Genomic DNA, 113,095 nt, shown 5'->3' with positions numbered 1-113,095 from the left:
GGGTGCCGTGGCCGGCGGACGTGAAAAACACCTTCGAGGTGGTGATTCAGGGCGGCGCGATTCTGGCGGTGCTGGCGTACTACTGGCGCGACTTCCTGAAAATCCGGCACATCGGCACGGACAAGTCCCAGCAGACGCTGTGGCTGGGCGTGGTGGTGGCGTGTATCCCGGCCGTGATTCTGGGCCTGCTGTTCGGCGACGTCATCAAGGCCAACCTGTTCCGCCCCAGCGTGGTGGCCTGGGCGCTGATCGTGGGCGGCGTGGTGATGTGGCTGGTGGAGAGCCGCAAGGCCACCCCTGTCATCCACGACATCGAAACCATCGGCGTCCGCAAGTCGCTGCTGATCGGCACGATCCAGTGTCTGGCGCTGCTGTGGCCGGGCTTCTCGCGCAGCGCCAGTAGTATTCTGGGCGGCATGGTGCTGGGGCTGGACCGGCCCACCGCCACCAAATTCAGCTTTTACCTGGGTGTGCCCACGCTGGGCGGCGCGGCGCTGCTGGACTTTATCCAGAGCCGCGACATCCTGGCCCAGATCGGCGTGATTAATGTCGTGCTGGGCGCGGCGGTCAGCTTCGTGGTGGCGTACCTGGCCATCGGCTGGCTGCTGCGCTTCATCTCCACCAACAACTTCAAAGGCTTCGCCGTCTACCGCGTGGTGGTGGGCGCGCTGATCCTGGTGCTGATTGCGACGGGTGTGATGGGCAACGGCAGTCTGGCGTAGAGGACGCACCGACTGAACGTTGAAAAGGCCAGCCGCAAAGATGTTCAATGCTTTGCGGCTGGCCTTTGCTGGGCCGGGGATAGGGCGCTAGACGCCGTCTTCCGCCTCGCCCGGCCCGCTTTCGGGCACGTCCGCCGCCCCTTCCTCGATCACGGTCAGCGAGCGCAGGGTCTGGCCCTGGTGCCAGCCGTATTCGGGGTTTCGGAGGGCCAGGGTAGAGGCAATCGCCTCGGCCACGGCGCGCTGCGGCTCGTCGTCCAGGCAGAACAGCAGGAATTTGCGGCCGCCGGGCGCGATGCGGATAAACAGGTCTGCGCCGATTTCCAGCTGCTGGGTGCGCCCGAATTTCTCGGCGCGGCCCTGGGCGTACTTCAGGGCCTGACGAATCGGGACGGTGACAGTGGGGTGGCTCATGGCTCGGACCTCAACCCGCTCAGGAGCATGTCGGCGAAGCTGTCGGCCACGTCACGCGGGGTCAGCGGCCCGCCGGGACGGTACCAGGTGTAGGCCCAGTTCACGGCGGACAGCACCAGATACGCGGTCATGCGCGGGTCCAGATCGGCGCGGAACACACCCTCCTGGATGCCGCGCGTGATCAGCTCGCGGTAGAAGGCGTCGATGCTGTCACGCCACCCGGTCACGCGGGCGTAGGCCTCGGGCGATAGGTGCTTCCATTCGTGAAAGAACACGGTGGCGCTGTCCATGTTGTCGGCCACCACGCGGATGTGGCGGTGCATCGCCTCGCGCAGCTTCTCGTCGGCGGGCATCTGGACGCCGCGCAGGGTGAACAGCGCCTCGTCGAACTGCCGCGAGGCCACGTTCACGATCTCGATCAGCAGTTCTTCCTTGCCGCTGATGTGCGCGTACAGGCTGCCGCCCTGCATGCCCAGATCGCCGGCCAGGTCGCGCATGCTCGTGGCGTGGTAGCCGCGTTCGGAAAACAGGCGGCTGGCGGAATCGAGAATCTGGGCGCGGCGGGGTTTGGCAGTTTCAGTCATGATCGGGAAGGGAGGCGCGGAGACAGGCCCATTCGCCCGCAGCCTAGCACGCCGCCTAACGGGCGTTTGGTTCCTGTGGACGCCCACACTGCAAGGCGGTGGGCCGGATGGTAGAACACAGGGCATGACCTCCAACCCTTCTGTCGCAGGCGCGCCTGTGGGCGTGCGGCCCGCTGTTCTGGCCGTCCCGGCGTATCCCTTCAGTCCCATTCAGGTGCCGATCAAGCTCGACCAGAACGAGAACCCCTACGACTTTCCCGCCGAGCTGAAGGCCCGGGCCGCCGAGCGCATGCTGGCGCAGCCCTGGAACCGCTATCCGGACCTGCACGCCGACACCCTGGCCGCGAAGATTGCCGAATACGAGGGCTGGGACGCACGCGGCGTGGTGGTCACCCCCGGCAGCAACGTGCTGATCAAGCTGCTGACCGAACTGGCGGGCATCGAGCAGACCGTGCTGACCGTCGATCCCACCTTCAGCGTCTACACCCTGGAGGCCAAGATGCTGGGTGCCAGGCTGGTCCAGGTGCCGCTGAACCCGGACTTTTCCCTGCCGGTGGACCGCCTGAAAGTCGAACTCCAGCGCCAGCGCCCCGGCGTGCTGTACATCACCCAGCCGCACGCGCCGACCGGCCATGTGGAAGACATGGACCGCGTGCGCGAGCTGATGGACGCCGCCGGGGAGTGGGTGGTGGTGCTGGACGAGGCGTACTACCAGTACAGCGACACCGATGGCCGCGATCTGGTGCGCCGGCACCCCAATGCCCTGAGCCTGCGGACCTTCTCCAAGGCCTGGGGGCTGGCCGGGCTGCGGGCCGGGTACGCGCTGGCCGGGGCCGATCTGGCCATGCAGCTTCAGAAGCTGGTTCCGGCCTTCAACATCAACGTGCTGACCCAGGCGGCGCTGGAAGTGGCTCTGGAGAATCCCGGCTATGTGCGTCAGCGTGTTGCGGAGGGCGTGGCCGAGCGGGAGCGGGTGCTGGCCGCGCTGGCGGACCACCCCACCTGTCAGGCCATGCCCAGCCGCGCCAACTTCTTCCTGCTGCGGACCCCGGACGCTGAGGTCGCGTACCGCCACCTGATCGATCACGGCATCGTGACCCGCCGCCAGGACCGCCTGACCGGGCTGGAGGGGTGCCTGCGCGTCGGCATCGGCACGCCTGCCGAGAACGACACCCTGATCGAGGCTGTACGGGCGCTGAAGTAGAGCTGGACCGCTTCGCCGCGCCGCCCGACTCCCCGCCGCGTTCGGCCCTGATTCGGGACTGCACCGGCTGCGGCGCGTGCTGCGCGGCCCCCGATATCCACGCCCTGAACAAGCCGCTGGGCGTGGCCTGCGCGCATCTGGCCGCCGACTGCCGCTGCCAGATCTACGCGGCCCGCCCGTCCGTCTGCCGCAATTATCAGGCGGACTGGGTCTGCGGGGAAGTTGCGTTTTTGCCTACTCTGGAGGCACGGGTGGCGCGGTTTCTGGAGATTTACGGGCTGGAGAGTGCCGCGTCCAGTTCTCGCCGACCTGTGGACAGCCCTATCTAAACTTTCGTATGAGCCGAATCCCTCGGATCTTCCTCCTGGTCATCGGCGGGCTGGCTTTGGTGTTCGGTGTCCTGCGAATCTTCGGGTCCTGGGAGGGAGGGGCGAGAGGGGGCCTCTGGCAAGCCATTCCCGTCCTGCTGGTGGGCGCGTGGCTGTTGCAGATGGCCCTCAACAACTCTGGCTGAGCGGCCTAAATTCTGACTGTCCTGCCTACTCTCAGGTCTTTTAAGGGCAGCGAAAAGTCCCAGCCGAAGCCAGGGCTTGTCCACTCGTCCTCGCATTCAGTCGTCGGCTGCCTGTCCACCGCTCTTGGAGCCCGTCCTCGGCACCGCCGGGTTCTCCACGAACTCGGTGGGGTCCACCTCGTCGAAGCCGATCTCCTTCTCGTAATCCTGAATTTTCAGGTGCAGCCGCTTGACATCGCCCTCCACCATCCCGTAGTCGAAAGTGTCGAAGATGGCCGTGGTCTGGTGGTTGTGCCCGTCGAAGTCCGGCACCTCGCGGGTCTTCCGGATGCCCTCTTCCAGCGCCTTGCGGCTCTCGATGCCCAGGTTGCGGAAGGCCACCTGCATCACGTCGCGGTTGAAGTCGCGCGGGCCGTAGATGCCGGCGTGGTACACCGTTTCCGAGAACTCCTTCCAGTCCGGGACCAGCATGGACGCGGGCATAGAGAACTGGCCGATCACGTTCTTGATGGCTTCCAGCGTGCGCTGCGGGTAGTAGTACAGATACATCCGCACGCCTTCCAGGAAGAAGTTGTAGTGCGCGGCCTCGTCCACCGCAATCGTCTGCGCGACTTTGGCCAGCACCGGGTCCGAGAAGCCCGCCAGATGCGGCTTGTCGCTCTTGCCCTGCGCGATTTTCATCATGTTCAGGTAGTTCAGCTGCGTGGCGCGTTCCTGAAACACGGTGTACACCAGATTGTGGATGGCGTCGGGAAAGGGCAGTTCCCAGGTCTGGGATTTCAGACGTTCCTTGTACTCGGCAATCCACTGCGGGGTACGTTTGCCGCTGAACAGTACGGCGTTTTCCCAGGCGTCGGCATGCTTCTCTTCCTCGCTGCCCCACCTGAGCTGAAAGTGGCTGCGGCCGTGGCTGCGGCGCACCAGATTCAGCAGGCTGCTGGTGAAGTCGGGGGCGTACTGCTCGACGGCAAAAAAGCCCTGGGTGACGGTCACGATCTCGGGCGGCAGGTCCTTGCTCAGCGCCTTCCAGTCGAAGCTGCGGTCCGCGTTCCAGTTGCGCGTTTCCTGGCTGCGGGCGGTGTACCAGCGGTACAGGCCCAGAAAACCGCGCTCGATCAGTCGGTCTTTTTCGCGGCTGCTCAGCAGGCCCGCCGGGGTCTGGGGGCGCTCGCTCAGCATGTTGGGGGGCAGAATCTCGGCCATGTGGGTTTCTCCTTGAACTGTCCGCGCACCGTCGGGATAGGGTGGGTCGGTCGGGGCGTTCCCTCTGTCTGCTGCTTGGAGGCGCTTCGAGAGTGCGGCAGAGCTGGGGACGGTATGCACCCACCCTAGCCCGCCATGCCTGACGGACTTCTGAACTGGGACGCGGTCTAACACTGGGTTGGTGCGCGAATTTGCCTCTCTATAGCCATTCAGCCCTGGCTGAAGCAACCCTGCTGGGCGACGGAATCCCTGGGGACCTGGCCAACACCCCCAGCGGGTTGAACCGGGCTGCCCAGTTCGTGTAGACCGGCCAAAAGGACAGGAGCATAGAAATGAGCCTTCAGGCCATCGCCCCAGCCGTTAGACTGCCCTCATGAGCCTCATCGGACAGCCTGCGCCGGACTTTACCCTGCCCGCCAACACCGGGGAAACCGTGACCCTTAGCAGTTACCGGGGCCACCAGAACGTGGTGCTGGTGTTCTACCCGCTGGATTTCAGCCCAGTGTGCAGCATGCAGCTTCCCGAATACTCCGGGCGACAGGACGACTTTGCCGAGGCCGGCGCGGCGGTGCTGGGCGTCAACCGCGACAGCATCCACGCCCACCGCGCCTGGGCCGCCGAGTACGGTATTGAGGTGCCGCTGCTCTCGGACATGAACCTGAACGTGGCGCGGCAGTACGGCGTCGCCATCGATGAGCGCGGCATCAGCGGGCGCGCGGTCTTTCTGATCGACAAGGGTGGCGTGGTGCGTTTTCAGCACATTGAGGCCCAGACCGGCGAGTACACCGTGCGCCCCGAAGCGGTGCTGGCAAAAATCCGGGAGTTGTAGGCGCGGATGCGGTCTGTGTGCCCCCATCACCCCTGCCCGCCTGCCGCGCCCACACAGGCCAGGACCGTTTGTCTTGCGCCATGATTTCAGCGTCGTCCTGACCGCCCGTTGTGGTGAACCGGAGGATGGAATGCTCGCCGTCGGCGTGTGGCAGGCCGAACTCGACGCCGTGCCGCAGAGCGTTCACCAGCAGGGTGGTCTGACCGTCGTCCTCAAGGGCCAGGTGTACGGGACTGATCTTGCGGAGGTGATGCGGCGGTACCGTCAGCACGGGACAGCCTTTCCCCGGCAGATCGACGGTTCGTTCTCGCTGTTGCTGCTCGATCAGGTGCAGGGCACCGTGCTGGCCGTGACCGACCGGCTGGGCACCCACAAGCTGTACGCCGTCCAGGATGGTGGGCGCGTGACGGTGTCCACGCTGCCGGACCATCCAGATTTTAGCTGGCGACCATATCGCTCCGCCGGTCTGGCCAGCGTCTTGACGAGCGGTATGCTCGTGAATCACCTGACCTTGTACGAGGGGGTACAGAGTCTGGAGCGCGCCAGCCTGCACGAGTTCCAGCGCGGCGGCATTCAGAGCTGTGCGTACTGGCAACTGCGGCCGCCGGGGGGCCTGGATCACCGTCCCGAAGCTGAGCTGCGGCAGGAGTACGCCGAACTGCTCCGGCGTTCGGTGCGCCGCCGGACTGCGGGTCTGACGGGGCCGGTGCACCTTTCCCTGAGTGGCGGCCACGACTCCCGCGGCCTGCTGAGCCTGCTGACCGCGGCGGGCTGTGACGTTCGTACGTTCTCGTATGCGCAGGGTGCCCAGCTCGCGCGCAGCGACGCCAGCATGGCCAGTCCGCTGGCCGAGCAGTACGGCGCGCGTCACGAGCGCGTGCGGGCCTACAGAGGTGACCTGGTGGCCTGCCTTCGCCGCAATGCACGCTGGGGGCGGGGGGCCACCAATTTTTGCGACGAGGTCGACGCCTGGGATACGCTGGCCTCCCAAACCATCACGGATGTGTTCGTGGGCGACGAGATGCATGAGATCTCGCCGTTTCGCCTGCACGACGTCTCCGATTCGCTGGTCCGGTGTCACATTGAACCGTTCAGCAGTCTGGGCACTCTAGCGGCGTGCCTGACGCCAGCCGACCGGCGTGAGCTGGAAACAGCCTGGAGCGCCGCGCTGGGACAGATCCGTGCCCAGGTCACGGGCTATCCTGACCCCTATCAGCAGGACTTCCTGATCATGGCCCAGCAGTACCTGTCCCACAGCCTGCTGCCGTGGCGCGAGCGCTTCGCGGGCCGGATCGCCGCCGTGCACACCCCATACCTGGACGCCGAACTGGCCGAGTTCATCCAGCGGCTTCCGCCCGAACTGCTGGCGGGCAAACGGCTGCTGATCGGCGCCCTGCGGGAACTGGACCCCGACATCTACCGGGTGCCGCTGGCCCGATCGTCGGGCTACGAGACGAATTGGCACGCCGAATTGATCCGGCACCGCGCCGCCGTGAAAGAGGACCTGCTGTCTGGAAACAGTCGACTGGACAGGGTCATCCCGCCGCAGGCCATCGGGGCTGTGCTCGACAGTCTGACCGTGTCCGGTGGGGGCCGGGGGGCGTTCCACGGCGCAGGGCTCAGGGCGGAGGTCCGCCGAACCCTGGGAACCCTGCGGCGCAGCGCAATCGGCCAGCGACTGCTGGGGCCGGTGAGGACCCGGCGAGCCGTTCTGAGCCCCGCCACCTGGCTGTTGCGGGTGCTGACCCTCCGCATCGTGGAGGCCGAAGGTTATTGATTTGGACTGCGCATGCAGGGTGTCGGGAACCCCGTCCATTGCCAGCGGCGCGGGAAGGCGGAGATCCGGACCCCGTGCGAGGCCGATCTGGCAAGCCCTATAGTGCCAGCGGGTCCACCAGCAGCGCGTCCTCGGCCTCGAAGGCTTCAGCGTAACGCACGCGCGCCAGCGTGCCCCAGTAGCTCTGGCGGGCGCGGCGGCGCTCGATGATTTCGGGGGTGACCGTCTCCGACACTGCCTCGCCCGTGAACTGACTTGCGTGGGCGCGCACTGCCGCCTCCCACTGCGCCTGCACCCCGCCGACATCAACCAACAGTCCAGGCTGAATATCCGCGTTGCCCTGGTACAGCAGCGTGCGCGAGATGCGGTGTGGTTCACCGTCCAGATCAGCCCGGCGGAGCTGGGCAAGGTGGACCGCCCGCCGGGCCAGATGGTAGGTGCCGAAGTGGTCCGGATGGCGGTCCCGGTGGTGCGGCACCACCAGCACGCGGGGGCGCACGGCACGCAGGGCGGCGGCCAGGGCATGCGCCCCCGCAGGGGTGTCGGCCAGCTCACCGTCCTTCAGGCCCAGGTTGCCCCGCCAACTCAACCCCATGAGTACTGCGGCCCGCGCGCATTCCTGCACCCGGATCTGCGGGGTGCCCTGGGTGCCGCGCTCACCTCGCGACAGTTCCAGAATGCCGACGGCGCGTCCGGCCTGGGCCAGCCGGATCAGGGTGCCGCCCGCGCCGATCTCGGCGTCGTCGGGATGGGGAGCCAGACATAGCCAGTCCAGCGGCTGGGGAGCGCCGTAGACTGTCTGGAAAGGGAGGAGCGGCGGGTGGGTCATGCCGGACAGCATAGGCGGGATTGCGGTGGTGCGGGACTGTGCTTTTGCCTTGACACCCTGGGGCAGCGTCCATATACTCGCTGAGCCTTTGCGTCAGCAGACGGCGCAGAATTGGGCCAGTGTAGCTCAGTGGTAGAGCAACTGATTCGTAATCAGTAGGTCGTCCGTTCAACCCGGATCACTGGCTCCAAACACCGTCCAGCACGGTAAATTTCCTTCCCGCCCTCGCTGCGGGAAGTCTTTTTTTGGTCACACTGACCAACTGATTGCGTTCATTCCGCCCTTATTCCCCGGAGTCTCTATGCGCTGCCTACGGAAAAAGATCGCTCAGACCGAACGGTGCTTCCTCGCGCTGGTCGTCATCGAGGTGGATGTAGGTCCGCGGTGAGAAGAGAGGGCAGTTCAACTCGCCCCGGCCTTCTGGGATTCAGGCATTAGATCCGGGGTCTTTCGCTCTGACAAGGCCACCACTGTCCAGGCCAGCGCCATCAGCAGAGTCACGCCGCCGGCCACGTTAAAGAACAGGGCCGCCGGATACCGGTCCACCACAGGAGCAAGGGCCAGCAGCGTGACTGGCATTCCCAGCGTGGCGACGGTCATCAACACGCTGAAGGTGCGCCCCAGAAATGCGGGCGGCACCATCTGCTGCATCAGCGTGGTGATGGGTGTGTTGATGGAGGCGATGGCGACGCCCAGCAGCGCCCCTACCCCCAGCAGGGCTGGAGGCGCGGCGAACTGAATCAGCAAGAACAAGGCCCCGCCCAGCAGGGCCAGCCCCAGCGTCACCGTGCGCCGCAGCGGCAGCCGCGCTCCGATCCATGCCAGCAGGGCAGAAGCGGCCAGCATCCCGGCACTCTCGGCGGCGAGGTACTGCCCGTAGCCTGCCGCTGCGGCGCCGCCAAGGAGCAGCTTGGGCAGCAACACCTGCACGGGCGCGAGACTGGCATTCAGCAGCAGGGCAATTACGGGCAGGAACAGCAGGACCCGTGAGCGGCGCATCAACTGGAGGCCGCTGATCACGCTGTCCAGCAGGGACTCGGACGTCTCGCTGCTCCTCTCGCGTGGGGGCAGGGTGACCAGCACGAGCAGCGCGCCCATCACCAGAAAACTGAGGCCGTCGAGCACGATGGCCAGGGCAGGGGAGAAGGCAGTGACCAGATACCCACCCACCAGTGTGCCCAGCAGCCACGCCCCCTGACTGACGCCGCCAATCAGGCCATTGGCCCGCGTCAACTCCTGTTCTGGCACCAGCGCGGGGACGGCGGCGCTGCTGGCCGGTCCGGCGAAGATCCCCGCCAGTCCGGTGAGCACGGCGGCCCCATTGACCAGCCACAGCGGCACCTCGCCCCAGGCCAGGGCCAGCCCGCCCACCGTCAGCTGCAGCAGACCGCGCGCCACATCTGCGCCGATGAGCGGCACTTTCAGATTCATGCGGTCCACCACCGCTCCGGCCAGGGGCAGCAGCAGATTGGGGGCCAGAGCGCAGGCCAGCGTCAGCGCCATCTGGCCCGCCGAGCCGGTCTGGTGCAGCACCAGGAAACTCAGGGCAATGCCGGCCAGCGCCGAGCCCAGCTGGCTCTGGGCGGTGCCGAGCAGCCAGATCACAAAGGAACGGTTCCAGAGGGTGGAGGGCATGCAGCACTATGTGCGGCGCCAACTCTAGATGGAAGGCGGTTTCTGGAGAAGCGGCCCGCTAAGCTCGGGACCATGGATGATGTGCAGACGGCGAACACCGCGCAGGCGGCCCTGCTGCTGGACGTGTCCCTGCGCCCATTGCTGGACTTCCTGATGGACGCGGAACGCAGCGCCTCGGAAACCGCTGCCCACCTGAGCGTCAGTCTGCAACGTGCCCATTACCTGCTGGGCAAACTGGAACGGGTTGGGATCGCCGTGATCGGGCGTACGGACGCCCGTGCGGGCCGGGCCATCAAGCGCTACCGCATGGCCGGTCGGTGGTTCATTCCCTACGAGGTGGCTGGGGCAGAGACCCTCGAAGCCTTCGCCTCGGATCAATTGATGCCCCGATTTGAAACCTTGATTGGCCATAGCGTCCGGGTCCTGCGCGAACGCTCGCCGCACTGGGGCTTCTGGCTGGAGAGCAGTGCGGAAAATGTTCACCTGCTGATCGGTGACGAACATGGTCCGGCCCATGAGCTGCTTTTCGGCGATGAACCGTTCTTCTTAAACATTGGGCATCTGCACCTGAGCCGTGACAGGGCCAATGAACTCAAGCGCCGCTTGTGGGCAGTGCTGGAAGATTTTGAAGCTGAGGAAAGACCGGGCGCGCCCGAATACACCATCGCGCTGATGCTGGTGCGCGGCGCGGTGAATTGAGACACGGCCCAGCAGGCCCCGGCTCAAGTCAATCGAGCAGCAGGAGACCGGACAGGGACGCACGTCGCCGGCCACCCCAGCGGCGTCCCGCTCTATCGCTGTAGACGCAAGGCCACCGTGGATCGCACAAGAAAATGAGCCTTCAAAAGCGGTCGGCGGTGCAACGACGCTTGTAAAATGTCTTGCACTTCCTTACAATGCTGTAAAATTAAATTCAAGAACAATTTCATCCGGGATCCAACTCGCATTCGGTCAGTCCCACACGGTTATCGACAAGGAGTATTCATGCTGGCAGGTTTCTGCTTTCGGCATTCTCGCGCCTCCGCCATCACCTCAGGCCTCCTTTGCCGTGCCGGGGCGTGCCATGCGGCTTGAGCGCGCCGAACTTCGCGTGGTGTCGTTGCCCCTCCTGAAGCCCTTCCGGACCTCGTTTGGCGTCATGACCGACAAGAACTTTGTGTTACTGAGGCTGTTCGGCGAGGGCCTGGAAGGGGTGGCCGAGGGGGTCATGGACCTGCGCCCGGACTTCCGCGAGGAAACCATCAGCGGCGCGCTGGCCCTGCTTCAGGACACGGTACTGCCGGGCGTCCTGGGCCGGAGCTGGGCCAATCCCGAGCAGCTGATGCGCCATCTGTCGGGCATTCGCGGCAACCGGATGGCGCTGGCCACCGTGGAGATGGCGTTCTGGGATTTGTGGGCCAGAAGCCTGGAGCAGCCCCTCTGCGCCGTGTTGGGTGGCGTGCGCGACGCGGTGAATGTGGGCGTGTCTTTGGGTATTCAGAAATCGGTGGAGGCCACCGTGGACAGCGCCGTGTCGCACGCTGAGCAGGGCTACAAACGCATCAAGCTCAAGATTCAGCCGGGCTGGGACGTGGACGTGGTGCGGGCCGTCAAGGCGGCGCTGCCGAACACGCCCGTCACGGTAGATGCCAATGCCGCCTACACCCTGGCGCACCTGAATACGCTGCGTGAGCTGGACACGCTGGGGCTGGACTACATCGAGCAGCCGCTGGCCTGGAACGACATGCGCGATCACGCCAAGCTGCAGGCACTGATGAACACGCCGCTGTGCCTGGACGAGTGCATCACCACGGCGCAGGACGCCCGCAAGGCGCTGGAAACGGCCGCCTGTCGACTGGTCAACATCAAGGTGGGGCGGGTGGGCGGCCACCTGGAAGCCCGGCGCGTGCATGATGTGGCGGCAGCCTTCAACGCCCCGGTGTGGTGCGGCGGCATGCTGGAAAGCGGTGTGGGGCGCGCGCACAACATCCACCTGGCGACGCTGGAGAACTTCAGTAAGCCCGGCGACACCAGCAGCTCCTCGCGGTACTGGGCGCGTGACCTGATTCATGAGGCGCTGGAAACCACGGACGGGGTGATGCCCGTGCCTGCCGGTCATGGCATCGGCGTGACGCTGGATCTGCCCTTTCTGGACAGCGTCACGCAGCAGAAATTCGAGGTTGGTCCGGCCCGGCAGCCCGTGGCGGGACGCTGAACGTGACCCGGCCCGCCGCCAGCCCCATGCCTCACGGCGGCCTGACGCTGCGTGAGCTGCGCGGCCCGCAGGAGCTGGCGGCGACGATACCGCTGGCCCACGCCATCTGGGGGCAGACCGACCGGCCCGAGGACACAGTGATGCTGCGCGTCATCCAGTATGTGGGCGGCCTGGTGGCCGGGGCCGTGGACGCGCAGGGGCAGATCTGGGCGTACCTGGAAGCCCTGCCCACTTCAACAGTCGGCGTGCAACACTCGCACCGCATGGGCGTGCATCCAGCCTGCCGCCAGCAGCGCCTCGGCGAGCGCCTCAAGCACTTTCAGCGGCAATGGTGCCTGGAGCGCGGCATCACGCACGTGCACTGGACCTTCGATCCGCTGCTGGCCGTCAACGCGCACCTCAACATCCACCGTCTGGGCGCGGTGGTCCGCACCTACCTGCCCGATCAGTACGGCGACATGGAAAACATCAGCGCAGGCGCGGCTTCGGACCGGTTGGAAGCCGTGTGGCATCTGAACAGCCCGCGTGTAGAGGCTCATCTGGCCGGACGGGCGGACGAGGCGTGGCCGGAGGGCGAGGCATTCCATCCCTTGCACGCTGACCTGCCGGAGAGGTTGCCGCGTGCGCTGGCGATGGGCGTGCCGGCGCAGGACTATTACGCTCTGCTGCGCGATGACCGCGCCCTGGCCGTGGAATGGCGGCGGCGCACGCGCCCCGTCTTCACGCGGCTGTTCAGCGAGGGCTACTCGCTCGTGGACGTGGACCTGGCCCGCCGCCAGTACCTGTTCACGCAAGAGGTTGTGTGCTGAGCTTCATCCTGCGCCGTCTGCTGGCGCTGCCGCTGATCTTGCTGGCGGTGACGTTCCTGATCGTGCTGGTGATGCAGCTGATTCCGGTGGAGCAGCGCGCCGTGGCCTACACCACCGATCTGGCGCAGCTGGGGCGCATCCCGGAGATCATCAAGACCAACCACCTCGACGCCAGCGTGTTCGAGCAGTACTGGAGGTGGCTGGGGCTGGCCCTGGGCGGCAACCTGGGCTTCTCGCGCACCAGTGGGCAGCCAGTCCTGGAAACCCTGCTGGCACGCTTTCCCGCCACGCTGGAGCTGACGCTGTTCACCCTGGTGCCGCTGATCAGTCTGAGCGTGTGGCTGGGTTCAAAGGCCGCCGTACAACGGGGCAAGACCGCCGACGCCATCGTCCGCGTGATCGCGGTGGTGGGCTACAGCACCCCCAGCTTTGTGCTGGGCGTGTGGCTGCTGGTGATCTTCTACGGCGCACTGAACCTGCTGCCCGGCACCGGCAATCTCAGCAACGACAGCGCCATCTCTTTCTTGACTGGCGAGATCAAACGCGTGACGGGCCTGACCACCATCGACGCGCTGCTGGCGGGTCGCCCCGATGTCTTCTGGGACGCCCTCAAGCACCTGATCATGCCGGTGTTCACCTTGATGGTGGTGGGCAGCGCTGGACTGATCAAGGGAACGCGCACCAGCATGCTCGAAGCCCTGAACAGCGACTACATCCGCACGGCCCGCTCCAAGGGCATGACCGAGAAAGTAGTGATCCGCAAGCACGCCCGGCGCAATGCCCTCCTGACCATCATCACGCTGGCAGGCCTGAGCGTGTCCGGGCTGTTGCAGGGCGCGGTGATTGCAGAGACGCTGTTCGGCTATCCCGGCGTTGGGGCGTGGGCGGCGCAGGCGGCGGCGTTGGGAGACCTGCCGGGCGTGCTGGGCTTCGCGCTGCTGGCCGCGACCATCGTGGTGTTGATCAATCTGGCGATTGACCTGGCTTACACGGTGATTGACCCGCGCGTGAGGTACGCATGACTGTCGTCCGTGGAGCAGGGGTCCGCACCGTCAAGGCGAGGGCGCAGGGCGGCTTCTGGGCCAGGCTGTTCCGGCACAACCGGCTGGCCCGTGTAGGCGCGGTGCTGGTCAGCTTTTTTCTCCTGATCACGCTGCTGGCCCCGGTGCTGGCCCCGCCTCAGGGCAACTGCCGCCGGGCGCTGGGCATGGGCGAGGCCCAGACCATTCCCGGCCCGCTGGCGTACCTGCGCGAGGTGGTGGCGACGCCGGACGCGTGTCTCCAGATGCCGCGTGTCGGCTTCGCTGCGCAGCCCAACCCACCCGCCGCCGACGCCCCGCTGGGCCGGGTAAACGGCTACGATATCCGCTACGGACTGGTCTGGGGCACGCGCACGGCCATTTTCCTGGGCCTGACCGTGCTGGCGATCACCGTGACCGTCGGCGCGCTGGTGGGCCTGACCGCCGGCTTCCTGGGCGGCGTGACCGACAACCTGCTGATGCGCCTGACCGACGTGATCTTCGCCTTTCCTGCGCTGGTGCTGATCCTGGTGCTGGTGGCGGCGCTGGGGCCGGGGCTGCTGAACATCATCATCGCCCTGAGCCTGGTGTCGTGGGCGGGGCTGGCGCGCGTGGTCCGCTCGGAGGTGCTGCGCCTGCGCGAGCTGGAATTCGCGGCGGCGGCTCAGAGCCTGGGAGCCAGCCGGATTCGCGTGGCCCTGCGCCACGTCCTGCCCAACGCGATTGGCCCGCTGCTGACCATCGTGGTGCTGGAAATGGGCAGCCTGCCCATCGTGGCCGGAACGCTGTCCTTCCTGGGTCTGGGCACGCCGCTGGGCTACGCCGACTGGGGCCAGCTGATCGCCCTGGCCCAGAAGTGGATTCAGGGGCCGCCGGGCGAACCATTTGCGTACTGGTACGTCACTCTCTTTCCGGGCCTGTGCATCTTCGCCTACAGCCTGGGCTGGAGCCTGCTGGGCGACAGCCTGGCCGAGGCGCTGGACCCCAGGAACCGCTGATGCCGCCGCCCGGTCCGTCTCCCTAGCTTTGAACCTCCACGCCTCTGTCGGCCCCTCTTTCGCTCGCCCCCTCACTCCTGTGGAGGTTCACCCATGAAACGTTCTCTGCCCTGCCTGACGCTGGCCCTCATCGCTTCAAGCGCCCTGGCAACCCCGAAGGACGCGCTGGTCTACCAGATCGCCTCGGCCACCGCCAGCGTGGAACCTGCACAGGCTATTGCGACCTGGGACGTGCTGCCCGTTCAGCAGATGTTCGAGGGGCTGTACCTCAACAACTTCGGCAAGTACGAGCCGCTGCTCGCCACCTCCTTTACCCAGAGTAAGGACGGCAAGGTCACGACCTTTACCCTGCGCAAGAACGTGAAGTTCCACGACGGCACTGGCATGACCTGCGCCGACGCGGAATATTCGCTGCGCCGCACCTTCCTGGTGGGCAGTGAAACCTCGCTGGCCGCGCAGATTCGCGCCAACCTGCTGAGCATTCCCGGCTTCACCCCGGACGTCAAGAAGACCTACACCTTCGCCAAGCTGGCGAACACCGTCAAGTGCAACGCGGCGGGCCAACTGGTGCTGACGCTGGACCGCAATGTGCCCAGCCTGCTCGACTCCATCACCCAGACCTACATCGTGCCGATGAAGACGCTGGTGGCTGGCGGCGACTGGAGCGGCACGGCCAAGGATTTCGGCGCCTTTCTGGGCAAGGACGTGTCCAACTCAGTGATGGCACAGAAGCCGGTGGGCACCGGGGCGTATGGGTTCGTGGCGCGCGATCCCAGCCGCTTCGTGATGAAGGCCTTTGACGGCTACTGGGGCGGCGCACCCGCGCTGAAAAACGTGATCCTGCAAAAGGTGGACAGCGACACCGCCCGCGTGCTGGCCCTGCAAAAAGGCGACGCCGACATTGCGCTGATCCCAGACCGCGACACCCTGGCCAAGCTCAAGGGCGTGTCCGGCGTGACCGTCTATGAGGATCTGCCCACCCGTGACCTGACCAGCGTGGTGCTGTTCAACCAGAACATCAAGGACGACAAGCTGCTGCCCGCCGGTCAGCTGGCCGAGAACAACATCCCCGCCAACTTTTTCAGCGACATTCACGTTCGCAAGGCGTTCGCGGCGATGTTCGACACCAAGACCTTTGTCAAAGACGGCCTGCAAGGCTTTGGTTTGAGCCGCAACACCACCCTGCCGCCGAACAACTGGGCCGACGACAAGACCCTGAAGCCCCCCGCCTACAGCCTCAAGACCGCTGAGGCCGAACTCAAGCAGGCGTTCGGCGGCAAGCTGTGGACCACCGGCTTCACCATTCCCCTGTCCACCTTCGGTGGCAGTGGGCTGTCTCAGGTGGTGGCCGGCATCTACAAGCAGAACATCGAGCAACTGAATCCCAAGTTCCACGCCACGGTCAGCACCCTGGAATTGAGTGCGGCCAACGCGTCCTTGCTGGGGGGCAAGCTGCCCTTCGGGGCGCTGACCTGGGGCGGCGCGGATCCTGACACCAACCTGCGCGGGCTGTACAGTTCCAGTGGAATCCTGGGCGCGGCCACCAACATCAAGGATCCCAAGATGGAACAGATGCTGGACAAAGCCCGCGACACCGTGGGGCAAAGTGCCCGCAAACCGCTGTACAAGGCGCTGCTGACGTACCTCAACGCGCAGACCTACGCGCTGCCGCTGCCGCAGCCGCTGGTGTTTGCCGCCACCACCTCGGCCCTCAAGGGCTACCCGGAATTCAACAAGACCAACCTGTTCCGAGTGCTGAGCAAGTAGCCGCTGCAGGGCTGCCATGTTTCCCGCGCCGTGCCCGTCCGTGCACGGCGACAGAAAGTATCGGTCCCGGCCACCCGTTCGCCCGCCTCCATGTCCCAGATTTGAGGAGAACCCCATGACCGCAACCACCCCGAAAAGCACCACCGAACTTGCCGCCGCCTTCGAGCAGGAGGCCCAAAGGCTCCTGGCCGAATACAAGGTTCCCGGCATCACGCTGGGCCTGCTGACCCCGGACGGCGATCACTTCGTCAACTTGGGCGTGACCAGCGTTGAAAACCCGCTGCCGATTGATTCGGACACCATCTTCCAGATCGGCAGCACCACCAAGACGCTGACCTCGCTGACCTGCTCGGTGCTGGTGGAACAGGGCAAGCTGGACTTGGACGTGCCGGTGCGGACGTATCTGCCGGACTTCAAGCTGAAAGACGAGTCGGTGGCGGCGGCCCTGACGACGCGCGACGTGCTGACCCACCAGGGCGGGTTCCAGGGGGATCTGTTCGAAGACACGGGCGAGGGGGACGACGCCGTGGCGAAGGTGCTGGACAAGCTGGCCGAATCGCCCCAGGTGGTGCCGCTGCGCGGCCACTGGAGCTACAACAACGCGGGCTTCTTCGTGGCCGGGCGGGTGATCGAGGTGGTCACCGGCCAGACCTATGAGGCGGCCGTGACCGAGCTGGTGCTCAAGCCGCTGGGCATGGATCACACCTTCTTCTTTACCAATGAGATCATGACCCACCGCTTCGCCGCCGGACACAACAAGATTGACGGTGACATGGTGGTGCAGCGCCCGTGGATGATGATGCGCTCGGCGGCTCCGGCGGGCAGCAGCTGCTCTTCTACCGTCACCGACATGGCGAAATACGCCCACTACATCATGTCGGGCACCATGCCGGAAATGGCGGCGGCCCAGGAGAACGCGGCGGACGACGCTCAAGTGCCCGAAACGCCCACGCTGGGCGGGCTGGACCGCACCCATCTGTGGACGCCGGTGCGGCCCGTGGGTGTCGGCATCAATTCCTTTCCCGGTGAGGAGGGGCAGGTGGGCCAGAGCTGGTTCATCGATCAGTACCCGGACGCGCTGATCATCAGCCACGGCGGTACCACGCTGGGTCATCAGTCGGACTTCTGGGTGTCGCCGGACCGGGGGGTGGGCTTTATTGCCATGACCAATGCCAGCAACGGCCACGCCATGAACCGCAAGCTGGGCGAGTGGGTCAAGCGTGAGCTGCTGGGCCTGGTCAAGCCGGAACGCGCGGCGGTCAAATTGGAAGCGGGCCAGCTTGACCTGTTCTCAGGCACCTACGACGTGATCGGACAGACCTACAAGATCGAGGCCCAGGTGCAGGACGGTCAACTGGTGCTGGTGATTCCCAACACCACGTCGGGCGGCACCGAGAATCTGGCTCTGCGTTTTATCGCCCCCCAGCGCGCCATCGTGGTGGGCGGCGACGCTGACGGGCTCGGCGTGGAATTCCTGATGAAAGGCGACGAGGTGGATTTTCTGCGCTTTGGGGCGCGGCTGTACCCCCGTGCGAGTGCCGACGCGGCCAGCGCCAGTCTGCCGGTGGACGCCTTGTGAGTCAAACCTGGATTACGGGCGGCACCGTGATCGACGGTACGGGCGCCCCTGGTCGGCGGGCCGATCTGCTGATCGACGGCGAGCGCATCGTCCGCATCGGCGAACCGGGCAGCCCCGCACCGGATGGGGCCGTGGTGATCAACGCTACCGGGATGGTGGTGGCTCCGGGCTTTATCGACGTGATGAGCCACAGTGTGTCCAGCCTGCTGGGCGACGGTCTGAGCGTGGGCAAGGTCACCCAGGGCGTAACCACCGAGATCATGGGTGAGGGCTGGACCCCGGCCCCGGCAGTGCCGGGTGAGGCCCATGCCTTTCCGGTTCATGGCCTGCCCAATGACGACGAAAGTTGGAAAGCACGCGCGAACGGCTGGTCACGTTTCGGCGACTGGATGGCCGCGCAGGCGGAGGTGGGCGCCGCCGTCAACTTCGGCTCCTTCCTGGGGGCCACTACCGTCCGGATGATCGGCAAGGGCCACGCGGCGGGCGAGGCGACGCCGCAGGAACTGGACGAAATGCGCCGCGTGACCTGTGAGGCCATGCAGGACGGCGCGTTTGGCGTCGCCAGCGCGCTGATCTACCCGCCCGGCAGCTACGCCAGCACCGATGAACTGGTGGCGGTGTGCGAGGAGGTGGGCCGCGCGGGGGGCATCTACATCACCCATATGCGCTCGGAGGGGGCGGCGATTCTGGACGGCTTCGCTGAGGCCTTGGAGATCGCGCAGCGCAGCGGGGCGCGGCTGCACCTCTACCATCTCAAGGCGGCGGGCGCTCCGGCGTGGCCGCAGATGCAGACCCTGATCGAACGCATCAATGCCGGGCGTGCGGCGGGGCAGGACATTCACGCCGACATGTACCTGTACACGGCGGGCGGCACCGGTCTGGCCGCCTCCTGTCCACCGTGGGCCAGCGAGGACGATCGGCTCAAAGAGCGGCTGCGCGATCCCGCCACCCGTGCCAGCATCCGGGCCGCCATGCTCGAACCCGATGGCACCTGGGAACCGCTGGGCAACCTGGCCGGGCCGGAAGGCGTGTATCCGGTGGGGTTGAAACGGCCCGAACATGCCGAATACCTTGGCAAATCGCTGGCCGAGATTGCCGCACTGCGCGGCCAGGACTGGATCGACGCGGCACTGGATCTGATCGAGTCCGAGCCGGACGGTGTCGGTACCATGTACCACCTGATGACAGAGGAGAACATCCAGCTTCAGCTCAAGGAACCCTGGGTGATGCTGGGCTCCGACGCGGCGGGGGACGATCCTGGCGAACAGGACGGTGGCTTTGCGGGCGGCCATCCGCGCGCGCTGGGCAACTTTACCCGCCTGCTGGGCCGCTACGTGCGCGAGCTGGGCCTGCTGAGCCTGGAGGAGGGCGTGCGCCGCATGACCAGCCTGCCCGCCGAGCATCTGGGCCTGACCGACCGGGGTCAGTTGCGCGAGGGAGCCTACGCCGACGTGGTGGTTTTCGATCCGCAGACCATCAGTGACCGGGCCACCTACACCGAGTCCAACCGGCTTTCCGTAGGCGTGCGCGACGTGTGGGTGAACGGGGTGCAGACCCTCAGAGGCGGCAAGCATACGCTGGCCTTGCCGGGCAAGCGGCTGTATGGGCCGGGGGCGGGCAGGTTCGTGGCCTCATGACCACTGCCGCTTCCCTCTCGCCTGCCGAATCCACTTCATCGTCGGCAGTGGACCAGCTGCGCGCGGGCCTGGAAGATTTCGGACGGCGTGATCAGCAGATCGCACGGTATGTCATCGATCATGCCGAGGAGATCCCCTTTCTCAGCGCAGGAGAAATCGCCGAATCGCTGGCGGTGAGCGGCGCGGCCATTACCCGCTTTGCTCAGCGCGTCGGCTTTGAGGGCTACCCCCACCTGCAGCGGGTGATTCGCCAGGACCTGCGCGCCACGCTGGGCATGAAGCAGCCGGGCAGCGAGGACAGCGTGGTGGCCCGCTTCTGGGCCAGTGAGCACGCCAATCTGGAGGCCCTCCAGGATATTCCCGAAGCCCGGCTGCTGGCCTTTGCCCGTGCCATCGCTGCCGCCAAACAGGTGTGGGTGGTGGGCGCGCGTTCGTCGTACGGCATCTCGCTTCTGGCTGAAACCATTCTGGCGTCGTTCCGTCCGCATGTCCGGGCCTACTCTGCCGACCTGCTGCTCAGCCGCCCCGAACAACTGCTGGAGGTCACCCCACAGGACGTGGTCGTGGCCTTTACCCTGCGGCGATATAGCCGTGCCACCACACGAATGGTCCGCGCCCTGCACAAGCAGGGAGTTCAGGTTCTTCTGATCACCGATCAGGGCGCGTCACCGCTGAGTAAGGTTGCCCATCAATGTCTGCAACTGCCCACACACGGCACGGACGTGCTGGCGTCACTGGCTCCCTTCGTCAGCGTCATCACGCTGCTGGCCTCCCTGGTGGCCCACGAGTTGGAGGGCGGTCATCTCAAGCAGGCCGAAGCGCTGAACGCCGATTTTGGTGTGTATGAGTATTGAGGCGGATTCATCTGATCGCCTGACATAACGCATGCAGGGGAGCAGGATCATCGTCAGTTTGGATTTACCCATCCGGGACGTATTGAAGAGAGACCGTCTCTAGTGGGGGATGAAGTCCACCTTCTCCGCCTTGAAATCCCACGGGCTGACCTTAGCGGCCACGCACATGGCAGCACCTAGGCACATCGACAAATTGGAGATGTGCCGGGTTGGGTGTTGCTGGCAGGTGAGCGTCTGCGCTTTTCTCCCGATGCTGGGTTGGACACAACTTTGCGCGCCTGAGCAGTTACCCCACTCTCGTCGGGCATCTGGGACGGGCACAGAGCAAGCACGCATTGCTGGCCGCGCGTGGCATGCCCCCCGGTCCGGTCAGGACACAGCGGTCCCGGCCGGCCGCACGCGCACCCGCGTGTTGTGGAAGGTGCTGCCCCCGCCCAGGTCGGTGAGTGTCTGGGCGGTCAGGGTATTGATGCTCTGGCCGTCCGGCGCCGACAGGCCCCACCACGTGCCCTCCACCACCACCACGCCCGGCTGCGTGGCCCCGGTCACCCGCACGCGGCGCTGAACCCGGCCCACCTCGGATTCCAGGGAGGCAGAGTCCCCGTCGCTCAGCCCGGCGGCCTGCGCGTCGTCGGGATGGATCAGCATTTGGGGTTCGCCGCCCTCGGCGCGGGTGAGGTTGGGCAGGTTGCCGTAGGTGCTGTTCAGGAAGTGATGCGCCGGCGGGGTCAGCAGCCGCAGGGGATAGGCGTCGTTCAGGGCGGCCTGCGCCTCGCGGTGAACCGGGGCGGGTGAGAGCTGCACCCGGCCGCTGGGGGTCTCCGCCCCGTGGGCATACGGCAGGAAGGGCGTGGGCAGGTTCAGGCGCACGCTGCCCTCGGCCTTCAGCCGCTCCGGGGTGATCCCCGCCAGGTATGGGTGGCCGCTGTCCAGCACGGCCTCCAGCAGGTCATCCACGCTCCAGTACACGCTCGGCTCGGTCACGCCCAGGCGGCGGGCCAACTGTTGAAACACCCAGGAGTTGGGCCGCGTCTCGCCGGGGGCCTCCAGCTCGGCGGGGTTGTAGCCCAGCCAGTGGTGGCCGTAACTGGTGTACACGTCGGCGTGTTCGGCAAAGGTCGTGGCGGGCAGCACGTAGTCGGCCAGCCGGGCCGTCTCGGTCATGGCCTGCTCCAGCACCACCACCAGCAGGTCAGGGCGCTCCAGGCCGGCGCGCACGCCGCCCGAATCGGGGGCCACCACCGCCGGGTTGCAGTTGTAGATCAGCGTGGCGCCCAGTCCGGCGGCGGGCTTCAGGGCGTCCGAGAAGGCGTTCATGTTGATGTGCGGCGCGTCCTCCCGGATCAGGTGGGCCGCGCCCAGCCGCGTACGGTTGAGCTTGAAGGCCCCGCTGCTGCTCAGGACGCAGCCGCCGCCCGGCACGCGCCAGTCGCCGGTCAGCGCCGGGATCAGGGTGACGGCCCGCAGGTTGGTGCCGCCGTATTCGTGGCGGGTCATGCCGTAGCCCACCCGGATGTAGGTGGGCCGGGTGGTGCCGATGGCGCGGGCGAGATCCTGCACCTCCGCCACGCTCAGGCCGGTCGTGGCGGCCGTGCGCTGCGGCGTCCACTCGCGGGCGGCCTCCCGCAACTCCTCGACGCCCTGGGTCGCCTCGGCGATGTAGGCGTTGTCAGTCCAGCCGTGGGCGAACAGCTCGTGCATCACGCCCAGCGCCAGCGCGGTGTCGCTGCCGGGCCGGAGTTTGAGGTGCGTGTCGGCGTAGGCGGCGCTGCGGTTGCGGTAGGGATCAATGCAGATGATCCTGGCCCCAGCCTTGCGGGCCGCCGTGAGTTCGGGGGTCAGGTGGCTGTGGGTGCTCAGGCTGTTGATGCCCCACAGCACGATCAGTCGGGCGTGGCGCACGTCCGCCGGGTCCACCGCGTAACGCGCGCCGTAACCCATGGCCCAGGCCTCGGTACCGGCGGTGGCGCAGATCGTCTCGTCCAGTTCCGGGGTGCCCAGGGCGCGGAACAGCGCGTGGACGTGGGCGCCTTCCATCAGGCCCATCGTTCCGGCGTAGTGGTAGCGCAGGATGCTCTGCGGGCCACGGGTGTCCAGCAGCGTCCGCAGGCGGGCGGCGATGTCGCCAAGCGCCGCGTCCCAGCTCACGCGCTCGAACACCGGCTCGGCGTCGGTCTTCGGGTTTATGCGCCGCAGCGGATACAGGGGACGGTCTGGGTGGTTGGCCCGCGCCGGGTAATGCACCGTCTTGGCACAGGCAAAGCCCCGGGTGTAGGGGTGGTCGGCGTCTCCCGTGACCTTGAGCATTCGCTCCTTTCCGTCCTCGCCGCGCCCGAGCGTGACCCGCAGGCGGCAGGCGTCGGGGCAGTCCAGCGGGCAGGTAAGCAGCACGTCGCGCGTGGGGGCAGAGGCGGTCATGCCGGAAGTCTACGCGGCGCGGCCTCAGGCTGAGCGAGTGTGGGGTTCATCTGGCTCTGTCCCGGTTTTCAGTGTGACCGGCGGGCAAATTCAGTGGCACGTGGACCGCCGAAACCCTTGACCCACAGCACGCCCGACAACCCTTGAGGACCGCCAACACCTCCAGGTTCCCGATTAGACTGTCCGGGTGATCACCCTTGAAGACGTCCGTGGGGCTGCTGGGAGGCTCGCGCCGCATATTCACCGGACGCCGGTCCTGTCCTCTGGATCGCTGGACCGGCTGCTGGACCGCGAACTGCTGTTCAAGGGTGAACACCTGCAGAAGACGGGCAGCTTCAAGGTGCGCGGGGCGCTGAATGCGGCGTTGCAGCTTGGCGCCCCGCGCGGCCTCGTGACCCTGTCCAGCGGGAATCACGCGCAGGGGGTGGCCTTTTCCTCGCGCGTGCTGGGCGTGCCCTGTGTCGTCGTGATGTACGAGGACGCCAGCGAGACGAAGAAGGCGGCGGTGCGTTCCTACGGCGCGACCGTCGTGGACGAGGGCGTGACCCGGCTCAACGGCGAGGCCCGCGTGCGTGACATCGCCGCCGAGCGGGGCTTTCACTACATCCATGCCTACGACGACGCACACGTGATGGCCGGACAGGGAACCCAGGCGCTGGAATTTACCGAGCAGGCCGATGCGCCCGACGCGGTGCTCGTCGCGGTGGGGGGCGGCGGCATGATCAGCGGCATCGCCACCGTGATCAAGGCAGTGTGGCCGAGCACGCGCGTGATTGGGGTGGAGCCTGAGGCGGCCGACGACACGCGGCGCAGCCTGCTGGCGGGGCGGCGGATCCGGCTGGACGCGCCGCCCCGCACCGTTGCAGACGGCGTGCAGACCATGATGCCGGGCGCGCTGACCTTTCCCGTCGTGCAGAAGTCTGTGGACGAGGTGCTCGCCGTGCGCGAGGAGAGCATTCTGGAGGCGCAGCGCCTGATGATGCGGCACCTCAAGCAGGTCGTAGAGCCCACCGCAGGCCTGACGCTCGCGCCGCTGCTGGAGGGCGCCGAATTGCCGCGTCGCCTGGGGCTTTTCGTTTGCGGTGGCAACTGGCTGCCCTGACGCAGGGGGCATGGTAGAACCTCCCCCATGTCACGCCAGAGCTTCACCCCGGAACGTGCCCCGGCCGCCGCCGACCCCTACTCGCATGCCGTCCGCATTGGCCCGTTCGTCCACACGGCGGGCCAGGTGGGCGTGGACCCGGCAACCCGTCAGGCCCGCGAGGGCGTGGAGGCGCAGACCCGGCAGGCGCTGGACAACCTGCGCGTCGCCCTGGCGGCCGCCGGGGCCAGCATGGATGACGTGCTGCGGGTGGGCGTCTACCTCACCCGGGCTGAGGACTTCGCGGCGATGAACGCCGTGTACCGCGAGTTCTTCGACGCGCCGTATCCGGCCCGCAGCACCGTGTACGTGGGCCTCAATCCGGGCCTGCTGGTGGAGATTGACGCGCTGGCCGTCCTGGAGCCCTGACGCCGCTCAGCCTGGACCGGCCAGGAGGCACAGCGTCCTGACCGAGGCGGCGGGCAAGGTCTGGGGTGGGTGTGCAGTGACGAGCATGACGTGATCCTGGTGGTGAATTCTCGTAGCGCCCGCGCAGTTCTAGCTGACGTGATGATTCGCCCCCTGGGGACCGCAGGGCTATGGCGCGCGACCCAACCACGGGCCGGCCCCTTGCCGTCTTCCCGCGTGCTGGCCGGTGCCTCCAAGTTCGCGCGACGTGAAGCAGGAGCATTGCCTCAGGTGGCAGATGCTGTTCGCGTGGTTTCGGCGCTGCAGGAGGCCTGCGGCCTGGCGGCGGACAAGGTGCGGGGCCATGCGCTGCTGCGGGCCGCTCCAGCGGGTTGCGGGCCGGGGCGACGGCCCCTGGCTGGCCTCTGGCTCTCTCTGCCCTTCTGTACGCTTGCTTACAGAATGCTGGTGGGTATATGCTTTTTTTGGCGTTGAGCCCCCTTGCCCAGCGACAGATGAGGTGCGCCTATTGCCAAGCCCTGGCCCCTTGATTGTTTGGTTGCGGACCCCCGCCCGTGTCCTGCGAGCGCCCTGATATGGGGTGACTGGAGTTGCAGAGCAGACCGACCGGAACAGTCCTCCGGGTGACTTCCAGGACTGGCCAGCTGCGTTTTTGGTCTTGACCTTTCAAGGAACAAGGAGGACGACATGTCCGACCCCACGACCCGGCAAACCCCGCTGCTGTACGTCACCGCCATAACCGCGCTCCTGTCCGGCTGTACCCCGATGCCTGCTCCGGTGGTTCATCAGGGAACCGTTGTGGCGCAGGGGTTGAACGGTCCGCAGGGCGTGCATGTCAGCGCAGATGGAACCCTCTGGATCGCGGATTCCGGCACAGGTGGACCTGGGACGTTTACCACGCCGGGTGGCCCCGGCAGCACTGAGCCGACGACCAACAACTACGGGGATACCGCGCGCCTCGTGCGGGTGAGTCCGGGTGGTGTGTCTACCGATGTCGCCATGCTGCCCTCGGTGGCGGGTGCCGAGGGGGCTGAAGGTGCCAGCCGGGTGGCGGATCTCGGCGGGAAGCTCTACATCACCAGCGGACACTGGAGCGCAGGTGCCAGCATCGAGCAACTGCCCAAGACAACGGCTCTTCTGCGCCTTGATGGAAACTCCACCACGGAGATCGCCAATTTCTGGACCTTCGAGAAAGCGAATGACCCGGACAAACAGGGGGCAGACTCACATGCCTATGGTCTGGCGGCCGGCCCGGACGGCAAGCTCTGGGTGACCGATGCAGGCGGAAATGACCTCTTGCGTGTGGACCCCATGACAGGCATGATCGCTCTGGTCACGGTCTTCGACAACCTTCCCAACGCCAACCCTGGTCCCGGAGTTCCTCCAAGCTCGCAGGCGGTCCCGACGGGCATCGCTTTCCTGAACGATGGAGCGGCGTATGTGTCGCTCCTCCCCGGCTTTCCCTTCACCCCGGGTTCGAGCAAGGTGGTGCGGGTGGCGAGTGATGGCAGCAAGACCGATTACGCCACCGGTCTGACCATGACCACCGACCTCAGAACCGGACCGGACGGCAACCTGTACGCTGTCGAGCTCGGCGAATTTGGAGAGCAGGGGCCAACCCCTGGGACCGGTTCGGTGATTCGCATCAAGGCGGGCGGCGTCAAGGAGACGGTCTTGAGCGGCTTAGATACCCCCACAAGTCTGGCCTTCAACCAGAACGGAGACGCCTTCATTACTGTGGGTGGGGCCGCCGCTCCCGGAACAGGTCAGGTGCGGCGCTGGGACAAACTCACCACTAAGGCCGCGCTCACGCCCTCTGCCCTTTCGCAGTGATCCCCCGCCGGTGGGCCATGGTTCTGCCCCCGTTCGCTGTGCCCTGGAGATCTTCAAGAGTTACTGCATCCGGCTGAGTCGGCGTGGGACAGGGAGCGCGCAGGTGACTGGGGCCGGAACGGGCGCGGCATCTGAGCACCTCCTACAGTCAGGACGTGTGGCAGACGCTGGATGCGGCCCTGTTCGCGGGGAGGCCCAGCGTCGCCCCCTGGATGCCTGGCCTGATTCAGGGCTCGAAGGCAGTGCCGGAAAAGTTCCAGCCCCTGAGCTCACCGCTGGCCCAGGGGCGGCTGGGCGAGGACACGCTGACGCGGCTGTTCATGGTGAACCCCCTTGTCGGGGTGGACCTGATCAAGGATGGCTTTCTGAACTCAGATTCGGAGCCGGCAGAGCCGAAGCGTGAGGCCCATGAAGATTTGCTGGCCATGCTGGACACGCTGACGCCGGAAGACCGGGCGGGCACACTGCACAGAGGATGGAACGGCCTTTCGAAACCTGCGCGCTGGGCACTGTGCTGCCAGGTGGGCTCGCTGCTTTTCCCTCCCATCGGCAGACCACTATCAGGCAGACCACGGTGCGGCGCGAGGGGCGCCCGATCAGAGCCAACGAGCCGTACCCATGCGGCAGCCGCAGGAAATACAGGAAGGGCCACGGTGTGCCCGGCGCAGACCCGTTGCCAGACAGAGCCCCAGCCTGAGCCGAACCCAGAAACCCTGGGGCAGTGCTTCTGACGAGCAGAGCGCTGCTTCAAGTGAAGGCGGCAGATGACACGACGTCCCAACGTGGGACCTATGTTGAGAGTCGCTTGTCGGAAGTGGCAAAAAATGACATGCGTAGTTTTCGCCGTCCCGCAAAGCGTCTAGCATGGGTCAAATCGTGGTTGCCGTGTCACCCCCAGACTGGGAAAACAGGGGAGAGACTGGGATGGCCGCAAAGCAATTCGTACTCAGGACGTCGCCCATTCGCCCCGGATCGCTGACTCCAGGAGCGCTCTGGTCCAATCCCCCACTTAGTGCGGGGGTTCTGCTTGTGCTTTTGCAAGCTGACTTGGCCGCGCCTGATCCACAGCCGGGAACAAAATCGAGGCCCGCGCGCCATATTTCGCAACGGTTTCAGGAACTGACAGCCGCTGTTCCAGATCTAAACTTTGCTCCCATGTCCTTTCTCCCCCTCAGCTCGCTCGGCGTCCTGCCTGCGGGCTTCCAGGCCCAGTCGGCGGGTCAGGGCGCTGAGCTGCTGGACCTCCGCCGGTTCCAGCACGCTGAACAGCGCCTGAATGCCGCGCACATGGCCGGGCAGGATCTGCTCGATCAGGCGGCGCCCCTCCTGTGTCAGCGAGATCTGGAAGGCGCGGCGGTCCGCCGGATTGCGCTCCCGGCGGACCTGATGGTCGCGTTCCAGATTGTCGATCACCATCGTCAGGTTGCCGCTGGAGCGCAGAATCTTGTCGGCCAGTTGCCGCTGGCTGAGTGGCCCGAGGTGGTACAGCGCTTCCAGGACCGCGAACTGGCTGAGGGTCAGGCCGTGGTCCGACAGGTGCCGGTTGGCCGCCGTCTCCACTGCCTGCGCGGCCCGCCACAGCTTGATGTAGGCCTCCAGCGCGGTCCGCTCGGCGTCGTTGCCTGAAAAGCGGTTAGGCATGGCGGCTATCCTGGCCCACCGGACAGGCGGAAATCAAGCGGGCGGGTGCGGGGGGTCAGCCCTGCCTTCCCTGACCGCTGCGGTACTCCTCGGTGGCGAGGCGGATGCACGCGGCGACGGCGCTCATGGCGGTGTAGACCTCGCCGACGGGTGGACGCGTGGGCGCGAGCCGGATGTTGCGGTTGCCGGGGTCCTGGCCGTCCGGATAGGTGGCCCCCGCCGGGGTCAAGCTCACGCCCGCTGCGTCGGCCAGTTCCACCACGCGGGCCGCGACGGGGGCGGTGGTGTTCAGGCTGATGAAGTACCCGCCCTGCGGGCTGGCCCAGGTGGCGTATTCGCCGTTCTCCCCCAGCTCGGCGCGCAGCGTCTCGTCCACCGCGCGGAACTTGGGGGCGATCAGGGCGGCGTGGTCGCGCATCAGCCCCTCGATGCCGCCGGGGTAACTGCTCAGGAATTTGACGTGCCGCGCCTGCTCGGGCTTGTTCGGGCCGATGCTCTGGGCATTCAGGTACTTCGACATCCAGCGGATGTTGTCCTCGCTGCTGGCCACGAAGCCCAGGCCCGCGCCCGCCAGCGTGATCTTGCTGGTGCTGGCGAACACGAAGGCCCGATCCGGGTGCCCTGCGTCCCGGCACAGCGTCACGAAGTTGACCGTTTCGGGCGGCGTGCCCAGGTGGTGGGCGCGGTAGGCGTCGTCGGCCAGGATGGTGAAATCGGGAGCCGCTGCCCTCAGGGCGGCCAGCCGCCGGGCCTTGTCGGCGCTGATCGTCTCGCCGCCGGGGTTGCTGAAAGTCGGCACGAACAGGATGCCCCTGAGGTCCGCGTCCTGCGCGGCCAGCCGCTCGATGGCGTCCAGATCGGGACCGTCGGCCTGCATTTCTACCGTCACCAGGTCGAAGCCCAGCGTCTGAAGCAGCAGGAAGTGCCGGTCATAGCCGGGAGTGGTCACGATGAACTTCGGCTTCGCCTCCCCCTTGACCCAGGGCCAGGCGCTGTTCCGCGTGCCGTGCAGCAGCGCGAAGGTCAGCACGAAGCCCTGCAACTCCAGCGAGGCGTTGTTCCACACGATCACGTTCTCGGCCTTCACGTCCAGGTAGTCCGCGAACAGCCGCCGCGCGCTGGGCAGCCCGGCCACCCCGCCCGGATAATTGCGCAGGTCGATGCCGTCCATGCTCAGGTCCGTCTCGCCCAGGGTCGACAGCAGCCCGTTGGACAGATCGAAATCTGCGTCGGAGGGCTGCCCGCGCTGCATGTTCAGCTTCAGGCCTCTGGCGCGTATGGCGTCGTAGGCGGCCTGGGCGGCGCTCAGGGCATCGGTGGAGGCAGGGGCGGAACCGTCTCGGGTCATGGCTGTACGTTACCTGCTCGGCGGGGGAGGGGGGCGGAGGTTGTTTGGCAGGGTCTGTGGAAGCTCCCTGTGTGTCGGTCTGTGTAGCCAAGCAGGGCCAACCGCCTGGCTGGACGTGTCCGGGTTTCAAGAAGACGGCGACAAAGACCCTCCCTAACCGGTGGAGTTGATTAAACGCCCGCGCAATTGCTGAACGGCGGCGCGTGCCATGGTCTGAAGTTCGCTGGGGGGTCCGAGCAGCACCACGGACGCCACCACCAGCAGACCAAGCGCCATCTCGGCGATGAACAGGACAGGTAGAGGCAGGTTCAAGGATCTCAGAGAGAACACGACCGCGGCGGTGAACAGGGCAGACCCAGCGAAATAGAGTGCGCCCATGCCGTACGTGAGCGCGATTTGACGGCCACCCCCGCCGATAATGCTCCGGGCCACCACGGCGAACGCCGCACTCCGCAGCGCACTCGTCCCCACCAGCACCATGGCGATTTCCTCGACCCGTCCGCCCAGACTGTAGGTCAGCCAGAAGGCAAGCCCAAGTGTCACCAGGTACGCGGCCTGAATTCCGATCTTCACGTTCAGGCGCGCGGTCGCCTCGGCCAGCACTGCCGACAGGTTGGTCAGCACGGCGAAGGGAATGTACAGGGCAAAGATCTGCATCAGCGTGATGGAGTCCAGATAATTGGGGCCGAGCATGACTTTTACAATCTCCGGCGCGTCAATCAGGATGCAGCCGGTCGCGCTGCTGATCACAATCGCCACGGCCCGTAGCCCGGACAGGTAGGCCCGGCGAAGCCGCTCAGGCTCGTTTTGAACGGCGCTGAAAGACGGCGCCATGACCCTGGACAGACTGCTGGCGAAATTGGTCGCCGGCATCGCCAGCGTGCTGAAGGTCCGGCTGTATGCCCCGAGCGCGACGGGTGAGTACAGCTTGCCGATGATCAGTGTGTCGAGAATAGAGCTGAGGTACTCCAGCAGACTGACGGCCGTGGCTTTGACTCCGAAGCTCAGCAGGCCCTGGTAGGCGCTCCAATTGAAAACCGGTTTTACGGAATGCCGGGTCGCGGAGTACAGCAGGGCCAGCTGAATCACGGCCTGCGCGATGGCGCTGACGACCAGGCTCAGCGTCCCGTAACCCAGATACGCAGCGCCGAGGCCGATGACGCCGTGTCCGATGGCGTAGGAAGTCAGTTCAGCCCTGACCAGCGGCTTGAAATTCAGGGCCCGTCGCAGCAGGCTGCTGGAAATAATGATGCCGCTGCTCAGCATGTAGACCAGGGCGTACCCCCGGAAAACAGTCGTCAGATTCGGCAGGTCCGGATAGAACCGGCTCGCGGCCGGGGCGACGAGCCAGGCCAGCACGGTCGTCAGGAGACCCAGCAGCATGGCCGCCGTGAACCCCGCCCGGATGTCCTGCTCGGTGAGCTTCGCCTTTTGCACGATCGCTCGCCCGATGCCGAGGTCGGTAATGAACTGGCCGAATCTCTGAAGTACAGCGGCTATGGCCCACACGCCGAACTCCTGCTTTGTGAGGAGGCGTGACAGGATGGCCGCAAAAAACAGCTGCAGCGCTAGTCCAACGAACATGGAGAGATAGCTCCACTTCATCGCATTGACGGTCTTCTCTTTGAGGCTACTCACTGGCGTCACGAATCATAGTCGAATTGGGGATTGCCATGTCTGGAGTGGTCCGGACTAGGCTTCTCTAAAATTGTGGGACCGAATGCACGCCCCTGGGGTGGAGTCTCGGTTGGATGGGCTCTCCAGTGCGCTTCCCTTGCTTTTCGGCGAGTGCGCGAGAACGGCTTGTCGGGGCGTGGCCTCCAGGTTTACCTTTCGGTAACTGCAGGCGTGGTCTACTTCAGCCCGTTATGCCTGATTTGCCGCTGTCAGATCGCCGTCCCCTGCGGGCGATATTCGTGGATGTTCCGCTTATTTACAGCAGCGGTATTACCCAGGTCCTTTCCAAAGTCGCTCGTTACAGGCCCAAGGATGTGCTGAGCGTTTTTGTTGCCAGCCTTGATGTCCCACAAAAATCGACGGTTGAACTTTTTGAGTCCGTCGACGCGAGAGTGGAACATCTGGGCAATGCCAGCATCCTGCAATCGGCCCTCCGGCTGAGAAAGCTGATGCGTTCGGAATCACTCGATGTCGTGGTTGCGAATTCTTTTCGATCCTATCTGGTCGGGAAAGTCGCCACACTTTTCAGCGGTACGCCGGTGGTGTACTGGATTCACACCATTAACCAGCTGAAGACTAACCCAATTAAGAATTTTATTTTCTCAACCCTGGCCCGGCACGACCCACTGATCTACGTTTCAGAGGCCGTGATGGTCAACAATCGCCCCGAAGGGTATCGTGGCGAAGACACCATTATCTATAATTCGGTGGAGCCTCCGGAAAACAATCCGGACTGGCAACCCTACGGCGGTCAGAAGCGAAGAGAATTTGGTTTGCCGGAAGACGCCACCGTACTCGGGTATATGGCGCACTTCGTGTATTACAAGGATCACGCGACCCTGCTGCACACCTTCGATGTGCTGGCGAAAAAGTTCCCCAAGTTGTATCTGCTGCTGCTCGGCAATGGGCCGGATCACGACGCCATGGTCCGGTTGGCCAGCCAGCTGGATTCCAGCGACCGCATCCTGTTCCTCGGGCCCCGCAAGGACGCGCGGGCAGTGCTGGGGCTGGTCGACATCTATGTTCACGTTGCCACTGAGGAAGCGTTTGGCCTCGCCGTCATTGAGGCCATGCTTGCCCAGCGTCCCGTCGTGGCGGCGCGGGCCTTTGCCCTGCCGGAACTCATCCGCGACGGTGAGACGGGCCTGCTGTTTGAGCCGCGTAATGTGCAGGATCTGGCAGAAAAAGTAACTCGGCTGATTGAGGATCCTGTCTACGCGGCTCGACTTGCCCAGGCTGGAGAAGAGGCCTGCCGACGGAATTTCCCCCCAGAGCCGTTTGCCCGGCAAGTGACCACCTTTCTCCAGGACGTGACGATCTCCCGATCCGCACGCGCGTTACTGAGAGAGGTGTAGGGAAAGCACAGTTGCCTCCATTGTCCATCAAGACGGAGGAAGCCTGTACGATTCAGGCATTCGGGCACGCCAGTACGCTTCTTCTGTCTGACTCTGCGGTTCGAGGTGATCGACTGGAGTCAGCCTGGTGTTAAACTCGGTCTGGCATTTCCCTCTCTGTTTTTTTTGGGCTTTTCCCTTAATTCACTGCTCGCCCCATCCCTTTTTGCTCCACCCACAACAGGAGAACTCCCTATGCACTACGTTGTTCACCGCCCCCGCGTGGGCGTGTTTATCGACACCCAGAACCTGTACCACTCGGCGCGCGATCTGCTGGAGCGCACGGTCAACTTCGAGACGCTGCTGAACGTGGCGGTCGACGGACGCGAACTGCTGCACGCCATCTCGTACACGGTAGAGCGCGAGAACGAGGCCACCGCCCGCCCCTTCATCTACAAGCTGTCCACGCTGGGCTTCAAGGTGCGGCGCATGAACCTGCACCTGCACCACGTCACGGACGGCGGCAAGCCCATCTACGAGGGCAACTGGGACATGGGCATCGTGGCCGACATGGTGCGGCTGATGGACCACCTCGACGTGGTGGTGCTGGGCAGCGGCGACGGCGACTTTACCGACATCGTGGAAGTGTTGCAGGAGCGCGGCAAGCGGGTGGAGGTGATCGCCTTCCGTGAGCACACCGCCCAGAAGCTGATCGACGCCGCCGACCGCTTTCTGCACCTGCCCGACATCGAGGGGGCGCTGATGCCCGCCCGCCAGCGGAACAACGCCAAGGCCGACGAGCCGAAGCCGGAAGAGACCGTTCAGTAACCCCGCCCATGCCTGACCCGAACCTCCATGACGCGGACGCCGTGCTGGCCCGCCTGAACTTCACGCTGCCGCCGGAACGCATCGCCCAGACCGGGGCCGAGCCGCGCGATTCTTCCAGGCTGATGGTGGTGGGGCCGCACGAGATTTCGCCCCACGTCTTCAGCGACCTCCCCACGCTGCTGCGCCCCGGCGACCTGCTGGTTTTCAACCAGAGCCGGGTGATTCCCGCCCGCGTGATGGCCCGCAAGCCCGTGACCCCCGAAGGCCACGGCGGCGGCGCGGTGGAAGTCATGCTGCTGCGCGAGGAAGAAAACAACGTGTGGAGCGCCTACCTGAAACCGGCCAGACGGGCCGGGAAGGAACTCTGGCTGGGCGAGCACCGGGCCGAAGTGGTGGGCATTCTGGAAGACGGCGCACGCCTCTTGCGTTTCGAGCATGACCTCAAGCCGCATCTGGACGAGATCGGGCGGCTGCCGCTGCCGCCGTACATTGATGCGGGAGACGACGACGAGGTGTGGCGCGAGCGTTATCAGACGGTCTACGCCCGCGATCCCGGCAGCGTGGCGGCCCCCACTGCCGGGCTGCACTTCACGCCGAATCTGCTCTCAACGCTGGACGCCATGGGCGTGGAACGCTGCGCCGTGACCCTGCACGTGGGCGCGGGAACGTTCCGGCCCATCACGGGCTCGGTGGCGGACCACACCATGCACGCCGAGCGGTACGTGGTCAGTGAAGCCACCGCGAAGGCCATCAACCGTGCCAGGGCACAGGGCCGCCGCGTCGTCGCCGTCGGGACCACCACCGTCCGCACGCTGGAAAGCGCCTGGGACGGGACAGCGGTGCAGGCAGGCGAGGGCGACACGCGCATCTTCATCACCCCCGGCACCCAGGTGCGTGTTCCGGACCTGCTCTTGACCAACCTTCACCTGCCGGGCAGCACGCTGCTGCTGCTGGTGGCCGCCTTTGCCGGAGAGGACCGCATTCGGGCCGCCTACGACGCCGCGCTGGCGGGCGACTACCGCTTCTATTCGCTGGGAGACGCCATGCTGCTGGAGAATCGGCGGGGCGACACGTCCGGGTAGCGCCTAGTTCAGCGTCCGCTGCCCCGGCACGTCCAGCATGAAGGTGGGAACCGGCACCCGCACCTGCGTGCCCCAGGCGTCCTGCATGGTGTAATGGCCGCCCATGCGCCCCGGCGTGGCCTCCACGGTCACGAAGGAGTCGTAGACGAAAGTGCCGCCCGGCGCGATCACCGGCTGCTCGCCCACCACGCCGTCGCCGTCCACCTGAATCTCGTGGCCGTGCGCGTCCACGATGCTCCAGTGCCGCGCGAGCAGTTTCCAGGTCTGGTCACTGCGGTTCTCGATGCGGATCACGTACGTGAAGACCCGCCGTTCCGGAGTACTCTGGGCGGCCAGATGCGTGACCTGCACACTGACGTCGATGTCCGGCGCAGGACCGACATTGGTGGGGGTGGGGCGCTGTGGACCGGGAGGCTGGCTCATGGCTGAAGAGCATAGCGGAGGGCTGTGCCCCGGAGGCGGCCCGGTCCAGTGTCAGCCCACGGGACCGGGGTAAGCCACCTTGCAGGTGCAGCGCTGGCAGGCCTGCTCTAGACTGCCCCGCGTGACTGCCAATTCAGACCAGAACGCCAGCATCAACAAAGACTTCCTGTTCAAGCTGCTGTCCGAGGCTGCCCCCAGCGGCCTGGAGCGCCGCGCCGCCGATGTGTGGAAGGCCGAGGCCAGCACCTTTGCCCGCGTCAGCGAGGACCATTACGGCAACGTGTACGCCGAACTGGGGCCGGAGGACGCTCCCGCGATTGCCCTGATGGGCCACCTGGACGAGATCGGCCTGATCGTGTCGTACATCGGCGACGAGGGCCTGATCAGCTTCCTGGGCGTGGGCGGCTGGGACCCGCAGGTGCTGGTGGGCCAGCGCATCCGCCTGCTGGCCCCAGACGGCGACGTGATCGGCGTGATCGGCAAGAAGGCCATCCACGTGATGGAAGCCGAGGAACGCACCAAGGCCAGCAAGCTCGAAGAGCTGTGGATCGATGTGGGCCTGGGCAAGGAAGACGTGCAGGCGCGCATTCCGGTGGGCACCTACGGCGTGATTGAGCAGGGGCCGGTGATGGTGGGCGACAAGATCGTGAGCCGCGCGCTGGACAACCGCGTGGGCGCGTTTATCGTGCTTGAGGCCCTGCGGACGCTGCAGGGGCAGGGGGCGGATCTCAAGCACCGCGTCGTGGCCGTCGGCACCAGCCAGGAGGAAATCGGCGTGTTCGGCGCTTCCGTCAGCGGTCACCGCCTCGATCCCATTGCGGGCGTGGCCGTGGACGTGACGCACGAAACCAAGCAGCCCGGCGTGAGCGAGAAGAAGTACGGCGTGGCCCCCTTCGGCAGCGGCGCAAATCTGGCCGTCGGCCCGATGACCAGCCCGGTGGTGCTGCGCCAGATGACCGAAGCCGCCAAGAAGGCCGACATTCCCTACACCCTCAGCGCATCTGGCCGCTACACCGGTACCGACGCCGACGCCCTGACGCTGGTGCGCGGCGGCGTGCCGTCTGCGGTGGTCAGCATTCCCAACCGCTACATGCACAGCCCCAGCGAGATGGTGGACGTGCGGGACGTCAAGGCGTGCATCGACATCATCGCCGCATGGATTGGGGCGCTGGAAAGCCAGCCGGACTTCACGCGCGTGTAAGCCTGACAGCCAGAGAGGGCGCTATGAGTGCCCTTTGTTCTCGTTTGCGAAAGCCTGCCAGATCGGTGGGCTTTTTCTTGGTTGTTCCGTCGGCGCGTCCTGGCTCGACGGCGGAATCAACGCGCTCCAAACAAAAAAAAGCGCACCTGGGCGGGCGCGCTTGCTGTCGGGTGGGTGGGACTAGACATCGGCGAATGGGAAGGTATCTTGTCCGCCGACAACAGTTACTGTCGATTTAACTTGAGTATGTCAGTACACCCAGCGTTTAGCACGAGCTTTTCTGAATGCATAAAGCGGCATGTCAGCAGAGCTTGTCAAGCTGAGAATGTCATCTTTTTTGGCGGCCTGACGCTTCAAGGCGAGCCGCTGGCGCCAATCAGCACCCAGGCTGAGGGCCCTGCTAACCTGCCTGTCAACCATGGACCCGTCTGCCCTTCCCTCACTGGCGCGCCAACTGGCCGAGCTCGTCCGGGCGCACGGCCTCCCCCCCACCCCTGGCCCGGCCTCGCAGGGCGACCTTCTGCGGGCCGAGAGCGACCTGGCGCTCCCACCCGCCTGGATAGAGGTGTACCGCGTGTTCTCCCCAGATGGGCTCGCCCTTCCTGCCTCCGGCAACGACCAGGCGCTGTACGGTGCCGCGGAACTCCATCGCGCGCAGGAAGGCTACGGCGGCCCAGGCTGGTCCCCGCACTGGCGAGTCATCGGTGGAGAGGGCGAGTTCCCGCTGGTGATCGACACCTCCGCTCCCGGGGACGATGGGGTCCACCTCGCGGCGCTGCAAGCCTCCGGACAGGGGAAGCGCACCACCCTGACCTGGGCTCACAGACGGCTCAGCGACAGCACTGCCGGGTTCCTGCAGGGGGTGAACGACTACCTGCAGACCCTGCCCAGGGGCGAGGGCGCGGTGTGGGCACTTCCGCAGGAGGTGCGTCAGGACTGGCACGCCCGAGTCATGAGTGCCTGGCGCGAGAACACGGAGTTGCGGGAGCACCTGGACACGTGGCGCGACTGGCTGGGCGTGGAAGTCGCCTCCCCATGAGGTCCTGGTGATCGGGAGGGAGTGGGAGGTCCTGCCGGTTGTCGGGGGCGCGCTTTGCTACTGTCAATCCTACCCCAGCATGACAGCCCGCCTTGTGAGCGGGCTTGCTGGGGTGATGACATTCTGGGCTTAAAAGTGACAATCTCAGCTTAATTTGACAGTTACTGACTGAGGGAGCCGATGATGCTGAACATCGGCAGGAACATCCCCGCGACGATGGTGCCCACGATGCCGCCCAGAAAGACGATCATGATCGGCTCGATGGCCGCCGTCATGCTGTCGACGGCCTCATCGACCTCGCGGTCGTAGAAGTCGCCCACTTTGGAGAGCATCGAATCCAGCGCGCCGGTTTCCTCGCCAATCGAGATCATGCTGACCACCATCGGCGGAAAGACCTTGCTGGTCGCGAGGCTCGAACTCATCTGCTCGCCCACCATCACGACGTTTTTGGCGTTTTCGATGGTGTCCTCGACAATGGCGTTGTCCGCCGTGCCCTTGGTGATTTCCAGCGCCTCGATGATGTTCACGCCGCTGCTGATCAGCAGGCCGAAGGTGCGCGCGAACGACGCGATGGCGCTTTTCTGGGTCAGGTTGCCGAACACCGGCAGCTTGAGCTTGATGTCGTCGATGGTGGTGCGCCCCTTGGGCGTCTTGTAGACCCAGCGGTAGGCGAAGGTGAGGATGACGCCGAACACCACGATCAGCCACGTCGAGTGCTTCAGGAAGTCCGACACGGCCATCAGCATCTTGGTGATGAACGGCAGCGGCGCGTTGAGCTGCGCCAGGATGCCCGCGAACTGCGGCACGATGGTGGTGAGCAGGAAGTAGGTGATCAGGATGGCGAAGACCAGCACCACCACCGGGTAGGTCAGCGCGCTCTTGATCTTGCCGCGCAGCGCCAGTTCCTTTTCTTGAAAGGCGGCGATGCGCTCCAGCACCGAGTCCAGCGTGCCGCTGGTTTCCCCGGCGCGCACCAGATTGACGTACAGGCGGTTGAACACTTTGGGGTACTTGGCGATGGCCTCGCTCAGGGGGGTCCCGGCCTCTACCTCGCTGCGCAGGTTCTTGACGGTCTTCTGAAACCCCTTGTGCTCGATCTGGCCCTGCAGCACGGCCAGCGACTGCACCAGCGGCACCCCAGCGTTGATCAGCGTGGCGAGCTGCTTGCTGAAGATCGACACCTGCTTGAGATTGGGCGGGCGGTCGTCCAGGAAGGGAATTTTAATGTCGGCGTTCAGGCCGCTCTTGGGGGCCTTGATCTCGACGATCATCAGGTTCTTGGCGCGCAGGGTGTCGCGGACCTGGGCCGCCGTCTCGGCCTCCATCTGGGATTTGAGCACTTTGCCAGAGCGGTCACGTGCGCGGTATTCGAAGACGGCCATAGTCTGGACAGTATAATCTGGGGTGGTCTTGCGCTGACCTTACAAGCGCCGTCCCTATGCCTGAATTCCTGATCCCCGATGCCCACCCTGCTGCCGCGTTGGACCGCGCCTGGACCGTCCTGCGCGGCGGCGGCGTGGTGGCGTACCCCAGCGAGACGGTCTGGGGGCTGGCCGTTCTTCCGGATCACCCGGCAGCCGTCGAGCGCCTGTACGCGGTCAAGGGCCGCGCGGCCGACCGGCCCGTGCAGGTCTCGTGCCAGGACGCCCGCGCCGCGCTGGAACTGGCCCGTCCCGACGCCGCGCTCACGGCGTTGTCGGCGCTGTGGCCCGGTCCACTGACGCTGGTGACCCCGGCCCGTCCCGGCACGCCGCCCACCGTGGCTCCCGGCGGTCTGGTGGGCCTGCGCGTGCCGTCGCACCCGCTGGCGCTGGCGCTGCTGCGCCGCAGCGGGGGCCGGCTGCTGACCACCAGCTGCAACCGCAGCGGTCAACCCCCAGCCCTGACCGCCGCCCAGGCACGCGGCATGGGGCTGGCCGATTTCGTGCTGACTGGCCCGGAGGACGCTGCCGAGGGGGTGCCGGTGGCTGGGCAGGCCAGCACGGTGGTCCAGTTGCCGGAAGGGATGGTGCTGCGTGCAGGGCCACTGGACGCGGCGGTGGCCGCCCTGCTGGCCGGGCTGCGGGCCGGTGGCTGACCCCTCCGCAGTGGCCCGCGCTGAGGCCCGCCAGGGGTCCAGCACAGAGGCCAGCGTGTCGGCGCTGATCGGCGCGGCGCTGCTGGCCGCCGGGCGACCCGTGACCGCGCGGGAGCTGGCCGATACGCTGGCCCTGCCGGAAAATACCCTCCACCGGGAGCTGGAGGCCTTCGCTCGCTCGCTGGCCGCGGCGGATCTGGGCTTCGTGGCCGAGGCGGTGGCGGGGGGCTGGCGCCTGATCGTGCCGCCCGCGCTGGCCGCCCGCCTGTCGCCGCTGCTGGCGCCCCCACCGCTGCCCGCATTGAGCAGCGCCGCGCTGGAGGTGCTGGCCGTGATCGCCTACCGGCAGCCGGTCACCCGCGCCGAGATTGAGGCCATGCGCGGCGGCAGCGCCGGCACGGTGGTCACCCTGCAGGAACGCGAACTGGTCAAGGTGGTGGGCCGCTCGGACGCGGTGGGCGGCCCGCTGCTGTACGGCACCACCGCGCGGTTTCTGCTGGACTTCGGGCTGGAGAGTCTGGACGACCTGCCGCCGCTGCAGGACGGCGGGTTCTCTCACCTGCTGCGCGGCTAGCCCGGGGAGCCGGATGAAGGGCGCGGGGTCTGGGCTGCCGGCTTGAGCCGACGGGGGGGAGCGGGGGTGATCCCCCCCGTCGGACGGGTGCGGCTGTGGCCGCTGCCCTTACACTCGGGGGCAGACGTGTTCCGCGCCTGCACCCAACCATGACCAACACTGCCAGCCTCGAAACTTTTGATTTTCTGCAACTGCTGTACCTGCTGAGCGGGCAGGGCCGCACCGGCGTCCTGACCGTTCACCGCGCCGACGGGCCGTTCCAGGCTTTTCTGGAAGGCGAGCGGGTGCGCCACCTGCAATTCGCGGCCCAGACCGGCCTTCCCGCGCTGCTGCGGCTGCTGCGTGATCCGCAGGGCCGCTTCCAGTTCGACGAGGGCGTCCGGCATCCCAACCCGCTGCTCAACACCATCCTGGATGAGGTGGCGCTGGAGGTGCTCGACAGCCTGCCTGAAGTGCCGCTGCCCTTCAGCGGCCCGGTGAAGATCACCTCGCCGGAACGGGTGGCGCGTATTCCCTGGGGGCTCAAGGAGCAGGAGATCCTCAAGCAGATCGAGGTGCAGCGGCCCGTCTCGGTGCTGTCGCAGGACCCCGATGCCCGCTGGCTGCTGCAAAAGCTGCATCAGATTCAGTTGATTGCGCCGCGCAAGTCCCGTGTGGCCCGCCTGAGCGTGGCCGTCACCCGCGAGGTCCGGGGCGTGGTGGTGGTCGACGACCTGATCCTCAGGCGCTGGAGGGAAGACATGCTGCGCCCGCCTCAACACATCGCCGTCCGCACCGACGACGGTCAGGTCCACACCCTGCCGGTGCGCGGCGGCCCCAACCTGTCCAACGCGCTGCTGGTGCCGCCCGAACTGCTGATGCGAACGGGTCTGGGTGTCGGGGACAGCGTGCTGGTGCGCCCGGCGTGAGCTGGGTCCCGCTTTCTGTGACGCAAATCCGTTAGCCTCGGCGCATGACCACGACGCCCAACCGCCCTGCGCAGACCGTGAAACTGGCCGTGATCCAGATGCACGTCACCGATCAGCTGGACGACAATGTGGCCCGCGCCGAGGCGCATGTGCGTGACGCCGCCCGGCAGGGCGCGCAGGTGATCCTGCTGCCCGAACTGTTCGAGAACCTGTATTTCTGCCAGGTCGAGCGCGAGGACTACTTCGCCCTGGCGCACCCACAGGAGGACCATCCCTTCATCGGCCGGTTCCAGAATCTGGCCCGCGAATTGGGCGTGGTGCTGCCGCTGTCGTACTTCGAGCAGGCCGGGCAGGCGCACTACAACAGTCTGGTGTGCATCGACGCGGACGGCACGGTGCTGGGCAACTACCGCAAGACCCACATCCCCGACGGCCCCGGCTACGAGGAGAAGTACTACTTCAATCCCGGCGACACCGGCTTCAAGGTCTGGGCCACCCGCTACGGGCGCGTGGGGGCGGGCATCTGCTGGGACCAGTGGTACCCGGAAACCGCGCGCGTGATGATGCTTCAGGGCGCGGATTTCCTGCTGTACCCCACCGCTATCGGCAGCGAACCCGCCGAGGTTGAGTCACCCAACAGCCACTACATGTGGCAGCGTGCGATGGTCGGGCACGCCGTGAGCAACTCCAGCTATGTGGGCGCGGCCAACCGCATCGGCACCGAGACGGTGGAAGGGCTGACCCAGACGTACTACGGACATTCGTTCATCAGCGACTACACCGGAGAACTGGTGGCCGAGTTCGGCGACAGCGACGAGGGCGCGCTGACCTACGATCTGAACCTGGCCGAGGCCCGCAAATTCCGTGCCGGTATGGGCTTTTTCCGGGACCGCCGCCCCGAGCTGTACGGCCCGCTGCTGACCGTGGACGGCGTGACGCGGCGGGGCTGAATTTGGAGGCGCCACGGCTGCGGAGACACCGTGCCTGTTCAGCACTGACGGACCGTCAAGAACGGCTCAGCTGAACAGACCGGCGTGATTCGGGGGCCTGGGTAGCTCAGGGCTTCTGAACGGCGTAGGGGCTGCTCAGCACACGCCGGGCGCCCCGGTAGCGCGGTCCCCAGTAGCGGTCCGCCATCAGGGTGTCCAGCGAGACCTTGCCCTGGTAACTGTTGGCGCTGACAAACCTGTCGCCCCCCAGGTAGATGCCGACGTGCGAGATGCGCCCGCCGCCTGCCGTATCGAAGAACACCAGATCGCCGGGTTGCAGGTCCTCGGCGGCCACCGGCTGGCCCACCTGCGCCTGATCCGCGCTGACGCGGGGCAGCCGCACGCCCAGCGGCGTGAAGACCTGCAACACGAAGCCGCTGCAGTCCAGCCCCTCGCGGGTGGTCCCGCCGTAGTGGTACGGCGTGCCCAGCAGCGCCATGGCCGCGCCCCGCCAGTCGCCGGGCAGGGTGCTGACGGGGGTGGGAAACTCCGGCGGAGCGGCGGGGGCGGTGGACCACTGGTCTGTCGGCTGCGGGCCGCTGGGCACGGCCTCAGGGGGTTGCGGCAGGCTCAGAACGGGTGGGGCGACCAGCGTGGGCGCACCAGGGGCGGCAGCAAACGGCCCTGGCGTGGGGGCCAGGGCGACGGGGGCGGGGGGCGTGCCGGGCAGGGTGGCGTTGGCCGGCAGCAGCAACACCTGACCCACGCTGAGCATCGCGCCTTCCGGCAGGGCATTCTCGGCCAGCAGGGCGTCCACGCTGACGCCATAGCGGCGCGACAGCGCGTACAGCGTCTCCTTCGGCCCGACGATGTGCCGCGCCACCGCCGAGACCCGCAGCGTCTGGCCGATCTTCAGGTCAGGGCTGTGCAGGCCGTTCAGGGCCAGCAGCGCTTCCACGCTCAGGCCCGCGCGTCTGGCGAGGCTGTAGGCGGTGTCCTTGGCCTGCACGGTCACGGTCATGCCCTGGAATTCTCCGGTCTGCGCCGCAGCGTGTCCGCCCAGGGACAGCAGGGCGCCCAGCAACAGGGCCGGAATCGAAGGAACGGTGATGGTTCGCAGCATCAGATTTAAGCTCACAGGGGGCGAAAAACACAGACTCACAGAATTGTGGTGGAGAAAAGATTGTGCGTACCGTAACACATCATCAAGAATTGGAAAAGGAGAACGGCATGAGAATTGTGTCGTGATGGACACTTGGCGCTAGGGGGAGGGGAGGGGGTGCGGGGGTCCAAGAGGGGATCCTCACGTGCTCTTTATTCGGCTCGCCGGGCTGACATCTGCGCTCCTGGCGGGCGTATGGTGGGCGGGTGTTTGCGCGTGTCGGCGAGTGGCGGATCAATACCTTCAGGGCGCTGGGGCACCCCAATTACCGCCGCTACTGGCTGTCGCAGTTGCTGTCGCTGGTGGGTTCGTGGATGCAGACCACCGCGCAGCAGTACCTGGTGCTGGAACTGTCGGGAGGCAGCAGCGCGGCGCTGGGGTACGTGACGGTGGCGCAGTTCATGCCCAGCCTGCTGCTGTCGCTGTTTGCCGGGGCCATCGTGGACCGGGTGCCCCGGCGGCGGGTGCTGCTGACCACCCAGATGGTGCTGCTGGCCACGGCCCTGACCCTGGCCGTCACCACCCATCTGGGCGTCGTGTCGCTGCCGCTGGTGATGGGGCTGGCCTTCGTGTCGGGCTGCGCCAACGCCTTCGACATGCCCGCCCGCCAGAGCATGGTGGTGGACTTCGTCCCGCGCGAGGCCGTAAGCAACGCCGTGGCCCTCAACAGCCTGTCGTTCAACGTCAGCCGCACGCTGGGGCAGGCGCTGTTCGGGGTGGTGGCGGTCCTGGGCATTCAGCTGCTGGCGGGGGGGGATGCCACCAACATCGCCCGGCTGGCCTTTCCCTTCTACCTGAACGTGGCGTCGTTCGGGGCCGTGCTGTACGTCATAACCACGCTGCCGTTCCCGGCGCGTCCGGGGCTGGAGCGCGGCAAGGTCTCCGACGACATCCGCGAGGGGTTGCGCTACGTGCGGTCCACGCCCGCCGTCCGCAACGTGATGCTGCTGGTGGGTCTGCTGAGCCTGACCGTCATCAACTTCAACATCATCATTCCCTACTTTGCCCGCGTGGTGTACGGCGAGCGGGAGGCGGCTTTCGGCCTTCTCTCGGCCTTCTTTGGGGTGGGGGCCATGGGCGGGGCGCTGTGGCAGGCCAGCAAGCCCAACCCGGTGCGTAATTTGCGCTACGGCTCGGTGATTCTGATCGTCAGCACTGTGGCGCTGGCGCTGACGCCCGGCTCGCTGCTGGCCGCGCCGGTGCTGGCGGCCTGCGGCTTCGGGATGCTCACGCTGCTGGTCAGCGCCAACAGCACGGTGCAACTGACCATTCCCGATCACCTGCGCGGGCGGGTGATGAGCCTGTATTCCTTCGTGCTGGTGGGCATGGGGCCGCCTGGAGCGCTGCTGTCCAGCGCGCTGATCAACAAGGACGGCCCGCTGGGCTCGCGCTGGGGCCTGATCGTGCTGGCGGCGTTGGGGCTGATCTCGCTGCTGGCGCTGTGGCGCAGGCTGCCGCGCGTGCTGGTGGGACCGGAGGCCGTTCCGGCAGACTGAGTGCGGGGCGGCCCGGCCTCCCACCCCCGATTCCTCAACCCGGTTCAAATCCTGCCCCACGCGCAGACTGTTATGCTTCACACATGGTTTCAGACCGCACCCACGAACATTCGCAAGTGCTGATCACCTGGACGCTGATCGTGATCGGCATCGGCGCGGTCATCGGGATCGGCACCGCCGCAGCCCTGCTGGCCCGCAAGGACCGCCCGCTGCTCGACGATCCCGACGCCCCGCTGTTCATCTAGAGCATTTGTCAAAAGTGCTGTTTGCTTTTGACCGAACGGACTGGCACAGCTCGCAGAGAGTGAGTGAATTTCAACGAGCAGCTGGGACTGATACAGCTCCGAAGGAGAGAATGGAGGCATCAGAAGTCTTCTTTTCTGATGCAGCAATTCGGACAAATGCTCTAGTCGCGGCCCCGCCGGGCGCTGCCCCACGGGACACGTCGGCCACCTCCTCACCCTCCTCCCTGTGGGGAGGGTCTGTCGTTACGGCGCGACTCCGAACCCTGGCTCAGAACGGCCACACGCGCGGAATGATCAGCAGCGACACCGCGAAGGTCACCAGCGTCAGGCCCGAGCCGACGCGCACGAAGTCCAGAAAGGTGTAGCGTCCGGGGCCGTAGACCAGCATGCACGACGGCTCCAGCGGCGTGATGAACGAGTTGCTGGCCGCCATCGTGATGCCGATGATGAAGGGGCGCGGATCGTAGCCCAGCGTCTTGGCGGTGCCGATGGCGAGGGGCAGCATCACCAGCGCCGCCGCCTGGTTGCTCATGGGCTGGGTCAGGGCCACCGTGACCAGAAAGAGCGCGGCCAGCAGACCGTACGGCCCCAGCGGCTCCAGCACGCCCGACAGCGCCCCGGTCAGCACCTGCGCCGCGCCCGTCGCCTCGAAGGCCGTGCCGAAGGCCAGCATGGCCGCGATCAGCACGATGATCGGCCACTCCACCGCGCCGTAGGCTTCCTCGGGCGAGATCAGGCGGAAGATCAGGCTCAGGGCGACGGCCACCACCACTGCCACGGCCAGCGGCACCACGCCGAGGGCGCCCAGCCCCACCGCCCCCACGAACAGGGCCACCGCCAGCGGCGCGCGGCGCGGGTCACGCACCCGCTCGGTCAGGTCCCCCATCACGGCCAGATACTCGCCCAGCGAGTCGATGCGGGCGGCGTCGCCCTGAATCAGCAGCAGGTCGCCCACCGCCAGCCGCACGCCGCCCAGCCGCTCGAAATGCTGGGCGCGGCGGTGCAGCGCCAGCACTGACACGCCGTAGCGTTCACGGAAGCGGCCCTCCTTGAGCGTGCGGCCCAGCAGCGGCGAGCCGGGCAGCACGACGGCCTCGATCAGCCGCACGTCGCCGTCCTGACCCGGCACGGCGCGCAGCTTCTGCTCGGACTTGCTGACCACGCCCAGCGTGCTTTTGCCGGCCAGGATGCGCTCGGTCTGGCCCTCCACCGCCAGCGTGTCGCCGGGCAGAACGACGAACTCTGGCCCCGGCGCGTAGAAGGTCTGGTTGTCCCGGCGCACGGCCACCACCGTCAGGCCGTAGTCGCGGCCCAGGCCGCTGTCCCGCAACGACTTGCCCTCCAGCGGACTGCCGGGGGCCACCGTCAGATCGGCCAGGTAGGCACGCAGCGAATCCTCCAGCGCGGGTTCACGGTCTGGCAGCAGGCGGGGGGCCACGAAGAACAGGTACAGCAGCCCCACCACCGCCACCGGCAGGCCCACCCAGGCCAGCTCGAAAAAGCCCAGCGGCCGCTGTCCGGTGGTGGGCAGCGCCCCCGAGACCACCAGGTTGGTGGTGGTGCCGATCAGCGTGACCGTGCCGCCCAGAATGCTGGCAAAGGCCAGCGGCATCAGCGAGCGGCCCGCCCCGATGCCCGCCCGTTTGGACAGCCCCGCCACCACCGGCAGAAAGACGGCGGTGGTGGCCGTGTTGCTGGTAAACGCGCTGATGCCGGCCACCGTGCCCAGCAGTCCGCGCAGCATGGCCGGGGCGTTGCGGGCGCGGCGGGCCAGTGACGTGCCGATCCACTCGATCACCCCGGCGCGCAGCAGCACCCGCGTCAGGATGAACAGCGAGGCCAGGGTCAGCACCGTGTCGCTGCCGAAGCCCGCGAAGGCCTGTTTGGGCGTCAGCAGCCCGGTCAGCAGCAGCGCCGAGAGCAATCCCAGCGCGGTGACGTCCACCGGCAGCCACTCGGTGGCGAACAGCACCAGCGCGGCCACGAACAGCGCCAGAATGAGGAATACGGGATCCATGGGTTCACCTGTCGGCAAGGGGAGAGGGGAGGGAGAAGGGCGGCGCCGTTCGCGCTTGCCAGAGTGTGCGCGAGGCCGCCACCGGGGGGATGAGACGGTCTAGAACAGTTCTCCGGTTTTGGGGTCACCGCTCCCCTATTCCAGCCCACTCCTCTGGGCAACCGGCCCGCGCAAGCTGGCACGGGCGAGGCGGCGCTGATACTGTGACCGGACACCGGTTGCCCGTTCCCGCCCCCCGTTCAAGGAGTCCCGATGCCCACCGTTCACGTTTTCGCCCGAGACCACATCAACACCGACGAGATCATTCCCGCCCGCCACCTGACCACCGACGTGGAATCGGAACTGGCGAAGTTTGCGATGGAGGATTACGACAAGACCTTCGTGAAACGGGTGCAGCCCGGCGATCTCGTGGTGGCCGGGGCCGACTTCGGCTGTGGCAGCAGCCGCGAGCACGCGGTGTGGGCGCTGCGCGGCGCGGGCGTGGGCGCGGTGATCGCCCCCAACTTCGCGCGCATCTACTACCGCAACTCGATCAACAACGGCTTTCTGGCCCTGGAATGCGACGGCATCGTGGAAGCTTTCGAGGACGGCGACAACGCCGATCTGGACTTGCAGGCCGGCACGGTCACCAACACGCGCACCGGCCAATCCCTGACCTTTGTGCCGGTGCCGCAGTTCGCGCTGGACGTGCAGAAGGCGGGCGGCTGGCTGGAGTACATGAAGGAGCACGACGCCGCCGATCTGGAGGCCGAAACCCTGAAGGCCCGCAGCACGGAAGCCGGTCACGGCCACCCCGGTCACGATTCCACCGAAATCGACTCCACCGCAACTGACTCCACCCCAATCGACTCAGCCCCACAGGAGAACACCCATGCCTAAGATCATCACGTTGCCCGGCGACGGGATTGGCCCCGAAGTCACCGCCGCCGCCGTGGAAGTGCTGCGCGAGGTGGCCCCGGATCTGACCTTCGAGGAGCACGCCATTGGCGGAGCGGCCTACGACGCCCACGGCGATCCCTTCCCCCAGCGCACCCGCGACGCGCTTGAGCACGCCGACGCCGTGCTGCTGGGCACCGTGGGCGGCGCGCAGAACAGCCCCTGGAACAGCCTGCCGCGCCCCATGCGCCCTGAGAGCGGGCTGCTGGCCCTCCGCAAGGCGCTGGGCTGCTACGCCAACCTGCGCCCGGTGCGCGTGCAGCCGGGGCTGGAACACCTGTCGCCCCTCAAGCCCGAACTGGCGCGCGGCGTGGATATCCTGATCGTGCGCGAGCTGCTGGGCGGGGTGTACTTCGACGGTGACCGGAAAATCGACGGCGACACCGCCTACAACACCATGCGTTACACCACCCCCGAAGTCGAGCGCGTGGCGAAGATGGCCTTCTGGGCCGCCGAGCAGCGCAAGGGCCGCGTGACCAGCGTGGACAAGGCCAACGTGCTGGAGGTCAGCGAGTTGTGGCGGCGCGACGTGCAGGCGCTGCGTGACCGCGAGTACCGCAGCATCCACCTGAACCACGAGTACGTGGACAGCGTCGCCATGCTGATCGTCTCCGATCCCAGCCGCTACGACGTGATCGTCACCGAGAACCTGTTCGGCGACATCCTCTCGGATCTGGCCGCCGTGATTCCCGGCAGCCTGGGCCTGATGCCGAGTGCCAGCCTGGGCGACGGCGCGGGCCTGTTCGAGCCGATCCACGGCAGCGCCCCGGACATTGCCGGCAAGGGGATCGCCAACCCCGCCGCCGCCATCATGAGCGCCGCCATGCTGCTGCGGCACGGCCTGGGGCGCAGCGACGCCGCCAACGCGATCGAGCGCGCCGTGGCCCTGGCCCTGCGCGAGGAACCCACCCGCGATCTGGGCGGCCAGGCCGACACGAAGACGTTTACGAACGCCGTGCTGGAGGCGATGGGCACGCCCGTCGGCTGAACCGAGAAAGTTTGAGAAAGCGAGATTGCGGGGACAGGAGGCGGGCGGCTTCCTGCCCCGCGCCTCGTTCACCGCTTCTGTTCCAGTTCCTTGACCCGGGCCTCCAACTCCTGGACTTGCCGGGCACTCTCCCCGCCCCAGGCCACGCGGATGACCCGGACGATCAGCAAGATCCAGGCCAGCAGTACGGCCAGGACCAGGACGATCATGATCAGTTCCATCGGGCTGAGGTTGGGCATACCCCAGCCTATAGAAAAGCCGCGCCGTTCCCATGTCGATTTGCGCGTTCTTCTGGCCCGGTGCCCTGCAGGCGATATGCTCCCCCCATGGTCACTGTCGTCTCCCACCCGCTGATCCAACACAAGCTCTCGCTGATGCGCGACACCCAGACCGGGGTCAAGGAGTTCCGCGAACTGGCCGCCGAACTCAGCATGCTGCTGGCCTACGAGGCCATGCGCGACCTGGAACTGGCCCCGCACACCGTGAGTACGCCGCTGGAAACCGGTGAATTCCCCATGCTCAGCGGCAAGAAGCTGGCGCTGGTGGCAATCCTGCGCGCCGGGCTGATCATGACCGACGCCATCGTGGCGCTGGTGCCGGCGGCCAAGGTAGGCCATCTGGGCATGTACCGCGATCCGCAGACCATGAAGCCGGTGGCGTACTACAACAAACTGCCCGCCGACATCGCCGAGCGCCGCGTCTTCCTGACCGATCCCATGCTGGCGACGGGCGGCAGTGCCAGCGCCGCCATCGCCAGCCTGAAAGAGGCCGGGGCGCAGTCCATCAAGCTGATGTGCATTCTCTCGGCCCCGGAAGGCATCGCCGTGATTGAGCGCGAACACCCGGACGTGGAGATCGTGACCGCCGCCATCGATTCGCACCTGAATGACCACGGTTACATCGTGCCGGGCCTGGGCGACGCGGGAGACCGAATCTACGGCACCAAATGAGCGCCCTGCACCCTTCGGCTGACCTTTCGCCGCGCCGCAGCCTTTAGACTCCGGTCAGCTTATGGATTCACTTTCTGCCCTCGCCCAGCATCTGGGCATCGCCGACCTGTTTGGGCGTGGCTTTCTCAGCGTCGTCGTCACTTTCCTGACCGCCGGGGTATTTACCTGGCTGTTCATTCCGCGCCTGCGCGAGTTCGCCGTGCAGGTGGGCTGGGCCGATCAGCCCAACGCGCGGCGCCTGAACACCGAGCCGCTGCCCAACGCGGGGGGGCTGGCGATCTTCGCGGGCTTCATCGTCAGCGTGATCGTGGCCTGGGCGCTGCGCCCCATCGTCGTGGAGATCGTCAACATTCAGGTGCTCGCCATTCTGCTGGGCGCGTCGCTGCTGGTGCTGGTGGGCTTTATCGATGACCAGTATGGGTTGTCTCCGCTGTCGCGCCTGCTGGTGCAGGTGCTGGCCGCCGTGCTGCTGATCGTCAACGGCCTGCGGATCGACTTCAACGCCATTCCCTTCCTGCCGATCCTCCCCGACGCCATCAACGCGCCCCTGAGCATCTTCCTGACCATTCTGTGGATCGTGGGCCTGACCAACGCGGTCAACCTGATGGACGGCGTGGACGGTGTGGTGGGCGGCGTGGGTTTTGTGGTCAGCACGGTGCTGCTGGCGACGGCGGCGCAGTTTCCAGACCGGGCCGCCGCTGTGGTTTTGCTGGCGGGGTTGTCGGGGGCGGCGCTGGGCTACCTGCGGCACAACTTCAACCCCAGCCGCATCATCATGGGCGACGCCGGGGCGTACCTGTTCGGCTACACGCTGGCCGCCGTGAGCCTGCTGGGCACGCTGAAATTCAGCGCCGGGGCCAGCCTGATCGTGCCGCTGATCGTGCTGGCGCTGCCGGTGCTGGACACCACGCAGGTGGTGATCGGGCGGCTGGCGCGCGGCATCCGCAACCCGCTGGGGCACCCGGACAAGACCCACATCCACCACCGCGTGCTGGCCCGCACCGCCAGCGCGCGGCGCACTGCCGTGATCCTGTGGACGGTGGCGCTGGCCTGCGGCATGCTGGGCATGGCCTTTCAGGGCGTGACGTGGCCGGTGATCGTGGCGACAGGCGTGCTGATCGCCGTGTGCCTGTGGTTCGTGGCCCACCGCCGGGTGCGCGCCCAGAAGATCGAGACCGGACGACAGGCGTCGGCCCCGAAAGATGCCTGATTCGGCCCCTGGGCTGACAGGTGGGCACCCTCCAGAACTCTGCGCTGGAGGCTGCCCTTCTTTCTGACGCTCCTGTCGGCCAGCGGATGTCCGGTGGCTGTTCTCTGCAGGGTGTGACGCCGGCTGTTCTTTGCCCTACCTTGCCCCGCTATGCTGCCCGGCATGTCCGCACCGCTGCCCACCCGCACCCAGAGCGCCGAACAGGTCATGGCCTTCTACGATGCCCACCGCACCACCCGCAGGTACGTGACGGCCCAGGACGGCTCCCCGCTGCCCCTGCCCGCAGACCATCTGGAAGCCATCCTGCACGCCGCCCAGCGTGCGCCCACCGACGCCACCGCTCAGCTGTATTCGCTGGTGCGGCTGGTGAATCCTGCTGTGCGGGCTGAGGTGGCGGCCCTGACCACCAACGCGCACATCGCCACCGCGTCCGAGGCCTTCGTGGTGTGCGCCGACGTGCGGCGCGTGGAGCGGGTGCTGGAGGTCAGGGGGCAGACGCCGGGGCACTGGCCGGCCATCGCCGTGCATTTCGGCATCGGGGACGCGGTGATGGCCGGAACCAACCTGCTGACCGCCGCCGAGATGCTGGGCTACCAGGGCTGCTGGATCGGCGGCGTGATGAATGGATTGGAGGGCATCATCGATCTGCTGGCGCTGCCGCCCGGTGTGCTGCCCTTCGCCGCGCTGACCATCGGAAAGTCTGCCGAGGACACGCCGTACCGCCCGCGCGTGCCGCGCCCGCTGGTGATTCACACCGACACCTATCACCCCGGCACGGACGAGGAAATCCGCGCCGCCGTGGAGGTCATGAACCCCATCGCGGCGCGGGGGGACCAGCCCGGCGACTGGGCCAGATTGTTGCGCTCCTACTTCGCCGTGGGCGGCAGCATGGAGGGCCGCGAACCCCGGCTGGTGGCGGCCCTCCAGCGGCAGGGCCTATGGGCGGGGGAGGGGGAAGCCGCGCCGCCCCTTCAGTCTGTCACGTAAGCGAACACCCGCTCGATGGGCTGGCCCAGCACCAGCGCAATCTTGAAGGCCAGTTCCAGCGACGGCGAATACTTGCCGCCCTCGACGGCGTTGATGGTCTGCCGGGTCACCCCCGCTGCCGTGGCGAGGGCCTGCTGCGTCATCTCGCCCCGCTCGAAGCGCAGGCGGCGGATGTGGTTGACCACCTGACCCTGGGACTGGGGTGCGGCCACGCTCAGAAGCCGCGCCTATGGCCGTGGGCCTGTACACCGAAGCGCACCGTCTCCGCCGTCACGAAAGCCGTGAAGCCCAGCAGCAGCAGCGCGGTGGGCGAGAACATCACGTTAGAGGGCAATCCCAGCAGGGGCTGACCCGACAGCACGAAGGGCAACAACGTGTAGAAGCCCACGCCCGCCACCACGACGACGCTGACGTATGCGGCGCGGGTGGCGCGGGCATCGATAACCCGGTCACGTTCATCGGCCGGTTCCTGGGCGGCGCGTTGGCCGGTCAGCCAGAAGGCGGCCTGTCCCAGCCCAACCAGCAGACCCTGCAAGATCACCATGGGCAGCAGCAGCGTGTGCAAGGCGATGATGCCCTCCAGCGCCTCATCCGGCTTCAGCGCGGCCAGCCCACGCCACGCGAAGACGAAGAACGGCACGTACAGCACCAGCGTCGTCGTCAGGTTGATCCACGCCAGCTTCTCGCGGTACGAGCGGGGGGCCGTCTCCTCGCGCAGGGTCATCATGGGAAGAGTGTACGCTTGATCAGACACCATGTCAAATAAACCCGACACGCCACGGCTGAAAAAAGGCGGCCCGGAAGCCGCCCGTCTCAAGAGGGATCAGTCGGCAGCCTGGGCCGTTTCTTCCGCCGGGTACACTTCCAGCACGCCCGCCGCGCCCATGCCTCCGCCGATGCACATGGTGATCAGCGCCTTGCCGCCGCCGCGCCGTCCGAGTTCGTAGATGGCCGTCGTCGCCAGCTTCGCGCCGCTGCACCCGAGGGGATGGCCCAGCGCAATCGCGCCGCCGTTGACGTTGGTGATCTCCTCGTTCAGGCCCAGTTCACGAATGACCGCGAGGCTCTGGGCGGCAAAGGCCTCGTTCAGCTCGATCAGGTCAATGTCGGTCAGGGTCAGGCCCACCTGTTCCAGCACCTTGGGGATGGCCTTGACCGGGCCGATGCCCATCAGTTCGGGATCGACGCCCGCCACCGCGAAGCCCAGGAACTTGGCCAGTGGCTTGAGGCCCAGTTCCTGCGCCTTGTCCCCGCTCATGATCAGCACGGCGGCGGCGCCGTCGCTGAAGGGGCTGGCGTTGGCCGCCGTCACGCTGCCGGTGGTCTTGAAGGCGGGGCGTACCTTCGCCATGTCCTCCAGATTGGCGTCCCGGCGAATCAGCTCATCCTTGTCGAACTGCACCGTTTCGGTCTTGATTTTCGTGCCCTTGACGGTGTCCTTCTCCACCGGCACCGGCACGATCTCGGCGTCGAAGCGTCCGGCGTCCTGGGCGGCGGCGGCGCGCTGGTGGCTGCGCAGGGCGAAGGCGTCCTGATCGGCGCGGCTCACGCCGTACTTGTCGGCCACGTTCTCGGCGGTCATGCCCATGCCGATGTACGAGCCGGGGCGGGTGTCCACCAGATCGGGGTTGGGGCTGGGGTTGTGGCCGCTCATGGGCAACATGCTCATGCTCTCCACGCCGCCGGCCAGCATGATCTCGGCCTGTCCGGTCTGGATGGCCGCCGCCGCCATCGCGATGGTCTGGAGGCCGCTGGAGCAGAAGCGATTGACGGTCACGCCGCCCACGCTGTCGGGCATACCGGCGCGCAGCGCGGCCAGGCGGGCCACGTTCAGGCCCTGCTCGGCCTCGGGAATGGCGCAGCCCAGGTACACGTCCTCCACCAGGGCGGGGTCAATGCCGGCGCGCTTGACGGCCTCGTTCATGACCAGGGCGGCCAGATCGTCGGGGCGGGTGTTGGCGAGGGTGCCTTTGATGCCGCGTCCCACGGGGGTACGAACGGCGGATACGATAACGGCGTCTTTTAGATTCATGACTTACTCCTTGAATGGGTTAGAGGCTAGGGGTTTTTCTATTTCCAGTGCCAGTGCTGCGATTCTCGGAAATAGATTATTTTGGTAGATATATTCGAGATCTTGAAAGCAGATACCGGATAAAGCGACAATTCCTTTAGAAAAATCAGCTAGATCGGCAAGTTGGATAGTCTTGTTGGATTGAGTAATCAAATCAGCCTCACCAATGCCATATACATCTTTGTAAGTCGCCATAAGATCATCCGCCGAAAAAATATGTACGGAGCTATAAGCTGATCCCCAGTGTAAAAAATTCCCTAAACGATTTGGCTCTCGCTCATATATGAAGTTCAACGTCCAGCAAAAAACTTTATCCTCTGCATTCTTCAGTTCAATACCAGAAGAAGCATAGATCTGGCCCTCAGAAAAAGAGCCTGTCCAGGATGTCTCACATTCCACCAAAATTAAACTTTTTGACAGTAATACATCAGATTGAGCCAGTTCACTAAGTTCAAACTTTTCTCGCAGTTTGTCTAGTGCTTCAGCTACACAATGCTCTTCAGGTGTCATACCCCCACCCCCGGCAAAACCCTCCCGATAAACGCCTCCAACTCTGCGTCATATTTGGCAGGGTCAATGTTCCAACAGCGAATATGCTTGGCCCCCTCGACGCGGTGGTATTCCACCAGATCGGGGCGCAACCTGGCGAGGGCGTCGGACTGGCGGATGGGAATGGTGGCGTCGCGGGTGCCGTGCCACAGCAGGATGGGCACACGGAAACCGGGGGCGGCGGCCAGTTGATCCACCACGTCGAAATCCTGCCCGCTGCGCCGCGTGACGAGGTACTGCACGAAGTTGCCGATGTGCCGCGCCATGAAGCCGGGAATGCCGTAGCGCTGCCCGTTGCTGCGGATGGTGTCGCGCCAGTCCAGCGCCGGGCAGTCCAGCGCCACGCCCGTCACCGGAATCGGGTACGGCTGGTGCCGGGGCCGCAGCACGCTCAGGGCCACGTTGCCGCCCATCGAGAAGCCGTAGAGCATGGCCCGTCCGTACCCGGCGGCCTTCGCCCAGTCCAGCGCGGCGATCACGTCCTCGGCCTCGCTGTCGCCCAGGCTCAGGTAGCCCTTGCCCACACGCGGCGCACCGTGCGCGTTGCGGAAGGTGACGAACAGCGAGGCCACCCCTGAACGCCGCAGCGCCGGCAGCATCCGCAGCGCCTGCGCCCGCTGCCCGCCGTGCCCGTGAATCACGATGGCGATGGCGTCCCTTTCACCAGAGACAGCGGGAATGTGCCACGCGGGCATGTTCCCCACCTCTGTGTGAACGGAGGTGGCCTCGTAGTCGATGCCCAGTTGCCCCGGCGTGCCGTTGTAGACGAAGGTGGAGACCCAGGCCAGCGAACCGTTTGGTAAGACTCCGCGTTCTTCCAGAATGTCGCGCCGTACCAGCGTTCCGGCCAGCTTGGGCGGCCCCAGGACGGCGTGCCCCTTGTTGGGCAGCAGAGGCACAATACCCACCACTCCGCGAGACAGTGTCTCCGGCGAGGCAGGCAGATACACCGAGTTGCCGCGCCGCCCCACCGGAACGAACTCGCCCTTGACCCGCCGCGTCTTGGAACGCAGGGTGATCTCTGCGCCCAGGAATGCACCCGACAGGACGGCCACCGCGTAGGAAAAGGCAGCCCAGCCCAGCGCCCGGCGGCGGTTGATCTGACGGATTCGGGTGAGGATCGACACGGGACATTCTCCTGCGGGTGGATGGGGGGCTGATTATCCCTCACCGTGACAGCGAGGGACGGGAAACTCAGTTCCGCAGCGGCTTCCCAGTCTTCAGCATGTGGTCGATCCGCTGCTGCGTGCCCTTCTTGCCCAGCAGGGTCAGGAAGGCTTCGCGTTCCAGATCAAGCAGGTGCTGCTCGCTGACCTTGGCGGTGCGGTTGTTGCCGGTGCCGCCGCTCAGCACCCGGCCCAGTTCCTTGCTGACCACCAAGTCGTAATCGGTGATGTAGCCGCCCTGGTGCATCCCGTACAGCGCACTCTTCAGCGCGGCGATGGCGGCGTCGCCCATCACGGGGATGTCCTGGCGGGGCGTGGGCTGCACGTAGCCGGGGGCCAGCGCCAGCACCTGCCGCTTGGCTTCCATGATGATGTGGTTCCTGTTCATGGCAACCGTGTCGGTGTCGCGCAGGAAGCCCAGGTTGCGGGCCTCTAACGCACTCGTGGAGGTCTTGGCAGTGCCGATCAGCTCGAAGGCGCGCTGCACGGCGGGCAGCAGCGTGATGCCCACCTGCTGGCTGGGGTGCAGCTGATCGGTGAAGCGCAGCAGCATTTCCTTGGTGCCGCCGCCGCCGGGGATCAGGCCCACGCCGACTTCCACCAGCCCCATGTAAAGCTCGGCGCTGGCAACCACATGATCGGCGTGCAGCGTGAATTCCGCGCCGCCGCCCAGGGTCAGGCCGAAGGGGGCCGCCACAGTGGGGTGCGGGGAGAAGCGCAGGGACGTGGTGACCTGCTGGAACTGCTTGATGGAGTCGTCCAGCTCGTCCCACTCGTCGGCCTGCGCCTGCGACAGGATCAGGGGCAGGTTGGCCCCGGCGCTGAAATTCTCGCCCTGATTGCCCAGCACCAGCCCGGCGTAGCCCATCTCCTGCACCAGTTTGTGGCCGTCCTGCACGGCGCGCAGCTGATCCTCGCCCAGCGCGTTCATCTTGGCGTGCCATTCCACCAGCAGCACGCCGTCGCCCAGATCGACGACGCTGGCCCCGCCACGCTTCTTGACCACCCTGGAGGCGTCGTTCTTCAGATCGGTCAGGATGAAATACGGCGCTTCGTACTTGGTGGGCTGGCCCTCCGGCGTCACGGTTTCGTCGCCCCCCTGCTCATTAACAGAGTAGAACTTCTCGCGCCCGCTGTCCATCATGGCCTGGAGCAGGGGCGGCAGCGTGCGGCCCTCGGCTTCCAGGTTGGCGATGACGGTCTGCACGCCCAGGGTGTCCATCGTCTCGAACGGCCCCTGCTCCCAGCCGAAGCCCCATTTCAGGGCGTTGTCGATGTCCTGAAGGCGGCCCGACACGTTCCCGGCCATCTTGGCGGCGTACCAGAAGCCGTCGTTCATCACGCCGCGCAGGAAGTCGCCCTCCTTGCCTGAAGCGGTGTACAGCGTTTTCACCCGTTCGGCCAGCGGCTTGCCCTTCACCGCTTCCACGGCGGCCACCTTCACCTTGCCCTGATCCTCGTACTCCATCGTGTCGAGGTTGAGGTTCAGGATCTTGGTCTTGCCCTTCTCGTCTTTCGTCTTCTTGTAAAAGCCGCTGCCGGTCTTGTCGCCCAGCCACTTCTTGTCTTCCACCAGGGTGCGGAAGGCGTCGGTCAGGCTGAAATCCTCGTCGTCGGGCGTCACCTTGCCGATGTCGTTGGCGACGTGGTAGATGATGTCCAGGCCCGACAGGTCAGCGGTGCGGAAGGTGGCGGAGTTGGCGCGGCCCAGCACCGGCCCGGTCAGCTGATCCACCTGCGCGGGGGTCAGCCCGGCCTCCTGCATGTGCTGCATGGCGCGGATGATGCCGTACACGCCAATCCGGTTGGCGACGAAGCCCGGCACGTCGTTGGCGATAACTACGCCCTTGCCCAGCGTGGTTTCGGCAAACTCGCTGAAGGCGTCCACGACTTTGGGATCGGTCTTGGGGGTGGGAATCACTTCCAGCAGGTGCAGGTAGCGCGGCGGGTTGAAGAAATGGGCGCCCACGAAACGGCGCTGGAAGTCCTCGCCCCGGCCCTCAATTTGCAGGTGCATCGGAATGCCCGAGGAGTTGCTGGAGATGATCGCCGTCTTCTTCGCCACCTTCTCCACGCGCTCCCACAGGCTGCGTTTGGCGTCGAGCTTCTCGATGATGGCTTCCAGCACCCAGTCGGCGTCCTTGAGCTTGGGCAGATCGTCTTCCAGGTTGCCGGGAGTAATCAGGGCGGCGCGCGACTTGTCCATAAAGGCGGCGGGACGGGCCTTGAGCGCCCGCTGGATGCCCTGCTTCGCCAGGAAATTACGATCTGGGTTGTCCGGTAGCACGATGTCGAGGAGCATCACGGGAATGCCCGCGTTGGCGAGTTGCGCGGCGATGGCAGCGCCCATCACACCTGCGCCGATCACGGCAGCCTTCTGAATACGGTACGGCTGAATCTTCATGGAACCTCCTGGAGAGACGGCGAATAAATTTAGACTCGGTTCAAAGTTTAGTGCAGAAAGAGGGCCGTTGTCCACCGGAAGGGCGGAGGCAAACCTTTACCTGGGTTTGGTCAGGGTGTCGGCGAATTCCATGTGGAGGATCGTCAGCGCCCGCTTCCCACCCTCAACATACGTGGGCCTGTCCCAGCGCAGCCCAAAGGCCATGTCCTCCAGCGCCCGGCACAGTGCGTACCACGCGGCCCGCTCGATAACCCCGGCCTCAGTCTTGCCGTACTCTGCCAGGGCCGCGTCCAGCATGGCCCGTCCGCCCCAATGAATCAGCCCCGCCAGATCGCGCGCCGGATCGCCGATGGCGGCGTCGGCCCAGTCGAGGATGCCGGTGATCTCGGCCCGGTCACTCAGGAACACGTGCTCGGCGGCCAGATCGCCGTGAATCACCGCGAGCTGCCCCGGCTGGGAGGTGGGCGTCTGATTCAAGACCTCGCGCCAACTCTGCACCTCAGGCCACTGCCTCGAGAGGGCTTCCAGATCCTCCAGCGCGGCTTCCTGCCAGTCGGAGTAAGTTGGATCGAAATCGAGCGTCAGGCCCAACGCCCGCGCCGTGCCCGCGCCCTGAGCGTGCAGGACTCGCAGAAAACGGCCCACGGAGCGCCCCACCTCTTCCCACTTGAGCAGCGGGGTTTCCAGACCCGATCTTCCCGTTAGCCGAAGCGCACCCGTGAAGGCTTCGGGAAAGTCTCTATCCGGCTGGCCGACGAACACTGGGACGGGAACCGGCAGCGGCAGGTGTGGGGCCAGCCACGTCAGCAGCCGCGCCTCCCTGAGTAAGCCCTGACCGCCCCCGCTGTGTTTCGGAAACCGAAAAACCCACCGCTGTCCCACCGCAAACGCCCGGTGATCGCCGCCCTCGCCCAGCGGCGTCACGGGCAGGGCGGCCAGGGGCGGGAACTGGCAGCGAATCAGTTTGGCCGCCCGCACCGCGTCCACGGTCAGCCCTGACGCGCAGCCAGCCACGCCCGCGCCGCCGTTTCGAGGGCCGCGAAGAAGGCGAAGTCCAGTGCCCGCGCCGCGTCGTCCGCATTCCCGGTCTGCGCGAAGGCCAGGGCCAGTTGCATGGGGGCCTCTTCTCCCTTCGTCGCGGCCAGGAATTCGACGAGGCCCAGCCCCTGCCCGTAGACATGGTTCCACTGGTTTTCCGGCACGGCGTTGAAGTCGGCCAGTTCGGCCAGGGGCACCCAGTCCTTCTGCGCGTATCCGGCCACGCGCCTCTGCTCGCTGGCCAGCGAGTCGGGCGGCCAGTACGCCCGCGCCACGAAGTCGGCCAGCCCCTCGTGCAGCCACCACGGAATACGTTTGTCGCGCCCCGGCCCCGCTGCCGCCGAGACGCTCAGGTGCGTGAACTCGTGAGACAGCACCCGCAGCAGATTCAACCGGGGATCGTCGTCTTGCGGCAGCACCAGCTTGATCGCCTCGCCCGGCTCGTTCCAGCCGCCCACGGGTTTCAGCGACAGGGCCACGCTGGCGCTGAGGGTGGCGGGGTTGGGATAGACCTTGACGGTGGCGGTGGCCGGCACGTTCAGGCCCAGCACGTCTTGAACATGGGCGGCGGCCCCAGGCAGCAGCGCCCCCACATTCGCCGCCCGGGTGCGGAGCCGCAAGTTGGGCTGGCTCAGGACATACAGCGAGAACCCGTCCGTCGGCAGCAGGGTGAGGGCCTCGCCCGCGTAGCGCCAGACCCCGCCCACCTTTTGCAGCGTTACAGGCAACTCGGATTGCGAGACCTGCCCCGGCTGCCGTTCCCAGCTCAGGTTCAACTGGGCGTGGGCCTCCGTTCCCGTTGCCTCCACGTCCGAGAACTGGTACGTGACGGTGGGCTGCGGCACCCGGCCCAGATCGGCGGCGAAGTTGGCCCCCTCCACCGCGAATGTCCCGTCTGCGTGCAAGAGCTCGCGGTACGCGGCGGCGTTCCCGGCCCGCGCTGCTGTCTGTAGCGCCCCGGCCAGGGCGTCGGGCGTGGTCTGGGCCACGGCAGAGGGCAGCAGCAGGGCGACGAGCAGCAGAGTCAGGCGCATGGGTTCAGGAGGGGCGGGCCTGTTCCAGCAGCACCTGCAAGGTCTGCCACGGCAGGGTGGCGCACTTGACGCGGGTGTGCAGGGTGTGGACGCCGCGCAGCGCCGCCAGATCGCCCAGCTCGGGGGCGGCCTCTCCGCTGCGCACCATCTCGGTGAAGGACTGGATCAGGGCGTGGGCCTCCTCCACGGTCTTGCCCTTCAGCGCCCCGGTCATCAGGCTGGCGCTGGCAACCGAGATGGCGCAGCCCTGCGCGGTGAAGCGGGCGTCCTCGATGCGTTCCCCGTCCAGCCGCAGCATCAGTTGCAGCTGATCGCCGCACGACGGGTTGTGGCCGCCCTCGGCGTGCGTGGCGTCGGGCAGATCGCCGAAGTTGCGCGGGCGGCGGTAATGCTCCATGACCACCTGCCTGTAGAGGGCCTGCATGGCGCTGCCGGGAGCGGTCATGGCGTCTCCGCGAAGAACTGCGCGATCTCGCCCAGCGCGTCGGCCAGGGCGTCCACGTCGGCGGGGGTGGTGTACACCGAGAAGCTGGCCCGCGCGGTGCTGGCCACGCCCAGCGCCCGCATCAGCGGCTGCGCGCAGTGGTGCCCGGCCCGCACGCAGATGTTCGCCTCGTCCAAGAACCCGGCGACGTCGTGGGCGTGCGCGCCCGCCACGTTGAAGCTGACCACCCCGCAGCGCCCAGAGGCCGGGCCGTACAGTTGCAGGCCGTCCACCGCGCCCAGCCGCTGCAACGCGTAGCCCAGCAGGGCCTGCTCGTGCGCCGCAACATTCGCCATGCCCAGGCCGCTCAGGTAGTCAAGCGCCGCGCCGAAGCCGATCACCTCCGCGATGGCCGGGGTGCCCGCCTCGAAGGTGTGGGGCAGCGGGGCGTAGGTGCTGTGCTGCGGGTAGACCTCGCGGATCATGTCGCCGCCGCCCTGGTAAGGGGGCAGCCCGCGCAGCGCCTCCGGGCGGGCCAGCAGCAGGCCCACGCCGCTCGGCCCCAGCATCTTGTGGGCGCTCAGGACGTAGAAGTCGGCGCCCAGCTCCGTCAGGTTCAGCGGCAGGTGGGGGGCCGCCTGCGCGCCGTCCAGCAGGATCGACACGCCGCGCGCGTGGGCCAGTTCCACCAGTTGCCGCGCCGGATGCACCGTGCCCAGCGCGTTGCTGACGTGTTGCAGGGCCACAAATTTCACGGGCAGCTCGCGCAGCTTGCGTTCGTAATCCTCTAGGTCAAGGCGGCCATCCGGCGTCATCGCCACCGCCTCCACCCGCGCGCCGCGCCCCCCGGTGACCAGATGCCACGGCACCAGGTTGGCGTGGTGTTCCAGCTCGCTGACCAGCACCACGTCGCCGGGGTTCAGGTGAACCTGGCCCCAGCTGTGCGCCACCAGATTGATCGCCTCGGTGGCGTTGCGCGTGAAGACCACGCCGTCACGCGACGGCGCCCCGAAGAACTGCGCGGCCTGATCGCGCACCGCCTCGAAACGGTCGGTGGCGCGGGCCGACAACCCGTAAGCCCCCCGGTGGATGTTGGCGTAGTCGTGGGCGTAGAACCCGGCGATGGCGTCAATGACGGCGGCGGGCTTCTGGCTGGACGCGGCGGAATCCAGAAACACCAGTTCCGGGCGGTGGGCGAACACGGGAAAATCGGCCCTGACCTCCAGCAGCGGGGCGGGAGGCGGGACAGCTGCGGACGGCTGAGTCATGAAACGCTCCTTGGCAGGGCGAAGACGCCTGTCTGTCGGCTCAGGCTATCAGCCCCGCTGCGGGGCATTCCAGGCCAGAGCGCCCGCCGCCAGTCTTGTTAAACGGATTCCGTTTGTTTTGTGTAGGAACCGGGAGAGCGCCGGTTCCTACACTCCACGTCCGGAACCCGTTTTTCTCTTTCTCGCTCCGCTCGGATTTCCAGGTGTTTCCAACACCTTTCAATCGGAGTCCGTATTACTCCTGCTTCTTGCCGATCTCGCGGCTCAGGCGGTCGGCGGCCACCAGCAGCACGTCCCACACGCCGGAGAAGGGCGGGGCGTAGGACAGATCCATCTCGAACAGATCCTGCACCTTGCCGCGCCCGTGCAGCAGCGCGGCGATCACGTCCACCCGCTTGACGCTCTCGTGGTTGTTGCAGACCAGTTGCGCGCCCAGCAGGCGGCCCGTGACGCGCTCGGCGGTCAGGCGCACGTAGATGGGTTTGGCCGTCGCGTAGTACCCGGCGTGATCGGTGCTGCTGACGTCCACGCTGACGGCCTTGAGGCCCAGCGCGTCGGCCTCGGATTGGGTCAGGCCGGTGCGGGCCGCGCCCAGCGCGAAGGTCTTGAAGATGCTGCTGCCCACCACGCCGGGGAATGTGGCGTCGCCCCCGGCCATGTTCACCCCGGCCACCCGGCCCATGCGGTTGGCGGTCAGCCCCAGCGGGATATGCACCCGGCGGCGCGTGACCCGGTGGGTGGACTCGGTGTTGTCTCCTGCTGAATACACGCCCTCCACACTGGTTTCTTGGCGAATGTTCACCGCCACCGCCCCGGTCTTGCCAATCCGCGCCCCCGCCGCGCGGGCCAGCCCCACGTTCGGGCGCACGCCCACCGCCACGATCACCACGTCGGCGCGGATCAGGCCGTGATCGGTCTGCACGCCGGTCACGTGGCCGCCTTTGCCAGTCAGGCTCTCGACGGTGGTGCCGCAGCGAATCTCCACGCCGTTGCCCTCCAACTCGGCCCGCACGCGCCGCTGGTAGTCGCGGTCTAGCATGCGCCCGGCCACCTCCGGCCCCTTTTCCACCACCACCACGCTCAGGCCCCGGCAGTGCAGCGTCTCGGCCAGCTCCAGCCCGATGTAGCCGCCGCCCACGATCACGGCCCGCTTCGCCTTCTGGAGACTGGCCTCGATGGCCTGCCCGTCTGGGATGTCGCGCAGGACATGCACGCCGCCCAATTCGGTCTGCGCCCAGTCGGGGCGAATGGCCGAGACCCCGGTGGCGATCAGCAGTTTGTCGTACGGCTCCACGGCGCTGCGCCCGGACGCGTGATCCACCACGGTGATGGTGCTGGCCCCCGCGTCCACGCCCGTCACCTCGTGGCGCAGGCGGACGCCGATGCCACGGGCACGCATCTGATCCGGCGTGCGGGCGATCAGGTCACCAAAGCTGTCCACGTCGCCGCCCAGCACGTAGGGCAGGCCGCAGGCCCCGTAGCTGATGTACTCGCCGCGCTCGTAGACCACCACGTCGGCCTCCGGGTTCTGCCGCATGGCGCGGCTGGCCGCACTCATGCCCGCCGCCACGCCGCCCACAATCACGATTCGCATGCGGCAGTCTAGGGGGTGCCCCGCCCGACTTTGGGGTGTGCCGTGACGCTTCTCTTGCTGCAGCGCAGGAGGCACGTCGCCTGACCGCCCATCTGAGGCCCACGCTTTTTCAGGACGCTACAATGCCGGTCATCAACCACATGCCCGGCGTCTTTTCCAGAGATTTCGGGTTCAACACGGACGAACACTGTCCAGAGGAGTTCACATGAAAAGAGCCATCCTGACCCTGACCGCTCTCGCCGTCCTCGCCACCACCGCCCAGGCCCGCACCTGGGACGCCATCAAGGGGAGCGGCACCATCAAGATCGCCACCGAGGGCGCCTTCCCTCCGTTTAACGTGCTGGAGGGCAAGAAGCTGACCGGCTTCGAGGTCACGCTGGCCGAGGCGCTGGCCAAGGAGCTGGGCCTGAAGGTGGAGTGGACGACGCAGCCCTTCGACAACCTGCTGATCGGGTTGCAGCAGGACCGTTACGACTTCGTGATCGCCAGCCACGGCATCACGCCGCAGCGGGCCAAGGCCGTGGATTTTTCTAACCCGCACTACTGCACCGGGGGCGCGATTGTCGCCAAGCCCGGCGGCCCCATGACGGCGGCTGATCTGGCCGGCAAGTCGGTGGCCGTGCAGGTGGGCACCACCTATCTGGAAAACGTCCGCAAGGTGCCGGGCGTGGGCGACATCAAGACCTTCCCCAAGGACACCGACGCCCAGGCCGCGCTGATGTCGGGCCGCGTAGACGCCTGGGTGGGCGACAAGTTCACCGGTATCGATCTGGTCAAGGCCCAGAAGGGCAAGGTCAAGCAGGGCGACCTGCTGTTCAAGGAGAGCATCGCCATGGCCGTCAAGAAGGGCAACAGCAGCCTGCTGAAAGAGCTGAACTCGGCGCTGGAAAAGGCCCTGAACAACGGCACCTACGCCAAGATCAGCAACCAGTATTTCGGCCAGGACATCCGCTGCCGCAACTGAGCGGCTCAGGTTCCTAAACAATTGGGCGGCGGTTCCTGCGGGGGCCGCCGCCCTCTGCTGCACCGCCGGACGCCCACTCAGCTTTTCAGTACACTGGTTTCAGCCTCAACCCTGGGGTGATGTATCCATGTCAACAGCCCTCTGACCCTCCACGTCAAGAATCTGCGCGCCTGAAACTGAGGTGGCGCACGTGTCCTCGTGACCAGACCGGGCTGTTGAACCCCAGGGAAGAATATGTTGAGAAAAAATGACCCCACGCGGGTCTATCTGACGCTGTCGGCGGGTCTGTCGTTCGCCTTTGCCCTGGCCTTTACGCTGCAAGGGTTGTATTTCGTGACGGTGGCGGGCCTGAACCCGCTGCAACTGCTCCTGATCGGCGCGGCGCTGGAGGGGGCCGCCTTCGTGCTGGAAGTGCCGACGGGCGTGGTGGCCGATGTGTACTCGCGCCGCCGCTCGGTGATTCTGGGCTGCCTGTGCCTGGGCGCGGCCATGCTGCTGGTGGCCGCCTTTCCGGTGTTCTGGGCGTTGCTGCTGACCCAGATCGTCTTGGCGGCGGGCTACACCTTCCTCAGCGGCGCGCAGCAGGCGTGGCTGGCCGACGAGGTGGGCGAGGGGCGGGCGGCCGGGCTGTACCTGCTGGGCAGCCAGTACGGGCGGGCGGCGGGCCTGGCCGGCATCGCGGCGACGGCGGGTCTGGCGACGCTGGGCCTGCACGTTCCGATTCTGGTGGGCGGCGCGGTGGCCCTGTGCCTCGCGCTGTATCTGTGGCTGCGAATGCCCGAAGACGGCTTTGCCCCGGCCCCACGCGAGGAACGCCAAAGTTGGGCGGCGTTGTCCGCCACTTTCCGTCAGGGTGTGACCGAGGTGCGCGCCAGCCGCGTGCTGACCCTGCTGATGCTGAGCGCCGTGCTGTACGGGGCGAGCAGCGAGGCGCTGGATCGCCTGAACGAATTTCTGCTGGTTGTGGAGGTGGGCCTGCCCGGCGGCCTGAGCGCCGCGAACTGGTTCATTGTGCTGGCGATCATCGTTCAGCTTGTCGGGCTGGCCGTCACTGAACCGCTGCGCCGCCGCATCCATCCAGCCGATGCGCGGGCGGCGGCGCTGGCCCTGCGCTGGGTGTTGGGCCTGAGCGTGGCGGCGCTGCTGGCCTTCGCCTACGCGCCGGGTTTCGGCTGGGCGGCGGGGGCGCTGGTGGTTCACGGCGTGCTGCGCGGGCTGTACTCGCCGCTGTACGACGCGTGGATCAATCGGGGCCTCAATCCGGCGTCGCGCGCCACGGTCAATTCCATCGCCTCGCAGGCCGACGCGCTGGGACAGGTGACGTTCGGCCCGGTGTTCGGGGTGCTGGGCAACGTGCTGGGGGTACGCTCGGCCCTGGCGCTGGCCGCGCTGGTGCGGGTGCCTGCGCTGCCGTTGCTGGGGCGGGCAGGTGGGGGGAGAACATCAGGCTGAATAGTCAGAGGGGGCAGCCGTTGCTGGCTGCCCCCTCTCGCAATCCGTTTACTTCAGCGTGCTTGCCCAGTCCAGAATGGCGCGATTGGCCGCTGGGGCGTTTTCGTAGATGGCGGCGTGGGCCGCGCCGGGAATCAGCACCAGCTTGCTGCCTGCGATGTTCTGCTGCATCTTCATGGCGAAGGGCGGTGGGTACACCGTGTCCTCCACGCCCTCCAGAATCAGGGTGGGCACGGTGATGCTCGCCAGCGTGGGCAGCGAGTCGAGCCGCTCGGACAGCGCTTTGGCTCCCGCCACGTCGCCGGCCACACTGGCCTGCCGCACGATGTCCCCGAGGAACTTCACGTCGCCGGGTTTGTTCAGGCGGGTCACGCCGGTCAGCATGTCCTTGAGCAGTTCGCCCACCAGCGACTGCGGGCCGTAGGTCACGGCCTTCTGCGCCATGCCGCCCCACAGGGCCTTTTCCACCACGTTGGCGGGGTTGGCGATGGTATCGATCAGCAGCATGCCCTTGAAGCGCTCGGGGGCGGTGCGGTACATCTCGAAGACGATGGGGCCGCCCATCGACATGCCGCCGATGATCGCGCTGGGCACGTTCAGCTGATCCATGACCGCCAGCGCGTCTTTGGCGTAGGTCTGGATGGAGCCGGCGTCGTCCGCCGGCGCCACGCTCTGGCCGTAGCCCCGGTGGTCAATGGTGATGACCCGGTAGCCCGCATTCGCCAGCGCGTCGCGGTTGCGCGAGAACAGTTCGCCGCTCAGGGGGTAGCCGTGCAGCAGCAGCATGGGCGTGCCGCTGCCCTGCGAGACGTAGTGAATCTGCGCGCCGTTCACGGCCAGCATGCCTTCCTGCCGCATCCCATCGTTGCCGCCGGCCAGCGCCGCGCCGGAAAGAAGGGTCAGGGTCAGGGCCAACTTGCTCTTGTGTGCTTGCTTCATGAAAAACCTCGGCGACGGGGCCGCGTGCCTGGGGTCAGGCGTCCACGTCGTTTTGACTGCCCGAGTAGGTTAGGGAACCGCTGGCCGAGGCGGAGGAGACGGCATTTATCCCCCCTTTGAAGTCGGCCCAAAATAAAGGTTTCCTCTTGATCCAGACGGCCAGCGCGGCGGTTCTGGGGGCCGGGAGCCTCCGCCATCTGGTGGATGTCATTCCCCCGCGCCGCCGCGTATACTGGCCGGGCAGTGACCGGGAGGAGTACCCGTGCCCATGCGCCCACAGGAAATTCAGCGCGCGACTGAGACGCTGGACGGGAACGCAGCCGGAGAAAGTCGCCCGCGAGCGAGACGGAAGAACCCCCGCCCCTGTCTCATCAACAGGTGGGAAGTAGACCCGTCCGGGTGCGCCCGCCACAGCGCGTTCAGAGCGCCCACCATGCAGGTGGGAATTGCGGTGGTACCACGGGACACGTCACCTTCACGTCTCGTCCGCGCACGGAGCAATCCGGCGGACGGGACGTTTTTTCGTTTCTTGAACGGGGGGGATGGTTTTGTTCGACGACTGTTTTGATTTTGATGAAGGCCCCCACTTTTTTCCGTTTCTTCTGGGTGGCGGCTTGCGGTTTAACCCCTCTGCTTCGCAGCTCTGCGAGTCCGCCTCTGCGGGGCACCTCCCCTCAAGGGGAGGCAAGGAGACTGCGCCGTGGCACGACCAACTGCCACTCTTGGCTCCCCTTGAGGGGAGCTGGCAGCGAAGCTGACTGAGGGGTTAAGCCGCAAGCCGCCACCCTTAAAACTGAGAACTGATTTCACCTCCTCCCAAACCAACACCCAACCCCTCTCCAGGAGACCCGCCCATGACTGACCTGCCCGAATCCACCACGCCCGAATCCCCCATGCCCGAAACCAGCGCCGCCGAGAACGACTCCGTCCTCGCCAAGCAGTTCGATCCCTCTGCCGTCGAGCCGGGCTGGGCGGCGAGGTGGCGCAACGAGCCGTTCCGAGCCGACGCCACCAGCGGGCGCGAACCGTTCACCATCGTGATTCCGCCGCCCAACGTGACGGGCAACCTGCACCTGGGCCACGCGCTGGACAACACGCTGATCGACACCCTGATCCGTTACAAGCGCATGGCGGGCTTCGAGGCGCTGTACCTGCCGGGCATGGATCACGCCGGGATCAGCACGCAGGTGGTGGTGGAAAAGCAGTTGCGCGAGCAGGGCATCTCCCGCCACGATCTGGGCCGCGAGCGATTTCTGGACAACGTCTGGGAGTGGAAGGCCGAGTCCGGCGGCATCATCCTGAACCAGCTCACGCGCCTGGGCGTCAGCGCCGACTGGACGCGCGAGCGCTTCACGATGGACGAGGGCCTGAGCCGGGCCGTCCGCGCCCAGTTCGTGCGGCTGTACCACGACGGCGCGGCGTACCGGGGCGAGCGCATCGTCAACTGGGACGTGGCCGCCCAGACCACCCTGTCCGAACTGGAAATTGACCGTGAGGTTCGCAAGGGCAAGATGACCACGCTGTCATACAAGCTGGAAGACGCGGAGGCCGCCCCCAGCAACGGCGAGGCGGGCGAGATTCTGATTGCCACCGTGCGCCCCGAAACGATCTTCGCCGATCAGGCCATTGCGGTGCATCCCGAAGACGAACGGTTCACGCATCTGGTGGGGCAGCGGGCGCGCATTCCCCTGACAGACCGCTTTATTCCGATCATCGCCGACGCCGCCGTGGAAATGGACTTCGGGGTGGGCGCCCTCAAGATCACCCCGGCGCACGATCCTACCGACTTCGAGATCGGCGAGCGGCACGGACTGGCGCGGCCCAGCGTGATCGATCTGGAGGGGAACCTGACCTCCGATCTGGTGCCGAAGGGGTTCCGGGGCCTGGAACGCTTCGCCGCACGCAAGGCGGTGGTCAAGGCGTTGACCGACTCCGGTGATCTGCTGGAGGAGAAAGACCACGACACCGCCATCGGCCTGAGCGAGCGGACGAAGGTGCCGGTGGAGCCGATTATCAGCACCCAGTGGTTCGTCCACATGAAACCCTTCGCAGATCAGGTGCTGGCCGGGCTGGACGCCGGAGATATGCGCCTCGTGCCGGAGCGGTACAGCAAGGTCAACCGTGACTGGCTGGAGAACATCCGCGACTGGAACATCTCGCGGCAGCTGTGGTGGGGCCACCAGATTCCGGCGTGGTACGACGCTTCAGGAAACATTTACGTCCCCGATCCCGAGAACCCCGAACTGGACTGCGATCAGGATCCGCGTTACGCCCATCTGGAACTGCGCCGTGACCCGGACGTGTTCGATACCTGGTTTTCCTCCAACCTGTGGCCCTTTTCCACCCTGGGCTGGCCCGACACCGACAGCGAGGATTTCCGCAAGTTCTACCCGACGCAGGTGCTGGTCACCGGCTACGACATCCTGTTTTTCTGGGTGGCGCGCATGCAGATGGCCGGTTACGGGCTGACCGGGCAGGCCCCGTTCAACACCGTGATGCTGCACGGCCTGTACCTGGACGCCAAGGGCCAGAAGATGTCCAAGAGCAAGGGCAATGGGATTGATCCGCTGGAACTGTTCGAGCAGTACGGTGTGGACGCCTGTCGCTTCGCCTTCGCTTTCCTGTCTACCGGCGGACAGGACATCCGCCACGACGCGCGGCGTTTCGAGCAGGGGCGCAACTTTGCCAACAAGCTGTGGAACGCGGCCCGCTTCGCTTTAATGCGGCTGGGCGAGGCGATTCCGAAACTGGAGGGCAACGACGATCTGACCGCCTACGTCCGCAGCCTGACGCCCGATGCCCCCAGCGCGGAAATGCGCAGCAGGGACGTGCTGACCGCGCTGGTGGCCCGCGACGATCTGACCCCGGCAGACCGCTGGATCATCAGCCGCCTGAACGCCGTGACCGCCGAGGCCAGCGCGCAACTGGACGCCTTCGATCTGGGCGCGGCGATCCGCACGCTGTACGCCTTTACCTGGGACGAGTTCTGCGACTGGTACATCGAGGCCGCCAAGCCCGCGCTGGCCGAGGGCCGACTGGGCAGCATGGCGACGCTGAAGGCCGTGCTGGAACACATCCTGAAGCTGCTGCACCCCTTCATGCCGTTCATCACCTCCGAGGTCTACGCCGCGCTGGGCCACCGCCGCCAGCTGGCGCTGCACGCCTGGCCGCAACCGGTGGACGCCCTGCACGACGCCGACGCCACCCGCACCTTTGGCGGCCTGCGCGACGCGGTGGCTGCCGCCCGCAGCCTCAAGAACGAGCTGGGCCTGTCGCCGCAGGATCGGCTGGGCGTCGTCGTGGAGGGCGAGCAGGCCGGCACGGTGGCCGAGAATGCCCGCGTGGTGGAGAGCATTGCCCGCGTGAAGCTGGTGGAGGCGCTGGAAGGCCGCACCCTGTCTGCCGTGGAAGGCGGCGTGACCGTCCGCGCCCCGCTGGAGGGCACGGTGGACATCGCCGAGTGGCTGGGCAAGCAGAAAAAGCGGCTGGCCGAGCTGGACAGGCAGATCAAGCAGGCGCAGGGCAAGCTCGGCAATGAGGGCTTCGTGGCCCGTGCCCCCGCCGAGGTGATCGAGGAGGAGAAACGCCGCGTGCAGGACTTCGGGGCGCAGAAGGAGCGGTTAGAGGGCGTGCTGGCGCAGTTCTGAGACGGCGTTCTCGCTGAGGGCGCAAGCCTGATGCTGGAAACGGGACGCTTGCTTCCACTTTTGGGTCATACTTAGAAGTGGAAGCAATTTTCGATTATTCCTACTTTCCCCCACCCCAAGGAGACGCCATGCCCCCCCTTCGCCCCGACATTGACCCCAACGGCCTGCTGGAATACTCGGTGGTGTTCACAGACCGTTCCCTCAACCACATGTCCGCAGCGTTTCAGGCGGTGATGACTGACCTGTCGCGTGAACTGAAGGCGGTCTACCACGCCGACGCTGTGGCGATCATTCCGGGTTCGGGCACGTCCGCGATGGAGGCGGTGGTGGATCAACTGGCGCAGGGCCAACCCTGCCTGGTGGTGCGCAACGGCTGGTTCAGCTACCGCTGGTCACAGATTTTCGAGATGAGCCGTGTGCCGGGAGCCGTGACGGTGCTTCAGGCGCGGGAGCAGGGCGACGGGCGGCAGGAGCCGTTTGCGCCCCCGCCCATCGAGGAAGTGGTGGAGGCCATTCGCCGCGAGAAGCCCGCGCTGGTCTTCGCGCCGCATGTGGAAACGTCGTCGGGGATCATCCTGCCGGAGGAGTACATCCGTCAGATGGCGGGGGCCGCGCATGAGGTCGGCGGCCTGCTGGTCATCGACTGCATCGCCTCCGGCTGCGTGTGGCTGGACATGGCCGATCTGGGCATCGACGTGCTGATCACCGCGCCGCAGAAGGGCTGGAGCAGCACGCCCTGCGCCGGCATCGCGCTGCTGAGCGCGGCAGCGGTCACGCGGGTGGACGCCACCGATTCGGTCAGCTTCACCCTGGATCTGAAAAAGTGGCTGAACCTCATGCGCGCCTACGAGGGCGGCGGCTTTGCGTACCACGCCACGCTGCCCACCGACGGCCTGCGCCAGTTCCGCGACACCGTGCTGGAGATGGGGGCCTTTGGCTTCGAGAAGGCGCAGGACGCGCAGTGGGAGCTGGGCAACCGGGTGCGCGAGGTGCTGAAAGCGGCAGGCTTTTCGAGCGTCGCCGCTGAGGGGTTCAAGGCTCCCGGCGTGGTGGTCAGCTACACCGACAACGACGCCATCCAGAGTGGCCAGGCGTTCCGCGAGGCGGGCCTTCAGATCGCGGCGGGTGTGCCGCTTCAGGTAGGAGAGGGGCCGGACTTCAAGACCTTCCGCGTCGGCCTGTTCGGGCTGGACAAGCTGGCGGACGTGGACGGGGCGGTAGAGCGCTTTGAGACTGGACTGCAAGAGGTCCTGGCGCGACAGGAGCCTGTGTCGGCAGGGCGCTAGCAGACCATTCGGGGGCGCGCGGCGGGGAGACCTGTCCGCGCCCTTCGTCTTGCAGGTTGAAGCTGCGTTTCCTCACGGCACGCCCGTTGATAGCGCGGCAGCCTTTCTCTGAATCCATCCTTTTTCTGGAGGACGTTATGACCGCTGCCGAATCCCCACCTCAACCCTTATCGCCTCAATTCCTGAACGTGGGCGGCATCCGCACTCGCCACGTCACGGGCGGTGAGGGGCGGCCCGTCGTCCTGCTGCACGGCATTGGCCGCAGCCTGGAGGATTTTGAGCCGACGATCCGGGCGTTATCTGGCACCCACCGCGTCTATGCCCCGGACTTAATCGGTTTCGGTTACACCGACAAGCCGCAGGTGAACTACAGCCTGCCGGGGCTGGCGCGCTTCGTGCAGCACTATCTGGACGCGGTGGGCGAGACGCGGCCCGTGACCCTGATCGGCAACTCGCTGGGCGGGGCGGTGGCGCAGACCTTCGCGGTGATATACCCGGAGCAGACGCGCGGGCTGGGGCTGGTCAACTCCGCCGGATTCGGGCGGGACGTGGCCCTGGCCCTGCGCCTGTGCGCGCTGCCGGGGCTGGGTGAGCGGCTGCTGGCCCCCGGTCCGGCCAGTGCGCGGCGCGTGACCCGCAGCCTGTTCGCCTCGCCCGCCTTCGCCACGCCGGAGCGCGTCGCACATACGCTGGCCCTCGCGCGGCAACCCGGCGCAGCGCGGGCCTTTCTGTCGGTGCTGCGCTCTATCGGCACGGTGCGCGGGGCGCAGGCGGAGTGGCAGGCGAAGCTGGCCGGGCGGCTTCCAGCGCTCAAGCGGCCCACCCTGATCGTCTGGGGAGACCGTGACGAAATTTTGCCCGCCCACCATCTGGAGGCCGCGCGCCGCACGCACCCGCACGCCGCCGTCCACCTGTTCACGCAGACCGGCCACGTTCCGCAGATCGAGCGAGAGGCGGAATTCAACGCCCTGCTGCACGCCTTTCTGGAGCACAATAGGCTATGACCCCTCACGCGGCCACCCATCACGGCATCGCCATTCTGGGCGCAGGTTTTGCGGGGCTGGGCACGGCGCTGGAGCTGAAACGGCGCGGCGTCCACGACTTCGTGGTCTTCGAGCGCGGCGCGGAGGTGGGCGGCACCTGGCGCGACAACACCTACCCCGGCTGCGCCTGTGACGTCAAGAGTGACCTGTACTCTTTCTCGGGGGTGCCCAATCCCGACTGGAGCCACCGCTACGCCCGCCAGCCCGAAATTCTGGCGTACCTGAAAAAGACCGCCAGCGAACAGGGCCTGCGCCCGCACATCCGTTTCGGCACCGAGCTGCAAGAGGCCCGCTGGGACGAGGAGGAGGGCCTGTGGCGCATCCGCACGGGTGGGGGCGACTTCACGGCCCGCGTGCTGATCTCCGGTCACGGCCCGCTGATCCAGCCGAAATGGCCGGACATTCCAGGGCTGGACAGCTTTGTGGGCGAACGGTTCCATTCGGCGCAGTGGAACCACGACGTGGAACTGCGCGGCAAACGGGTGGCGGTCATCGGCACCGGGGCCTCGGCCATCCAGTTCATTCCCGAGATTCAGCCCGTCGTGGAGCACCTCACGGTCTTCCAGCGCACCCCGCCGTGGGTGATGCCGCGCATGGATGAGGAAACCTCGCCGCGCCGCCGCGAACTGTTCCGGCGCTACCCGGCCCTGCAACGCCTGTCGCGCCAGTGGATTTTCCTGAACGCGGAGGCACGGCATCTCGGGTTCTCCAACCCGAAAGTGGGCGCCATGATGGAGAAGTTCGGCCACCAGCATCTGGAGGCGCAGGTGGCCGATCCGGAACTGCGCCGCAAGCTGACCCCCGACTACCGCGTGGGCTGCAAGCGCATCCTGATCAGCGACGACTACTACCCGGCGATGGTTCAGCCCAACGTGGAACTGGTGACGGAGGCCATCACGGAGGTTCGGGGCCATGAGCTTCTGACCGCCGACGGGCAGGCCCGCGCCTTTGACGTCCTGATCGGCGGCACCGGCTTCAACGCCACGCAGCCGCCGATGGCCCGGCTGATCGTGGGGCGCGGGGGCCAGCGGCTCTCCGGGGCCTGGGCCACGCACATGGAGGCGCTGCACGGCACGGCGGTGGCTGGCTTTCCCAACCTGTTCCTGCTGGTGGGGCCGAACACCGCGCTGGGCCACAACTCCATCGTGTACATCATCGAGGCGCAGATCGGCTACATCCTGCGGGCGCTGGGGCATATGGACGCCGCGCACCTGCTGAGCCTGGAGCCGACGCCGGAGGCGCAGCGCGACTACAGCGACGCCTTGCAAGAAAAGTTGCGCGAGTCGGTGTGGGTGCAGGGCGGCTGCACCAGCTACTATCTGGACGCCAGCGGCAGGAACAGCACGCTGTGGCCGGAGCGGGCCTCAAGCTTCCGGCGCACGCTGGGCCGCTTCGATCCGGCGCTGTACCGGGAGCGCCTCAGCCCGCGCCCCTTGCCCCCGCTGCTGAGGTGAAGAAACCATTTACGGTGTGCCTGTTGGGGTTTCTCTCACTCCCTGGGCCACCGTCTGGGGCACGCTGAGGCCATGACTGATTCCAAGAAGCCTGAAAATCCCACCTTCAGCACCGACATGACCGACAAGCAGCGCACGGCGGTACGGGGCGAGACCCCACGTGGCGCGAAAGTCGAGCAGGGCGCCCACATGTCGCAGGACACCGTGGACGAGAACATCGAGCGCGATTCCTCGGCGGGCTTCGTCGATCCCGGCGGCTGGAAAGGTGTGGACTACGACAAGAAGTCCGAGCAGGAAGACGACAAGAAGTAAGTGTTTCTCTTGTGAAGGCGGCCCCGGCAGTGTTGCGGGGCCGCCTTCCGTTAGGGTTGATCCATGCCCACCCTCTTTCTGTTGATCGGCCTGCCGGGTGCCGGCAAGACCACGCTGGCGCGGCGGCTGGAGACGGAATATGCGGCCCTGCGTCTGACGCCCGACGAGTGGATGAACCCTTTGTTCGGCGCAGGTGAATCCAGGGAACGGCGCTGGATTCTGGAATCCCAGTTGCTGTGGGGCGTGGCGGCGCGGGCTTTGATGCTGGGCGTGAACGTGATTCTCGATTACGGCTGCTGGGCGAAGGAGGAACGCGACTTCTTCCGCACCCGCGCCGCCGAATTACAGGTCTGTTTCGAGCTGCATGTGCTGGACGTGCCGCTGGACATGCTCTGGCGACGGCTGGAGGCCCGGAATCTCGATCTGCCGCCCGACACCTTCCCGGTCACGCGGGCCGAACTGGAGGAGTGGGCAGGCTGGTACGAGGTGCCTGCGCCGGAGGAGTTGACAGCGACGGAGCAGCCCTCCTTCACCGCTAAAGTCTGGACGTGGAACGAATGATACGGATTCCGCTTAATTCCTTAACCCATCGGGAAAGCGCCGCTGGGTTAATCCATACGCGGGACCCGTCTTCTTTCCTCCTCGCGTCGTCGCGGACAGACGCCCATGAGGACGCTGCTCCTCCCGCTCGGATTTCATCGTTTTTGCAAACGATTCAATCGGAATCCGCATGACCCCGCCCTCCCTGCACGGGCTGGCCGACTGGTTGCGCGCGGAATTTGGCGAACGGGAACCGCTCAAGCGCGGTGGGCCGCCCCAGGTGCAGCGGCTGGCCCTGGCCCTGGAACCCGCCGATCTGCCGCCCGAAGTGGACGCGGACGCGCTGTTCGTCCACCGTTCGCTGCGGGTGGGGGAGAGGTGGCCCGGTCTGGGCGTGCTGGGCGTCCACGACGGTTTCGATCTGGCGCTGACGACGGGGCCGAACCACCGGCTGGCCCGCGCGCTGGGCTGGCGTGACGTGCGGGAAGTGGTCTGGAAGGGGGAACTGAAAGGGATCACGGCCACGCCTCCGCAGGACAGCTGGGCCGGATTGCGCGCCGCCCTGCACGCCGAACTGGGCGGCGAGGACAGTTCGTGGCCGCCTGCTCCTGGCCCAGAGCCCTTGCGGCTGGCCCTGATGAACGCCATGAACCCCGGATTGATCGAACACGTCGCTGCTGGAGGCGTACGGGTGTACCTGACCGGGCAACTGCGCCCCTCAGCGTCTGCGGCGGCCCAGGCTCACGGTCTGGGCGTGATCGCGCTGGGCCACCGCCGCACCGAGGCGTGGGGGCTGCGCCAGCTGGCCGCAGAGTTGAGGGCGGCATTTCCCGGCCTGCACACGGAGGTCTATGGCAGCGAGGGATAGCCGAAAAAAGAAACGGGCGGCGCGTGTGTGGTGCGCGCCGCCCGTCTGATACGGATTCCGATTGAAAGGTGTTGAAAACACCTGGAAATCCGAGCGGAGCGAGTAGGAGCAGGGCGGGTTCCGGACGTGGAGTGGAGGAATCGGCGCTCTCCCGATTTCTACACGGAATAAACGGAATCCGTATGAGATCTGTGTCTACCGTTTGATCAGCAGCGCCAGTGGAAACTCCTCCAGCACCTTTGCCACCGGAATCTTGCCGCCGCGCACCCGGAAGCGCTCACCGGTCAAGACGTTTTCAAACGTGCCGGAGGCCGGGAGCGTGAGCTGGCGGTTGCCCCAGACCTCGCCCAGCGCCCAGGGTGCGGCCTGCCGGGTCAGGGTCAGGGTCAGCCGGGGAGCCACCGTGACCGCCAGCTCGTCGCCGTGCTCGCGGGCAAAGGCCAGCAGGTGCCGTCCGGCGTCGATGGGACGGTAACTGCCGTCCTCGAACACCTGGGGATGTGAGGCGCGGGCTTGCAGGGCGGCCCAGGTTACCAGGGTCTTGACCCCGCCGTCCTCGTACCCCGCCAGCAGCTTGCGGGCCAGCAGCAGCCCCGCGCCCTTCTCCAGTCGGGTCAGGCGGCGTTGCAGCGCCGGGTAGTCCACCGGCCGGCGGTTGTCGGGATCGACCAGACTCTGGTTCCAGCCCTCCGAGCCCTGGTAGGTGTCGGGAACGCCGGGGGCGGTCAGGCGGGCCAGCGTGGCGCTCAGGCCGTTCTGCGCGCCGTAGGGACTCACCAACACATGCAGGTCACGCAGCGCACCAGCAAAGCCGCTGTCAGCCAGCAGCCCGCGCACGAAGGTGTCCAGCGCCGCCTCGTAGTCCTCGTCGGGGGCGGCCCAGCTCGTCCGCAGTTTGGCCTCGCGGCTGGCCTTGAGCAGGTACGCGCTCACGCGATCTGCGAAGTCGTCCAGTTTCCCGCTCAGGGGGTACGCGCCCAGCGCTGTCTGAAGGAAGGTGTAGGCGTCCAGCGGGCTGGGGGCCAGGCCCAGTTCCTGCTCCTGGCTGCGTTCCAGGATCACGGGTGCCCAGCGGCGCACGAAGGCCCCCCAGACCTGCGGCAGCTCGCTCAAGACGTTTAAGCGGGCGCGGGTGTCCTCGCCGCGTTTGGTGTCGTGGGTGCTGCCCGACAGCATGGCGTGCGGCCACCGCTGCGCCCGTTCCTGCGCCGCCCGGTGAAAGTCCTTCAGGCGGGTGCCGAAGTGCGCCGGATCGCCGCCCACCTCGTTCAGCGACAGCAGCCGGGCGTAGCGGTAGAAGGCAGTGTCCTCCGCGCCCTTGGCCGTCACCGGGCCGGTGAGCTGCTGGAAACTCAGGGCGAAGTCGGCGTAGGCACCGCGCGTTTCGCCGTCGGGCACGTCCATGGTCAGCACCGAACCCAGGTAGTCGAACACGCTGGGATCGAGGGGGCCGCCCTCGCGGCGGTTCTGGATCTTGGCGTCGCGCACGGCCTTGGCAATCTTGCCGTTGTCGCCGGGCTCGCGCGAGCCGTCGGCACGCAGGTAGGTGCGGTACACCGGGAAGGTGGCAATGACCTCGCGCACGGCATTTCTCAGCGCCGAGAGGGTGAAGTCGCGCGAGCGCAGGTCGGTTTCGCCCAGCCGCTCCAGCGATTCGGTCAGCACGTTGACCTCGCCGGGCAGACTGACCCGCTGAATCAGCTGCTTGCCCCGGTACAGGTGCTCGCCGTAGCTCAGGCGGTCGCCGGTGAAGCGGCGGTAGATCGCACTGATCTCGTCCTCGTGGGTGGCGTCCACGAATACGCCGTTCAGCTCGGCCAGGAAGTCGTAGCCGGTGGTGCCGTGCACCGCCCAGGCTTTCGGCAACTGCTCGCCGGGTTCCAGAATCTTCTCGGCCACCACGTACAGCGGCAGCGGGCCGTGCCCCTCGGGATCCCAGTCCACGCCCAGCGCCTCGGCGGCCCCGGCCTGCAAGGCCCGGAAGTACCCGGCGGGATCGTACAGCCCGTCGGTGTGATCCAGCCGCACGCCCTGAATGACGCCATCGCGGATCAGCTCGAACAGCGTGGCGTGCGCCCACGCGAACACGCGCGGGTCTTCCATGCGCAGCGCCGCCAGATCGTTGATGTCGAAGAATCGGCGGTAATTGATCTCCTCGGCGGCCACCTTCCAGAACGCCAGACGGTAGTTCTGCTCATTGATGAGGGTATCCAGCCGCGCGGTGTCGGCGTTGATGGCACCCAGCGCGGCGTCCAGCGCCCCCCGCACCTCGGCGGAGGTGTCCAGCAGCGCCTGCAGGCGGCGGGTCATGACCTCCATTTCCTGGGCGCGCTCCAGGCGATCCTCGTCGGTCAGGGCGCCCGAGGTGCTGCGCGGCAGGTTGCTCATGCTGCGCGCCAGACTGCTCAGCTCGGCCCGCACGGCGTCGGATTGCAGTTGGGGCACGGCGTCGGGCACCGGGGAGGCGCTGGGCTGGGGCAGGGCGTCACGCGCGGCCTCCAGCACCAGCCCGATGCTGCGCGGCGACAGCGGCAGCGTGCGTTCCCAGTAGCGCAGGACGAAGCGACCCCCCGCGTGTTCCAGGCTCAGCTCGCCGTTTTCCAGCACGCGCCCGTACTGGTCGCCCAGCACCGGCAGCAGCACCTTGCCCTCCAGGGCCCGCTTCAAAGGCTGCCACGAGATGTCGAAGAAATGCGCGTAGCGGCTGCCCTGCCCGTGGGTCAGCACGTCTTCCCAGTAGCGGTTGTGGCCGCCCTGGATGCCCATGTGGTTGGGCACGAAATCCACCACGACGCCCAGGCCCAGCTCGCGTGCCCGCGCCGAGAACTGGCGCAGCCCCGCCACCCCGCCCAACTCGGGATTAACCACCGAATGATCGGTCACGTCGTAACCGTGCGGGCTGCCCGGCGCGGCGGCCCAGATGGGCGACAGGTACACGTCCGAGACGCCCAGCCGGGCCAGATACGGCAGAATCCGGCGCGCCGCCGTGAAGTCGAAGTCCGGGTTCAGTTGCAGGCGGTAGGTGGAGGCGGGCAGGTGGCCTGTTTCGGGCTGTGGGGTGTGGGGTGTGGGGTGTGGGGCGGTGGCGGTCATGCGTCTCCCAGCAGCACGGCCTCGCCAGGATTCAGGGTACTCACCTCGCGCGGCGGGGTGCCGGTCTGCTCGGAGTGCAGCACCACGCGGGTGGGGGGCGGGTGGGGCAGTCTCAGGCCGCCCAGCCTCACCGCTGCCTCGCCCACGTTCCACAGCAACAGCCGCTCGCCCGCCGGGTTGCACTGGCGCACCCACAGCACCTCGCCCTCGCTGCCCGCGCTCAGGGACTGCCGCGAATGGGGGTGCAGCGCCGGATCGTCACGGCGCAGCGCCAGCAGCGCCCGGTACAGGTCAAGGGTGCGGGCGTGTTCGCCGTCCTCCTTTTCCGTCCAGTCCAGCTTGGCGCTCTCGAAGGTGCTCCTGGCCTGCGGATCGGGCACGGCCAGCTGCGCGAAGTCGCTGAAGTACGAAAACTCCTTCTTGCGGCCCTCGGTGACCAGCTGCCCCAGCTCCCCGGCGTGATTGCTGAAGAAGGGAAACGGCGTGCTGGCCGCCCATTCCTGCCCCTGGAACAGCAGCGGGGTCATCGGCAGCGTCAGCAGCAGCGCCGACGCCCCCCGGTAGTGCGGCAGGCTGACCTGCTGGTGCTGGTGCAGGCGGTCTCCCAGCGCACGGTTGCCGATCTGGTCATGGTTCTGGATGCAATACACGAAGCTGGGCGCCTCCAGCGCGTCGGCGGGGCGGCCCCGCGCGTGTTCCTCGCCGGTGACGGCCCAGAACTGGCCCTCGTACTTCCAGCCCCGGTTGATCACCTGCGCCAGCTCCGAGGCGCTGCCCTGAAAACCGCCGTAATAGCCCTCCTGCTCGCCGGTCAGGGTGACGCGCACTTCGTGGTGGAAGTCGTCCACCCAGATGCCGTCCAGACCGTCCTCGGTGACCAGTTCCGGCAAGTTGCGGTGATCCTCGGCCAGCAGCAGGTGGGTGCCACCCAGTTCGTGCACTTCCGCCGCGAGTTCTTTCAGGATATGCACCGGGCTGTCGTCCTGCATGGCGGCGGTGGCGTCCAGGCGCAGGCCGTCAAAGCGGTACTCGCTCAGCCACATCAGCGCGTTGCCGGTCACGTAACGGCGCATGTGCGGTTCGGCGTAGTCCAGCCCCATGCCCCAGGCGTTGGAAAAGCGTTCGGTGAAGTACGTGGGGCTGTAGGCCGACAGGTAGTTGCCCGCCGGGCCGAAGTGGTTGTACACCACGTCCAAAAAGACACCCAGCCCCAGCCCGTGCGCGGCGTCGATGAACGCCATCAGCTCCTCGGGCCGCCCGTAGGGCGCGTGCGGCGCGTACAGCGCCACGCCGTCGTAACCCCAGCCGCGCTCGCCGTCGTAGGCGGCCAGCGGCATCATCTGAATGGCGGTGATGCCCAGGTCTTTCAGGTACGGCAGCCGCTCCTGCGCGGCGCGGTAGGTGCCTTCGGGGGTAAACGTGCCGACGTGCAGCTCGTAGAAGACGCACTCGTCCAGCGCGATGCCCTTCCAGTCGGTGTGCTGCCATTCGTAGGTGTCGGGGTGATCCACCTCGGCCTCGCCGTGGACGCCGTCCGGCAGAAAGCGGGCGTAGGGATCGGGGACGGCCTGCCCGTCCAGCACGAACAGATAGCGTGCGCCCGCGCCCACAGGGAGGACGATCTCAAAAAAGCAGTCGCCCAGATCGGCCATGGGGTACAACGTGCCGTTCACCCGGACCTGCACGGCGGTGGCGGTGGTGCTCCAGACCCGGAAGCGCGTCTGCTGGCCGCCGGGGAGCAGGTGAGCGCCCAGCCGCGTCTCGGGAGCGTCGTGGTGTGGGGAGGTCACGGGGGCGGCCGCGTTTTTGTTCCGGTCTCGTGAGGGGGTGGTCATACGCTTGCTCCTTCCAGCTTGCCCTGAAGGCGGACAACTAACGTTTCAGGTTAAAGGCTCACGCCGCTTTCACCGTGAGAGAAAAGCGAAGGGACGCCCACGCATCACTGGCGTCAGGCGTCCCTGTGCTGTCCGGGAAAAACTGCGTTCTGGCCTAGCTGCGCACGCAGCGGTACAGCTTGACGCTGCGTGCCTTGAGGGTGGTTTCCTCGCCGGTCTTGATCTGTTCCTCAGCCGCGTCGTCGGAGGTGTCCAGAAGCAGTTCCCAGTTGTCGCAGCTGTCCAGATCCGGCAGGCGGAACGGCAGATCCACGTAGGAACTGCTCAGGAGCAGCAGCAGATCGTCGTCGTGGACGGGGTTGCCCTCAGCGTCCACGTCGTCCAGGCCGTCGCCGTCCAGAAACAGGCCCAGGCTCTGGGTCTGGTCGTTGTTCCAGTCGGCATCGGTCATGGTCTGCCCGTCGTAGCGCAGCCACACGATGTCCTGAATGTCCTCGCCGCGAATGGTGCGCCCGCTGAAGAACTTGCGGCGGTGCAAGGAAGGATGGGCCTTGCGCAGCGCGATCACCTTTTTGGTGAAGGCCAGCAGCCCCTCGTCCACGTGGTCCCAGTCGTACCAGCTGATCTCGTTGTCCTGGCAGTAGGCGTTGTTGTTGCCGCCCTGCGTGCGCCCGAGTTCGTCGCCGCCCAGAATCATCGGGGTGCCCTGGCCCAGCAGCAGGGTTGCCAGGAAGTTGCGCTGCTGCTGTGAGCGCAGGGCGTTGATGGCCGGGTCATCGGTCTCGCCTTCCACGCCGCAGTTCCAGCTGATGTTGTGGTTGTGGCCGTCGTTGTTGCCCTCGCCGTTGGCCTCGTTGTGCTTGTGCTCGTAGGTTACGCTGTCGCGCAGCGTGAAGCCGTCGTGCGCGGTCACGAAGTTGATGCTGGCGTAGGGCGCGCGGCCGTCGTTCTGGTACAGGTCAGACGAACCGGTCAGGCGGTAGCCGATCTCGGAGGCCAGGCCGCCGTCGCCCTTCCAGAAGGCGCGCATGTCGTCGCGGTAGATGCCGTTCCACTCGGCCCAGTTGACCGGGAAGTTGCCCACCTGGTAGCCGCCCTCGCCCACGTCCCACGGCTCGGCGATCAGCTTGACCTGCGAGATGATGGGATCCTGGTGGATGATGGTGAAGAAGCCCGACAGCTGATCCACCTCGTGCAGGCCGCGCGCCAGCGTGGAGGCCAGGTCGAAGCGGAAGCCGTCCACGCGCATCTCGGTGACCCAGTAGCGCAGGCTGTCCATGATCAGTTGCAGGGTCTGCGGGTGCCGGACGTTCAGGCTGTTGCCGGTGCCGGTGTAGTCGAAGTAGAAGCGCGGATTCTCGGCCACTAGCCGGTAATACGTGGGGTTGTCGATGCCCTTGAAGCTCAGCGTCGGCCCCATGTGGTTGCCTTCAGCGGTGTGGTTGTACACCACGTCCAGAATCACCTCAATGCCGGCGTCGTGCAGGGCGCGCACCATGTTCTTGAACTCGGCCACCGCGCCTGCCGGGTTGCCCTTGCGGGCTTCCGCCGAGTAACGCACGTCCGGCGCGAAGAAGCTCAGCGTGCTGTAGCCCCAGTAGTTGGTCAGGCCCTTGTCCAGCAGAAAGGGATCGTCCAGGTGCTGATGCACCGGCAGGAACTCGATGGCGGTGATGCCCAGCTCTTTCAGGTACGTGAGCATCGGCTCGGTCGCCACGCCCGCATAGGTGCCGCGCAAAGCCTCGGGGATGTCCGGGTGGGTCATGGTCAGGCCCTTGACGTGGGCCTCGTAGATCACCGACTGGTGGAAGGGGATGTCGGGCTTGGTGTCGCCCACCCAGTTGAACACCGGATCGATCACCACGCCCAGCGGTGCGCCGCGCTGATCCTCGGTCTGCATCACGGTGTCCTCGCCGCCGGGCACGTAGGCAAAGACGCCCTCGTCGAATTCCTCGGTGCCGCTCAGCGCCTTGGCGTAGGGGTCGAGCAGCACCACGTTGGGGTTGAAGCGCAGGCCGCGTTCGGGGGCGTACTCGCCGTGGACGCGGTAGCCGTACTTCTGGCCCGGCGCGATGCCCGGCAGGTGGCCGTGCCACACGAAGGCGGTCTGCTCGGTCAGCGGGTGGCGGGTCTCGGTGCCGTCGTCGCCAAACAGGCACAGTTCCACGCCGCTGGCGTTCTCGCTGTACAGCGCGAAGTTGGTGCCCTTGCCGTCCCAGGTGGCCCCCAGGGGATAGGGGCGGCCAGGGCGCATTCGGGTGGTGGGTTGGGGGATTTCAGCAGTTCTGACTGTGGTTGGCATGTCGCGGGAAGCTCCTTGGAAACGGCGCTGGCGCGTGGCGCGCTCAGGCCCGGTCCGGTCAACAGCATAGGGGAGAGGTGGCGTGATCGGCCCGCTCTCCCAGGCTGGCACCGCCGTGCTGGAAACGCTACCAGAAGCGCACCCCCGCGTCTGTACGCCGGTTTGCACGCTTTCTTAAGCAACCCTGGGAGGGCCTTCTGAATGAGGGGAGTCTAAGTACCTTGAACCTAACATTGCGCGCTTCCGGGAAAACGCCGGAAGCTCTCCACTCCCGGTTCAAGGTGCTTTTTCGCCACTCGCTCCGCTCGGTTTGTCTACAAGACAAACGCGGTGGACTCAGAAGTCCAGCCGTCCGCGCGGGCCGCCCAGTTTCGCCAGTTTCTCGGGCGTCCACAGCTCGTAGCTGTACATCGGGTACTGGCGTTTGAAGCGCCCCACCTTGTCCCAGACCTCGCGCGACTCGAAGGGAATCACCATGATCAGTTTGATCACGCTGTCCTCGTAGTCGTAGACGTAGAAGTCGAAGTGGAAGGCGGTCTCGTGGCCGCTGTCGCTGAACAGCGGGAACGCGAAGGGGCGGTAGCGCCAGGCCTTTTTCTTTTCAGTCAGCAGGGCGGCGGCCACCCGTTTGAGGTTGCTGTCCGGGAAGGTCAGGCGCTCGCCGTCGCGGTCCACGAACACGGTGTCGGGGGCCGGGGCGTCCAGTTGCACCCGCTTGAGCTCGGGCATGGGCCGGCGGCCGGGCTTGGGCGGGGCCTTACGTCCAGGGGCCGGCTTGAAGGTTCGCCCGGCGGCGCCGTCTTTCCGCTCTCCTCTGCTGTCTGCGCCGCGTTCACCCGCTCCCCGTTCGCCCGGCCCGCGCCGCGCCGGATTGATGGTGGCCTTCGCTCCGCCGGGGCGCCGCTCAGTCTGTCCCGTGCGGCTGCCCGCCGGTTTGGCTGTCCGGGTGTTCCCGGCTGCCCTGCCGCTGCCGGCGCTCTCCACTTCACTGCCGCGCGAGGTGGTGCGTTCCCGCGCGGGCTTGACCGTGTCGCGCGTGACACCGCCGCGTCCCTGCGCCGTGTTGCGCTTTGGGGCGCGTCCCCGTGATCCTTTCTTTGGCCCCGTCATGTGCCCAGTCTAGCGGCTGAGGGGGAACGGCGACGGCACGGCGCCCCTCTCCTCCGGGCCAGCACCCCCACGCCTCAGCCCACCCCCAGAAACGCCACCTGCACCCCCGCGGCTTCCGCGGCCTGCCGGGCGCCCAGAAGCGTGGCCTGGGCCGCCGGGCGCAGCGCGCGTTCGGGGCGTTGCCACAGGGCCTGGGCCACCTTGCTGGCGCGGCGCACCACCAGCGACTCGCCGGGCTGGGCCAGCGCCACCGCCGCCAGCAGGGCCTGGGCGCTGGGCGGCACGTCCGACAGGGGATCCAGGACGACGTGCGCCGTGACCCGCTCCCCGCTGCGGCGCAGGCTGACCCGCGCCTCGGGCAGGGCCGGACGCTGCTCGATCAGCACGTCGGCCTGGGACTGGTTCAGACCGGGGGTGCCGTTCCCCCGCCGTGCGTCGTTGGCCAGATGGTGCGCCGAGAGCATGTGCCGCCGGGTGCGCGGCGTGTAGCCCACCCGCAGCGTCACGCCGCGTCCCTCGGCCTCGTCCATCACCTCGCGGGCCAGGTCGCCCAGCCGCGGGCCCCCGCGCCCGCGTGAAACGGCGGCGATCACGGCCTGATTGTCGGTGAAGACATTCAGCGGTTCGCCCGCCGGGGCCAGCCGCACTGCCTCCAACACGGCGCGCAGTTCGGCCGCGTTGTTGTCGGGGGCCTCCAGCTGGCCCTGAAAGCGCTGCGGCAGGCTGCCCGGCGTCCGCAACACCAGCCCCCAGCCGCCCACCCCGGAGCCGTCCGGCAGTTCGTGCCAGCTGGCGTCCACGTAGGCGTGATTCACGGCCCGCCTTCTTCCAGGTGCGCTGCGGCGTTTGGTTCCTCTGTGATGTCCACCGTGGGCAGGAGTGTAGCAACCCGTTCCAGAGACGTCAGTGGGCTGCGAAAGGAAGTGAAGGAAAGCATAGGAGAACCTCTGACCGGACCAGCCAGGGGGCGCTCATACGGATTCCGTTTGTTTCGTGTAGGAACCGGGAGAGCGCCGGTTCCTACACTCCACGTCCGGAGGGATGTTTTTCTCTTTCTCGCTCCGCTCGGATTTCCAGGTGTTTCCAACACCTTTCAATCGGAGTCCGTATCAGACCTGCTCGTCCAGTAGAAACCGCAAAGCTTCCGGCAGCCGCACCTTCCAGGCCGTCTCGCGGTGAATGCCCTCCGGGTCTGCCTGGAAGCGCAGGCGTTCGCCCAGGCCCTGTTGCAGCAGGTCGCGCATGGCGTGGGCGTCGTCCCAGTACGCCTGCTGCCGCTCCGGGTGATCGGTGCCTTCCCGTCCGCCAATGTCCAGCCACACCTTGCCGCCCATGGGCGGGCTGCGCCGCACCCGGTCAAAGGCCTCGCCGGCGCAGGCCCAGAACGCCGGGCTCATCACGCCTGCGCCGCCAAACACGTCCGGGCGCGTGAGCAGGGCGTGCAGGCTGATCAATCCGCCCATGCTGGAGCCGATCAACGATGTGTGCGCGGCGTCCGGCAGGGTTCGCAGGTGGCCGTCCACCAGCGGCTTGACCGTGTCAGTCAGGAAGACGAGGTAGGCGTCGCCGCCCCCGCCGCCTTCCACTTCCGGCGGAAATCCAGGGTGGCGCACCGGGCTGTACTCGTGGTAGCGCCGCTCGTTCCCGTTGGGGATGCCGACGGCGATGGCCTCCAGCCCTTCCGCTGCCAGTGCGGTCAGCGTCTCGTCGGCCCCCCACTCGCTCAGGTTGTAACTGGTGGCCGCGTCGAAGACGTTCTGGCCGTCATGAAAATAGACCACCGGGTAGCGCTTTTCCGGCTGCGAGCCGTAGGACGGGGGCAGCCACGCCAGCACAGTGCGGGCGGCGTGATTGGCGTCGCCCACGTTCTCCCACTGCAGCAATGTTCCGGTCACGGTGCTGTCTGGCCGCGCGGCGTAGGGCTGCCAGCTCACCCCGCTGCCCCGCCGGCCAGCTCGATCAGGTATTCCATGCCCAGGCGGTAGCCCAGAAAGCCCAGACCGCTGATCTTGCCCCGGCACACGGCCGCCGTCACCGAGGTGTGCCGGAACTCCTCACGGGCGTCCACGTTGCTGATGTGCACCTCCACCACCGGCAGCGGTTGGCCCGAAATAGCGTCGCGCAGGGCGTAGCTGGAATGGGTCAGTGCGCCGGGATTGATCACGATGCCGCCGAAGCCCTGTTCCTGCGCCTCCTGAATCCATTCGAGAAGCTGACCCTCGTAGTTGCTCTGGCGGCAGGTGACGGCCTCGCCCAGCTCCGCGCCCCAGGCCTCGCACTGACGCTCCAGGTCTTCCAGGGTCTGCGAGCCGTACACGCCCGGTTCGCGCAGGCCCAGACGGTTGAGGTTGGGGCCGTTGAGGATCAGCAGCATGAACGGAGGGTAGCAGGACGGAGGGTTTGGGGTTCAGGCGCGGCGCAGCAGCGGTTTGGTCAGGCAGGTGGGACCGCCTTCTGCTTTCAGCGACAGCTCTTTGCCCACGTAGGTGTGGACGGTGAAGCCCGCGTCCTCCAGCCGCTGTTGGGTGACCGGATTGCCCGCCAGCATCACGCAGGCGGTGGGCGACAGCGCCAGCACGTTGGACGCCTGGGTGGGGAATTCGGCGTCGGGAATCTCGATCAGGCGCATCTGGCGGCGCTGCAACTCCTGCCACAGCGGCACCGGCATCAGGCGCGGATAGACCACGGCGGCGTCGGGAGCCAGCGGGCTGATCACCGACATCAGGTGCAGGCAGGCCTCGGCCCCGTCGTAGACCGGCATGTCGTAGGCCAGCACCGTCACGCCGCGCGGCTCCAGCAAGGCGCGCAGGGCGGCCACGCCCGCCTCATTGGTGCGGAAGGTCCGGCCCACCGCCAGCGTGCGGTCGTCCAGCCAGAACATGTCGCCGCCTTCGGCGCGCTGCTCGCCGGTCAGGCGTCCGATGACGGGCACGCCCAGCGCCTCCAACTGCTGGCCCAGCGCCTCTTCCTCGCCCTCGCGCAGCACCTTGCCCAGTTGCAGCAGCACCGCGCCGTCGTTGGTGATCAGCGCCGGATCGTACACGAACACCGAATCCGCCCGTGTGGGCTGGTCCACCTCGTGGTACGTCACCTCGGCCCCGGCCTCACGCAAAATGGCCGTGAAGGCGTCGTGTTCGGCCTGCGCGGCCGCCAGATCGGGGCGGGCGGTGTAGTGCCAGGCCACCGGGTCGGCGACGGCAAACGCGCGGTCGGGCCGCTTGACCAGCACCCGCCGCAGCGGCGCGGTCATGCTCTGGTGAAAGGTGGGGGCGGACGTCGTTTCTGATGTGGTCATGGGAACTCCAGCAGGGGCAGGGGAGAAGGCTCAGCGAGAAGCCGCTGAGGGCAGTCGGGGCGCAGGCTCTACTTGCAGCGGACGTCGGTCTTGAAATATTTCTGCGAGATCTTGTTGTACGTGCCGTCCTGCTGCATGGCGGCCAGCGCGGCGTCCACCGCCGTCTTGACCGCCGTGTTGCCCTTGCCGATGGCAAAGCCGATCTTCTCCTGAAACAGCATGGAGCCGATCTGGAGTTTGGCCGCCGGGTTTTTCTGCTGCGCGGTCAGCGCCACGAAACGGTCCGTGACAAAGGCGTCCGAGCGGCCGGCGAGCAGGTTTTGCAGGGCAGCGGGATCACTGGGCAGGGTCTTGATCTCGCCCACCCCCGGCACGTCGCGCAGCCGCTGGAAGTAGGTGGTTCCCACCTGCACCACCACCGTCTTGCCCTTCAGGTCGGCCACCGTTTTCGGCCCGTTCGCTGGGCTGAGAATCACCCCGCCGGAGCAATAGTCCGGCGAGCTGAAATCCACCGCCTTCAGGCGTTCGGGCGTAATGCCGTGCGAGCCCACCACAATGTCGAAGCGCTTCTGCCCCAGGCCAATCAGCAGGTTGTCGAACGGCTGGTACTTCCACACGGGTTTCAGGTCCAGGCGGCGGGCCACCTCGTTCATGACCTCTACCTCGAAGCCGCTCAGGGTTTTGCCTTTCAGAAAGATGAACGGGGGATAGGTGGGATCGGTGCCGATGGTCAGGCTACCAGGGCTCAGCAACGTGGGAATGGGCGCGGCAGAGGCGCTCCCCGCTCCCATCACCGCGCTGAGGGACAAACCTAAAACTGTGGTTCTCCACTTGAACATACGGTCCTCCTGACGGGTTTCAGTGTGACAGGTCAACCCACGGCCCCCTGCCACTGCCTGAATGCTTCTCGCAACACGGGTTCCGGCACCCGCGTCAGGTAAGGCCGCGCCAGATCGTGCAACAGCACGAAGCGCACGCCCTGGGCGTCGGCCTTCTTGTCGCGGGCCATGTAGGGCAGGACGGCTTCAAAGGTCAGCGGAGGCAGGGGCGCGGGGCGTTGCCACTTCAGGAAAGCCCACGTGTGCGGCGTCAGGTCCGTGCCTCCCATCTCGCGCGACAGCACGGCGGCGTAGTGCATGCCGTAGCCCACGGCGTCCCCGTGCGTGACCGCGTGGTGCGTCACGGCCTCCAGCGCGTGCGCCAGCGTGTGGCCGAAGTTCAGGAACGCCCGCTCGCCCTGCTCGGTCAGGTCACGGGTGACCACTCCGGCCTTGACGGCAATCGCGTCGGCCAGGGTGGCCTCAAGATTCGCGCCCCCGGGCCTGAACTCCGGCGAAAGCACCCGCGCCAGCAGGCTGGGATCGGCGATCAGCCCGTGCTTGTACGCCTCGGCCGCGCCCTCACGGAACACCGCGCCAGACAGCGTCGCCAGGGTGTCGGTGTCGCACCACACCGCTTTCGGGGGATGAAACGCGCCCACCAGATTCTTGCCCTCCGGCAGGTTGACGCCGGTTTTGCCGCCCACCGCCGCGTCCACCATGCCCAGCAGGGTGGTGGGCAGCGTGTAGAAGGCGACGCCGCGCAGGTAGCTGGCCGCCGCAAAACCCGCCAGATCGGTGGCCGCGCCGCCGCCCAGCCCCACCACCGCGCCGTCCCTGGGAATGTTGGCAGCGGCCAGTTTGGACAGGACGCCGCCCAGCACCGTCAGCGTCTTGCAGTCGTCGCGGGCGGGCACGGTGACTGTCACGGTGGGGGAGAGACTGGCCTGCGCCGCCGCCACGAACTGTCTGGGCAGATCAACCGGAGAAATCAGCGCAACGTGGCGCTGCGGCACTTGCAGGCGTGAGAGCAGTCCCGCCCCCACCTCTACCGCGTACGGTTGCGTCCCGCCGACCTCAATCCGTCGCACGGTCTGCCACAGGTTCTGCGTTTACCGAGTCGGGGGCGTCGGCCCAGGCGTGGGCCGCGTCGGACCAGTTCCACAGGCGCTCGATGATCTCTTCCACGATTTCCTCGGAGGGCCGACCGTCGCTGTGGACGTGAATGGTGCCCTGGCGGTACACGCCCTCGCGCTCGTCCATCAGGCTGCGGATGCGGCCCAGGGGGTCCTCGGCGCGCAGCAGCGGGCGGTCACTGTGCTTGGTGCGCTGGTACACCGTTTCCGGAGTGGCCCACAACACCACCACCGGCCCGCGCTCCAGCAGCGTGCGGCGGTTGGCCTCATGGATAAAGGTGCCGCCGCCCAGGCTGATGACCGCGTGGTCCAGCCGCGACACCCGGCGCACCACCTCGGCCTCGCAGGCGCGGAAGTACCCCTCGCCCTCCTGCGCGAACACTTCGGGGATACTCTTGCCCACCACCCGTGTAATCAGCTTGTCGGTGTCCACGAAATGCAGCGCCAGGGCGCGTGAGAGTTCCCAGCCCACGCGGCTTTTTCCAGTGCCCATGAAGCCGGCCAGCGCCACCCAGTCCACTGGGCGTTCGATCAGGCCCGTCCCCAACATGGGGGACAGTCTAGAGGACTCACCTGTGAGCGGAGTAACAAAGGCACGGTCTGGCGCCTCAGTCGGGGTTGCCAGCAGCGCCTGAAGCTCGTGCTCAACGCATTCTGGGAGGCCTCCGGGGAATGCCGCCGAGAGAGGCAACGGCGCCGCCACCTCACCCCTCTCCATCAGGCCACCTGTGCCATTAATACGTCTGGGCGTAGGCGCGCGCCGCCGCCACCCGCTCCTGCAACTCGGTCAGGGTGTCGCCGCCGAATTTCTCCTGAATGGCGTCGGCGATCACCAGACCGATTACGCAGTGCAAGATGACCCCGGCGGCCGGGACGGCGGTGGTGTCGCTGCGCTCACGGGCCGCGTCGGACGCCTCGTGGGACACGACGTTCACGGTGGGTAGCGGCTTCATCAGGGTGGCAATCGGCTTCATCGCCACCCGGACCACCAGTTCCTCGCCGTTGGTCATGCCGGCTTCCAGGCCACCCGCGCCGTTGGTGTCTCTGGCGTAGGTGCCGTCACGGTAGTGGATGGCGTCATGCACGCCGCTGCCGGCCTTCACGGCGTTGTCGAAGGCCCGCCCGATCTCCACGCCCTTCATGGCCTGCACGCTCAGGCACGCCTGCGCGATGCGCCCGTCCAGCTTGCGGTCCCAGTGGACGAAGCTGCCCAGCCCCACCGGCAGCCCCCGGAACCGCACCTCCAGAATGCCGCCCAGGGTGTCGCCGTCCTTCTTGGCCGCGTCGATGCGTTCGCGCATTTTTTCGGCAGCGTCGGTGTCGGGCGTGCGCAGGTCGCTGTCCTCGATGGCCTCCAGCGCGTCCCAGCGAAAGGCCTGTTTGGTCTCGATGCCGGCCAGACTCGACACGTAGTTCGCGCCCTGAATGCCCAGTTCCTCCAGCAACTTCAGGGCCACGGCTCCGACCGCCACCCTTGAGGCCGTCTCGCGGGCGCTGGCGCGTTCCAGCACGTCTCTGAGGTCCTTGTGCCGGTACTTGATGCCGCCGGTCAGGTCCGCGTGGCCGGGGCGGGCGTCGGTCAGCGCCTTCTTGCGCGGCTCATTGCCCGGCTCCGGCGACATGATCTCGGTCCAGTTGCGGTGGTCCTTGTTCTCGATGGAGAGCGCGATCGGCGCTCCAGTGGTGCGCCCCGCCCGCACGCCGCTGAGGATGGCCGCCTCGTCGGTCTCGATCACCATGCGCCGCCCCCGCCCGTAGCCCCCCTGCCGCCGCCGCAGCCACGGGTCGATGTCGCCCTTGCCCAGCGGCAGGCCCGACGGCACCCCCTCGATGATGGCCGTCAGTTGCGGCCCGTGCGATTCCCCAGCGGTCAGATACCTCATATGGGCCGACTGTAGCGTCCGGCACGCGCCCGCCCACCGGCCATGCCCAAACAGGCCAGGGTGGGGTACGGGCAGGGGAGCCATCAAAAACCCCCTCCTGGTGTGGGAGGGGGACAGGCGCCAGCAGCGGCGTTACTTGACGATGTTGCCGGTGATCACCACCAGCAGCTGGGTCTGGGTGCGCTCGGTGTTCTGTTTGCCGAAGGCCGCGCCGATGATGGGCAGGCTGCTCAGGAAAGGCGTTCCTGCCTTGGAACTGGTCTCCTTGGTGCTCAGCAGGCCGCTCAGCAGCACGGTCTGCCCGCTTTTGAAGGTGATCAGGCTCTGCGCCTCGCTGTTGGCGAACTTGAGGACATTGGGCAGGCCGGTTTCGGGAATGGGGCTTTGCAGGTCGTTGACCTGACCGCGCACCCGCATGGTGATGGAACCGTCGGGGGCCACCTGGGGGTTGAAGAAGTCCAGGTTCACGCCGTAGTCGATCTGCTTTTCGATGTTGCCGGCGCTGGACGGAATGTTCAGCTCCAGGCGCCCGCCGCTCTTGATGCTCGCCGCCGCCGTGCTGGAGGCGTTCTGGGTGTTGCCGCTGCCGCCCAGCGAACGCTGACCGCTCTGCATCGTGACCGAGCCGTCATAGACGCTCTTGGTCATGCCCTGCGATTCCAGGGCCTTGAGGGTCGGCCCCAGGTTGAAGCCCATCAGGCTGCGGGTGGGATCGAAGGACGCGGCCAGGCCGCCGCCGCCCAGGCTGACATTGAAGCCGCCCAGACCCAGTTTCCAGTCCACGCCCAGGCTGCGGGCCGCCGTCTCGCTGATCTCCTGAATGCGGACCTGCACGTTGATCTGCGGCACCACCTGATCGAGCTGCGGGATCAGTTCGGCAATCTGGTTGACCTGCGTCTGGGTCCCGCGCACGATCAGGGTATTGGTGCGGGCGTCGGCGATAATATTCGCGCTGTCCGGCGTGCTGGCCGTCGGCTGGGCCGTGCCCACAGGGGTCTGGGCCGCGTCCGTCTTGTTGGTCGGCACGGTCACGGTGATCGCGTTGCCGTTGGCGTCGGTGGCGTTGACCGGCACGTTGGCCAGTGCCGGGGCCGCCGGGGTCACGTCCCGCGCCAGGGTGCCTTCCAGGGTGGCCTTGACCTCCTCGGCGCTGGCGTTGACCAGCGTGAAGACCCGCTGCACGGTGCTGGCGGCCACAGGCGCGGCCACGTCCACCTGACCCAGCAGGGCGATCGCGGCGCTGAGCTGGTCCTGCGGGCCGCTGATGACCAGCCGCTCGGTGGTGCCGATGGGCGTCACTTTCAGGCCCGGATACTGGGCGGCCAGGAATTTGGTGACGTCTTCAGCCTTTCCTTTGGCCGAGTAGACCTGAACCGACGTCTTGGGATCCGGCGCGGCGCTGACGGGGCGGTCCACCTGGGCCAGCAGCTTGAAGGCCTCGGTCAGCTGGTCCTCGGGGCCGCTGACGACCACCTGCCCGGTGCTGCCCACCGCCGACACCTTGAGGGCCGGGTACTGCGCGCCCAGCAGGCCCACCACGTCGTCCTGACGGCCATTGACGCTGTACACGCGCTGAACGTTGGGAATTGGGGCGGGCTTGACCACGGCGGGGGCCGAGGCCTGCGCGGCGATGATCTGGCCGAGTAGCCGCTCGACCTGTGCCACTTCCTGGTTGGTGCCCCGGATGATCACGCTGTTGGAGGCCGGTTCGGCGACGATCCGCATGGTGGGCGAGTCCAGGATGATCTCCTCCTGGCTGGCCTCGGTGGTGGTGGCGCTGGTCTGCGTCCCGGCGGCGCTGGCCCCCGCCGGAGCGGCGTTGGTCTGGCTGCTGGTGATCTTGCGCAGGCTGCCGAAAGACAGCTTGAGCTGGCGCTCGGTGTCGGCGGCACTCAGGCTGGCCGGCAGCTTGACGATCTTCTGAATGGGTTTGATCCCCACCCGCAGCACGGTCTTGCCACCGATGCCCAGCGACTCGTAGCTCAGGCCGTAGATGTCCAGCACCAGCGGCCAGACCTCGTTGAAGGGCTTGTTCTTGAACGAGTACGACACGACGCTGCTTGCGGCGCTGCCGCTGCCCGCTTCAGCACTGGGGGCCGCCACGCTGCTCGCCTGCAGCACGCCGTCCACCGAGGGCTCGATGATGATCTCGTAGCCGGCGCTCATCGCCAGGGCGATCAGCATGGAGGCCAGGTCGCTGCCCGCCCGGCGGACCTCGAAGGTCACTTTCGCGCCGGAGAGCTGAGGATCGGACACCGCCGTCTGGGCGGCGCTGGGCGCGGGCGAGGTGGCAGGAACGGTCTGGGACGGAAGGGGCTGTGCAGGAACAGTCCGGGCAGGAACAGTCTGGGCGGGGGCGGTCTGCGCGGCGGCCATGCCGAGCGCGGCGGTCAGCAGAAGGGCGTAACGGTTCATCATGGCTTGGCTCACCTTTGGTCCAGTTCGAGAGTTTTGAGGTCGGTGCCCAGGCTCAGCACGGCGCTGGTGGCGTTCACTTCCCGGACCGTGACCTGGGAATCGGGCAGGGTCTGGCCCACGGCGACGACCACGTAGCCGTTCTGGCCCCGGAAGATGGCGGTGTTGATGGGACCGAGCACGGCGGCGTTGAAGGCCAGTTGCCGTTTCTGCACGAACTGCTCGAGCTGGCTGACGGCGGGCGCTGCGGGCGTGTCGTCCGCTTCCGCCGCGTCCTGGCCCAGTGAGGTGATGACCTGGGGAGTTCCGGGCACCGGGCGGCTGGTGGCGGTGCCGGTCGCCGTGGCCGCGCCGGAAGTGGCGCTGTCTGCGGATGCGGACGCGGTGGGTCTGGACGGCGTGGCTGCGACGCGGGTCACGCTGGGCACATTGACCCCGGCGATGGGCGGCGCAATGGGTTTGGGCGGCTTAGGCGCAGTGATGACCACGTTGCCTTGTGGGGTGGTCCGGGCTGCAGCACCGGAGGTCGCGCTGCCGGTGCTGCCACCGATCACGGTCACGCCGGAATCACCGCTGGTGCCGGCGATGGTGCGCCCCGGCGTGCCGCCGGAGACGGTCGTGCCAGCCGCAGTGCTGCCGGGGAGGGCGCTGGAGGGGCTGGCCAGATCGGTGCTGCCGTCCCCGCTAGGAATGGTGGGCAGGCCGCTCAGGCTGCCGGACGTGACGCTGGTGCTGCCGCCCGCGCCGGGAATAGGGCTGAGGGCCAGCGGTCCGGCGGTGCTGGGCGTGACCGGCGTGAATGGAACGTCGTTCTGGCTCTGGTCGTCGGATGGGGAGGAGATCGGGGCGCTGTCGGCCGTGACGGGTTCGCTTGCCGCGGCCTGGGCGCTCTGGGCCAGATTCAGGGGCCGGAAGGGGTTGTTGCTGGGCACGGCGGCCACGCTGGCCTGCGGGTTGATTCCGCCGGGTGTGGTGGCGTCCGCGTCGGCACTGCCGCTGACCTCGGGGGTGGGGAAGGGGGGAATCACCTCGATTTCCACGGGCCGGTTGGGCTGCACGGCCAGCGTGCCGGCCCCGTCCTGAGCGGACTCGCCGCTGCCCGCAGTGACGGGAACGGTTCCTGCGGCGGAGTTGTCGGTGGCCAGACCCGTTTCGGTGCCAGGGGTACTGCCTGCCGCTGGCGTTCCGGCGTCGGTGCCTGACGCGGGGGCTGGCGTGGCGCTGCCTTCTGCCCCGAGGGCCTCAGGTTCTGCGCTGCCTTCGGGTGCCCCGGTGGTGGACGGCGCCGTTCCCTGCGCGGGCAGGGCGCCCGCCGTCCGGCTGTTGGTCCAGACGTACCACGCACCGATCAGGGCCACCATCATCAGCAGCAGCAGCAGCAGTTTCATCTCGCGGGAGAGTTTGAGGGGCGCGCGGGTCACTGGGTGCCTCCTGGGGCGCTGGGGGCCGCTTCCGGTGCCTGCGGCTCGCTGCCAGGAGCCGACGCGCTGGCCTGGGCCGGGTCAAAGGTGTAGACGGTCAGGCCCAGGGTGCCCTCCAGTTCGGGATCGAAGCTGGTGGCGGCGGGCAGTTGCAGTGCCACGTTGCTGACGGTGGTGAAGCGGCCAGCGGTCTCCAGGGCGCGCAGGGTCTCGAACATCTGGGCAAATTTGCCGGTCACGCCCACGTTCAGGCCGATGGGCCGCACGCCGCCGGGCAGGCCGGGGGCCGCGCCGCCGCCCTGCACCGTGAAGGTATTCAGGGTGGCCCCGGTGGCCGCCGTGGTGCGGCGCAGCTCATCGAGGACGGAGCCGAAATTGGCGGCACTGGGCAGCGCCGTCAGGAATTCCTGCTGGTCCGTGCGCAACTCCGCGACGCGCTCACGCAGCGCGGGCAGGCCCTGGGAGGCCGAACGCATGACCGTCACGCGGGTCTGCAGCGGCTCCAGCTGACCCTGCAGGTCCGTGATCTGCTGCTGCCGGGGCTGGAAGCGCAGCACGAACCACAGCGCCAGCACCATCAGGCACACGGCCAGCACGATCAGAAATAGGTTTCGGGGGGAGAGTTTAGTTGACACTGCCCGCTCCTTGTGCCGGCGCGGCGGCCGGTGCGGTAGAGACCGTCCCCGGAGCGGCTTGCAGCGCGTCCGCAGGAGTCTGTTCTCCGGCCGGCGGGCTGCCCACGATCCCGATGCTGGCCGTGAAGGTGTACTGCGGCTGGGCCGCCGCGCCGCCGTCCTGGGCCGGGTTGCCCTGGGCGCTGCTCTGCAGGGACTTGAAGTTGACGCCGAAGTTGGGACTGTTCTCGTAGAGCCTCAGGAAGTTCACGACGGCCTGCTGGCTGGTGGCCGTGCCGCTCAGGTCGATCTCGCGCGTCACCGCCTTGCCCATGTAGATGCCGCCCTGTTGCAGGCTGCTGAGGTTGCCTGCGTCCAGGTCGCGAATGGACAGCGTGTTGACCGCCACGCTGCTGTCGCCGGGCAGCTGCGCGGTGAAGGTCGCCAGATCGTTGGTCCAGTACGTCTTGCCGGTCCTGAGCTGCTCGGCGATGGCCGTGACCTGTTCCAGCGACCGGGCTTCGGCGGTCAGGGCGTCGAATTCCTGCTTGGCCGGAGCCAATGCGGCGACCTCGCCGTTCAGGGCGTCGAGTTCGCGATTCAGGTCGCCCACTCGGGTGGCCGTGACCACCTCGGGAATCAGGATGGCGGCCACGGTCAGCGGCACCAGGGCGTAGGTGGCGTAGCGCCACGCGCTGGGCGCGGACTGCCGGCGGTACTGCGCGGGCAGCAGGTTGATTTCAACCACGGCTGCCCACCCCCCGCAGCGCCAGGCCCAGCGGCACGGTGAACTCGGGCGCGTTGGTCTGCAGGTACCCGGTGTCCACGCCCGCCTGATCGGTCTGCACGGTCAGCCACGGACTGGCGACTTCCACCCGGAAGCCCAGCGCGTCGCTGATGGCGGCGGCCAGGCCGCGCAGCTTCGCGCCGCCCCCGGCCAGGAAGGTCCGGTCGATCACGACGTCGCCGCTCTGGACGCGGTAGAACTCCAGCGAGCGGCGAATCTCGGTGATCAGGTCACCCAGCACCGGGCGCACCACCTCGAACACGCGCGCCGGGCTGTACTGCTCGCGCGCCATGTCGAAGTTCAGCAGGTCTTCCTCGTCCTCGGTGGGGGTGGTGGCCGTGGCGTAGCCCAGCTTGACGTCCTCGGCGGCGCTGAAGTCCAGATCGAAAGCCTTTTGCAGCGCCGTGGTGAAGTCGTCGGCGGCCACGTTGATGTTGCGGGCCATCAGCACCCGGTCGCCGCGCACCAGATTGATCACCGAGCTGCTCGCGCCGATCTCCATGACCAGCGCCACCTCGCCGGACTCGGTGTAGTTGGTGCCGGTCAGGGTGCTCTTGGTCAGGTGCTCGCCCAGCAGGTTGCCGCGCAGGGCGCGCAGGGCTGCGAAGCTTTTCAGGTCGATCACGGTGGGTTCCAGGCCCGCCAGCCGCAGCACCTCGATCTGCCGGGCCACGGCCTCGGTGGGGGCAGCGGCGATCACCACTTCCAGCTGCCCGTCCTCGGGGATGGTGGCCGGATCGTCCAGCACGTCGAAGTCCAGGCTGACGTCGTTGATCGGGTACGGGATGTAGCGCTCGGCCTCCCACTTGATGGCTTCCTGCAGGTCCTTGCGGTCCATCTTGGGCACCATGATGTTGCGCGTGACCGCCGACTGGTTGGGCACGGCGGTCACGGCGTAGCGGGTGGTGATGCGGTGTTCGGCCAGCAGGTTGCGCAGCTCGGTGGCCACCGCCTGGGGTTCGACGACCAGCCCGTCCTGCATGCTGCCGATGGGCGTGGGCGTCATGACCGCATGCAGCAGCGACGGTGGCGAACCGGCCCTGAGCGATACCACCTTGATGGCGCTGGTGCCAATTTCCACCCCGAGCGCGGCGGGACGCGGGTTGAGCAGACGTTGTACGAAACTAGACATTCTCCCTCCAGATCAAGGCGATTTTTATCAGATGCTCATCTGGCGGGAGCTGTTCCAGACGCGAAAAGAGAGCGAAGGACGGCGGACGGCTGGGCGGGAAACTGGCGCTACCATAAGCGTCCCCATGCAATCATCCGGGTGCTTACCGAACTCTGACACCGCCAAAAGCCAGCCTGGACCGGCGGCCCTGGCTGGCCGCCCAGGGCTGTTTCTCGCACTGCGGTCTCAGTGGCGTCCGTGAGGGGTGGAGAGGTCGCTGCATGAGAGGGTGGCGAGTGGGCAGAGGCTCACGGGTCCACACATCTGCCGGCTTTTCAGACTGAGGCCTCCACTGAAGCGCCGCGCAAGGACGCATGGCTTCAGGTCAGGGGGCGCAGATTCCGCTGCCCTCAGGGGGCGTCGGCTGCTCTGGCTACCTTTCCCGCAGGTCCAGCCCGAACACGCGCACCTGACCCTGCGGGCTGACGGTGACCACGTCGCCCCCCACCAGCCCAATGCGCCCAGGCCCGTGCGGAACGCGGCCCACCACGCCGCCCGCCGCGTCCAGGCGCTGCAGTTCGCCGTTCACCAGGCGGTAGCTGCCAAAGTCGCTCACGGTCCCTGGCACGTCCGCTGACTTTGCGCCGGTGGGGGTGCGCTGCAGGTACGGCCCCGCACCCCTCTCCAGCACGACGCCGTCGCCCACGCGCAGCAGCTGGCCGCCCAGCAGCACGTAATCCTGGCCGTCGCCGCCGGTCAGGGCCGCCGCAGGGGCGCCGATCACGCCGCGCGCCGCCGCCCCCGCGTAGGTCACGGCGGTACCGTCCTCGCGGTAGGCGCGGTTACTGCTCAGGGCCACCACCCGGCCCACCGCCACGGTCTGGGCAGCGCGGTCCAGCGTGATCACTGCGCCCAGACCGGGAATGGCGGCCCAGGCGTCACCGCCGTTCCAGCCCACGTCCACCGCTGGGGGCAGGCGGGGGCATACCGCCCGGTACGACGGGGCACGCGCCACGCAGGCCCGGCCACCGGCCACCCACGCCACGCCTTCAGAGGCAAAGGCGGCCCGGAAACTGGGATCCGCCGGGGCGACAGCGGCGGGGCGAGAGGCCGACTGCGGCCGGGCCGGGGCCGGCGCGCAGGCGGCCAGGAACAGCAGGCCACAAGACAGGGTGAGGAGACGGCGCATGGAACCCACTATCCCCGGCGTTAGGGTGGACTGTATGAGGCAGCCCATCACCGTCTTCGCCCGCACCCGGGAGCAGTTCGACAGCGCCCGGCTGAGCTACCAGCGCCCGGACGTCGCGTTCTTCTCGGCGGGGGCGTGTCAGATCCTGGCCTTCGCCTTTCTGGAGACGTACCCGGACGCGGGCTTCCGGCCCCGGTTCATCTACCCCACACCCGGCTTTGACGGCAGCCACATCTACGTCACCGACGGCATCACCGCCTTCGACGCGCAGGGCTACGTGTCCGAGGCTGGCCTGCTGCGCCGCCACCACGCCGCCTACGCGCCGTACTGGCAAGGCGGGGTGGAGGACATCACCGTGCCGCTGGCCGAGTTCTGTGCCGCCAACGATCACGCCGCTCCCGGCTACTTTCCGCCGGGGGCCTGGGGACGGGCGCTGGCGTACCTGCGTCAGTTCCCCACGCCCCAGGACTATTTGGCGCTGTCCCGCCACTGAAGCAGGGCGTCCACCACCACGTCCAGCCCCACGCCCTCCTGAGCGCGCCTCTCTGCTGTCCACGAGATGCCCCGGCTGGCCTTGACCAGCACCACATCGCCGTCCTGCACCTCTGCCAGCAGGGCGTCCGTCAGCTCCGGCACGGTGGCGTGAGCCCGCTCGCCCAGTTCGGCGGCGAAGGCGCCCACGCCGTAGGTCAGGTCTGCCCTGGCCCGCGCCTCCTGCCCCACCTCCGCGTGCAGCTGGCGTTCAGTGTCGCCCAGCTCCAGCATGCGCCCCAGCACGCTGATGCGGCGGCCTGGCAGGGCGTGCAGGGCATTCAGGGCAGCACTCACCGCCACGGGCGAGGCGTTGTAGGCGTCGTCGATCACGGTGAAGCGGCCCGCATGCACGCGGTAGCGCCCGCCCGGCACGCTGACCTGCGCGAGGCGTGCCGCCGCCGCTGGCAGATCCAGACCTGCCTCCCGCGCCAGGGTCAGCCCCAGCACGGCGGCCTCGGCCTGCACGCGGGCGGCCAGGGGCAGCCCAACCTCCACCCCGTCGAAGGTGAAGGTGGCCCCCTGCGGCGTGACCTTTAAATCCTGTCCGGCGTGGGTGACGGCCCCGAAACCGAAGCTCTCGGCTCCCGGATAGAACGGCGCGGCCTGTGCGCCCACCAGCCCCCGCACGCCCCGGAGAATCTCCCCCTTCTCGCGGGCGATGTTCTCCACGCTGCCCAGTTGTTCCAGATGCGCCGGGCCAATCGCGGTGACGACGCCCACGTCCGGGCGCACCAGCTCCACCAGTTCGGCCATCTCGCCGGGGCGGTCGATGCCCATTTCCACCACCAGCGGGCGATCCGAGGCCCCACACTCGATCAGGAAGCAGGCGATGGCAGGCTGGGTGTTGAAGACCGGCATGAAGTGCGCGTCCAGCGCCGCCGCCGCGTAGGCCTTGGCCGTCGTTTTGCCTGCGCTGCCGGTGATGCCCACCACCTGCCGGTTCTTCGCCCGCTCGGTCTGTGCCCAGGCTTTCAGCGCGGCCCAGGCGTCCGGCACCCGCACGGCGCGCGGCACGTCCAGATCGGTCAGAACGAAGGGGGCGCCCGCGTCCAGGGCCGCCTCGACAAAGCGGTTGCCGTGCATCTTCTCGCCGGGCAGCGCGGCGAAGGCCACGTCGGGGCCAGCCTCGCGCGAGTCCCAGGTCAGGCGGGCGGCGGGACGGGCCTGTGGGTGAACGGTGGCGGCAAAGGGCAGGGCGGCGTGTGGGTCAGGCATCGCCGTGCAGAATATCGCCCCCCAATACCGCTAGCCTGTGCGCCATGGCCCACCACCACCTGAGCGCCGAGCACATCCACACCGTCTGGGACCGCACGCTGTCGCCTGCGCTGCGGGTGCGGCCCGGCGACACCGTGACACTCGATACGCTGGACGCCTCCGACGGTGGGGTGGCGCGGCGGGTGGGGGCGGGTGAATTGGAGGCTCCTGCCGAACTGGACGCCCTGATCCGCGCCGACACATTTCCCGCGCGGAATGCGCCGCGCGGCCACCCGCTGACCGGCCCGGTGGTCGTGGAAGGCGCGCAGCCCGGCGACGCCCTGAAAGTCGAGATTCTGGAGGTCAGAACTGCCGCGTGGGGCTGGACGGCCTGCCGCCCCAACGGCATCGGCCTGCTGGATGCCGTACTGGCCGACGAGGGCCTGCAACCCTACACGCATTTCTGGGACCTGCGCCCGGGCACCCACACCGACTTTCTGCCGGGGATCCGCCTGCCGCTGGCTCCCTTTCCCGGCGTGATCGGGGTGGCGCCCGCTGCGGACGGCCCGCATCCCACCGCGCCGCCCCGGCAGGTGGGCGGCAACATGGACATCCGGCAACTGGTGGCGGGCGCCACGCTGTACCTGCCGGTTGAGGTGCCCGGCGCGCTGTTCTCGGTGGGTGACCTGCACGCCGCGCAGGGCGACGGCGAACTGTCGGGCACCGGCATCGAGACGGCCGGCCAGATCACGCTGCGCCTGGGTCTGGAAAAAGACGCAGGGCTGACCACGCCAGAGTTCGTTACGCCCACACACGGCGGCAGCAGCTCGCGCTGGCACGCCACCACCGGCCACGATCCAGACCTGATGACCGCGGCCCGCACCGCCCTGCGCGCCCTGCTGCGGCGGCTGACCGCGCGCGGCCTGAGTCTGGAACAGGCCTACGTGCTGTCCAGCGCGTGCGCCGACCTCAAGATCAGTCAGGTGGTGGACGCGCCGAACTACACAGTCAGCGCCTTCCTGCCGCTGGACATCTTCGTGGAGTGAACGCGGACTGGCCTGCCCCGCACACGGCAGGCAGCACCGCTCCTCCATTACTCCAGCGTGACCAGATAGTCGTACAGGTCTGGCCCCCCCGCGTGCGCCTCGACTTCCGCCGACGCGAACTGCTCGCCAATTCGCCCGGCCAGCGCGTCCAGATCGGCCTGCGATTTCTGCGGGCCGCCGAACACGGTAATGATCTCCTGCCCGTTGTAGGCGCCCGCCAGCATCTTCAGCACGCTGTCCTCGGGGCTGCCCCCGGCCTGCACCAGTTCGTCGTCCTGCAAGCCGATCACGTCGCCCTCGGCAATGGCCAGCGTGTCGCCAGCTTTGGTGGTGATGTTGGTGGTGCGGCTGGCCCGCGTGACCTCGAAGGTGGTCACGGCCCCCGCCGCCTCGGTCATGGCCTCTTTCAACTCGTCGGCGGGAACGTCGGGCTGGAAGGCCAGGGCCGCGCCCATGCCCTGCCCCAGCGTGCGGGTGGGCACCACCACGGCGCGGCCTTCCATCAGTTCCATCGCCCGTTCGGCGGCCATCAGCACGTTCTTGTTGTTGGGCAGCACGATCACGCGCTCGGCGCTGACGCTGCGGACGGCGTCCACGATGTCCTGCACGCTGGGGTTGGCGGTCTGCCCGCCGGAGACGATGCGTGCGCCGAGAGAGCGGAACAGCTTGACCAGCCCGTAGCCGTTCGCCACCGCCACCAGCCCCGACGGCGGCAGTTCCTCCTCGGCGCGGGCGGTGGCTCCGGCCATGCCCAGGATCTCGGTGTGCTGCTCGGACATGTCCTCGACTTTGGTCTTGAGCATCTTGCCGTAGCGCCCCACCGTCGCCAGCAGCTCGTCCGGCTCGTTGGTGTGGATGTGGCCCTTGACGTAGCCCTCCGCGCCCACCACCAGCAGGCTGTCGCCGAAGGGGCTGACCAGTTCGCGGATGTCCTCGATGGGCCTGGTGGCCTCGGACATTAAAAACTCGGTGCAGAAGCCGAATTCCTCGTTCTCGAAGCTCTGGGCGGCATACTGCGTGATCTCCGGCGCTTCGGGCAGCTCGTCGCCGCGCAGCTCGGCCAGCATCCCCTGCACGATGTACAGGTAGCCCTGGCCGCCGCTGTCGATCACCCCGGCCTGCTTGAGGGCGGGCAGCATCTCCGGCGTCCTGTCCAGCAGCTCCTGACCCTTGAACAGCGCGTTTTCCAGCACCATGTCTACCGTGTCGCCGCGCGCCCCCTCGGCCACGCCGCGTGCCACGGTCAGGATCGTGCCTTCCACCGGTTTCATCACCGCGCCGTAGCCGCTCCTCTGCGCGGCGTCGAGGGCGCGGATCAGGGTGGGCGCGTCCACCTCCGCCCTGTCCTTGATCACTTCTGCAAAGCCCTTGAGCAGCTGCGAGAGGATCACGCCGCTGTTGCCGCGTGCGCCCAGCAGCGCGCCGTAGCTGATGGCGCGGGCGACTCCCGCCATGCTGCCCGTATCAGCCGTTTCCAGCTCGCGCCGCACCGACTGCATGGTCAGGTGCATGTTGGTGCCGGTGTCGCCGTCGGGGACGGGGTACACGTTCAGCGCGTTGACTTCCTCGCGGTACACGCCCAGCCAGTCGGTGGCGTAGCGCAGCATCCGGGCCAGATCGGCAGGCTTCAGGGTCTGGGTGTGGTCAGGCACGCTGAACCCCCACCGCATGGACGCGGGTGGCGCTCAGCTCGATGCCGGCCAGATTCTTGACGACGTGTTCCACGCGCTCGACGATATTGCGCGCCACCGTGGGAATGCTGACGCCGTAGGCCGCGACGATGTACAGGTCTGCGGTGTACGTGCCGCTTTCCTTCTCCCGGCCGATCACCACGCCGTCGCTGACGTTGGCGCGGCCCAGCACGCGGGAAATCCCTTCTTTCAGGTTGGCGGGGGCCATGCCCACCACGCCGGGAATCTCGTGGGCGGTCAGCCCGATCAACGAGGCCAGCGCCGCCTCGGAAATGTTTATAGAGCCAGTCACAGTACCGGCCAGTATACGGGGAGGCAGGGTGACGGGCGTTCCTCCGGGGCCTCTCTTCCCGGCCACGCACAAAGGCGGCCAGACCATTTCGTCTGACCGCCTCTGGAGGGATGGAAAGCTCAGTCGCTGGCGGTGGGCTTGCCCTCGCCGTCTGCCTGCGGCTTGCGCCCCGCGACGTGGGTGGCCCCCAGCATGGGAATCACTGGAATGAACAGCACCACCAGGAAGCCCGCCACAATGAACCATAGGCTGGTGCCGAACATACGGGTCATGCTGGCGGTGAAGCCTTCCTTGAGGCCGGTGGTGACCCGCTCGCCCAGGACGGTGGCCTGCTCGTCCAACTTGGTCTTGAGTTCGGCCAGCACGGTCTGGCGGGTCTGCCGCACGGCGGCGTCCTCCTGCGCCAGGATACCCTGCTGGATTTGCGCGGCAGTGGCCTGCGCGGCCTGCGGGGTGTTCAGCGCCTGGGCGGGCAGGGCGCGCAGCTGCGCTTTGAGATCGGCGGGCAGCTCGCTCTTAAGCAGCGCCTGACGGCCCGGCTCGCCCGTTGCCAGCAGCGTGCCGACGTTGGCGGCCTGCACTTCCAGCGTCTGGTGAACCTGGGCCTGAAGGCCGCCGTCTTCCAGCAGGGCTTTCAACTCGGCCGGCACCTGCGGGTTGCCCGTCAGCGCCTGGGCCGCCGCCTGATCCCCGTTCAGGGCGCGTTCAAGTTGAACGTACTGGGCGTCATAAGCTTTCTTGATCTGTGCGGCAGGGCCGTCCGCGCCGCCGCTGGAACGCAGCGCGCCGATGTCGAAGTTCTGGGTGTCAATCTGTGCGCCGGGGATGGCCGGCAGGGCGCGCGGCAACTCGGTGTGCAGGTTGTTCAGCAGCAGCGTACCGAACACGGCGGCCCCGATGGTGGAGCCGATCTGGCGGAAGAACTGGCTGCTGGAGGTGGCGATGCCCAACTGCTGCATGGAGACGCCGTTCTGGATCGCCAGGGTAAACAGGCTCTGCGCCGGCCCCAGCCCCAGGCCCACCACGAACATGCGCCAGCCCAGATCCAGCAGCGTGGTTTCTGCGGTGATCTGCGTCAGCAGGAAGATCCCGGCGATCAGCACCAGACTGCCGCCGATCATCCAAGGCTTGTACTGCCCGCTGCGCGCCACCAGCTGCCCGGCCACGATGCTCGACAGGATCAGGCCGCCCATCAGCGGCAGAATCGAAAAGCCGCTCTTGGTGGGGGAGACGCCCAGTACGGTCTGCATGAACAGCGGCAGAAACAGAATCACGCCCAGGAAGGCCATGCCCATGATGAACGACGCCAGGTTGCCCAAGCTGAACATCCTGTTCTTGAACAGGCTCAGCGGAATGATCGCGTCGGGCGTGCGCGCCTCCACGGCGATAAAGGCCAGCAGGCTCACGGCGCTGAGCGCGAACAGGCTCAGGATGCGGGTGCTGCCCCACGGGTAGGTGGTGCCGCCCCAGGTCAGCGCCAGCAGCAGCGGAATGGTGGTCAGCAGGATCAGCGCCGCGCCCCAGTAGTCGATGCGCCCGCCGATGCGGTGCGTCAGCCGGGGCATCTTGACGATGATCAGAAACAGGGCCAGCAGGCCCAGCGGCAGGTTGACGTAAAAGACCCAGCGCCAGCTCAGGTTGTCGGTCAGAAAGCCGCCCACGGCGGGGCCGATCACGCTGGCGAGGCCGAAGATCGCGCCGAACAGCCCGCCGAATTTGGCGCGCTCGGCCGGCTCAAACATGTCGGCCAGGATGGTAAAGGCAATCGTGAACAGCGCCGCACCGCCCAGCCCGGCCACCGCGCGGAAGGCGATCAGCTGGTTCATGCCGCCGCCCAGGAAATTGCCCAGGAACGGCTCGCCGGCCAGCCCCGACAGCGCCGAGCCGAACAGGAACAGCACCACCCCGAACACCAGAATCGGTTTGCGCCCGTACAGGTCAGACAGCTTGCCGTAGATCGGCACCATCACCGTGCTGGCCAGCAGGTAGGCGGTGGTGACCCAGGTGTACAGGTTGAAGCCGTGCAGATCTTCGATGATGCGCGGCATGGCGGTGCTGACGATGGTCTGGCTCAGCGCCGCGAGCAGGAAGACCACCAGCAGGCCGACCAGCGTGATCTGGCGCTCCTGTTTGGTGAACTGCTGGGCGGCGGGTTGAAGGGTGGCCTGGGTCATGCGTTCTCCTGGGAAGGGGTGGAAGGCGGGGCGTCGAGCTGTTCAAGGAGGGCGGTCAGGACGCCCAGACGTTCGGGATCGATGTCGTGCATCCGGGCGGCGGCCAGACCAAGAAAGGACTGAATCACGCTGGCCGCCAGCCGTTCGCCTTCTGGCGTCAGGTTCAGGTGGATGCGGCGCGAGTCTTCCGTGTCGATCTGACGCTCGATCAGGTTCTGCTTGCACAGCTGATCCAGATAACGGCTGAGCAGGGTGGGCGGCATGTGCAGGTGGGCGGCCAGGGCCTTGGGGTAGCTGTGGCCGCTGCGGATGCCCTGCAAGACGTTGAAGCGCGGCGAATCCAGCTCGCCCTGAGCGAGCAGCAGCGCGTCCAGCTCCTGTCTGAACGAGCGCCCGAAACGCCACAGTGCGCCCATGAAACGGCCCACCTGTTCGGTACTCAAGGATGGGACCAGGGAAGAGGCAGGGGGCGGAGGCATCTGTGTATTCTAGGTAAACAGTTCTCTGGAGTCAACTATTCATTATGGGAAATGGAAAGGCGATCAAGGCCGATCCCCTGATGGCCCTGAGACGCCACGATCCTGCGCCACGACACATACCAAGAGGCGGGGCCAACCTGCTCCCCACCCCGCCCGGTTCTATATTTTTCGCTTCCTCAGTGTGCCGCCCGTTCCACCCGCGCCGCCACGCGCTCGCGGCCCAACGCCTCTAGCATCTGCGGCAGATCGGGGCTTTCCAGCGTCCCGGCCACGGCGGCGCGCACCGGGGGCATGACCTTGCCCAGCTTCAGGCCCTTTTCCTCGGCGAAAGCGTGAAACAGGGCGCTGATGTTCTCCGCATCCCACTGAGGCAGGTTCTTGAGGCGTCCCGCCAGCTCCGGCAGCAGTTCCCGCGCGCCGTCGATGGCCTTCTGCGCCTTCTCGTTGACCGGGTAATCTTCGGACCAGAAGTAACCTGTCTTGTCCAGGAAGTCGCTGAACACCTCGATGCGTGGAATCAGCAGCCGGGTCACGGCCCGGAAATAGGCGTCCAGCGGCAGCTCAGACTTGTGGGCCAGCAGGAAATCGTGCAGCCGTTTGGTTACCTCTTTCTCGCTCAGGACTTCACGCAAATACTTGCCGTTGTACCAGCGCAACTTGTCCTGATCGAAAACCGGGCCGCCCAGCGTCACGTCCTCCAGCCGGAAAGTGCGCTGAAACTCGTCCAGATCGAAGATTTCGGTGCCGTCCGGGTGGGTCCAGCCCATCGTCGCCAGGAAGTTCAGCATCGCTTCAGGCAGGTAGCCCTGATCCATGTACCACTCGACGCTGGTGGGGTTCTTGCGCTTGCTGATCTTGGATTTGTCGGCGTTTCGCAGTAGCGGCATGTGTGCGAAGCGGGGCGTGTCCCAGCCAAAGGCGCGGTACAGCAGGACGTGAATCGGCGTGCTGGTGATCCATTCCTCGGCGCGCACCACGTCGGTCACGCCCATCAGGTGATCGTCCACCACGTTTGCCAGGTGGTAGGTGGGGTAACCGTCGGCCTTGAGCAGCACCTTGTCGTCGATCTCGGCGTTCCGAAAATGGATCGGCTCGCGCAGCAGATCATTGACCACGGTTTCGCCGTCACGCGGCACCTTCAGCCGAACGACGGCGGCCTCGCCCGCCGCCACCCGCCGCCGCGCCTCGGCGGGGTCGAGGTCACGGCTGGGCACGGCGATGACCGTGCCGTCCGCCTGCGCCTGCTCGCGCAATGCAGTCAGTTCCTCGGGGGTCTCGAAGGCGTAGTAGGCGTGGCCGCCTTCCACCAGTTGCCGGGCGTGCTGGCCGTACAACTCGGTGCGCTCGGACTGGCGGTAGGGACCGTTGGGGCCGTCCTGCAAGGGCGATTCGTCGGGCGTCAGGTTCAACCACTGCATCATCTGGAAGATGCGCTTCTCGCTGTCGGGGACGTAGCGGTTGCGGTCCGTGTCCTCAATGCGCAGGATGAACTTGCCGCCCCCCTGCCGCGCCAGGACGAAGTTGAACAGACCGATATAGGCGGTGCCCACATGCGGGTCCCCGGTGGGACTGGGGGCGATACGGGTCACGGTGGGCTGGGATGAAGACATGAGGCACAGAATACGGGCCGTGGGGAGAGGGGCGTTGCCGTGCGCCTGCCCGCCATGCTTATGATGCTCTATGCGGCTCCTGCCTTCCAGGCTGGCTCTTGGCCTGAGCGCCACTCTGCTGTCTGCCTGCAACGCCTTCTCGCCCATCCCCAACGACGCCGACATTGACGTGAACGGCAAGTACACCGGGCGGCTGGTGGGCCTGAACAACGACAGAGCCCTGCTGGACGTCACCATTGTGGAAAAGGATCTCGCGGTGACGGGCACGGTCAAAAGCCGTGTCACGGGCGACAGCTACGCCCTGACGGGAACGCGCAGCGTCTACAAGGCCAGTCCGGTGGTCGTCAATGCCACCGCTGACCTGGGCAGTGGCAGCGCCTGCCCTGGCGGCTTCACGGACCATTACGGCGTGATGGTCACGTTCTACAACGTCAGCCGGTACAACGGCGCAGGCGGCAGCGGTTTCGTGAACCACGATGTCTGCGTGGCCGGGCAGTGGGAACGGTCCGATTTCAACAGCGGGCAACTGGAACTGACACGCCAGTAGGAACACTTCAACCTCTCTACCTGTGCCACAGCCCCCGCCCGCTATCCTGCCCCTCATGCTCAGCGAGACAGGCACGCAGTTTTTCGGTTACTACCCCGGCACGGTGGCGCTGGTCACGGCGGAACACGGCGGGGTCCGCAACGTGATGGCCGCCGGCTGGCACACCGCCCTGAGCGCCCAGCCGCCGCTCTACGGGGTGCTGATCGGGCGGGAGCGGGCCACGCATGGGCTGGTGACACAGAGCGGTACGTTTGGCATCAACTTCCTGCCGGCCTCGCTCTCAAAGCCGATCCAGGGCACGGGGGTGCTGTCGCTGCATGACCTGCCACAGCAGGACAAACTGGCCCGGCTGGGTCTCGACACCCTGCCCGATGCGCCGCTGGCCCTGGCCGACGCGTACCTGCATTACCGCTGCCGCGTGACTCAGACCGTTCCTACCGGGGACCATGACCTGTTCGTGGGCGAGGTGCTGGAGGTTCGCCACGATCCGGCCTTCTACGATGACCGGCAACTGTTCCTGGGCGAGGCCGCCATTTACCTGGGCCGCAGCGCCTACGTGAAAACCACCCAGGGCCGTGAAACCTACCTTCCGGAGAGCTTCAGCTGACTGTTCCACGGGCCCTCTTGCGTCCCCGCTGCCTGCAGGCGTAATATGCGAAGGTTGAAAACTGCCCCGGTCCAGGGTTGCACCGCGTGGAGTTTTTCGGCATGCCGCTCCGGCAAGTCACCTTAAGGCTGATGCTGACAGCCCCGCAAGTGCGCCAGGAGTGCGTGATCACCTCAAAGCTTCACCTGTCAACCCGTCGCCCGGCCCCGTACGCGTGGGCTGGCCCTACTTTCCGAGCAAGCCGCATGTCTTTTCGGAACACCGAACACGAGGAGTGATTCACCCTGCCTACCACCCAGCAACTGATCCGCAAGGGGCGCACCACGCTCCAGAAGAAAAACAAGGTTCCGGCCCTGAAGGGCAGCCCCTTCCGGCGCGGCGTGTGCACGGTCGTCAAGACCACCACGCCCAAGAAGCCCAACTCGGCGCTGCGCAAGATTGCCCGCGTGCGTCTGTCCAGCGGCTTTGAAGTCACCGCGTACATTCCCGGCGAAGGCCACAACCTGCAGGAGCACAGCGTCGTGCTGATTCGCGGCGGACGCGTCAAGGACTTGCCCGGCGTGCGGTACCACATCGTGCGCGGCAGCCTCGACACCCAGGGCGTCAAGGACCGCAACAAGAGCCGGTCCAAGTACGGCACCAAGAAGCCCAAGGCGGCCAAGAAGTAAACGTTCCCCTGCTCTCAGGAGTCAGGGGAACCGTCGGCACGCCCCCTTGCGGCAAGAACACCCATGTTCGCCGGAGGTCAGGCCAATGAATCAAGTCATCCGCGCCTAAACACGGCGCACCACAAAAATATCTAAGGAGTTCAACATGGCACGTCGCCGCAGAGCAGAAGTGCGTCCCCTCCAGCCCGACCTGGTGTATCAGGACGTGCTGGTCAGCGCCACCATCAACCGCATCATGGAAGACGGCAAGAAGAACCTCGCCAGCCGTATTTTCTACGGGGCCATGAAAGTCGTGCAGGAGCGCACCGGCCAGGAGTCCCTGAAGATCTTCAAGCAGGCCTTCGACAACATCAAGCCGCGCGTGGAAGTGCGCAGCCGCCGCGTAGGCGGCAGCACCTACCAGGTGCCCGTCGAGGTCAGCGTGCGCCGTCAGCAGAGCCTGACCCTGCGCTGGATGATGGCCGCCGTGGACAGCCGCCCCGAGCGCACCGCCATCGAGCGCCTGGCCGGCGAGATCATGGATGCCGCCCAGGGCCGTGGCGGCTCGATCAAGAAAAAAGACGATATCGAGCGCATGGCAGAAGCCAACCGCGCCTACGCGCACTACCGCTGGTAAGCGGGTTTTCCGCCCAGTGGTACTAGACTGGACGGTGGGTTTTCCTGCCGTCCATTTTAGGTGAAGGGCGCACAATACCGGGCGCACATTTTTTTTAGTTTCACCAGCAATCACGGGGGGCGAGACACGCTTCCCCTCTGAATCAGGGAGTCTAGATGACCACCAAAGCCACAAATTACCTGACCCATTTCCGCAATATCGGGATTGCCGCGCACATTGACGCGGGTAAGACCACCACCACCGAGCGCATCCTGTTCTTCACTGGGCGCAACCGCAACATTGGTGAGGTGCATGACGGCGCCGCGACGATGGACTGGATGGAGCAGGAGCGCGAGCGCGGGATCACCATCACTGCCGCCGCCACCACCGCTAAGTGGACCCGCTCCGGCACCGATCAGGAGTACGTCGTCAATATCATCGACACCCCCGGTCACGTGGACTTCACCATTGAGGTGGAGCGCTCCATGCGCGTGTTGGACGGCGCGGTGGCCGTGTTCGACTCTTCTCAGGGCGTCGAGCCGCAGAGCGAGACCGTGTGGCGTCAGGCCGACCGTTACGGCGTGCCGCGCATCGCGTTCTCCAACAAGATGGACAAGACCGGCGCGAGCTTCGATCTGGTCATCAACGACATCCGTGAGCGCCTGGGCGCCATTCCCGCCCCCATCCAGTACCCGATGGGCGAGGAGAGCGACTTCAAGGGCATCATCGACATTGTGCGGATGCAGACCCATACCTTCTCCAACGATCTGGGCACCGACATCGTGATGGGCGAAGTGGGCGACATCCCCGAGAAGTACGCGGCCAAGGTGGCCGAGATGCGCGCCATGATGATCGAGGCCGCCGCCGAGGTCGACGAAGACGTGATGATGAAGTTCCTGGAAGGCGAGGAACCCACCGCCGAGGAACTGATCAGCGCCCTGCGCAAGGGCACCATCGCGCAGAAGATCTTTCCGGTGCTGTGCGGCAGCTCGCTGAAGAACAAGGGCGTTCAGCTGCTGCTCGACGCCGTGATCGACTACCTGCCCAACCCGCTGGAAGTTCCGGCCATCGTGGGCAAGATGGAGGACAGCGAGGAAAGCGTGGCGTTTCCCGCTGATCCCGACGGCAAGCTGGCCGCGCTGGCGTTCAAGATCATGGCCGATCCCTACGTGGGTCGCCTGACCTTCGTGCGTATCTACTCGGGCACCATGCAGTCGGGCAGCTATGTGATGAACGCCTCGAAAGACAAGCGCGAGCGCGTCGGCCGCCTCCTGAAGATGCACGCCAACAGCCGCGAGGAAGTGACCGAGTTGAAGGCCGGGGAGCTGGGCGCCGTGATCGGCCTCAAGGACTCGGGCACCGGCAACACCCTGATCGGTGACGGCGACGACGCGGTGCTGCTCGAAAGCATCGACATCCCGGAACCCGTGATCAAGCTGGCGATTGAACCCAAGACCAAGGCCGACCAGGAAAAGATGGGCATCGGCCTCCAGAAGCTGGCTGAAGAAGATCCCACCTTCCGCGTGGAATCCGATCAAGAGTCGGGCCAGACCACCATCTCGGGCATGGGCGAGCTGCACCTGGAAATCCTGGTGGACCGCCTGAAGCGCGAGTACAAGGTGGAGGCCAACGTGGGCGCGCCGCAGGTGGCCTACCGCGAGACCATCACTAAGGCTACCGACGTGGAAGGCAAGTTCGTGCGCCAGTCCGGCGGACGTGGGCAGTTCGGCCACGTCAAGATCAAGGCCGAGCCGCTGGAAGCCGGAACGGGCTTCGTGTTCGAGAACGCCGTGGTGGGCGGCACCATTCCCCGCGAGTACATCGGTCCTGCCCAGAAGGGCATCGAGGAAGCCATGCAGAGCGGCCCCATGCTGGGCTTCCCGGTCGTGGACATGAAGGTCACCATCTACGACGGGTCCTACCACGAAGTGGACTCCTCGGAAATGGCGTTTAAGATCGCGGGCAGCATGGCCCTCAAGGAAGCCGTCCAGAAGGGCGCCCCGGCGATCCTGGAACCTGTGATGCGCGTGGAAGTCACCGTGCCCGACGACTTCATGGGCGACATCATCGGCGACCTGAACAGCCGCCGCGGTCAGATTCAGGGCATGGAAGCGCGCGGTAACGCCCAGCTCGTCAAGGCCTTCGTGCCGCTGAGCGAGATGTTCGGGTACGCCACCGACATGCGCTCGATGACCCAGGGCCGCGCCAGCTACAGCATGTTCTTCGATCACTACACCCAGGTGCCCAACAACATCGCCCAGGGGCTGATGAAGAAGTAAACCGGCACTGAAAGAACAGGCCCGCCGTGATCGGCGGGCCTGTTCTTTTGCTGCTGTTCTTTTGCTGCCGTTTTCAGGTCCGGCACGGTACTCTGGCAAGGCATGACCGCTCCCACTTCCCCCCAACCCGGCCCCCGGCCGCCACGCCTGCTGTTTCTGACACTGCCTCTGCTGATCGGTGTCTTTTACAACGCTCTTTCCCTGCTGACGCTGCCCTTCTCCGGTCCCACCCTGACGGATCTGCTCGCTCGTCTCGACGAGCAGGCGTCTACTTCGGGCCTGCCGCCCATCGGGCTTTCGGCAGACCAGCTGCAATGGGTGCTGTGGCTCTCCTTTGCCATCACGGCCATCCTGATCCTATGGCTGTATTTCACGCGCCGCGCCGTCCTGGAAGGCCGCAGCTGGGGCCGCGTTTCGGCCATCGTAATCGGCGTCTTCAGTCTGCTGATCTTTCCCATCGGCACGGTTCTGGGCATCGTGATGCTGATCGGCGCCTTTGACAAGCAGGTGGTAGCCTACACCCGTCATTAGGGTGAGATCTGGGCTCAGGCTGTCGCCTGTGCTTGAGCTGGGAACAGATGGGCTGGGGAGGCAGGATGTGCTGGCCCCTTGCCGTCCCGCCCCTGATCCTGTATCCTTCTTCTTCGGTGCGTTGGAATTCCCAGCGCAACGTGCCAGCACGGCGGGACACTGCCCTGGCGAGAATCAACCCAATGTGGGTCACCCCATCAGAACCCTGCGGTATGCGCGGGGGACGCCCGATCAAAGGGGCGATTTTGCGTGTGAATCCACCACTTGGAGGGAGTAAAGAACATGGCAAAAGGAACCTTTACGCGCACGAAGCCGCACGTGAACATCGGGACCATCGGTCACGTGGACCACGGCAAGACCACCCTGACGGCCGCCATCACCTTCACGGCCGCCGCCATGGACCCC

103 protein-coding genes and 1 tRNA gene (1 of these 104 cut by a window edge) are annotated in these 113,095 nt (G+C 66.8%); 54 read left to right on the top strand and 50 right to left on the bottom strand.

What is annotated here, in order from left to right:
* Positions 1-722, top strand: the 3' portion of a protein-coding gene (locus FHR04_RS07030; RefSeq protein WP_139401959.1) for an undecaprenyl-diphosphate phosphatase. 103 nt of this gene lie to the left of the window's left edge; only the last 722 of its 825 coding nucleotides appear in the window; its start codon lies beyond the left edge, outside the window; its stop codon occupies positions 720-722.
* Between the two features lie 87 nt (positions 723-809).
* Here FHR04_RS07030 and FHR04_RS07025 read toward each other — a convergent pair whose 3' ends face one another.
* Positions 810-1,136, bottom strand: a complete 327-nt coding sequence (locus FHR04_RS07025) for a hypothetical protein (RefSeq protein WP_139401957.1) — start codon at positions 1,134-1,136, stop codon at positions 810-812.
* Complete coding sequence (locus FHR04_RS07020) at positions 1,133-1,720, bottom strand: TetR/AcrR family transcriptional regulator (protein ID WP_039682647.1); 588 nt, start codon at positions 1,718-1,720, stop codon at positions 1,133-1,135. The genes FHR04_RS07025 and FHR04_RS07020 overlap by 4 nt, the downstream gene beginning before the upstream one ends.
* 124 nt (positions 1,721-1,844) lie before the next feature.
* On the opposite strand from FHR04_RS07020, the gene FHR04_RS07015 reads away from it, so the two are divergent.
* From FHR04_RS07015 to FHR04_RS20935, 3 genes are read left to right on the top strand one after another with little or no spacing between them, the layout of a single operon-like run.
* The gene (locus FHR04_RS07015) at positions 1,845-2,924 is read left to right on the top strand and encodes a pyridoxal phosphate-dependent aminotransferase (RefSeq protein WP_139401955.1); all 1,080 of its coding nucleotides are present in this window, start codon (positions 1,845-1,847) and stop codon (positions 2,922-2,924) included.
* Between the two features lie 2 nt (positions 2,925-2,926).
* Positions 2,927-3,253 carry a YkgJ family cysteine cluster protein gene (locus FHR04_RS21350; RefSeq protein ID WP_139402141.1) on the top strand — a complete coding sequence of 109 codons (327 nt, stop codon included), beginning with the start codon at positions 2,927-2,929 and terminating at the stop codon, positions 3,251-3,253.
* An 8-nt stretch (positions 3,254-3,261) separates the two neighbouring features.
* Positions 3,262-3,438 (top strand): hypothetical protein, encoded by a 177-nt coding sequence (locus tag FHR04_RS20935; protein WP_170213881.1) that lies wholly within the window; start codon positions 3,262-3,264, stop codon positions 3,436-3,438.
* Between the two features lie 96 nt (positions 3,439-3,534).
* On the opposite strand, the gene FHR04_RS07005 is transcribed toward FHR04_RS20935, so the two are convergent.
* Positions 3,535-4,641 (bottom strand): acyl-ACP desaturase, encoded by a 1,107-nt coding sequence (locus FHR04_RS07005; RefSeq protein ID WP_039682651.1) that lies wholly within the window; start codon positions 4,639-4,641, stop codon positions 3,535-3,537.
* A 373-nt stretch (positions 4,642-5,014) separates the two neighbouring features.
* On the opposite strand from FHR04_RS07005, the gene FHR04_RS07000 reads away from it, so the two are divergent.
* Together FHR04_RS07000 and FHR04_RS06995 are read left to right on the top strand one after the other, a co-directional pair.
* Positions 5,015-5,470 (top strand): peroxiredoxin, encoded by a 456-nt coding sequence (locus FHR04_RS07000; protein WP_139401953.1) that lies wholly within the window; start codon positions 5,015-5,017, stop codon positions 5,468-5,470.
* A gap of 130 nt (positions 5,471-5,600) precedes the next feature.
* Complete coding sequence (locus tag FHR04_RS06995; RefSeq protein WP_139401951.1) at positions 5,601-7,247, top strand: asparagine synthase-related protein; 1,647 nt, start codon at positions 5,601-5,603, stop codon at positions 7,245-7,247.
* A 97-nt stretch (positions 7,248-7,344) separates the two neighbouring features.
* On the opposite strand, the gene bshB1 is transcribed toward FHR04_RS06995, so the two are convergent.
* On the bottom strand, positions 7,345-8,076 hold the full coding sequence (gene bshB1, locus FHR04_RS06990; protein ID WP_139401949.1) for a bacillithiol biosynthesis deacetylase BshB1: 732 nt from the start codon (positions 8,074-8,076) through the stop codon (positions 7,345-7,347).
* Positions 8,077-8,191: 115 nt separating this feature from the next.
* Between bshB1 and FHR04_RS06985 the strand changes: the two genes are divergently transcribed.
* Positions 8,192-8,266: transfer RNA gene (locus FHR04_RS06985), tRNA-Thr, on the top strand.
* A gap of 212 nt (positions 8,267-8,478) precedes the next feature.
* Here the strand turns inward: FHR04_RS06985 and FHR04_RS06980 are convergent.
* Positions 8,479-9,711: an MFS transporter gene (locus FHR04_RS06980; protein ID WP_139401947.1), complete on the bottom strand. Its 1,233-nt coding sequence runs from the start codon at positions 9,709-9,711 to the stop codon at positions 8,479-8,481.
* A gap of 72 nt (positions 9,712-9,783) precedes the next feature.
* Here FHR04_RS06980 and FHR04_RS06975 point away from each other — a divergent pair, with 72 nt between their 5' ends.
* From FHR04_RS06975 to FHR04_RS06935, 9 genes are all read left to right on the top strand, one after another.
* A complete protein-coding gene (locus FHR04_RS06975) occupies positions 9,784-10,410 on the top strand; it encodes a helix-turn-helix domain-containing protein (protein WP_139401945.1) in 627 nt (208 codons plus the stop codon).
* A gap of 364 nt (positions 10,411-10,774) precedes the next feature.
* Positions 10,775-11,905, top strand: coding sequence for an o-succinylbenzoate synthase (gene menC, locus FHR04_RS06970; protein ID WP_139401943.1), 1,131 nt, complete (start codon positions 10,775-10,777; stop codon positions 11,903-11,905).
* Positions 11,906-11,907: 2 nt separating this feature from the next.
* The gene (locus FHR04_RS06965; protein WP_249039013.1) at positions 11,908-12,714 is read left to right on the top strand and encodes a GNAT family N-acetyltransferase; all 807 of its coding nucleotides are present in this window, start codon (positions 11,908-11,910) and stop codon (positions 12,712-12,714) included.
* Complete coding sequence (locus tag FHR04_RS06960) at positions 12,708-13,736, top strand: ABC transporter permease (protein WP_039682685.1); 1,029 nt, start codon at positions 12,708-12,710, stop codon at positions 13,734-13,736. The genes FHR04_RS06965 and FHR04_RS06960 overlap by 7 nt, the downstream gene beginning before the upstream one ends.
* A complete protein-coding gene (locus tag FHR04_RS06955; RefSeq protein WP_039682687.1) occupies positions 13,733-14,731 on the top strand; it encodes an ABC transporter permease in 999 nt (332 codons plus the stop codon). The genes FHR04_RS06960 and FHR04_RS06955 overlap by 4 nt, the downstream gene beginning before the upstream one ends.
* Positions 14,732-14,824: 93 nt before the next feature.
* Positions 14,825-16,498: an ABC transporter substrate-binding protein gene (locus tag FHR04_RS06950; RefSeq protein WP_139401941.1), complete on the top strand. Its 1,674-nt coding sequence runs from the start codon at positions 14,825-14,827 to the stop codon at positions 16,496-16,498.
* 115 nt (positions 16,499-16,613) lie between these two features.
* Positions 16,614-18,077: a serine hydrolase domain-containing protein gene (locus FHR04_RS06945; RefSeq protein ID WP_139401939.1), complete on the top strand. Its 1,464-nt coding sequence runs from the start codon at positions 16,614-16,616 to the stop codon at positions 18,075-18,077.
* A complete protein-coding gene (locus FHR04_RS06940; protein WP_139401937.1) occupies positions 18,074-19,714 on the top strand; it encodes an N-acyl-D-amino-acid deacylase family protein in 1,641 nt (546 codons plus the stop codon). Before FHR04_RS06945 ends, FHR04_RS06940 begins: the two co-directional genes overlap by 4 nt.
* A complete protein-coding gene (locus FHR04_RS06935; protein ID WP_139401935.1) occupies positions 19,711-20,568 on the top strand; it encodes a MurR/RpiR family transcriptional regulator in 858 nt (285 codons plus the stop codon). Before FHR04_RS06940 ends, FHR04_RS06935 begins: the two co-directional genes overlap by 4 nt.
* A 369-nt stretch (positions 20,569-20,937) precedes the next feature.
* Here FHR04_RS06935 and FHR04_RS06930 read toward each other — a convergent pair whose 3' ends face one another.
* On the bottom strand, positions 20,938-22,986 hold the full coding sequence (locus FHR04_RS06930) for a molybdopterin oxidoreductase family protein (protein WP_139401934.1): 2,049 nt from the start codon (positions 22,984-22,986) through the stop codon (positions 20,938-20,940).
* 187 nt (positions 22,987-23,173) lie between these two features.
* Here FHR04_RS06930 and FHR04_RS06925 point away from each other — a divergent pair, with 187 nt between their 5' ends.
* The 4 genes from FHR04_RS06925 (at position 23,174) to FHR04_RS06910 (ending at position 27,060) form a co-directional block, all read left to right on the top strand.
* Positions 23,174-24,088 (top strand): threonine/serine dehydratase family protein, encoded by a 915-nt coding sequence (locus FHR04_RS06925; RefSeq protein ID WP_139401932.1) that lies wholly within the window; start codon positions 23,174-23,176, stop codon positions 24,086-24,088.
* Between the two features lie 27 nt (positions 24,089-24,115).
* Positions 24,116-24,496, top strand: coding sequence for a RidA family protein (locus FHR04_RS06920; RefSeq protein WP_139401930.1), 381 nt, complete (start codon positions 24,116-24,118; stop codon positions 24,494-24,496).
* Between the two features lie 687 nt (positions 24,497-25,183).
* Complete coding sequence (locus tag FHR04_RS06915) at positions 25,184-26,329, top strand: ScyD/ScyE family protein (RefSeq protein WP_039682699.1); 1,146 nt, start codon at positions 25,184-25,186, stop codon at positions 26,327-26,329.
* 155 nt (positions 26,330-26,484) lie between these two features.
* Positions 26,485-27,060, top strand: coding sequence for a hypothetical protein (locus FHR04_RS06910; protein ID WP_139401928.1), 576 nt, complete (start codon positions 26,485-26,487; stop codon positions 27,058-27,060).
* Between the two features lie 409 nt (positions 27,061-27,469).
* Here FHR04_RS06910 and FHR04_RS06905 read toward each other — a convergent pair whose 3' ends face one another.
* The 3 genes from FHR04_RS06905 to FHR04_RS06895 all read right to left on the bottom strand — a co-directional run bounded on the left by FHR04_RS06905 (position 27,470) and on the right by FHR04_RS06895 (position 30,956).
* Positions 27,470-27,970: a MarR family winged helix-turn-helix transcriptional regulator gene (locus FHR04_RS06905; RefSeq protein ID WP_139401926.1), complete on the bottom strand. Its 501-nt coding sequence runs from the start codon at positions 27,968-27,970 to the stop codon at positions 27,470-27,472.
* A gap of 55 nt (positions 27,971-28,025) precedes the next feature.
* Complete coding sequence (locus tag FHR04_RS06900; protein WP_139401924.1) at positions 28,026-29,318, bottom strand: aspartate aminotransferase type Ic; 1,293 nt, start codon at positions 29,316-29,318, stop codon at positions 28,026-28,028.
* Between the two features lie 153 nt (positions 29,319-29,471).
* Positions 29,472-30,956 (bottom strand): lipopolysaccharide biosynthesis protein, encoded by a 1,485-nt coding sequence (locus tag FHR04_RS06895; RefSeq protein WP_139401922.1) that lies wholly within the window; start codon positions 30,954-30,956, stop codon positions 29,472-29,474.
* Positions 30,957-31,186: 230 nt separating this feature from the next.
* Between FHR04_RS06895 and FHR04_RS06890 the strand changes: the two genes are divergently transcribed.
* From FHR04_RS06890 to queA, 3 genes are all read left to right on the top strand, one after another.
* Positions 31,187-32,350: a glycosyltransferase gene (locus tag FHR04_RS06890; RefSeq protein WP_170213880.1), complete on the top strand. Its 1,164-nt coding sequence runs from the start codon at positions 31,187-31,189 to the stop codon at positions 32,348-32,350.
* A 234-nt stretch (positions 32,351-32,584) separates the two neighbouring features.
* A complete protein-coding gene (locus FHR04_RS06885) occupies positions 32,585-33,157 on the top strand; it encodes a LabA-like NYN domain-containing protein (RefSeq protein ID WP_039682704.1) in 573 nt (190 codons plus the stop codon).
* A gap of 8 nt (positions 33,158-33,165) precedes the next feature.
* A complete protein-coding gene (queA, locus tag FHR04_RS06880) occupies positions 33,166-34,239 on the top strand; it encodes a tRNA preQ1(34) S-adenosylmethionine ribosyltransferase-isomerase QueA (protein ID WP_139401918.1) in 1,074 nt (357 codons plus the stop codon).
* Positions 34,240-34,242: 3 nt separating this feature from the next.
* On the opposite strand, the gene apaG is transcribed toward queA, so the two are convergent.
* Positions 34,243-34,662: a Co2+/Mg2+ efflux protein ApaG gene (apaG, locus tag FHR04_RS06875; protein ID WP_139401917.1), complete on the bottom strand. Its 420-nt coding sequence runs from the start codon at positions 34,660-34,662 to the stop codon at positions 34,243-34,245.
* Between the two features lie 121 nt (positions 34,663-34,783).
* Between apaG and FHR04_RS06870 the strand changes: the two genes are divergently transcribed.
* Together FHR04_RS06870 and FHR04_RS06860 are read left to right on the top strand one after the other, a co-directional pair.
* Positions 34,784-35,863 (top strand): M42 family metallopeptidase, encoded by a 1,080-nt coding sequence (locus FHR04_RS06870; RefSeq protein ID WP_170213879.1) that lies wholly within the window; start codon positions 34,784-34,786, stop codon positions 35,861-35,863.
* 418 nt (positions 35,864-36,281) lie between these two features.
* Entirely contained in the window at positions 36,282-36,902 is a 621-nt protein-coding gene (locus FHR04_RS06860) for a hypothetical protein (protein WP_170213878.1), read from the top strand.
* Between the two features lie 161 nt (positions 36,903-37,063).
* On the opposite strand, the gene pilC is transcribed toward FHR04_RS06860, so the two are convergent.
* Positions 37,064-38,284, bottom strand: a complete 1,221-nt coding sequence (gene pilC / locus FHR04_RS06855) for a type IV pilus assembly protein PilC (protein WP_139401908.1) — start codon at positions 38,282-38,284, stop codon at positions 37,064-37,066.
* Positions 38,285-38,340: 56 nt separating this feature from the next.
* Here pilC and FHR04_RS06850 point away from each other — a divergent pair, with 56 nt between their 5' ends.
* The 4 genes from FHR04_RS06850 (at position 38,341) to aguB (ending at position 41,411) form a co-directional block, all read left to right on the top strand.
* On the top strand, positions 38,341-38,979 hold the full coding sequence (locus tag FHR04_RS06850) for an L-threonylcarbamoyladenylate synthase (RefSeq protein ID WP_139401906.1): 639 nt from the start codon (positions 38,341-38,343) through the stop codon (positions 38,977-38,979).
* Complete coding sequence (gene scpB / locus FHR04_RS06845; RefSeq protein WP_375782552.1) at positions 38,972-39,553, top strand: SMC-Scp complex subunit ScpB; 582 nt, start codon at positions 38,972-38,974, stop codon at positions 39,551-39,553. Before FHR04_RS06850 ends, scpB begins: the two co-directional genes overlap by 8 nt.
* A 149-nt stretch (positions 39,554-39,702) precedes the next feature.
* Complete coding sequence (locus tag FHR04_RS06840; protein WP_139401904.1) at positions 39,703-40,461, top strand: DUF4388 domain-containing protein; 759 nt, start codon at positions 39,703-39,705, stop codon at positions 40,459-40,461.
* Positions 40,462-40,505: 44 nt separating this feature from the next.
* Positions 40,506-41,411 (top strand): N-carbamoylputrescine amidase, encoded by a 906-nt coding sequence (gene aguB, locus FHR04_RS06835; protein ID WP_139401902.1) that lies wholly within the window; start codon positions 40,506-40,508, stop codon positions 41,409-41,411.
* 106 nt (positions 41,412-41,517) lie between these two features.
* Here the strand turns inward: aguB and FHR04_RS06830 are convergent, their stop codons facing one another.
* Positions 41,518-42,513: a C40 family peptidase gene (locus FHR04_RS06830; protein WP_139401900.1), complete on the bottom strand. Its 996-nt coding sequence runs from the start codon at positions 42,511-42,513 to the stop codon at positions 41,518-41,520.
* A gap of 245 nt (positions 42,514-42,758) precedes the next feature.
* Here FHR04_RS06830 and FHR04_RS06825 point away from each other — a divergent pair, with 245 nt between their 5' ends.
* Together FHR04_RS06825 and FHR04_RS20930 are read left to right on the top strand one after the other, a co-directional pair.
* Complete coding sequence (locus FHR04_RS06825) at positions 42,759-44,048, top strand: MFS transporter (protein WP_039682743.1); 1,290 nt, start codon at positions 42,759-42,761, stop codon at positions 44,046-44,048.
* Between the two features lie 83 nt (positions 44,049-44,131).
* Positions 44,132-44,293 carry a hypothetical protein gene (locus FHR04_RS20930; protein ID WP_169745398.1) on the top strand — a complete coding sequence of 54 codons (162 nt, stop codon included), beginning with the start codon at positions 44,132-44,134 and terminating at the stop codon, positions 44,291-44,293.
* 268 nt (positions 44,294-44,561) lie between these two features.
* Here the strand turns inward: FHR04_RS20930 and FHR04_RS06820 are convergent, their stop codons facing one another.
* Positions 44,562-46,310: an SLC13 family permease gene (locus FHR04_RS06820; RefSeq protein ID WP_139401898.1), complete on the bottom strand. Its 1,749-nt coding sequence runs from the start codon at positions 46,308-46,310 to the stop codon at positions 44,562-44,564.
* Positions 46,311-46,562: 252 nt separating this feature from the next.
* On the opposite strand from FHR04_RS06820, the gene FHR04_RS06815 reads away from it, so the two are divergent.
* Positions 46,563-47,189: a 3-isopropylmalate dehydratase small subunit gene (locus FHR04_RS06815; RefSeq protein ID WP_139401896.1), complete on the top strand. Its 627-nt coding sequence runs from the start codon at positions 46,563-46,565 to the stop codon at positions 47,187-47,189.
* Positions 47,182-48,234, top strand: a complete 1,053-nt coding sequence (gene leuB / locus FHR04_RS06810; protein ID WP_139401894.1) for a 3-isopropylmalate dehydrogenase — start codon at positions 47,182-47,184, stop codon at positions 48,232-48,234. Before FHR04_RS06815 ends, leuB begins: the two co-directional genes overlap by 8 nt.
* 68 nt (positions 48,235-48,302) lie before the next feature.
* On the opposite strand, the gene FHR04_RS20925 is transcribed toward leuB, so the two are convergent.
* On the bottom strand, positions 48,303-48,473 hold the full coding sequence (locus FHR04_RS20925) for a hypothetical protein (protein WP_170213877.1): 171 nt from the start codon (positions 48,471-48,473) through the stop codon (positions 48,303-48,305).
* A gap of 87 nt (positions 48,474-48,560) precedes the next feature.
* Here FHR04_RS20925 and upp point away from each other — a divergent pair, with 87 nt between their 5' ends.
* From upp to FHR04_RS06795, 3 genes are all read left to right on the top strand, one after another.
* Positions 48,561-49,184, top strand: coding sequence for a uracil phosphoribosyltransferase (gene upp, locus FHR04_RS06805; protein WP_039682749.1), 624 nt, complete (start codon positions 48,561-48,563; stop codon positions 49,182-49,184).
* Between the two features lie 61 nt (positions 49,185-49,245).
* Positions 49,246-50,394 (top strand): MraY family glycosyltransferase, encoded by a 1,149-nt coding sequence (locus tag FHR04_RS06800; RefSeq protein WP_139401892.1) that lies wholly within the window; start codon positions 49,246-49,248, stop codon positions 50,392-50,394.
* Positions 50,395-50,556: 162 nt separating this feature from the next.
* Entirely contained in the window at positions 50,557-51,381 is an 825-nt protein-coding gene (locus tag FHR04_RS06795) for a nitroreductase family protein (RefSeq protein WP_139401890.1), read from the top strand.
* Here FHR04_RS06795 and FHR04_RS06790 read toward each other — a convergent pair.
* From FHR04_RS06790 to FHR04_RS06745, 11 genes are all read right to left on the bottom strand, one after another.
* Positions 51,366-51,593, bottom strand: a complete 228-nt coding sequence (locus FHR04_RS06790) for a helix-turn-helix transcriptional regulator (RefSeq protein WP_375782553.1) — start codon at positions 51,591-51,593, stop codon at positions 51,366-51,368. The two genes, FHR04_RS06795 and FHR04_RS06790, sit on opposite strands and share 16 nt — an antisense overlap.
* A 2-nt stretch (positions 51,594-51,595) precedes the next feature.
* Positions 51,596-52,108 (bottom strand): hypothetical protein, encoded by a 513-nt coding sequence (locus FHR04_RS06785; protein ID WP_139401888.1) that lies wholly within the window; start codon positions 52,106-52,108, stop codon positions 51,596-51,598.
* A gap of 96 nt (positions 52,109-52,204) precedes the next feature.
* Complete coding sequence (locus tag FHR04_RS06780) at positions 52,205-53,413, bottom strand: thiolase family protein (protein ID WP_139401887.1); 1,209 nt, start codon at positions 53,411-53,413, stop codon at positions 52,205-52,207.
* A 3-nt stretch (positions 53,414-53,416) separates the two neighbouring features.
* The gene (locus FHR04_RS06775) at positions 53,417-53,962 is read right to left on the bottom strand and encodes a hypothetical protein (RefSeq protein ID WP_139401885.1); all 546 of its coding nucleotides are present in this window, start codon (positions 53,960-53,962) and stop codon (positions 53,417-53,419) included.
* Complete coding sequence (locus tag FHR04_RS06770) at positions 53,959-55,128, bottom strand: alpha/beta hydrolase family protein (RefSeq protein WP_139401883.1); 1,170 nt, start codon at positions 55,126-55,128, stop codon at positions 53,959-53,961. Before FHR04_RS06770 ends, FHR04_RS06775 begins: the two co-directional genes overlap by 4 nt.
* A 67-nt stretch (positions 55,129-55,195) precedes the next feature.
* Positions 55,196-57,571, bottom strand: coding sequence for a 3-hydroxyacyl-CoA dehydrogenase/enoyl-CoA hydratase family protein (locus FHR04_RS06765; RefSeq protein ID WP_139401882.1), 2,376 nt, complete (start codon positions 57,569-57,571; stop codon positions 55,196-55,198).
* Positions 57,572-57,667: 96 nt separating this feature from the next.
* The gene (locus tag FHR04_RS20920) at positions 57,668-58,585 is read right to left on the bottom strand and encodes a phosphotransferase family protein (RefSeq protein WP_170213876.1); all 918 of its coding nucleotides are present in this window, start codon (positions 58,583-58,585) and stop codon (positions 57,668-57,670) included.
* Positions 58,561-59,643, bottom strand: a complete 1,083-nt coding sequence (locus FHR04_RS20915; RefSeq protein WP_170213875.1) for a hypothetical protein — start codon at positions 59,641-59,643, stop codon at positions 58,561-58,563. Before FHR04_RS20915 ends, FHR04_RS20920 begins: the two co-directional genes overlap by 25 nt.
* Before the next feature lie 4 nt (positions 59,644-59,647).
* A complete protein-coding gene (sufU, locus tag FHR04_RS06755; RefSeq protein WP_039682763.1) occupies positions 59,648-60,088 on the bottom strand; it encodes a Fe-S cluster assembly sulfur transfer protein SufU in 441 nt (146 codons plus the stop codon).
* A complete protein-coding gene (locus tag FHR04_RS06750) occupies positions 60,085-61,335 on the bottom strand; it encodes an aminotransferase class V-fold PLP-dependent enzyme (protein ID WP_139401878.1) in 1,251 nt (416 codons plus the stop codon). The genes sufU and FHR04_RS06750 overlap by 4 nt, the downstream gene beginning before the upstream one ends.
* 235 nt (positions 61,336-61,570) lie before the next feature.
* Positions 61,571-62,929, bottom strand: coding sequence for an FAD-dependent oxidoreductase (locus tag FHR04_RS06745; protein WP_139401876.1), 1,359 nt, complete (start codon positions 62,927-62,929; stop codon positions 61,571-61,573).
* Between the two features lie 205 nt (positions 62,930-63,134).
* Here FHR04_RS06745 and FHR04_RS06740 point away from each other — a divergent pair, with 205 nt between their 5' ends.
* Entirely contained in the window at positions 63,135-63,893 is a 759-nt protein-coding gene (locus FHR04_RS06740) for an ABC transporter substrate-binding protein (RefSeq protein ID WP_139401874.1), read from the top strand.
* Between the two features lie 234 nt (positions 63,894-64,127).
* Positions 64,128-65,345, top strand: coding sequence for an MFS transporter (locus tag FHR04_RS06735; RefSeq protein ID WP_139401873.1), 1,218 nt, complete (start codon positions 64,128-64,130; stop codon positions 65,343-65,345).
* A gap of 48 nt (positions 65,346-65,393) precedes the next feature.
* Here the strand turns inward: FHR04_RS06735 and FHR04_RS06730 are convergent, their stop codons facing one another.
* On the bottom strand, positions 65,394-66,284 hold the full coding sequence (locus FHR04_RS06730; protein WP_139401871.1) for an alpha/beta fold hydrolase: 891 nt from the start codon (positions 66,282-66,284) through the stop codon (positions 65,394-65,396).
* An 893-nt stretch (positions 66,285-67,177) separates the two neighbouring features.
* Here FHR04_RS06730 and FHR04_RS06725 point away from each other — a divergent pair.
* The 7 genes from FHR04_RS06725 to FHR04_RS06695 all read left to right on the top strand — a co-directional run bounded on the left by FHR04_RS06725 (position 67,178) and on the right by FHR04_RS06695 (position 75,434).
* Positions 67,178-69,931, top strand: a complete 2,754-nt coding sequence (locus FHR04_RS06725; protein WP_139402135.1) for a valine--tRNA ligase — start codon at positions 67,178-67,180, stop codon at positions 69,929-69,931.
* Positions 69,932-70,059: 128 nt separating this feature from the next.
* Entirely contained in the window at positions 70,060-71,217 is a 1,158-nt protein-coding gene (locus tag FHR04_RS06720) for an aminotransferase class V-fold PLP-dependent enzyme (RefSeq protein WP_139401869.1), read from the top strand.
* Positions 71,218-71,354: 137 nt separating this feature from the next.
* Positions 71,355-72,221 carry an alpha/beta fold hydrolase gene (locus FHR04_RS06715; RefSeq protein ID WP_139401867.1) on the top strand — a complete coding sequence of 289 codons (867 nt, stop codon included), beginning with the start codon at positions 71,355-71,357 and terminating at the stop codon, positions 72,219-72,221.
* Positions 72,218-73,714: a flavin-containing monooxygenase gene (locus tag FHR04_RS06710; RefSeq protein WP_139401865.1), complete on the top strand. Its 1,497-nt coding sequence runs from the start codon at positions 72,218-72,220 to the stop codon at positions 73,712-73,714. Before FHR04_RS06715 ends, FHR04_RS06710 begins: the two co-directional genes overlap by 4 nt.
* A 72-nt stretch (positions 73,715-73,786) precedes the next feature.
* A complete protein-coding gene (locus tag FHR04_RS06705) occupies positions 73,787-74,026 on the top strand; it encodes a hypothetical protein (RefSeq protein ID WP_139401863.1) in 240 nt (79 codons plus the stop codon).
* Between the two features lie 63 nt (positions 74,027-74,089).
* On the top strand, positions 74,090-74,587 hold the full coding sequence (locus FHR04_RS06700) for a P-loop nucleotide/nucleoside kinase family protein (RefSeq protein ID WP_139401861.1): 498 nt from the start codon (positions 74,090-74,092) through the stop codon (positions 74,585-74,587).
* A 169-nt stretch (positions 74,588-74,756) separates the two neighbouring features.
* Positions 74,757-75,434, top strand: coding sequence for a Nif3-like dinuclear metal center hexameric protein (locus tag FHR04_RS06695; RefSeq protein ID WP_139401859.1), 678 nt, complete (start codon positions 74,757-74,759; stop codon positions 75,432-75,434).
* Between the two features lie 195 nt (positions 75,435-75,629).
* Here FHR04_RS06695 and treY read toward each other — a convergent pair whose 3' ends face one another.
* From treY to FHR04_RS06605, 18 genes are all read right to left on the bottom strand, one after another.
* Entirely contained in the window at positions 75,630-78,527 is a 2,898-nt protein-coding gene (treY, locus tag FHR04_RS06690; protein WP_139401857.1) for a malto-oligosyltrehalose synthase, read from the bottom strand.
* Positions 78,524-80,362 carry a malto-oligosyltrehalose trehalohydrolase gene (treZ, locus tag FHR04_RS06685; RefSeq protein WP_139401855.1) on the bottom strand — a complete coding sequence of 613 codons (1,839 nt, stop codon included), beginning with the start codon at positions 80,360-80,362 and terminating at the stop codon, positions 78,524-78,526. The genes treY and treZ overlap by 4 nt, the downstream gene beginning before the upstream one ends.
* A gap of 154 nt (positions 80,363-80,516) precedes the next feature.
* The gene (gene glgX, locus FHR04_RS06680; protein ID WP_249039012.1) at positions 80,517-82,664 is read right to left on the bottom strand and encodes a glycogen debranching protein GlgX; all 2,148 of its coding nucleotides are present in this window, start codon (positions 82,662-82,664) and stop codon (positions 80,517-80,519) included.
* A 336-nt stretch (positions 82,665-83,000) separates the two neighbouring features.
* Entirely contained in the window at positions 83,001-83,774 is a 774-nt protein-coding gene (locus tag FHR04_RS06675) for a hypothetical protein (RefSeq protein WP_139401853.1), read from the bottom strand.
* Positions 83,775-83,848: 74 nt separating this feature from the next.
* Complete coding sequence (locus FHR04_RS06670; RefSeq protein WP_139401851.1) at positions 83,849-84,589, bottom strand: ribonuclease HI; 741 nt, start codon at positions 84,587-84,589, stop codon at positions 83,849-83,851.
* 294 nt (positions 84,590-84,883) lie between these two features.
* Positions 84,884-85,708: an alpha/beta hydrolase gene (locus FHR04_RS06665; RefSeq protein WP_139401849.1), complete on the bottom strand. Its 825-nt coding sequence runs from the start codon at positions 85,706-85,708 to the stop codon at positions 84,884-84,886.
* Complete coding sequence (gene aroQ / locus FHR04_RS06660) at positions 85,705-86,148, bottom strand: type II 3-dehydroquinate dehydratase (protein ID WP_039682799.1); 444 nt, start codon at positions 86,146-86,148, stop codon at positions 85,705-85,707. Before aroQ ends, FHR04_RS06665 begins: the two co-directional genes overlap by 4 nt.
* A 33-nt stretch (positions 86,149-86,181) precedes the next feature.
* A complete protein-coding gene (locus FHR04_RS06655) occupies positions 86,182-87,069 on the bottom strand; it encodes a dimethylarginine dimethylaminohydrolase family protein (RefSeq protein ID WP_139401847.1) in 888 nt (295 codons plus the stop codon).
* 68 nt (positions 87,070-87,137) lie between these two features.
* Positions 87,138-87,908, bottom strand: coding sequence for an ABC transporter substrate-binding protein (locus tag FHR04_RS06650; RefSeq protein ID WP_139401845.1), 771 nt, complete (start codon positions 87,906-87,908; stop codon positions 87,138-87,140).
* 32 nt (positions 87,909-87,940) lie between these two features.
* Positions 87,941-88,978, bottom strand: a complete 1,038-nt coding sequence (gene aroB, locus FHR04_RS06645) for a 3-dehydroquinate synthase (protein WP_139401843.1) — start codon at positions 88,976-88,978, stop codon at positions 87,941-87,943.
* Positions 88,965-89,573, bottom strand: a complete 609-nt coding sequence (locus tag FHR04_RS06640; protein ID WP_039682806.1) for a shikimate kinase — start codon at positions 89,571-89,573, stop codon at positions 88,965-88,967. Before FHR04_RS06640 ends, aroB begins: the two co-directional genes overlap by 14 nt.
* 184 nt (positions 89,574-89,757) lie before the next feature.
* Complete coding sequence (aroC, locus tag FHR04_RS06635; RefSeq protein WP_139401839.1) at positions 89,758-90,906, bottom strand: chorismate synthase; 1,149 nt, start codon at positions 90,904-90,906, stop codon at positions 89,758-89,760.
* Positions 90,907-91,038: 132 nt separating this feature from the next.
* A complete protein-coding gene (locus tag FHR04_RS06630) occupies positions 91,039-93,324 on the bottom strand; it encodes a type II secretion system protein GspD (protein WP_139401837.1) in 2,286 nt (761 codons plus the stop codon).
* Positions 93,325-93,332: 8 nt separating this feature from the next.
* On the bottom strand, positions 93,333-94,742 hold the full coding sequence (locus FHR04_RS06625; RefSeq protein ID WP_139401835.1) for a hypothetical protein: 1,410 nt from the start codon (positions 94,740-94,742) through the stop codon (positions 93,333-93,335).
* Positions 94,739-95,377 (bottom strand): type IV pilus inner membrane component PilO, encoded by a 639-nt coding sequence (locus FHR04_RS06620; RefSeq protein WP_139401833.1) that lies wholly within the window; start codon positions 95,375-95,377, stop codon positions 94,739-94,741. Before FHR04_RS06620 ends, FHR04_RS06625 begins: the two co-directional genes overlap by 4 nt.
* On the bottom strand, positions 95,367-96,104 hold the full coding sequence (locus FHR04_RS06615) for a fimbrial assembly protein (RefSeq protein WP_139401831.1): 738 nt from the start codon (positions 96,102-96,104) through the stop codon (positions 95,367-95,369). The genes FHR04_RS06620 and FHR04_RS06615 overlap by 11 nt, the downstream gene beginning before the upstream one ends.
* Positions 96,097-97,275 (bottom strand): type IV pilus assembly protein PilM, encoded by a 1,179-nt coding sequence (gene pilM / locus FHR04_RS06610; protein ID WP_039682819.1) that lies wholly within the window; start codon positions 97,273-97,275, stop codon positions 96,097-96,099. Before pilM ends, FHR04_RS06615 begins: the two co-directional genes overlap by 8 nt.
* A gap of 412 nt (positions 97,276-97,687) precedes the next feature.
* A complete protein-coding gene (locus FHR04_RS06605; RefSeq protein ID WP_139401829.1) occupies positions 97,688-98,443 on the bottom strand; it encodes a hypothetical protein in 756 nt (251 codons plus the stop codon).
* A gap of 34 nt (positions 98,444-98,477) precedes the next feature.
* Here FHR04_RS06605 and FHR04_RS06600 point away from each other — a divergent pair, with 34 nt between their 5' ends.
* Positions 98,478-98,936: a hypothetical protein gene (locus FHR04_RS06600; protein WP_139401827.1), complete on the top strand. Its 459-nt coding sequence runs from the start codon at positions 98,478-98,480 to the stop codon at positions 98,934-98,936.
* Here the strand turns inward: FHR04_RS06600 and murF are convergent.
* Entirely contained in the window at positions 98,912-100,192 is a 1,281-nt protein-coding gene (gene murF / locus FHR04_RS06595; RefSeq protein ID WP_139401825.1) for a UDP-N-acetylmuramoyl-tripeptide--D-alanyl-D-alanine ligase, read from the bottom strand. The genes FHR04_RS06600 and murF overlap by 25 nt on opposite strands.
* Positions 100,193-100,236: 44 nt before the next feature.
* Between murF and FHR04_RS06590 the strand changes: the two genes are divergently transcribed.
* On the top strand, positions 100,237-101,217 hold the full coding sequence (locus tag FHR04_RS06590; RefSeq protein ID WP_139401823.1) for an acetamidase/formamidase family protein: 981 nt from the start codon (positions 100,237-100,239) through the stop codon (positions 101,215-101,217).
* Positions 101,218-101,264: 47 nt separating this feature from the next.
* On the opposite strand, the gene FHR04_RS06585 is transcribed toward FHR04_RS06590, so the two are convergent.
* The 5 genes from FHR04_RS06585 to gltX all read right to left on the bottom strand — a co-directional run bounded on the left by FHR04_RS06585 (position 101,265) and on the right by gltX (position 107,463).
* The gene (locus tag FHR04_RS06585; RefSeq protein ID WP_139402132.1) at positions 101,265-102,824 is read right to left on the bottom strand and encodes a DAK2 domain-containing protein; all 1,560 of its coding nucleotides are present in this window, start codon (positions 102,822-102,824) and stop codon (positions 101,265-101,267) included.
* Between the two features lie 37 nt (positions 102,825-102,861).
* Entirely contained in the window at positions 102,862-103,200 is a 339-nt protein-coding gene (locus tag FHR04_RS06580; RefSeq protein WP_139401821.1) for an Asp23/Gls24 family envelope stress response protein, read from the bottom strand.
* Between the two features lie 119 nt (positions 103,201-103,319).
* Complete coding sequence (locus tag FHR04_RS06575; RefSeq protein ID WP_139401819.1) at positions 103,320-105,374, bottom strand: MDR family MFS transporter; 2,055 nt, start codon at positions 105,372-105,374, stop codon at positions 103,320-103,322.
* Positions 105,371-105,817 carry a MarR family winged helix-turn-helix transcriptional regulator gene (locus tag FHR04_RS06570; RefSeq protein ID WP_052195275.1) on the bottom strand — a complete coding sequence of 149 codons (447 nt, stop codon included), beginning with the start codon at positions 105,815-105,817 and terminating at the stop codon, positions 105,371-105,373. Before FHR04_RS06570 ends, FHR04_RS06575 begins: the two co-directional genes overlap by 4 nt.
* A gap of 212 nt (positions 105,818-106,029) precedes the next feature.
* Positions 106,030-107,463, bottom strand: a complete 1,434-nt coding sequence (gene gltX, locus FHR04_RS06565; RefSeq protein WP_139401817.1) for a glutamate--tRNA ligase — start codon at positions 107,461-107,463, stop codon at positions 106,030-106,032.
* 70 nt (positions 107,464-107,533) lie between these two features.
* Between gltX and FHR04_RS06560 the strand changes: the two genes are divergently transcribed.
* The 7 genes from FHR04_RS06560 to FHR04_RS06530 form a co-directional block, all read left to right on the top strand.
* A complete protein-coding gene (locus tag FHR04_RS06560; protein WP_139401815.1) occupies positions 107,534-108,010 on the top strand; it encodes a hypothetical protein in 477 nt (158 codons plus the stop codon).
* Between the two features lie 55 nt (positions 108,011-108,065).
* Positions 108,066-108,617 (top strand): flavin reductase family protein, encoded by a 552-nt coding sequence (locus FHR04_RS06555; RefSeq protein WP_139401813.1) that lies wholly within the window; start codon positions 108,066-108,068, stop codon positions 108,615-108,617.
* 284 nt (positions 108,618-108,901) lie between these two features.
* Positions 108,902-109,285, top strand: a complete 384-nt coding sequence (gene rpsL / locus FHR04_RS06550) for a 30S ribosomal protein S12 (RefSeq protein WP_039682837.1) — start codon at positions 108,902-108,904, stop codon at positions 109,283-109,285.
* Between the two features lie 145 nt (positions 109,286-109,430).
* Positions 109,431-109,901: a 30S ribosomal protein S7 gene (gene rpsG / locus FHR04_RS06545; protein ID WP_039682839.1), complete on the top strand. Its 471-nt coding sequence runs from the start codon at positions 109,431-109,433 to the stop codon at positions 109,899-109,901.
* Between the two features lie 155 nt (positions 109,902-110,056).
* On the top strand, positions 110,057-112,159 hold the full coding sequence (gene fusA / locus FHR04_RS06540) for an elongation factor G (protein ID WP_139401812.1): 2,103 nt from the start codon (positions 110,057-110,059) through the stop codon (positions 112,157-112,159).
* A 102-nt stretch (positions 112,160-112,261) separates the two neighbouring features.
* The gene (locus FHR04_RS06535) at positions 112,262-112,690 is read left to right on the top strand and encodes a hypothetical protein (protein ID WP_139401810.1); all 429 of its coding nucleotides are present in this window, start codon (positions 112,262-112,264) and stop codon (positions 112,688-112,690) included.
* Positions 112,691-112,972: 282 nt separating this feature from the next.
* Positions 112,973-113,095: GTP-binding protein (locus FHR04_RS06530; protein ID WP_249039025.1), on the top strand; the 123-nt coding region annotated here is incomplete at its 3' end.

The sequence above is a fragment of the Deinococcus radiopugnans ATCC 19172 genome (genome assembly GCF_006335125.1).
Taxonomy (GTDB): Bacteria; Deinococcota; Deinococci; order Deinococcales; family Deinococcaceae; genus Deinococcus; species Deinococcus radiopugnans.
The sequence above is the reverse complement of the archived record's forward strand: the minus strand, read 5'-3'. Positions and strand labels throughout refer to the sequence as shown.

What these genes read in the sequence shown, in the direction of transcription:
- murF (WP_139401825.1), bottom strand. Translation starts at nt 100,192, where the DNA reads ATGCCTGACCCACACGCCGCCCTGCCCTTTGCCGCCACCGTTCACCCA.
- FHR04_RS06980 (WP_139401947.1), bottom strand. Translation starts at nt 9,711, where the DNA reads ATGCCCTCCACCCTCTGGAACCGTTCCTTTGTGATCTGGCTGCTCGGC.
- FHR04_RS06765 (WP_139401882.1), bottom strand. Translation starts at nt 57,571, where the DNA reads ATGAAGATTCAGCCGTACCGTATTCAGAAGGCTGCCGTGATCGGCGCA.
- FHR04_RS06750 (WP_139401878.1), bottom strand. Translation starts at nt 61,335, where the DNA reads ATGACTCAGCCGTCCGCAGCTGTCCCGCCTCCCGCCCCGCTGCTGGAG.
- FHR04_RS06935 (WP_139401935.1), top strand. Translation starts at nt 19,711, where the DNA reads ATGACCACTGCCGCTTCCCTCTCGCCTGCCGAATCCACTTCATCGTCG.
- aguB (WP_139401902.1), top strand. Translation starts at nt 40,506, where the DNA reads ATGACCACGACGCCCAACCGCCCTGCGCAGACCGTGAAACTGGCCGTG.
- FHR04_RS06705 (WP_139401863.1), top strand. Translation starts at nt 73,787, where the DNA reads ATGACTGATTCCAAGAAGCCTGAAAATCCCACCTTCAGCACCGACATG.
- sufU (WP_039682763.1), bottom strand. Translation starts at nt 60,088, where the DNA reads ATGACCGCTCCCGGCAGCGCCATGCAGGCCCTCTACAGGCAGGTGGTC.
- FHR04_RS20915 (WP_170213875.1), bottom strand. Translation starts at nt 59,643, where the DNA reads ATGCGCCTGACTCTGCTGCTCGTCGCCCTGCTGCTGCCCTCTGCCGTG.
- FHR04_RS06955 (WP_039682687.1), top strand. Translation starts at nt 13,733, where the DNA reads ATGACTGTCGTCCGTGGAGCAGGGGTCCGCACCGTCAAGGCGAGGGCG.
- FHR04_RS07025 (WP_139401957.1), bottom strand. Translation starts at nt 1,136, where the DNA reads ATGAGCCACCCCACTGTCACCGTCCCGATTCGTCAGGCCCTGAAGTAC.
- queA (WP_139401918.1), top strand. Translation starts at nt 33,166, where the DNA reads ATGCCTGACCCGAACCTCCATGACGCGGACGCCGTGCTGGCCCGCCTG.
- FHR04_RS06700 (WP_139401861.1), top strand. Translation starts at nt 74,090, where the DNA reads ATGCCCACCCTCTTTCTGTTGATCGGCCTGCCGGGTGCCGGCAAGACC.
- FHR04_RS06735 (WP_139401873.1), top strand. Translation starts at nt 64,128, where the DNA reads ATGTTGAGAAAAAATGACCCCACGCGGGTCTATCTGACGCTGTCGGCG.
- menC (WP_139401943.1), top strand. Translation starts at nt 10,775, where the DNA reads ATGCGGCTTGAGCGCGCCGAACTTCGCGTGGTGTCGTTGCCCCTCCTG.
- FHR04_RS06535 (WP_139401810.1), top strand. Translation starts at nt 112,262, where the DNA reads ATGACCGCTCCCACTTCCCCCCAACCCGGCCCCCGGCCGCCACGCCTG.
- FHR04_RS06850 (WP_139401906.1), top strand. Translation starts at nt 38,341, where the DNA reads ATGCCTGAATTCCTGATCCCCGATGCCCACCCTGCTGCCGCGTTGGAC.
- apaG (WP_139401917.1), bottom strand. Translation starts at nt 34,662, where the DNA reads ATGAGCCAGCCTCCCGGTCCACAGCGCCCCACCCCCACCAATGTCGGT.
- FHR04_RS06785 (WP_139401888.1), bottom strand. Translation starts at nt 52,108, where the DNA reads ATGATGACCCTGCGCGAGGAGACGGCCCCCCGCTCGTACCGCGAGAAG.
- pilC (WP_139401908.1), bottom strand. Translation starts at nt 38,284, where the DNA reads ATGGCCGTCTTCGAATACCGCGCACGTGACCGCTCTGGCAAAGTGCTC.
- FHR04_RS06695 (WP_139401859.1), top strand. Translation starts at nt 74,757, where the DNA reads ATGACCCCGCCCTCCCTGCACGGGCTGGCCGACTGGTTGCGCGCGGAA.
- fusA (WP_139401812.1), top strand. Translation starts at nt 110,057, where the DNA reads ATGACCACCAAAGCCACAAATTACCTGACCCATTTCCGCAATATCGGG.
- FHR04_RS06600 (WP_139401827.1), top strand. Translation starts at nt 98,478, where the DNA reads ATGAGGCAGCCCATCACCGTCTTCGCCCGCACCCGGGAGCAGTTCGAC.
- FHR04_RS06815 (WP_139401896.1), top strand. Translation starts at nt 46,563, where the DNA reads ATGCCCACCGTTCACGTTTTCGCCCGAGACCACATCAACACCGACGAG.
- FHR04_RS06930 (WP_139401934.1), bottom strand. Translation starts at nt 22,986, where the DNA reads ATGACCGCCTCTGCCCCCACGCGCGACGTGCTGCTTACCTGCCCGCTG.
- FHR04_RS07020 (WP_039682647.1), bottom strand. Translation starts at nt 1,720, where the DNA reads ATGACTGAAACTGCCAAACCCCGCCGCGCCCAGATTCTCGATTCCGCC.
- FHR04_RS06950 (WP_139401941.1), top strand. Translation starts at nt 14,825, where the DNA reads ATGAAACGTTCTCTGCCCTGCCTGACGCTGGCCCTCATCGCTTCAAGC.
- pilM (WP_039682819.1), bottom strand. Translation starts at nt 97,275, where the DNA reads ATGTCTAGTTTCGTACAACGTCTGCTCAACCCGCGTCCCGCCGCGCTC.
- FHR04_RS06920 (WP_139401930.1), top strand. Translation starts at nt 24,116, where the DNA reads ATGTCACGCCAGAGCTTCACCCCGGAACGTGCCCCGGCCGCCGCCGAC.
- bshB1 (WP_139401949.1), bottom strand. Translation starts at nt 8,076, where the DNA reads ATGACCCACCCGCCGCTCCTCCCTTTCCAGACAGTCTACGGCGCTCCC.
- FHR04_RS06800 (WP_139401892.1), top strand. Translation starts at nt 49,246, where the DNA reads ATGGATTCACTTTCTGCCCTCGCCCAGCATCTGGGCATCGCCGACCTG.
- FHR04_RS06560 (WP_139401815.1), top strand. Translation starts at nt 107,534, where the DNA reads ATGCGGCTCCTGCCTTCCAGGCTGGCTCTTGGCCTGAGCGCCACTCTG.
- FHR04_RS06945 (WP_139401939.1), top strand. Translation starts at nt 16,614, where the DNA reads ATGACCGCAACCACCCCGAAAAGCACCACCGAACTTGCCGCCGCCTTC.
- FHR04_RS06995 (WP_139401951.1), top strand. Translation starts at nt 5,601, where the DNA reads ATGCTCGCCGTCGGCGTGTGGCAGGCCGAACTCGACGCCGTGCCGCAG.
- FHR04_RS07000 (WP_139401953.1), top strand. Translation starts at nt 5,015, where the DNA reads ATGAGCCTCATCGGACAGCCTGCGCCGGACTTTACCCTGCCCGCCAAC.
- FHR04_RS06915 (WP_039682699.1), top strand. Translation starts at nt 25,184, where the DNA reads ATGTCCGACCCCACGACCCGGCAAACCCCGCTGCTGTACGTCACCGCC.
- FHR04_RS06555 (WP_139401813.1), top strand. Translation starts at nt 108,066, where the DNA reads ATGCTCAGCGAGACAGGCACGCAGTTTTTCGGTTACTACCCCGGCACG.
- gltX (WP_139401817.1), bottom strand. Translation starts at nt 107,463, where the DNA reads ATGTCTTCATCCCAGCCCACCGTGACCCGTATCGCCCCCAGTCCCACC.
- FHR04_RS20925 (WP_170213877.1), bottom strand. Translation starts at nt 48,473, where the DNA reads ATGCCCAACCTCAGCCCGATGGAACTGATCATGATCGTCCTGGTCCTG.
- FHR04_RS06630 (WP_139401837.1), bottom strand. Translation starts at nt 93,324, where the DNA reads ATGATGAACCGTTACGCCCTTCTGCTGACCGCCGCGCTCGGCATGGCC.
- FHR04_RS06745 (WP_139401876.1), bottom strand. Translation starts at nt 62,929, where the DNA reads ATGCGAATCGTGATTGTGGGCGGCGTGGCGGCGGGCATGAGTGCGGCC.
- leuB (WP_139401894.1), top strand. Translation starts at nt 47,182, where the DNA reads ATGCCTAAGATCATCACGTTGCCCGGCGACGGGATTGGCCCCGAAGTC.
- treZ (WP_139401855.1), bottom strand. Translation starts at nt 80,362, where the DNA reads ATGACCACCCCCTCACGAGACCGGAACAAAAACGCGGCCGCCCCCGTG.
- glgX (WP_249039012.1), bottom strand. Translation starts at nt 82,664, where the DNA reads ATGCCAACCACAGTCAGAACTGCTGAAATCCCCCAACCCACCACCCGA.
- FHR04_RS06590 (WP_139401823.1), top strand. Translation starts at nt 100,237, where the DNA reads ATGGCCCACCACCACCTGAGCGCCGAGCACATCCACACCGTCTGGGAC.
- FHR04_RS06840 (WP_139401904.1), top strand. Translation starts at nt 39,703, where the DNA reads ATGACCAACACTGCCAGCCTCGAAACTTTTGATTTTCTGCAACTGCTG.
- FHR04_RS06575 (WP_139401819.1), bottom strand. Translation starts at nt 105,374, where the DNA reads ATGACCCAGGCCACCCTTCAACCCGCCGCCCAGCAGTTCACCAAACAG.
- FHR04_RS06715 (WP_139401867.1), top strand. Translation starts at nt 71,355, where the DNA reads ATGACCGCTGCCGAATCCCCACCTCAACCCTTATCGCCTCAATTCCTG.
- FHR04_RS06905 (WP_139401926.1), bottom strand. Translation starts at nt 27,970, where the DNA reads ATGCCTAACCGCTTTTCAGGCAACGACGCCGAGCGGACCGCGCTGGAG.
- aroQ (WP_039682799.1), bottom strand. Translation starts at nt 86,148, where the DNA reads ATGCTGCTGATCCTCAACGGCCCCAACCTCAACCGTCTGGGCCTGCGC.
- FHR04_RS06775 (WP_139401885.1), bottom strand. Translation starts at nt 53,962, where the DNA reads ATGACACCTGAAGAGCATTGTGTAGCTGAAGCACTAGACAAACTGCGA.
- FHR04_RS06885 (WP_039682704.1), top strand. Translation starts at nt 32,585, where the DNA reads ATGCACTACGTTGTTCACCGCCCCCGCGTGGGCGTGTTTATCGACACC.
- FHR04_RS06975 (WP_139401945.1), top strand. Translation starts at nt 9,784, where the DNA reads ATGGATGATGTGCAGACGGCGAACACCGCGCAGGCGGCCCTGCTGCTG.
- FHR04_RS06830 (WP_139401900.1), bottom strand. Translation starts at nt 42,513, where the DNA reads ATGCTGCGAACCATCACCGTTCCTTCGATTCCGGCCCTGTTGCTGGGC.
- FHR04_RS06730 (WP_139401871.1), bottom strand. Translation starts at nt 66,284, where the DNA reads ATGAAGCAAGCACACAAGAGCAAGTTGGCCCTGACCCTGACCCTTCTT.
- FHR04_RS06675 (WP_139401853.1), bottom strand. Translation starts at nt 83,774, where the DNA reads ATGACGGGGCCAAAGAAAGGATCACGGGGACGCGCCCCAAAGCGCAAC.
- FHR04_RS06860 (WP_170213878.1), top strand. Translation starts at nt 36,282, where the DNA reads ATGGACCCGTCTGCCCTTCCCTCACTGGCGCGCCAACTGGCCGAGCTC.
- FHR04_RS07005 (WP_039682651.1), bottom strand. Translation starts at nt 4,641, where the DNA reads ATGGCCGAGATTCTGCCCCCCAACATGCTGAGCGAGCGCCCCCAGACC.
- upp (WP_039682749.1), top strand. Translation starts at nt 48,561, where the DNA reads ATGGTCACTGTCGTCTCCCACCCGCTGATCCAACACAAGCTCTCGCTG.
- FHR04_RS06780 (WP_139401887.1), bottom strand. Translation starts at nt 53,413, where the DNA reads ATGAATCTAAAAGACGCCGTTATCGTATCCGCCGTTCGTACCCCCGTG.
- FHR04_RS06820 (WP_139401898.1), bottom strand. Translation starts at nt 46,310, where the DNA reads ATGGATCCCGTATTCCTCATTCTGGCGCTGTTCGTGGCCGCGCTGGTG.
- FHR04_RS06720 (WP_139401869.1), top strand. Translation starts at nt 70,060, where the DNA reads ATGCCCCCCCTTCGCCCCGACATTGACCCCAACGGCCTGCTGGAATAC.
- FHR04_RS06640 (WP_039682806.1), bottom strand. Translation starts at nt 89,573, where the DNA reads ATGTTGGGGACGGGCCTGATCGAACGCCCAGTGGACTGGGTGGCGCTG.
- FHR04_RS06740 (WP_139401874.1), top strand. Translation starts at nt 63,135, where the DNA reads ATGAAAAGAGCCATCCTGACCCTGACCGCTCTCGCCGTCCTCGCCACC.
- FHR04_RS20935 (WP_170213881.1), top strand. Translation starts at nt 3,262, where the DNA reads ATGAGCCGAATCCCTCGGATCTTCCTCCTGGTCATCGGCGGGCTGGCT.
- FHR04_RS06710 (WP_139401865.1), top strand. Translation starts at nt 72,218, where the DNA reads ATGACCCCTCACGCGGCCACCCATCACGGCATCGCCATTCTGGGCGCA.
- FHR04_RS06890 (WP_170213880.1), top strand. Translation starts at nt 31,187, where the DNA reads ATGCCTGATTTGCCGCTGTCAGATCGCCGTCCCCTGCGGGCGATATTC.
- FHR04_RS06655 (WP_139401847.1), bottom strand. Translation starts at nt 87,069, where the DNA reads ATGACCACATCAGAAACGACGTCCGCCCCCACCTTTCACCAGAGCATG.
- FHR04_RS07015 (WP_139401955.1), top strand. Translation starts at nt 1,845, where the DNA reads ATGACCTCCAACCCTTCTGTCGCAGGCGCGCCTGTGGGCGTGCGGCCC.
- FHR04_RS20930 (WP_169745398.1), top strand. Translation starts at nt 44,132, where the DNA reads ATGGTTTCAGACCGCACCCACGAACATTCGCAAGTGCTGATCACCTGG.
- FHR04_RS06650 (WP_139401845.1), bottom strand. Translation starts at nt 87,908, where the DNA reads ATGTTCAAGTGGAGAACCACAGTTTTAGGTTTGTCCCTCAGCGCGGTG.
- FHR04_RS06605 (WP_139401829.1), bottom strand. Translation starts at nt 98,443, where the DNA reads ATGCGCCGTCTCCTCACCCTGTCTTGTGGCCTGCTGTTCCTGGCCGCC.
- FHR04_RS06585 (WP_139402132.1), bottom strand. Translation starts at nt 102,824, where the DNA reads ATGCTGCGCTACGCCACCGACTGGCTGGGCGTGTACCGCGAGGAAGTC.
- treY (WP_139401857.1), bottom strand. Translation starts at nt 78,527, where the DNA reads ATGACCGCCACCGCCCCACACCCCACACCCCACACCCCACAGCCCGAA.
- FHR04_RS06725 (WP_139402135.1), top strand. Translation starts at nt 67,178, where the DNA reads ATGCCCGAAACCAGCGCCGCCGAGAACGACTCCGTCCTCGCCAAGCAG.
- aroC (WP_139401839.1), bottom strand. Translation starts at nt 90,906, where the DNA reads ATGAGGTATCTGACCGCTGGGGAATCGCACGGGCCGCAACTGACGGCC.
- rpsG (WP_039682839.1), top strand. Translation starts at nt 109,431, where the DNA reads ATGGCACGTCGCCGCAGAGCAGAAGTGCGTCCCCTCCAGCCCGACCTG.
- FHR04_RS06795 (WP_139401890.1), top strand. Translation starts at nt 50,557, where the DNA reads ATGTCCGCACCGCTGCCCACCCGCACCCAGAGCGCCGAACAGGTCATG.
- FHR04_RS06900 (WP_139401924.1), bottom strand. Translation starts at nt 29,318, where the DNA reads ATGACCCGAGACGGTTCCGCCCCTGCCTCCACCGATGCCCTGAGCGCC.